The organism is Pedobacter sp. Bi126, from assembly GCF_918698245.1.
Taxonomy (GTDB): domain Bacteria; phylum Bacteroidota; class Bacteroidia; order Sphingobacteriales; family Sphingobacteriaceae; genus Pedobacter.
This window is the reverse complement of sequence record NZ_CAKKMS010000005.1, coordinates 115,344-230,686: the sequence shown is the minus strand read 5'-3', so window position 1 is coordinate 230,686 and position 115,343 is coordinate 115,344. Positions and strand designations below refer to the sequence as shown.

The window sequence follows — 115,343 nt, the reverse complement described above, 5'->3', positions numbered from 1 at the left end:
TTCTTTATACACTTATCCGCAATAATTTCCTCTCTACACTTCGTAAAAAAGCCAGAGAAAAAGCTTACAGTAGCGAAAACCTTAAGCATGAGCAGTCTTTTAATGCCATAGAAGACGAACTTAATGCCAAAGAAACTAAACAGATTGCGCAGGAAGCAATAGAAAGTCTTTCTCCGCAGGTAAAAAAAATATACCTGATGAGTAGAAATGACCACCATACGCATGAGGAAATATCTCAACTGATGGGTATCTCCAAAAACACGGTAAACAATCACCTCAAAAAATCACTGGGTATAATGCGGAAATATTTTAACACTTATTCTCCAGAAACGATATTATCTTTTCTATTGGTGTTGTTTTGTTAACCAGTTGGCGTGGAGCGTTAAGATAAGTTCCCTCTCCTAATTTTTTACATCCGTTTTCCATCCTTAAGGAATAAGGACGTTAAGGTTTTTCTGGCGCAATCCAAGCGGCGCGTCCTCCTGAACTTGTTTGATTAGCTGTGCTTATTGATTTTTAGGCCTAATAGCTACTTCATGGTCAGGATCTATCCTACCTCCGATCACAAAAATTAATCACCTGTTAAACAGGACTTTACATTTTATTCTAAAAAAAATATTTTGCTGAATAGCTGTATCCAAAGTTTCGTGCATATATACAGTAGCGCGCAGCATAAAAGCTTACAAACATTAAAGTGAAAGAAAACATTAAAATACTATTTGAACATTACTTAGCAGGTAAAACCAATCCGGAGCAAGAAAAAATCCTGATGGATTACCTTGCCGACCCGGCAAACGCCGATTCTGAATTTCACCATGTAATGGAAAAAGCCTGGACAAAACAAAGGGGAGAAACCGATTACTCTTTAGCCGCAGTTCAAGGACTGGCACAGATATGGGATAAAGTTCAGGAACGCCAACCAAAAAGCCGATCACTCTTCCCGCTATTAAAATATGCCGCCGCAATTGTGGTCATCATTTCTGCATCACTTGGCTGGTATGCATATAAGAAAGCGCAACAACCTGTACAAACAGCCATTGCTTTTTTAAGTAAAACCACCCAAAAAGGCGAGAAAGTAAGGTTGATTTTACCTGATAGTTCTATTGTATACCTGGGAGCCGGAAGTAAACTTACCTGGCCATCACATTTTATGAAGGGCGGTTTAAGAAAAATAGAGCTTGATGGAGAAGCTTTTTTTGAAGTAAAGCGCGATACCACCAGCCCCTTTATTGTACATAGCGGCCAGATGCAGACACAGGTTTTGGGAACCTCGTTTAATATCTATGCTTACCCGAAAGATGGAACCTTTAGTGTTGCCGTACGTACTGGTAAAGTGAAGGTTTCGGAGAACAGCCAAGGTAAACTAAAAGAACTTTCGCTACTTACTCCTGGCATGAAACTATTTTATCATTTAAAGGAACATAATTATACAGTACACACTGAACGGGTAACAGAAGTAAATGCATGGATCAAAAACAGCTTCGCTTTTAAAGATGTAACGCTACCAAATATGCTCAAATCATTGGAAAGATATTACAATGTAAACATTGAGCTAAAGAGTAATAAACTCAATCAATGCAGGTTTAATGCCACCTTTTCGAACAAAAGCATAAGCAACGTAATGGAAGAACTTCATGTGATGAGTGGGAAACACCTGAAATACAAAATAGATACAGGCACTAAAACATTTACCGTATGGGGGGAGGGCTGCCAATGATAGGTTAGCTATACTTTATGGCGCAGCAGGAATGCGCAACATTACCGGATTTATACCTATGAAAAATAAATTAAACCTCTTAACACAAACAAGGAGCCGGATTGCTCGAACAATCCAGCTCCTAAACAAAAGTTTTTAACCCGTGAGAATTAAAAAACATCTTGAACCTATGAAAATAGGATTTTATGAATATATAAAAGAATATATTATCCATTTCGATTACAAGCCAGTGGCGGTGATGTTAATGTTATGTACTTTTTTATTTAACCTGGCTATAGCAAAAAGCTTTGAGCAAACACCAGGAGAAAACAATGTAAGCATCAAAATAGCCGAAATGAGCATCCCTGATGCACTTTCACTACTTGAAGAAAAAGCAGGCTTGTCGATTAATTACAATAAATCGATTTTCAGCCAGAATAGCCGGATACGCCTCGAAGTAAAAAATATGCCGATTGAATTAATCCTCAGAAAAATTCTCAGCGGAACAAGAGTAGCCTATAAATTTGCTGAAAGTAATACCATACTACTCTACAAATTACCAGATCCTGTAAAACCTGGCCGGATATCGGGAAAAATATTCGACGAAAAAGGAGAAACCCTTCCTGGTGCCTCCATTAAGGTTATCCAAACAGGAAAAGCCACGCAAACCGCCAGCGATGGAAGTTATACTTTAAGCGTTGAACCCGGCATTTATACCATAGAGGTAAGCTATATTTCTTTTGTTACCCAGCGCATCAGCGAGGTTAACGTAAAGGCTGACAAAAACACACCATTAGACATTTCGTTAAAACCTGATACAAAAGGCCTTCAGGAAGTGGTGGTAACGGCCAGTTACAAAAAAGCATCGGTTGAGGGTTTATTGGCCCGGCAAAAAAATGCATCCGAAATCAGCAATGGAATTAGCGCCGAGCAGATTACCAGAACTCCGGATAAAAACATCGGTGAAAGTTTGAAACGCATCAGCGGTGTAAGCTCGATAGACAATAAACTGGTACTTGTGCGTGGTATTGGCGAGCGTTACAATACGGCCCAGTTAGATGGAGTTACCCTGCCGAGTACTGAAGCGCAAACCCGAAATTTCTCTTTCGATTTAATCCCCTCGAGCCTGGTTGATAACGTAGTGGTAAGTAAAACGATTACCCCCGATATGAACAGCAGTTTTGGTGGTGGTTTGATCCAGATTAACACCAAGGATATCCCCACTGAAAATTTTATGAGCTTTACTGCGGGTACTGCTTACAACGACCAAAGTACAGGCAAAGATTTTTTAAGTCATCAACGTGGTAAAAACGATTACCTCGGTTTTGATGATGGCCGGAGAAAATTCCCCGAAGATCTTCAACATACCGACCGTACCATTGCCCCCAACAATGTCCTTAAAGATGAGCAGTATAAGCAGAAACTGATTGCACAAAGTCAGAAATTTACAAACGATAATTTCACGATGTATCAATATAAAACTGCCCCATCGCAAAATTATCAGTTTACTATCGGCAAGTTGATCGGGATTGATACCACCAATAACAAAAAACTGGGTTTTACGGCATCGCTAAACTACCGCAATACGCAGAATATAAACACCATCGATCAGCAAACCAGAAGTGACTGGAATCCAAACACCACCAATACCGGCAGTAAATATATGTTTAACACCACTTTGGGGGCTATGTTAAATGTAGGTATACAGCTGAACAAGAACAAGTTCAGTTTACGCAATACCTATACGCACATCTACAATAACGATCTTGTTCGAACCATTGGTTATGACAGTGATGAAGGTGGGGCTTTCTTTACTGCAGGCTTAAAGCCCAACAGGATTGTAGAAGCAGATGATCCTACTTATACCGATCTGTTACAAAATAAGTTGAACGGTCAGCACCAGGCTGGAAAGGTAAAATTAGAATGGAATTTATCCAGAACATCTATAGACCGGAAAGAGAAAGACCTTGGCATTGCCACACAAAACTTAAGAAAAGCAGGTAATGATTACGAGTATTTTTATGCATCGAGTGCACAAACCGAAGGTTATATCAAACCCACATCACGCCATAACTACAGTAATAATGAACATCATTTTGCGTGGAATGGAGATGCCAGCATCCCATTTAAAACCGGGCCATTAAATAACATTTTCAAAACAGGTTATTTTGGTATTCATAAAGAAGGATCATTAAACTGGCAAATTGCATCACTGGTGCAAAGCCCGACAATAGCCGATAGTTTAAGGTATATCCCGATTGCCCAAATGATTGATCCGGCTAAAATCGGTAATAATGGCTATAACTTCTACATCAACAACTATTTCTTAAACGGTTATAAAGGAAAGAGTATTACACAAGCTGGCTATATGATGCTGGATAACCGCCTTGCCGAAAAATTACGACTAGTTTGGGGTGTTAGGGCCGAGTATTATAAATATACCGAACTGCGTAACGACATTAATGTAAGGGGATTAAGTTCTTTTGCTTTGCCATACGAAAAGAAATGGAGATGGTTACCATCGGCCAACCTTACCTATAGTCCAACCAAACAGATTAATATCAGGGCTGCTTTTTCTAACACAACCATTAGACCCGAATTAATGGATAACAGCCAGTTTTTCAGGTACGATCCTTCGTTCGATGCACAGTTTGGTAACGAAGGTTTAGTGAGTACACAAATTAAAAATTACGATTTTAAAGTAGAATGGTTCCCTGGGTTAGGCGAAATCATTTCTGCAAGTGCCTTTTACAAGCGCTTTGATAAGCCTGTTGAAGTAACCTTTAGTCTTTCTAATGGTGGTGGTGGTTTTTACTATATCCTAAACTCCGACGAGGCGACGGTTTATGGTTTAGAATTCGAGCTTAGAAAAAACCTTGGTTTTATTGCCAGCGCTCCCCTATTATCGCGGTTTACCCTATATGGCAATTTAACACTGCAAAAAGCCGATGTTGTAGGTACTTATAAAGCAGCCGGGCCTGATGGAAACGAAATGGTTGTAAATACCAAAGTAAAAAGAAATATGTACGGGCAATCTCCTTACCTCATCAACGCAGGTTTACAGTATGTGGATGAGCATTTTGGGTTTAATATTGCCTACAATAAATCAGGGCGGAAAACAACACTTGTTAGTGCAGAGCTTAACCGCATCGAATACGAAAACCCGAGAGACCAGATTGACGCACAGGTGAGTTATAAATTTTATAAAAGAAGGTTCGAGGTAAAGGTAAATGCGGGCAATCTGCTTAATAAAGCATCGGTTATTTTCAGAAATACAGGAAGTTATGAGCGTAATCCCGATTACGTTCCCGGAACGGCTGACTATAGTAATTTAAACCGCTTAAAACCCGGCTTTACAAACAAATTGGAAGATGGCGATCAGGTCCTGTTCTCTCAAAAATTCGGCCGTACCTACAGTACCTCTATTACCTATAATTTTTAAAACTACCATGAAAAACAGTATAAATAAGCTTACACCATTAAAAAGGAAAGGAGGAACAAAGTTTCCTGCACGGCCATAAAAAAACGAAAGGTTGTATCAGAACCCTTCGTTTAAACCGATCATTTCTAGTGGAACGGCCAATCCAGGATAAACCTGAAATATTTTAAAAACCTAAGTTAAAAGCCAAGGGCAGCTAACAGATCTGCTTAGTTATCTATAAGAAATACTAAGATATAAAAAACATCCTATTTAGTGATATGTAGGCATTTATTTCCATAAAAAAGTAGGAATTATCTGCCCCCTGCTTCTAAATAACAAAAAAATCAACCTAAAAAACATGGATCCTACCTAAGATCCTATGAAAAACAAAAAACGAAAATGAAAAATTTCAAAAATTTAATCGGTCTTTTATCAATTGTTGCTGTTTCTTTTACAGCTTGTAAAAAAAATGAAGGTGGATCAGCTTCATTCAACAACCGCAGCACTTCAGCAGCAGATTATTCACAATCATCATTACCGGTTGTAACCGTTAGCGGAGACATTACCAGCTCTGTTACCTGGACAGCAGGAAACGTTTATGAATTAAGCGGTATAGTAACCGTTAGAAACGGTGCAACTTTAACCATCCAGGCAGGTACTTATATCAAAGCATCAGTTAATACGCCTGGTGTACAAAACGGTGTATTGGTTGTAGCAAAAGACGGTACCATTAATGCCGTTGGTACAGCTGCTGATCCGATTGTATTTACCAGCCGTTACCTTTTAGATGGTGATGCCAGCACAACAGGCAAACCTGGCGATTTTGGTGGTACAATTATTTTAGGTAATGCAACGATCAACGTTGGTGATAAACTGATTGAAGGCTTAGCAAACGAATCTAAATTCCATTACGGAGGTTCTAACGATGCCGATAACCGTGGTACTTTCCAATATGTACGTATTGAGTATGCTGGTTTCCAGTTGGCTCCAAACGTTGAGGTTAACGGTTTAACTTTAGGCGGTGTTGGTAACGGTACTACTATCGATCACGTACAGGTTTCTTACGGTCTTGACGATGGATTCGAATTTTTCGGTGGTACAGTTAACGCAAGCAATTTAATTGCTTTAGCTTCTGATGACGATCAATTTGATTTCGACAACGGTTTTACAGGTACATTAAGTGATGCAGTAGCCATTGCTGATAAAAACGCTACACACAGTACAAGCGGCGGTGCCAGTGATTCAAACGGTATCGAATCTGATAACAATGCGACTGCAGAAGATGCTACATTTAGCCTAACCCCTAAAACACACCCAACTTTAATTAACGTAAGTATATTCGGAACTGAAAATCCTTCAGGTATTGCCGGTTTAGGTTACCGTAACGGTATCCGCGAGCGTAGAGGTTCGGAAGTTGATTTGATCGATGTAATTGTATCTGGTTACAACACCGGTATTGCATTTGATGCAGATGCTCCAGCCGGTGTTTCAAGCATCAGTACTACATCTGTTCATGGTTTCGTTAACGCAATCACTACAGCATCTGGCACTTACGTTGATGGTGGTGGTAACTCATTAGTTATTAACCCAACCAACGCAAGTTATTTTGGTGTAAGCCAACCATGGTACAACACGCCAGGTTCTCCAGCTACGGTTACTTTACCAACCTGGTCAACTGGCTGGTCTAAACTAGTATTCTAATTTTTTCTCTCTTAACACAAAGAGGCTATACCCTAGGGTATGGTCTCTTTATTATAAAAACAGGCAACTGTTTTAAATATAATGAGCCTTTATATGAAACTAAAAATTTTTACCCTTTTCCTTCTTTTTGCTGTTGTAACCTTAAGTTTATCTTGTCGCAAGGCAGCACTTCTTCAACCAGAACCAGCTAAAATTATCCAGCTAAGTATTAGTGGAACAACCAGTGTTGAGCTCGAATACCTATATAAAGACAGTATAATAGCTACTCCGCCCGCAGGTGGCATCAGTTTAAAAACCTTGCTTGCCGTAAAAGACCAGAATGCCGTTTTAAAAATCAGAAAAAAGGGTACTTCCGAAATATTGCTTACCAGAACCATTATGGCTACTCCATTCGATCAGAATATTAGCCTGTTTTATGATGGGACCAAAATATATAACAACGCCATTTCATTAAGACTTAAAGGCTATGCACTATCTGGCGAACTCGAATTCCTGTTGGATGGGACTGTATTTTCTTCAGGTAACGGCGCCATAGATAAATTATCTTCCGTCCTGATCGATAAAGGTACCACAAGAGAAATCACCGTCCGCAAAAAAGGAGAAACTGCTATTCTCCTAACCAAGACAATCGAATCGGCCACGGCACAACAAAATATTGGTTTCTTTTTTGATGGCATTAAAATAGTGGATAATGTAAAAGTTGATCCCCCTGTTAATCCTGCTAACATGATGCTGACGGCTAAATTTGAAACTACATTTCCAAATCAATTTAAAAATGTTGATGTAGACCTTGTTTTCTATACCAGGCTTAAAACTGCATCGAATACAACTGCCGGAACCAAAGTAACACCCGAGCTTAGATTTACCTTACCTAAAAGCGGGTCTTTTAATTCGATAGAACTACCTCCTTTACCCGGGCCAAATTATATTTACAGTTTTGATATTGTTGAAAAAGGAACCAATACCGAGCCTTACACCCCTGGTACGCCTTTAGTGCTCAATGGTTATACGTTAAAGCCTAATGAGGGTAGAATCACTGCAGCCTTTGCTGAAAACGGGATAAATTTTGAGGCAGGAAAATCAAAGTTATTTGTAATTGCAGATGCCAGAACAGCAGTTACCACACCAACCAGATCTATTTATGTATCAGGTGGAAGATTAACAGATCTTTCTCAATATTTTCAATAGGATTTATATTATGTATAGAAAATGGGGAAAACCAAGCAATTGCACTAGGTGTTCCCTTTTTCTTATTATAATTTGCTTATTTTCCTTATTAACAATCATCATTCAACCTACAACACGATTTAAACCAGCTACCAATTCATTTATTTGAGGTCCTGAACAATCAGTAAAAGCAATACTGGTTTTACATGAATAGATTTTTATCGGCTGATTTGATGTGATTTTCTTCCAAGTATCCAGCGGTTACGCATGCAGCGGTAACACCTATAACGTTTCATGGGTAACCAGAATAACAGGGTTTTCATCATAAATGTCCTTGGAATTCTTTCCATATCCGATTTATCACCCTTACCACATGGGCATGCGCCTTGAAGATGGTCGTTGTCGATTGAATCGATTGCTGCTGTCATGATGCAAAAAATTGAAAACTTATACTAACCATATAGATAACCAAAAATACAGCGCTAATGTTAATATAAAATAACCTGTTCAATACCAAAACAGGTTTATCACCTCATTACCAGGGAATTTTCGCAGTTATTTCCTGATCCTTCTATAAAACCTGGCTATTTTTTTAGCATCTTTTTTAAATATTTCGAGATAATCCTCTATTTCCTTCTTTGATAATGTTTCGATCTTCGCTTTAACCGCATGTTTGAAACTGCCCACTGCAAGTAGTTGGTTTCTACTATCGCGAAATTTCACATTCGGAAAAAGCTCTGTAATATGACGTTTATTTCTTTCCCTGATTTCGTTCAGTTTGGTAAAAGATTTTGAATTTGTATCGCTATTTAAATCTGTGAGCGAGTTATAATAATCATAATCATTAATGTAATTGATCACGTTAAGGGTAACCATGTTCAAATCCATATTTACTTTTGTTTCAGCTAAATATAACAGTTTGTGTTTAAAATACACAGTGCTGTTTAAAATATGTGACGCAGCAAACAAATCTAGTTCAGCAATTATTTAGGCTGCAAAAATCTAAACCAAAGCGATTTTTTGCCCGCTGATTCCTATAGATGTAATCACATTATTTCATAGCTTTACTAGCAAACAATACAACATGATGAATTTAGTGATGTCAATTATCGGGTGGTCTGGAGTGCTATTTTGTACAATGGGTTATCTTTTTTTAAGCATGAAATTAATCCGTGCCGATTCACTCTCTTTTCAGGCCCTTAACATACTGGGTGGTTTATGTTTAGCTATAACGGCGCTAGACACCCACGATCTACCAAATGCCGCTGCAAATGTACTCTGGATGTCTATTGGTTTGTATGCTTTAAGCAGGCAGTTTAGCAAACGGGAGCAGAAACAGCCTTAAGGGGTGATATAGAAAGGGTATCATATGCCTTTTGTTTATAATAGGCTAAACGATCTAAATATGCTTTTTTATCGCTTTCCATTGAAAGGTAAAAATAAGCACCATCTACCAGTACAAAAATAAAATCAGCGGTAACCTGAGGGTTCTCCACATTTGTGATCTGCTGTTCATTGCACTGTTCAATCATCAGGGCAAGACCATTACGAAGCGCATCTAAAATAAGTTTATACTTCAACTTAATCTTTTTCTCCCTGAATGCCAAAGCATAAAAGGTATAAAACAATCCATCATCAAAAAGCAGGTTCCATTTTTTAGAAAACAGCATTTCAATAGTGGCTTGTAAATCGTCTAGTTTTGCTTTCCCTTTGTTCTTTATCGTATAAATCAGTAAATACCGATCGAGTATATGATCGATCAGTTCATAAGTAAGTCCTTCTTTGGTTTCGAAATAATGAATAATAAGGCTTGGGTTAATATCCATCACCTTAGCAATCTTGGCAATAGAGGTATTTTCGTAACCCTCTTTCTTCGCCACTTGGTAAAATACCTTAATAATTTCCAATCGCCTTGTCTCTTTTAGGCTTTTACGTCCCATCGTGCAGTTAATTTAATTAGGCAAACTAATCAAAAGTAGTTGTATTCTGCAAATTTATTTTTTTCAATAGATTGAATGAACATTCAATTAATATATTAATTTAGTCTTAACTTAACTTTAACATGATATGCTCAATTTAGCGCCGCTGAAATTGCCTATCATTCCAAATCAAACAACTAAATATTAAGAAAAATGAAAAAAAAGCTATTCTGGATGTTCACGCTGTTGATCCTATCCGCTAGTAGCTTTGCTCAAGGGATTGCCATTAAAGGCGTGGTCTCTGACGCAAAGACGGGTGAAACGCTCCCTGCCGTAAACATTACTGTAAAAGGGACAAACCTACACATCGCTACCAACAGCAGCGGTGTTTACGCCTTAAGCAGTGTAAAACCTGATGCCATCCTTATTTTTTCCTACATCGGCTACAAGCAACAGGAAATTGCCGTTAATGGCAGAACAAAAATCGATGTTTCGCTGTCTCCGGACTTTGCCAACCTCGATGAGGTGGTGGTAGTTGGGTTTGGGACAAAGAAAAAAATCAATGTTGCCGGTGCAATTGATCAGATCTCTGGCAAGCAGCTCGAATCGAGACCGGTAACCAATGTATTACAGGGCCTGCAGGGCATTAGCCCCGGGCTGAATATCACTTATGCAGGTGGTGCGCCCGGCAGTGTACCCAACATCAACATCAGGGGATATACTTCCATTAATGGTGGCTCACCATTAATTGTTATTGATGGGATCCCTGCTACAAGCAATGATGATATGTTACGCTTAACCCCGTCTGATATCACTTCGTTTACAGTATTACGCGATGCAGCATCGGCTGCCATTTATGGTGCACGTGCAGCATTTGGGGTAATCCTGATCACCACTAAACAAGGTGCTGCAGGCAATAATGTAATTAGCTACAATACCTTCCAATCGTGGGCAAAACCAACTTTGCTGCCTAAACCGGTAACCGATCCGTATATTTTTTCGAGGGTTTTAGAAACCTCTACCGATAATACACCCTGGGATTATGTAAATTATAATGATGAGTATTATCGATGGGCTAAAGAAAGATCAGATAATCCTTCCATAGCCGACACCCGGTTAAACCCAACCGATCCTACCAAATGGGCTTACATGGGCAGCAACGATTGGTACAATTATTTTTTTAATAACTCAAGTTTATCCAAAAGTCATACCCTTACCTTCTCGGGAGGAGCTACGGTAAACGAAAAACCTTTAACCTATTATCTTTCTGCAGATTACTCAAGAGATAATGGCTTAAATAAACTTACCGCCGATTATTGGGACCGTTACGGATTAAGGTCAAAAGTGGGCTTTTCTCCACTCTCATGGCTTAAAGTTGATAATAACCTGAATATTTATCAGACCAAAAGGGCACTTCCCAACGGAAACATTACCGATCTGTATTACCTCATGCCCACCGATGTGGCTACAAACCCTGATGGAACCTGGGCAAATACCGCTGCAGGTAAACTGGCTGCAAAACTTGTTGATGGAGGAAACAACCTTCAAAATATGTTCGGTTTCCAGAATATTACCAGTGCTACAGCTTTATTTTTAAAAGGCGATCTTCAGGTAAATGCTGATGCATCTTTTAAACGTGAGCTTTGGAAAACACATAACGATAGTAAAAAATACAAAATCGGCTATGGTCCAAATGATATCCGCGAAGAAGGTGGAAACGGTTCAGTAACCGAAAACAATGGTTACCTGTATAACAATGCCTTTAACATATATAGCACCTATAAAAAAACGCTAGGCGATCATTTCTTCAGTGCAATGGTAGGTTTTAATAGCGAAGATTATAGCTATTCTACTGTAAACGCGAGTAAAGATATCCTTATTTCTTCTTCTCTGCCATATTTATCACTTACCAGCGGTACGGCTACAGCCAGTGCAGGTTATTCGGCTTATGCAACCAATAGTGCCTTTTCGAGATTAAATTACACGTACAAAAACAGATATATCCTAGAAGCTACCGGAAGGTATGATGGTTCATCGCGTTTCCCGATAGATAGACGTTGGGGATTTTTCCCTTCTGCATCACTTGCCTGGATAACAAGTGCTGAGGATTTCTTTAAACCATTATTATCTACAGTATCTACCTTCAAACTACGTACCTCGTATGGCGACCTTGGGAACCAGAATGTTGGCGACTTTGGTCATATCCAATCACTTGCCACTGGTACTTCAGGTTATCTGATTGGTGGTAATGGCCAGAACCAGATTATCACCGGTGCCCCAGGATTAAACGTAGATCCACAAACCTATACATGGGAAAGGGTATCTACCTTAAATATGGGTACTGATATTGGATTACTGAACGACAAACTTTCTTTCACATTTGACTATTATATCCGCGATACTAAGGGCATGCTTACTGCCGGACAGGAACTGCCAGGTGTGTTGGGTACCGGTGTACCACGCCAGAATTCAGCTGATCTGCGCACCAAGGGCTGGGAACTTTCGGTAACTTATAGAGATAGATTTGATCTCGGTTCGAAACCTTTCAGCTTTGATGCAAAAGTATTCCTGGCCGATTCTAAAGCCAAAATTACAAAGTTCAAAAATGACCAGAAACTATTTTCAAATTACCGTGAAGGACAGGTTCTTGGGGAGATATGGGGACTACAAAATGATGGCGTTTTTCGCAGTAAAGCAGAAATTGCTGCTTTAGATGAGTCTGCACTTATTCCATGGGGTGCCCTTTCTATTGTTGAGGGATGGCCAAAATACGTAGATCTTGACGGCAACAAGAAAATAGAAAAAGGACTGAGCTCAAACGATCCTAAGGATTTAAAAATCATTGGAAACAGTTCTGACCGTTATACCATTGGTGCCAACCTAAATATGGATTGGGCTGGTTTTGATCTTTCTGTATTTTTACAAGGTGTGCTAAAAAGAGACTTTTATCCTCATCACTATCTTTTTTGGGGGCCTTATCAACAGCCATATGCCAACGTTTACCCCTGGAACCTTGATTTTTACCGTGGAGCAGCCGATTCGCCAGAGCAAAGGGCTAAACACTCGGCTTCATATATTGCTGCCGGACTTGCTGATGCCAATACCGATTCGCAATACCCGGTATTACAATCGTGGCTTGCTGATGCCAATTATGGCTCAGGTTTAGATATTCCCCAAACCAAATATTTGCTAAATGGTGCTTACTTAAGAATCAAAAATGTATCGCTTGGTTATACGCTACCGGTTCAATGGACCAAAAAATTCCATGTAAACCGTCTTCGTGTATTTGTTACAGGAGAAAACTTATATGAATTTTCTTCGATCAAGAAGTTTATCGACCCTGAAGCAGTTAATCAAGGACCAAGTGCCTGGGCATATCCTTATCAACGCAGATATGCTTTTGGTTTAAATCTCGATTTTTAACCTAAGCCCTCACATTTAAATCATTTTAAAAATGAAAAAGTATATATATATCGTATTTATTGCAGCTGCAGGTATGCTCGCAGCCTGTAAAAAAGCTGGGCTGGACCGTTTTCCACAAACCTCCATCTCCCCCAACCTGTTCTTTAATACTGAAAGTGATCTTTCGCTTTACGTAAATGGGCTACTCTCTCAGCCAGACCGCAATACTTATCTTAACGATCAGAGTACAGATAACGTAGCCACCACCGCGGCAGTTGAGGTAAAAAATGTCATGACGGGCAATACGAATGCCCAGAATATTACATCTGGCTGGAGTTGGGGCAGATTAAGAAACATTAATTACTTTCTGGAAAACTATGGAAAAGCGCAGGTTTCTGCTGTCGTTAAAAACCACTATGCAGGTTTGGCCAGGTATTACCGTGCCGAATTCTACTTGGATAAAGTAAAGCGTTTTTCTGATGTACCCTGGTATTCAGGCACATTGGAACCAGGCGATGAAGAACTTTACAAAGCTCGTGATTCAAGGACATTGATTGCCGACAGTATAATGGCAGATCTGGATTTTGCCTATAAAAATGTACGGGAAAGCGTTCCGGTGGGTACTCCAGGGAAATGGGCAGTAGCTACTTTGTATGCACGGGCAGCACTTTACGAGGGTACTTATCGTAAATACCATAACGAACTGAATTTAAGCAGTTCAGCAAATACTTTTTTAGAAACTGCAGCAAGAATTTCTGGTGAGATCATCGCTGGTAAAAAATTTAACATTTACAATACAGGAAAGCCGGAACAAGATTATGCAACGCTTTTCTCTAGTCAGGATTTAACTGCCAATAGCGAAGTGATTTTGGTTAACATCTTCGACCTGAGTAAGAGCAAAAGCCAGAATGTGAATTCGACTGTATTTGGCGATTATGAGCAGGCACCAGCGAAAGATCTGTTACAAACCTACTTAATGAGAGATGGAAGTAGGTTTACTGATGTAGCAAACTACGCACAACTGGGTTTTGTAGCAGAATTTAAAAACCGTGACCCGCGAATGTCGCAGACCATGGTTTACCCGGGGTGGATAAGAGTACCCGATCCTACACCGTATATTCAGCGCTTAAATAAAAACTTTACAGGTTATCATCAGTTGAAAGGTTATGTAAACAGTACCGATAACTCGATCTTAAATAGTGTAGATTTTCCGGTATACCGTTATGCAGAAGTGCTGTTAACCTATGCTGAAGCACTTGCCGAATTAGGCACATTAACACAGACGCAGCTAGACCAATCGGTAAATTTAATTCGCAAAAGAGCAGGCTTGCCTGATCTTAATCTGGCAACGGCAAACGCCAATCCCGATCCTGCGTTGCAGTTGCAATATCCAAATGTTACCGCTAACGCAGGTGTTATACTCGAAATTAGGAGGGAACGCAGGGTAGAATATGCTTTCGAAAACATGCGCTTTGACGATTTAATGCGCTGGAAGGTGGGTAAACTGCTAACCAAAAGTCCTGAAGGCATGTACTTCGCCGGATTGGGCAAATATGATCTTACGGGTGATGGGGTTGAAGATATTATTCTGATTGACAGAACGGCAACCATACCTGGCGAAGACCAGAAAGAAAAAAACTCACTTGGGGTAAAACTTATTTATTACCGTGCAGGATTAATCGGAACTGATGCAACGGTTTATTTAAAGAACGGCAACACTGGAGGTAATATCGTAACAGAAAATGTGGTTAGAATTTTTGAGGAACCAAAATTCTATTATCGCCCTATTCCGCAACAACAAGTAATCCTAAACCCTAAGCTTAAACAAATTTTTGGTTGGTAATGATGACAGAAATAAAAAGAAGGTCTTTACTAAAGGCCATAGGGATCTCAGCAGGTGCTGCATTTTCAGGTACATTACCAGCGCTGGCTTCAGAAGCATTTTTGGATAAACCAAAAGGTAAAAAACTGATGCTTACTGTCCCACATATTACCGATGTGCACATACGTGCCGGAGAAAATGCTCCTGAGCGATTTAAAGCATGTTTAAAACAGATTATCAGCAAATATAAAGTTGATTTCTTTTTAAACGGAGGAGATTCGATTAACGATGCTTCTTACGATAATGTAGTACGCAATCAGGTAACCGAACAATGGGGTATTTGGGATGATTGCATTAAAACAATTGATAAATACGAAATACACAGCTGTATTGGCAACCATGATACCTGGTGGAAAGCGCCCACAAAAGAGGATGAAATGTATGGGAAGAACTATGTTGTGAAACGGCTGAAAATTTCTAACCGTTATTATAGTTTCTCCAAAAAGAACTGGCATTTTATCATTCTTGATGGAAATAACAGCAAAATTTCGCTTGATGATGAGCAGTATAACTGGCTTGAGCAGGAATTAAAAAACCTGCCCGCTGGCACACCTACCCTGCTCATGTCGCATTATCCAATCCTAGGCACCACCCAGGTATTGGTTGGTGGCGGACATTCGGATTGTAAAAAACTGAAAGATCTTTTCTACAAACACCGCGATAAGGTAAAAATCTGCCTGAGTGGCCATAACCATCTTTCCGATCAAACCGTTTACAATGGTGTTCGATACTGTTGCAATGGAGCCATGAGTGGTTTTTGGTGGGGCAAGGGCGATGCAGAATCGGCAGGCCCAGGTTATTATCTGGAAACGCCACCCGGATATGCAATACTTAAAATGTACGATGATGGAACAGTTGAAAATGAATATTTTCCACACACTTTCTAATACTAGAACTATGTTATTAAAGACAATTATTTTCGCTTGTTGTATTTCTTTATCCCTGTCGGGATTTGCTCAAAATAGGCCTCGTAAAGTGGTTTATGTAATAGCCGACGGCATCCCTGCCGATGTAATGGAACGTCTGGAGTTACCTAATTTCAAAAAGATCATCTCAGCAGGATCCTACTCGCGTATGCATGTGGGTGGTGATAAAGCAAGTTACAATGAAACACCAACCATATCTGCCGTTGGTTATAATAGTTTACTTACTGGAACATGGGTAAACAAACACAATGTACCAGATAACGACATTAAAGCCCCCAATTACAATTATCAACACATTTTCAGGTTGTTTAAAAATCAATACCCTGAGAAAAAAACAGGAATTTTTTCCAGCTGGACCGATAACCGGACGAAGTTGCTTGGCGACGGCCTTCCTGAAACAGGAAACTTTAAGCCTGATTTTGTAGCAGATGGTTTTGAGATAGATACTGTTCGTTTTAAACATGATAAAAATTCGGCCTACATGCACCTTATTGATGAGGAAGTAGTTAAACAGGCTGCAAACACCATTCATGATAAGGCGCCTGATCTTTCCTGGGTATACCTGGAATATACGGATGATATGGGACATCGATACGGTGATAGTCCAGCGTTTTATAATGCTGTTGAGATGCTGGATAAACAAATGGGCCAGATTTGGGATGCCATTACTTACCGTCAACAGAAATTTAAAGAAGATTGGCTGATTATAATTACAACGGATCATGGACGTGATGAAAAAACTGGCCGCGGACATGGTGGACAATCTGAGCGTCAACGTTCTACCTGGATGGTGAGCAATTATAAAAACCTGAATATTTACGCTCAATACTTCGATCTTGGCATAGTAGATATCATGCCTTCCATTGCCGATTATCTTAACGTAAAACTACCAAAAAGTGTAAAACAGGAAATTGACGGTACATCATTCATTGGCCCAGTTTCCATATCAGCACTAAAAGCAAATTATGTACAAGACCACCTCGACATTAGCTGGAAAGCACTGGAAAAGACAGGAAAAGTAAAAATTTTGCTGGCAACTACCAACGCGTTTAAAACAGGAGGAAAAGATGACTATCATTTATTAGGAGAGGTTGACGTTAGTCAGCAACATTATTTTGCAGATCTTAAAAACTACCCATCCTCTTTCTATAAACTCTTACTGGAAGCACCAGATAACATGCTCAACAAATGGATAAGCGTTAAATAATTAGTTTCATTCCTAATTCCAATAAATTATCTCTCTAAGCCCAATGGTTGATCGTGAACGATCAACCATTGGGCTTTTTAATTACTTATGGCACTTATCATATTTCCTGCAAGCTGTTTTAACTTGGTATCAGGTTACTCATAGGCGATACCCATATAAGCTTATTTATAATGTTCATTTAAAATAATCCGAACTTTTTTAACTCATTTGATGTTAGATATTTAGCTATAGCAATCAAATTAACGGGACTAATAATTTGTAAACCTTAATCCCACATAATATGAAATTATTCCGATGCACGCTAATTCTATCACTTATACTGGTTATCCAGCAGCTAAAAGCACAAAACGACAGCAGTTTTGTTAGTCTTTTGAATAAAAAATCGGTTCAGTTAAATGTAGGTACACAAGGTATTGGCGCTGAATTTATTTACGGGGTATTGCCAGAACTTGCTGTAAGAGGAGGCCTTAACTTCATCCCAATTAAAGCAAATGACGTATTCAAAATTTCAGGATTTAATTCCACATCCAATGTAGCAGCCGATTTTTACAATATTCATGCTTTTGCAGATTATGTACCGTTTAAAAATGCTGCATGGTTTCGCATGGTTGGCGGCTTTTCTTACTTTTTTAAAGCAAAGGGCAACCTTAGGGTAATTCCATCTGACGATTATAAATATGGCGACTTGGTACTCACAGAAGACCAAATCGGTTATGTAGACCTTTCAGTTGATTGGAGAGGCCTTGCACCTTACCTCGGGGTAGCTTTTGCGCACACCTTCCCCCGCAAAAAATTTAACATTAATGTAGATGTAGGGACCTATTACCTCAGCAAACCAAAGGCAAAAGTAGTAGGTACAGGTTTATTGGAAGGCAATTCATCTCAAACCTCCCAACTACAAAACAACATAAAAGATTATCGCTGGCTCCCAACTGTTCAAATCAATTTTAATTTTAAACTGTAAAAATTTAAGATCATGTTTAGAATAAAGACAATGTGTATGGTACTAATAATGTGCATACTTTCTGCCTGCAAAAAGCCTACTGAAAATATAAAAATTGTAATCGATACTGACGTAATAAAGTACACCGCAATGATAAATGTTACAGATGGGCAAGATGGGAGCCCCGCTCCTGCAAATTCAACCATCACCATATCAGGCAATGCCGCCAGCAATATTTATGAACTTTCAGGTAAAAAGAATATCCAGTTAAGTGCCGGCATGGTTACCATAGGCCTGCACCCGAGTATTGCTCCCACAGCAGATCAGCCGATTAGTGTTATTGCTGAAATTAATGCCCCAGGATACAACAAAGAATCCAGACAGATTACCTTCTCGGCGGAAAAGAAACAACAGGTGGTTAACATCCAATTAACCCGAACAGGCTCAACTGCGCCGCCCGTAGTTACGCCACCACCTCCGGTTTATAATAATGTTTCTTTAACGTTTACCGGCCGATGCCCTAACCGAACGGATGTAGAGATCAGGCCAAGCGTTTATGTTTACTTTCGTGCTGCAGGCAGCAATGCAGCCTTTCAATACCTGGGCTATATGGATAAAGGAAATATCAGTACAAATTTGCTGGCACAAAATGCAAGCTATGATTTCCAGATCGTTTTTGGCGGCGAAACCTATAAGGTAAATCAAAAAATAGATCAAACGGCTTATAATTTAACCATAGATATGCCGGCAGCCTGTAATTTCTAAATCCAGAAGCGTTTAGCTTAATTGAATAACATAGACAAAAAACTATATTTTAACTTCGGAATATTCGTACTTTTTAACCAATTTTTAGGATTTATAGACCTTTTTTAGCAATGGTTCTTGAGCGAAATTTGTAATCTAACTTATCGGCAGAACCATGTTTATTAATTTTTCTAGCTGATGACAATACAAATTCAATAAAAAATGGTCAGTCCCACTATCTCATCAAGCCCCAGCGGTTTAAAAACTGCTATTATCCGATTTCTTATTTATGGTTCAATAATGGTTTTATTGTCTGAATTTCTGAAGTGGAATGTACAGCATGAAGCAGGACGTAATAAATTCAATGAACAATCAATTGTAGAATATGTACAGAGCTTGCTGCTACTATTAAGTGCCCTTACTTACCTTTATATTTCATTTAAACATAAATCATCATTCCCACTTGCTTTTGCGTTATTTAGCTTCACAATGGCGTCTCTCATCAGGGAGCAAGACGCTTTTCTTGATGAACATGTTTATGATGGAGCGTGGCAAACCGGCGCTTTTGGTCTGCTTTTTCTTGCAGTTATTATTGTATATAGAAATAAAGGACTCTTTTTTTCTAACCTAAACGGTTTTGTAAACAAATTTTCCTTTGGGATGCTGTTATCCGGAATTTTAACTACTTATATTTTCGCACGTTTATATGGTAGAAAAGTGTTCTGGATGGCCGTTATGGAAAATCAATATACCCGTGATGTGAAGAATGTATCAGAAGAATCGCTCGAACTTTTTGGCTATACACTCATCCTAATCGCTAGTGTAGAATTTTACCTGCTTGCGAAAGCAAAAAGCAATAAGCAAGCAGTAACAATGCGCAGCAGCCAAACACCATTTAACCTTTCGGCATAATATACTAAAGACAGTATTAGACGGATCAATGCCTGATTGCCTAATTACTAATGGCATTGATCAGGTTTTTCACAAAGTGCTTCAAACCTGTATTGCGCATTAAATAATTGAAAGAAATGATACCCAAAAATGCGCAGCTTAATCCGGCTAAAACATCAAGCGTATAATGATGACTGGTATAAACAGCCGAAAACCAGATGCCAATCATCACGGCAGCAAAAAAAATATTGATCTTACCCAACCGGTTTTTTAAGCCATAATAAACAACAATAACGGGATAAGATGAGTGCAGCGATGGCATGGCCGCAAATACATTAGAACCTTTACTGTATATGCCATGAAAAAGTGTAATGTTAAAATAATGGTCAAACCGGGCCAATCCCGCAGTATTGCCAGCAGTTTTCGCAATAAATTCGAAGCCATGTTCCTGCACATACCATGGTGGTGCAGCCGGGAAAGCATAGTACAACACAAAACCTAACAAATTTACCCAAACAAAGGTGAGTGAAAACCGAACAAACTGTTCCTTATTTTTAAAGAAAAGATAAGTAGCAAATGCCAGGGGAACTGGTACCCACATCAGGTAGAAAAACCCGGTCAATACATCCAAAAATGCAGTACTGTTTATTTTCCAATACTCGTTGGGTGTAAGTATTAAGCCATGGTAATTAATGCCGAAAGTATTTTTTTCCAAGTCATATAAATCTTCAATATGTACCGTGTTAAAAAGATAGTTTGGAAAGGCTTTCATGTAATCGAACAGAATCCAGTAGACAATAAAGATTGAAAAGCCGAGGATAAACTGCCTGGTTCCCTTCGAAATAAAAAACAGAGCATTAAAAATAAAAATCAGCACCAGCTGATCGGTTTTAAAGCCAACCAGTAGTACTGATAACAATAGATATCCAACAGATATAGCAACTGTTAGATAAATATTCCGAAGATTATAAAAACTGTTTTTAAGCAATACCTCTTGCTGCATGTTATTTTTTATCAAAATTAGACCTAAAAATATGATCCCAAAAAGTCCAGCTTACCCCATAACCCTTGGTCGAATCGGAATAATGGTGAAGCATATGGTGCTGTTTTAACTGTTTCCAGAAACCGCTTTTAAAATTGGCATGGTGAAGTGCATAATGTACCATATCGTAAAAGAGATAACCGATCATAAAGCCTGAGAAAAATGGGTAAACCACTGTATCGGGCAATAACCAATCGAAAAGAAAATAAAAACCCAAAGCCATAGGAATACTGGCTGAGGGCGGCATGACCAATCTTTTGGCATCGTTGGGATAATCGTGGTGTACACCATGAAAAATAAAATGGATTTTCTTGCCCCATTCCACATCTGGCTCGAAATGAAACACGTAGCGGTGCAAGATATATTCAGTGATTGTCCAAATGCCAAGGCCAAGCAAAAACCAACCTGCAAAGTTCAAAACAGGCATTTCGATTTCCCAAAGCGCTTTCCAAAAAAGAAAGGCAATAACCGGAACATAAACAATTAAAGGCACATAAAACCTAACTTTTGATAGGCTTTCTAAAAAGTCGTTTTTAAACATCCTGATAGATGCTGTCGAATTTGAAACAAAATTCTTTTTCATTGGTAATATTTTTAACTGGTCTTCGACTCCTCATCTAGTCCGTCATCTCGACTGGAGCAAGGCGAAATGGAGAGATCTTTAAACTGTGTTAAAGGGTCTTCGACTCCGCTCAGACTGACATTCAACTCTATTTACATTCGGTCGTCATCTCGACTGAAGCAAGGCGAAATGGAGAGATCTATCTTTTAGATTTCCCGGCTTCGTTGCACTTCGCTCGAAATGACGTGTAGAGCGGACTCCGCTCAGACTGACAAATCGATATAAATTTTAATAAATGGGTCGTCATTGCGAGGCACGAAGCAATCTTAAAGCGATCGCTATAGCCCCCATAGTTTAAGATTGCTTCGTCGGCTGAAAAAGCCTTCTCGCAATGACGAACTTTGTGAGAACGCCCTCCGCTAAACCTTAATCCTTTCAACTAACACTTTTGATGGCTCTGAAGCATCAAAACCTTTTATTTCTACATATTTTACATTCGGAAACCAAAAGGTACCGCCCTCAATCCGAAGGAATATCCGTTCTAGCTGCATTTTTTTATTGTTAATGGTGGCAAAAACATGGTATTTTTTATCTGCACCAGATTTATTTAAATACATCGGCAGTTTTTTATGCGAGGTAAACCGCAGTTCGAACTGGCCGTTACCCAGATTTTTGCTGATAATACCATAAGCAAATTTCCGCTGGATATAACTCAGTTCTTTCTTTTCACCTTTATCTCCGTAGCGCATCCAAAACACATTTACAGGTTGATCCTTATTCACTACGCCATTTTTATCTACATTTAACTGACAGATAATGGTATTGGTATTTGGATCGCGCTGTAAATAAAACAGCTGATTATTAATATCTTTTGGTGTTGGAAAAGTAATCGGAGAAGGATCTGATCCCTGCGCGTTTGCATTAAAAGAAAGCATTCCGGTTAAACTTCCCATTAATACCAAACCGGCAATTAATGCAGCTTTGTTATTTCCTTTTCGCTCATTAAATTCTTGCGCTTCGAGTCCTTTTTTGGCTTCCTGTAACCTTTTAACAGCTGTGATATTGGTTAATACCGCCATTAGGGTAATGGGCATGGTAAAAATCGACATCGTTTCGAAAACATGGAATGAAACACCTGGTACATAAACTTTGTAATTGCCGCCAATAAAATGACCTGCAATACCACAGGCTATGGCAAAAACGCCAATGGTTACTACCCTTTCCGGTCTTTGCATTAAACCGCCTTTACACTCCACACCTAATCCCTCGGCCCTTGCACGGGTATAACTCACCATCATCGAGCCGATCAATGCGATAAATGCGAATAGTGAACTTAAAAAGTAATGATGCGCAACCAGGTAATAACAGATGCCCAAAAACATGATCATTTCGCTATAACGGTCGAGCACCGAATCGTACAAAGCACCAAACTTCGAACTCATGTTGCCTAATCGCGCCACCTGACCGTCGAGCATATCGAACAGGCCTGCAAAAAGCACCAGTGCCCCTCCCCAACCGATGTAAGACATATCGCCGCGGTTCGATTTTTCGGCACCGAGCACAAAAATAACCGCCACACCGATATTCAGGATCAGGCCAATGGTCGTCACCGCATTAGGCGTTAAACCTATTTTTATCAATCCCTTTACAAAAGGGTTAATCACTTTATATATGCCCTGTTGCAGGCTGTCCCTCAGATTTTTTTCCATAGCTTTTTTTCTTATTTCTTAAAAATCAAATTTTACCCTTGCCCTTATTCCCCACTCCGAAACCTCCGGATTATTGAGGTAGTTGAACCGCTTCACCACGTCGACCCTTAATAATTTAAAGATATTGCCTACACCAACACTACCTTCCATATAGGGCTCGTTACCCAATGCATAAGTTCTTTGTGCACCATTTTCGTAAACGGGAAACTGGTACAGCCCCGATTGGAAATTTGGGTTATTTTCATTTCTCAACCCACCATATAGGGCTTTGAATGACACCACTTCCCTCAACTTTAATTTTTTGATCAATGGTACTTTATTAAAAAAGAAGCCGTTAAAATTGTGGTCGATATTGATGCTTACATAGTGATCGCTCACAAATTCAAGAAAGTTCATCAGGTTGTAAGAGTTGAGCTGATAAGCGTAAGTTTGGTTGGCACGGTGTATGGCCAATAAAGGGAAAGGCACTTTTCCGGCGATATAACCACCTTCGAAAGTTACATCGCTATAGCCTAACTGCGATAAATAAAAACGTTTATCGATGCTTCCCATTAAGTTATGGTAATTGTATTCGCCACCGAAAACGCCCTTTAAACCTGCGGTATAACGCAAATTAAATACCGGATAACGATCGGCAATGGGCACACGGTAGATCTTGCCCTGATAAAACTTTTCATTCGGCGCGTACCTTAATTGCAGGGAAATTTCACTGGTACTTAACCGGTTAACAGACTGATTTGCGCCGTTTAGGTAATTGAGTCCGCCGGCAGGCGTTTGGCTCCACTTTTTAAACCCGAGGTTATAAGAAAAGTGATTTTCGAATTCTTTAACATAATCTAAACGATAAAAATCGTTGTAGAGCAACATATCATTTACCCCACGTTTAAACGAGAGCAGGAAATTATCTTCCTGCACAAACTGGAGTTCTTGTCCGGGAATTTTTGTATCGCGCTGAAAACTGGCTCTAACGTAGTTCTGGGGGAATTCGTAGATCGATTTGTTATTCAGCGAATACGTTCCGGAAAGGAAAAACTTCCATTTCTCATCTTTAATCCCATAAGCCAAATAATTTTCGAAATAATAACGTTTACTCAGTTCAGGCGTTGTTCGGCCGCCCACCCGCAGCCTTAAGCCTTCTACATTGTTAAAGCTATAAAATGTATTTACCGGGCCAATTTCATAGGGGCCTAAATTCTGATAACCAGCAAATAAAAGCGTAACGATTTTCATCGTCCGTTTAAAAGACGGCAGGTTTTGCAGGGTATCGATATTGCCGTAAATCTTCAGCTGGTTTTTCGAAATGGTATCCAGTCTGTTTTGCTCCCAGAATTTATCGTCTTTTTTTGCTGCATCGGCCCGCACAACGGTACTTTTCCCTTGAAAAATAGTATCAGGCAGAACCGTATCAAACTGGTAATTCTTATAGGTAACGGTGCGCTCGCCGGTAAAACCTATGCCTTTGGTTTTGCCAATACCAAAATCGGCCAACAGATTACTTTTGCTCAAACTGTATTTGCCTTTGTTGTTGGCTTCAAAATCGAGATCGACTTTTAATGCACGTACAAAATTGAGGTTAATGTTTTTATTTACCCCAAATGAAGCACCCGTAACGGCGTAGTGGCTATCGTTCGTTACATAAATCTTTCCTTCGAACAACATATCGTTTGTATTGCGTGGCGTAAAAGACAGCTCGATGACCTCAGGCTTTTGATTTTTTAACGTATCGGTAATAAAAAACTTATAAAAAGCAGGTGCCCCATCCGAAATCGGACTTAGAAATTCGTTGCTGATTACAGAGATGTTATTTTTATAGATATCAATATCCTGATACATCCTATCGAAATAGGTTTTCATTCCTTTATTATCGATGTACCTGCTATCGAAGTTTACCTGTTTTTCGGCAATAACAACAGTTTTATTTCTTTCCGGATCTTTACTGAGGTAGCTATCGGCTAGTTTCTCCTGAATGTACACCGGCAAGAGGTTTTTTCCGCCAATTAAGGTCGAATCCTGTTCCTGAAATAAAAACTGATAATTTCTGAACATCTTTTTGTTCTTAAACTTTTCCGAAACATTGCTCAACGAGAACAACATCTTCTCATACTGCCTAAAAGACACCGTATTGTAACTCTTAATCCGGTTTTCATCTTTATGGGCAATTACCTGGCGGATCAATTCGACCGCCGGATTATCTTTATTGCGGTATCTCACCTTTTTTCCACCAACAATGACCACTTCATCCAGTGCTTTTGAATCAGGAACCAATGCAATATCGAGTTCCTGCGTTGCAGATGGCATAACATTTTTAAAAACTGCCCGATAACCTACATAGTTAAAAGTGATTTCGCTTTGTGGATCGGGAGAAACCAATGTATACTTTCCGTTCACATCGGTCTGTATGCCTATTTTAGTGTCTTTAAAAAAGACGGAAACATTCGGCAGTGTTTCTTTGGTTACGGCATCGCGCACCGTTCCCGACACTGCGGTTCTTTGGCCAAAAGCATTTACCTGCAAAATAAAACTGAGCACCACGAGGAGAAAAAATGAATAGATCGGTTTCATTTAACTTGAAAAAATAAACTGCTTTTGCATGATATAATTGTAGCTTACCCCGGTTAAAACTGAGCTAAGCACTTTAGCGAGAACATAATTAAGATTAAAAAAATGGGTGAGCACAAACACACCCGCGGTTACGATAATGAGATTGCCTGTCCATACCAAAATGTATTTTAAGATCTGCCATTTAATCGCTGTAGATTCACTTTCGAAAACCCATTTACGGTTCACATAAAAATTAACAGCACCGCCTGTAACCGTACCGGTAATACTTGCTGCCAGATACCACCAGCCAAAAAGATTTGCGGCAATGATGGTCACACCAAAATCTGTTGCCGAGGCCACTAATGATGATGCCTGTGCTTTTAGATAAGTGAACATCATGGTTAAAACAGTGCTAAAACAACAACCAGTTGCAGTATAACATTTGCATAAATCCCCGCCAGCACATCATCTGCCATTACACCCCAGCCACCAGGTAATTCTTCGAGTTTTCGGATGTAAAGCGGCTTGAGGATATCAAAAAACCTAAAAAGAATAAGTCCTATAAGGGTGTATTCCCATTTTAAAGGCACAAACAAGAGGGTGATGCACATTCCCGCCACTTCATCAATCACCACCCTACCGTGGTCTTTTCCCCAAATCTCTTCTACCCGATCGGCACTCATTACCCCCAAAATCACGATGAGCATAGTGAAGAGCACCGGCCATAAATAAGGGTTGGTATAAGGGCTCTGGAAAAGATGCCAGCAGATGCAGGTTGCTATTGCAGCATAAGTACCTGCGCCCTTGCCGATATACCCGATTCCCAGAGCCGTTGAAAGAAATTTGTGGATAAACACTATACTGTTTCTATCAGTTCTTCTTCGTAATCCTGACCTAAATGGGTGATCAATTCTTCGCCCATAATGTAACGTAAGGTGTTCTGAAGTTTCATTAACTGTTTAAAAATGTCGTTTTCTGCAGGTACACCTGGGATCGTTTGTGGCGATTTCAGGTAGAATGATAACCATTCCTGAATGCCCGATAGGTTTGCACGTTTAGCCAGATCGATAAACAAAGCAAGATCTAATACAATCGGTGCAGCTAAAATCGAATCGCGGCAAAGGAAATTGATCTTGATCTGCATTTTATAACCTAACCAACCGAAAATATCGATGTTATCCCAGCTTTCTTTGTTATCACCGTGGGGCGGATAATAGTTGATCCTGATTTTGTGGTACATATCGCCATACAAATCAGGGTTAACCTCTGGTTTAAAGATATCTTCCAGCACACCAAGTTTAGATACTTCTTTGGTTTTAAAATTATCAGGATCATCTAACACCAAACCATCGCGGTTACCTAAAATATTATCAGAAAACCAACCGTTTACACCTAACGAACGTGCCGCCAAACCAGGTGCCAAAATGGTTTTCATTAAAGTTTGACCGGTTTTAAAATCTTTACCGGCAATTGGGGTATCGGTTTCTTTAGCCAGTTCGATTAAGGCTGGAATATCAACTGTTAAGTTTGGTGCTCCATTGGCGAAAGGAATTCCTAATTTTAATGCGGCATAAGCATAGATCATACTTGGTGCAATACGCAAATCGTTATCTCTTAAACCTTGCTCAAATGCAGCCAGCGATTCGTGAACTTCTGATGGCTCGAAATAAATTTCGGTAGAACCACACCAAACCAATACAATACGATCGCAATTGTTTTCTGCTTTGAAGTTTTTAATATCTTCCATTACGGCTAAAGCCAGTTCGTAACGGTTATCGAGATCTTTTACATATTTACCATCAAGGTTTTTTACATAATTTCTGTCGAAAGCAGCGCGCATCGGTTTAATGGCCTGTAATTCCTCGCGTACATCGCGCAAAAGGTTCGCGTCTAATACCCGGGCATTCATTGCCGCTTCGTAAACATTATCTTCGTAAACATCCCAGCCACCGAAAACTAAATCTTCAAGACCAGCCAGAGGCACAAAATCTTTAATTTTTGGTTCTCTTTTTTCTGTTCTTTTTCCCAAACGGATGGTACCCATCTGTGTTAACGAACCGATAGGTTTTGATATCCCTTTTTTAATTGCCGCAACTCCGGCAATCATGGTTGTTGCTACAGCGCCTAATCCTGGCATTAATATTCCCAGCTTGCCTTCAGCTGCTTTTACTTGTTGTTTCATTCTATTTTATTTAAAATCTTATAACCAATTGTTTTTACGGTACCAGTTTATGGTTTCATTAAGCCCTTGTTCGAGTCCGAATTCGGGCACAAAACCAAAGTCGTTCTGAATATTTTTAATGTCGCAGCCCCAATTGAGTGCCGTGAGTTCTTTTATCTTATCTACATTTAAAGCAGGAATCTTATTAAACACGCCATATAACCGTTCCATAGACCAGGCAAGGCCCTTAATCATTTGCACAGGTACATTCACCGTCAACGTTTTTTTGTTTAAGGCCTTGCGCACATGGCTAGCGAGTGCAGAACGGCTATAAACTGCCCCATCAGAAATGTTATAACTTTTGCCAACAACATCAGATGCAAGTGCTTTTATAATAATATTGGCCAAATCGGTGGCGTACACAAAGCTTAGTTCCTGTTCCTGCTTGCCGATATACAGCTCCAGCCCTGCTTTAATGGTTTTAATCAATATGAAAATGTCTTTCTCCCTCGGCCCATATACTGCTGTCGGCCTGAAGGTGATTAGCGGCAGATCCGGAATCTGAGCCAAATATGTCTCGGCAAGCGCTTTGCTGATCCCATAATTGGTTACCGGATTTGATGCCCCCTTGTCAGTCAGTTTTTCATTCTTTCGATTTAAAGGCCCCAGTGCAGCCAAACTGCTGATAAATACAAATTTCTTTATGCTGTGCGCCGATTTTGAAGCCGCCAAAGCCAGGTTCCGGGTATAAATGGCGTTTACCTGATTGTAATCATCGAGTTTTTTTGCCTTGGTTACCGCAGCTGCATGCACGATGTAGTCATATCTTTTTTCCTCTATATTTTCCTTCAACAGGTATATGGAAGAAAGATCAAGGTCAACATAGTTGATTGGAAAACCTTTAAGATGTGCTGCAGTGGCCGATTGACGTACATTTGCATACACTTCGAGATCATTCGCCAAAGCAGATTTTATCAGGTGATACCCTACAAATCCTGTCGCTCCTGTAATCAACACCCGCTTTTTCATATCGCTTTCTCTAAAATCCTGTATTTACGATATAGTTTTCCACCAATATCTTCAATAGGTTTATTGATCAGATCGTTATGATCTAAAGTCCAGCTGGCCTCTGCATATTTCATGTTTTTAGCCTTGAAATGTTTGATGATACGACCATAAAGACAAGCTTCAATCCCCATTTTACGGTAACCATCTACCACACCAAGCAACAAAATACGGATCCCATCAATTTTCTTTTTATTGGCCAAAAGCTTGATTAAACCTGTTGGGAACAACCTACCGCGTTTAATTTTGATCAGGATCTGATTGATATCAGGAATGGCCAATGCAAAACCCACAATCTTACCGTGCTGCTCGGCCAGGATACAAAACTCTGGGTCGAGGATCAGTTTTAAGTCGTTTGCGGTATAGTCGAATTCTTTATCCGTCATCGGTACAAAACCAAGGTTTTTATCCCATGCTTTATTGTATACCTCCCTCACGGCGTTACACTCCTCCTTGAATTTTTTCATGTTGATTTTACGCAGCACGATTTCGTTACGGAGTAGGCGTTCTTCTATCCTATCCAGCAGTCTAACCGATCTTTCGCTATAATTACCCGCGGTGTAGCGGTACGCTCTTAAATCGACATTTTTCCGAAAGCCGGTTTGCTCTAAGAGCGACAGATAATATGGCGCATTATATGGCATCATGGCCACAGGTGGCCCATCGAAACCTTCAATCAGTAATCCGCATACTTCGTTGGTCGAAAAATTTACCGGACCTAAAACTTTCGTCAGTCCTCTTTCCGATAACCAATCCTGTGCAGCATTTAAAAGCTGCAAGGCAACTTCCGCATCATTTATACAATCGAAAAAACCGAAGAAACCATCATGTCCGCCGTAAACCTTATTGTGGTTTGTATTGTTAATTGCTGCAATGCGCCCAACTACTTTACCTTCGTTGTACAGCAAAAAAAGCTGTATTTCCGAATGTTCGTAAAAAGGATGTTTGCCTGGGGTAAGCAAGTCGCGTTGGGCAATAAAAAGCTCAGGGACATAGTTTACATCAGCCGCATACAATTCGTGTGGGAAATCTACAAATGCCTTTAATGCTTTTTTACCAGAAACCTTTACCAGTTCTCTCATGATTGGCTTCCTACTAATTCTACGTTAACCGCTTTAAAAGCAGCACTTAGTTTGCTTATGGCTGAATCAATTTGTTCGAAAGTATGTGTGGCCATTAAAGAGAACCTGATCAAAGATGAATCGGAAGGCACCGCTGGCGAAACTACCGGATTTACAAATACCCCATTTTGCTGAAGGATATTCGTAATCATAAAGGTTTTGGTATTATCGCGGATGTAAATGGGAATAATCGGACTATTGCTGTGCCCGATATCGAAACCGGCCTCGAGCAAAAGTTTCTTCGCATATTCTGTATTGGCCCAGAGTTTATCAATCCGTTCAGGCTCCGATTCGATGATATCCAATGCAGCAATTACACTTGCTACAGCAGAAGGCGGCATACTCGCGCTGAACATCAGTGAGCGGGCGCGGTGCTTAATATATTCAATGGTTTCGGTACTGCCCGCAATAAAACCACCTAACGAGGCCAGCGATTTGCTAAAAGTGCCCATAATCAGGTCTACATCCTCCGTAAGGTTAAAATGTGATGCTGTACCAGAGCCATTAAAACCGATTACTCCTAAACTGTGTGCATCATCCATCATAATATTGGCGCCAAATTCATTGGCAATATTTACCATTTCAGGAAGATTAACTAAATCGCCTTCCATACTAAAAATCCCATCAGAAACAATCAGTTTAGCGGCATCTTCAGGTAATCTGCTTAGTTTTCGGCGCAGATCCTGCATATCGTTATGTGCATACTTGATGGTTCGCGAGAAGGACAAACGGCTTCCATCAATAATCGAGGCATGGTCGTACTCATCAAGCAACAAATAATCGTTACGATCTAACAAACAGGATATTACCCCTAAGTTGACCTGAAAACCAGTACTAAAAAGCACTGCGGCTTCTTTGCCCACATATTCTGCGAGGCGATTTTCCAATTCGAGGTGAATATCGAGCGAGCCGTTCAGAAAGCGCGATCCTGCGCAGCCAGTCCCATATTTTTCGATGGCTGCTTTTGCAGCTTCTTTTATTTTGGGATGATTGGTTAACCCTAAATAGGAATTAGAACCAAACATGAGTACCTTTTTTCCATTGATAACCACCTCGGTATCCTGGCCTGATTCAATCGACCTGAAATAAGGATATAATCCCTTTTCTTTTATTATCGCTGCATCCTTAAAAGAGGCAATTCTATCTTGTAATTTTTTACGCATGCTGAACACTTATATTCTTCAGTTTTTAAAACCCTGTTCTGAAAATTTGGCCTGTACCTGAATGCTACCGTAGCGATCAAAATCACTAGGTAGATTAAGACCGCATTAACCAAACGATTTGATAACACAATTTTAACGCGGAATTGAACCCAAAAAAAGGTTCAAATGTGGGATATATTGGTCAAAAAGTTGGATCGATGAAATGTGACATTCAGATGAATTGACCAATTGACATTCTGACTTTTATTATAAAATAGTAAAAAGTTTAAAAACAAGTACAAAACCACTAAAAACAAGATAAATACCTGTAATTAAACAGGTTAAAATACGTAAAATTCTTAATCAAAAACACCAAAATCAATCAGAAATTAGTCATTTTAAAAAAATGTTCTTGCAAAATTCGTTACGAACATTACATTTGTCATAGCAAAATCCGACAGATAAAGGGCGAAAAACTATCCGTAAAAGGGTGGCTGAAATTGTAGTGTAAAAGATGATCGAATCTGTTAAGAAATTATTAAAAAACGCTGAACGATTTTATGCAACAAGAGTTACTCAATAAAACTTTTTCAGAAAAAAACCATGAAGAGGCGCTTTCTTTAAATGATGGATTGATGGCAAAAATTCACCATAGCAGTGATCCGCGTTATTGCAGTTCGGAACCTTTCCGGGTATCAAGTTATGCCCTAATTCTGGTCACCAAGGGAAAGATGAACCTTCGGATAAATTTTGTAGAGCACGTATTAAATCACAGAGACATTCTACTCATTTTTCCACATGCAGTTTATGAGATTAAGGACAACAGCGATGTTTCTTTCATTAGTATCCATTTTAACAAAAGTTATTTAAAAAACAAAGGTATATTCTTTAATAGCGGAGAAGCTTACAGAATGTTCCAGAACGATCCTACTCATAAATTTTCATTATCAAAAGAAGAATATACATTCATTTACTACGACATGCTTGCGCTGCACAAAAAGCTGAATGTACCTAAAGATACCCCGCAGATTAAAAATATTGTGCACAATAGCTTTCTGGAACTGCTGTACGACCTCTTTTTGTTAAAGAACAAACAGAAAGATCCAATACCTTTTGCTCATGATAGCAAGACAGAACTCACCAATCGCTTTTTATCGTTGGTATCGGAAAACTTTAAGAAGGAAAAACGTGTAATTTATTATGCCAACTGTTTACGCATCACGCCAAGGCATTTATCGCAGGTTGTTAAACAGGTAACCGATAGAACAGCGGGAGAAGTTATTGACGAAATGGTGATCAGGGAGGCGAAATTACTGTTAACCAGTCATGTTATGAATATTTCGGAGGTAGCTATGGAACTGCGCTTTAGCAACTCCTCTTTTTTCGGTAAGTTTTTTAAAAAACAGACGGGCATTACCCCATCTGAGTATAAATTATCGAATAATATTGCTGTTTAGATCAATCTCATCAGACTGCTAACTACCTTCGGTGAGCTCGGTTTACTTCGCAGCTTTCTGTTTCACTACAGATCATGGTGACGACCGCAAGCGGGGATAACGCTGCGGGTCATTCGCCCAATATTATTAAGTTAAGCATAAGCGTTGTAAGTCTGAGGGATAATTTATTTTATAAAAATCAATATAAACGACGCATATCCTTTTTTTGTCCAGAGGCTCATTCTTGCCTCGGCTCACCGCCGCCGAAAGACTCTTTCTTTTTGGCATCAAAAAGACCAGCGTAGCTAGCTTGAATGCCATTGAAAGCATAAAAGCCCATGAAAAAACAAAAAATGCCGGCTGAAAATTTTTCTTTAAGGGCCAGTGATGTGGCTGGGTCAGCAGAATCCGAAAAATTTGTTAGGCCGGATTTAAGTGGAACGGGGATGCGGTGCTGTGGCCTAGCTGGGTGGAAATGCATAGTATCGCAAATATCTTATTAGTAAGCAATTGCAAAATAACGTTTCCTCCTTAACTTAACGGCATTGGTTACCCGCCTGCAACGGGGAGGGTTTTATTATGTCAATAGTTAAGTATTCGCCATAAATCAAAATAATTTAACCACAGATAAAAAGGATGCACACAGATATGGAAATCCGTGTTTATCTGTGTGCATCTATGGTTAAAACCCTGTAAACTTAACGATATTGGTTATTTGCGGGGTAGCGGTTTATTATACACATAATAGCAGTACTATTTCTGCCTCCTAAACCTGATCGAAGCGAGATGCCGATTTCCTTCAAATTGGCAGAAGCGGGAGCAGGACTGAACCGCCCTAAATGCTCCTGCAATTGCTTTCCAAAAAACAAATGTTAATGTTATGGATTTACACTAGTCAATTTTTTACCTGCTAGATCTTCCCATCTATAAAAATGAAAGGTTTTATCATCGCTCATAGCCACCAACAAACCGTGTTTAAAATCGGCGTTTAAAGGAACTGAAACCACATCAATACCATCCGTTTGATTGGCTGAATATTTAATGGTGGTTAACAGTGGATGTGGATGAGCAGTATTGGTTTTAGCCACCCGATCGTACACTTTTAACTGCTTAGCCCCCTGATCGGATACCATGATATATCCTTTATTCCCTGAAGTTTTATAAATAGCAATCCCCTCATTGTCGACAGCATAATCGCCCTGCCCAAACAGTGCCAGTTCTTTATTCCCTTTGGCCGGATCGGCATAATACTTGCGTACGCCAACCTGCTCATCGCAATAATAAACATAACCCAGTTCGTTATCAACAGCAATGGCTTCTATTTCCTTTTTACCACTATACTGGCCAAATTTTCGAACCAAATCTGCTTTAACATTGCCTTTTCCGTCGTCAGTTAACAGGTATTGCCAAAGATAACCTCCGTTTTTAGGTCCCGTTTTACGGCCAACAATTGCATAAATTTTTCCACTTGGATCGGTATACATCGAAATCCCCATCAAATCGCGGTACTCTGCCCCTGCTTCGCCAACAAAAACAGGAATTCCGCCATTATCTATTACTTTCATATCAGGAAGGGAAAATATGCGTAGTTTATGCGTATAACGTTCTGTGGTTATGGCAATATCTGTTTTTTTTCCAGCCAACAATAAACCATAGGCTATATCAACGTTGTTTGGGCGCTTTAAGCCTTTTACGGTTTTTGACCTGATGATTTTACCTTTCAGATCGAAAACATATAAACCGCCACTGCTATCTTTATCGGTACCGATTACCAAAGACTGCGCCGGATTATCCGGGTTTACCCAGATAGCAGGATCATCAGTGTCAAAATCGACAGGATCGGATACGTATAAGGGCTTTACTGCTGTACTACTTCCGCTTTGTGCGCCTCCATTACAAGAAATGGTCAGGCTTAGAACCGCAAAAGCGGCAAGTTTTAATATATTATTATGTTTCATTTTATATTTTAGTTCCGTATGCACCAATAAATGTTGATGGTGAAGGTGAGCTATAGGTGATACCATTTTTCATTGTAATTCCGGCCTGGTGATGGCGGGTAAAGTTAGTGATGCCTTTACCCAAAGCCGGTGAGTTACCTTGAAGGTGAAAATCCCATGCGGTATTAAAATCGGCATTGGTAACCGCAGTGTTTAATGGATAATTTACAAATTTAGGATCATTTGCTCCGGCAACATTGCTGATCACATCATTTTTACCACCCACAATATCGCCAGTTGGCTGAAACTGGTTTACAGTCGCCTGATCGAAACCATAATACCAGTTATTGCTATAAGCAGAACGGTTATCTTCAGGCTTTTTTGGATCTCTTTTTACACCAAAACGGGTATTGGCGAAAAGATTATTATACAGATCGGCACGTACTGTGCTCTCCAGCCAGATCGATCCGCCTTTGGCCGTTGGTCTTCTCCAGCCCGTATTCACCATGGTATTGTTATAGGCAATAATATAGGCTTGTGGTGTTTTATCTCCAGTGTTAGATAATTTTAAGGCATTGGTATTGGTGCTATAAACCAGGTTATAGGCCACATCTGCCAAACAGCCCGATTTAAAGTTCATGGCTTCTCCTCCTGTTACGCCAGTGGTATAAAACACATTATTGGCAAAAATAATCTTTCCACCATCAATGTAAGTACAATCTTCCTGGAGGTTTCTGAAGATGCTATTTTGAACCACTAATTTGCCATTAGCATTGGCAAACCAGAGCGCGGGTAAGTTTTCTCCGGCTTTTGCTTTATAAAGTCCCATTTTAACCGATGTTGAAGCATCTGAAGTAGTTGATCCTGCGTATTCGAGAATTACATGATCAAGCACCAGTTCCTCACATGTTTGGCCGGCTAAAATACCTCCCCAAAGCTTTCCGAATTTTTTTGATGGGGTTTTATAAAACTCATTTACCGTAAACCTGATCGGATTTTCTGCAGTTCCAAGTGCGTACAGATTACCTTTTATAATAATTTCTGGTTTCGCAACTGTATCCATCAGCACCGTTACCCCCTCTTCAATCGTTAATGTTTTCCCTTCCGGAATTACAATGTCGCCTTTAATAACCTGCGTACTGCCTTTTGCCCAAACGCCTGAAACCTCGCCAATTGCCGATCCATCAACAGCAGTGGTATCAACATCGATATTGGCTTTTTCACATCCTGCTACGGCCAGTACAACAAGGATTAATAATTTAAAAATCTGATTTGATTTCATGTCTTTGTTTCTTTAAATGCTATTAATTGAATTTATACCTGAAGCCAACAAGATAATTCTGTCCATAATAATCGCTTCTGATCAAGGTGTTTCCATTTTTAACCAAATCTTCTTTGATATCGTTATTTGCTGGGTTTGTACCTTTTATAAATAATTTTGTCGGCGTATTTAAGATGTTATTGGCTTTTACAAAAACACTGATGCCGCCTTTAAAACGTTTCTCTGCAGAGGCATCCACCTGAACAAATCCTTCCTGCCACAAATCGTTATTTAAGAATTGCGAAACGGTGTTGATGCGCGGTCCCGTATAGGCACCGGCAACCTGAGCATCCCAGCCTTTTTTTGTGTCTTTAAACAATATGGACAGGTTGGCAATATGTGCAGACTGACCATAAAGCGGGCGTTCCTGATTAACATTCGCTGGCTCGGTATCTCCAGTCGTACTATTGATCACCCTGGTGGTTTTAAGTGTGTTAATGCGCGAATGGGTGTAGGTATAATTGGCCTTAACACCTATTTTACTGAAATATTTGATGTAATCTACCTCTGCTCCGTAGTTATTGGCCGTACCAAAGTTTCCTGGACTATAATAAATATCCTGACCACGAACAGCATCGGCCTGAAAAGTATATTCAATTGGATTTTTTATCCTTTTGTAGAATGCACCAACCAATAATTGCTCTGAAGCGCCAGGAAAAAGTTCGTACCTTAAATCAAAATTATCAGCCAGTGCACGTTGCAGGTTAGGGTTACCACGTTCCTGAAATTCTTCGTTTACAACTTTTCCGGGTACAATTTCGTAAAAACCCGGACGGTTAAGTGCTTTGTAGTAAGAAGCATGCAACTGCGCTTTTTCTGTTAAAAAATATTTTGCAGTTAAACTCGGTAGTACGTCGGTATAAATCTGATTTCCTTTTGGAAAAGATTCACCTGCCGGAAAAAGCAGGTTGTAGCCCTGATTGGTATGTTCTACTCTGGCACCACCAATTACTTCTAACTTAGCTGAAGTATATTTAAACATTCCATAACCAGAAGTGCTTTGCTCAGTTGCATCGTAGGTAAGGGAATTGGCCACCGCGCCTGTTGGATTGCTGACTACCAGATTCAGGTCGGTATAATTTTGGAAATTCACACCATAAATATCATTTGCATGATCTGCTCCCTGAGCCAAATTATAATTATTAAAGAAGCTGCTCCTTTTTTTATCGCGGTATAACCCTCCTGCCATAAGATCCAGTTTATGGGTCCCTGATAAAACATGGTAAGTCAAATCAAGATAACCAGCTAGATCCTCGTCGGTATTGCGTTCCCATCTGCGCGTAACCGGATTGGTATTGACTAAACTGGTGCGTTTGCGTTGAAAATTCTGCTCCAACCCATTCAGGCTGATACTGGTATTTTCGGGTACATCGTTTTTGGCCGAAGAATAAACAGCCGACCACTGGACTTTAAATTTATCATCAAAAAATTTATGGTCGCCATGCAGCGTAGAATTGTAAATCTGTTGCTCAGTTAAACGGCTACGGGTATCGAAAACCAATTGGGCATTTCCTGCTATAGGATCATAATCCTTGTTATAAGTAGTGGTTATTGCATCTCTAACCTGTTGGTTTTTCAGATTAACGTACACATTGTAAAAACTGATCTGGTGGTCTTTGTTAAAAACATAATCAATTTTTCCATGTAAGCCTGTGCGTTGCTGCTGTTCAGAATACTCACGGTAACTTTTACTGGTAATGGTTGCATATGGATTGGTTCCAACAACTGCGTTATTGTAAAAAGTACTGTTGCTACCGCGGTAGGTATTCTGATAACTTCCTGCCAACACCACTCCTAACTTATTATCCAAAAAGCGCTTACTTAAGGATAAGCTACCAATTAAATTAGGTGCAGGATTTTTATATTTATAATCGATTGTTCCCTTACTAAAATCGTTTTGTGTAGCATTATAGTTTTTCCCGTTTATTTCGTAAGGCGATTTATAATTAATACCTGAAGCATCGTAACTGGCAAACTTGCGGTCGAAAAACAATTGGCTATAACCTGTAGAAACATTGGCATTTACCTGCAATAAGCCTGGGGCATTTTTCATCACCATATTAATGGCGCCGCCAACGGCATCGCCCTCTAAATTTGGTGTAAGTGTTTTGTACACCTCTAAACGGTCGAGTAAATCAGAAGGAAAAAGATCAAGTGGAACATAACGGTATTTGTTATCTGGACTTGGAATTTTCACGCCATTTACCAAAGTATAGTTGTAGCGTTTATCCATCCCCCTTAAAATGGCGTATTGTCCATCGCCGTTGCTATTGCGCTCTATTGATACACCCGAAATACGTTGCATCACATTGGCTACCGTTAAATCCGGCGAAATCTCAATCGACCTTCCTGATACGATATTCATCAGCTGTGGGGCATTTTTTTCCAGGCGCCTGGCTCCCTGATCGGTAGAACTCACTGCATTCGATTTAATGGTGATATCATCAAGGCTTTTCGAATCGCTCTCCATATAGAATTTTAAGTGATCGTTATCCTCTTTCAGTATCACTAAGGTTTTCTCGATGGTTTTGTAAGTAATGTAGCTTACACTAATTTTGGCACCACCTGCTTTTACATCCTTAAATTCGAAAGTACCATCTAATCCGGTATTGGTTGTGCGCCTTGGGTTCTCTAAAACCACTGTTGCACCTACAATGGCCTCTCCAGTTTGCTTATCGTAAACGTGGCCTTTCAGTTTTGTGGCATTTGCGGTGCCCGCACAAAAAAGAAGTAAAAACAGAATTTGTAATCGTTTATTCATTGTGTTTAGTCATGTCTTTTTATTATCGACGGGGCAAAGGTGTATACACCATTTTACACAAAGAAATTATTGAGGTTACATAAAGGCAACAGCGTTACAACAAACATATATTAAAAGGCAACACAAATATATAACACATTAATTATCAGTAAATTAAATATACATAAAAACGCCGTTATGCTTTCATTACCGTTACATTAACAAATTGTTAAGCCCGTAAAAACCAAAAAACAGGTAATAATAATATAGCTGATGTAACGGTTATAATGCCTGGATAAATGCTGATAAATTATCGCCTTGCGCCAGATTCAGCTTTTTCCTTAGCCTATATCTCGATACCCTTAAGCTATCAGTAGATATGCCAAGCAAGGTTGCGATATCGCCTGAATCGAGGTTCATTTTTAACAGTGCAATCAAGCGCATATCGCCTGAAGTTAGTTCACTGCTATATTTTTTTAGGCTTTCGAGAAACTGATGGTGAACCTGTTCGAAAGCCACCGTAAATTCTTTCCAGTTGCGCTCGTGATTAAAGCTCTGATTAATCTCCGTGAGGATCTGATTCATCTGCTTTTTCTGATCACGCTTATCCTCTTTTACCATCGCTTGTAAGGTACTCCTAAGATTTTCAAGGAATTGGTTGTGTTTAATCAGATTTAAGGTATGGGTAGACAGTTCTCTGCTTTTAACCTCCAGCAACTGTTTCAGATTTTGCTCTTCGAGCTGAAGATTTTTGAGCGCCAAACTGGTCATATCATGTTCTATCGCTTTCTGCCGCGCCAGCATCTGTTGATCTCTTAATTTTAACCTTTGTCTGCTAAAAATAACAAATCCCAAAATGACCAATAATATCACGACAATTGTGGCAGAAAAAGCAATGATCCTGTTCACCTTCCGGTCGTTTTTCAGTTTAATGATCTCATCTGATTTTTTATTGATATCGTAAAGTACCTGCAAAAAGGCTACCTGCCGGGCGCCATCTTGCGAATACAGATCGATCGTGTATTTATAGCCAAGTTTTACATAATGGTAGGCGCTGTCCATATTGTCCAACAGTTCGTAAGCCTTGCCCAAATCTCTGCAGCAGGAGCTTAACTGATAGACATTACCCATCTTTTCGGCCAGTTTTAACGCAGTTTCAGTTTGCACAATACTTTCCTTATACCGGCCTGTTTTACGGAGGATATCGCCCAAATTATTAATTACCTCTATACTTCCCATGTTATTATGATCTTCCTGATATAAATTTAGCGCTTGTTTAAAATGTACGTGAGCAGAATCGTAACGCTCCAGATCTTCATATATGCTACCCAGATTTTCGTGTATTTTTGCCGCGCCACTTTTATCATTAACCTGTTCGTTTATTTTTAAAGCGAGTTTTTGATAGTAAAATGCACTGTCGTAAAGTTGCCTTTTTTCGTATAACTGCCCAATATTGCCCAAAACGGTTGCCTGTCCGGTTAAATTATTCAATCTTTTATAGATGCCGATGGCTTTGTTATAACTGTGCATGGCCTTTTCTTTCTGCTTCATATAATAGTAGAGCACGCCCGCATCGTTAAGGTTAGCAGCCAATAAAAGCGATTGATTGGCATTGCTGAATATTTTATCGGCTTTTAAAAAGAACTCTAACGATTGACTGAAATGCCCCTGTGTATAACAAACCTTGCCCATTTGCTGTAAACATTTGCCTTCTAAAAGCTCATCATTGTCATCGATAGATTTGGCGTATATTTTTTTTAATTGAGCCAGGGCTGCAGTCGGGTCTTTTTGATTAAGGGCAATAATCGATTCGAATTTTTCTTCCTGAGCAATCGCGTTCGAAATAAAAAGCAGAAAAAGGACAAGAACACTAAAGGGTTTGATCATGTTAAAAGCATCTATATCATGCAATGCTGAACAAAGAAAGAGCGTATATGTTAACTTAAGGTTAAGTTGAAGAATTAACCGATGGTGATGAGTGCCAAATCTAATTTCAAAACCGATTTTATATTAGTCCATTAAGTGATATTTTGTATTTTAGTAGTAAAACCTATTGATATGACCATTACCTATGAAATAGGTGTTATCCCTGCACCGGAAGAAGTAATTGAACTATTTGTCCAGGCAGGACTTAAAAGGCCAACTGAACCGGAAAGAATAGCGCTGATGTTAAAAAATGCCAACCTATTGGTTACCGCATGGCAAAAGGATAAACTTGTTGGCATTTGCAGAACCATTACCGATTGGGTTTGGTGCGCTTACCTCGCAGACTTGGCCGTATTTACAGGCTATAAAAGCGCCGGTATAGGCAAAGAAATGATTGCTATTACACGCGAAAAGCTCGGTGATCAATGTACGCTTCTTCTTTTATCAGTACCTACTGCTTTTGATTATTACCCTAAAGTGGGTTTTAACAAAGAAGATCGCGCTTTTAGTATCGAACGGATAAAATAATTTCGAAATATGAGAAAGATTATTCTAAACCTTGCTGTTACGCTTGATGGCTACATTGAAGGTCCTAACGGAGAAATTGATTGGTGCATTATGGATGGCGATGCCAATTTTAACGATTTTTTAGATGGCATAGATTCTATTTTTTATGGGCGGATCAGCTATGATCTCTGGGGAAATTACCAACCTGGAGAAGAAGAGGATGAATTGATGAAATCGATCTCCGAAAATATTAACCGCAAGAAAAAATATGTTTTTTCGGAGACCAAAACCAGCGATGATACAGGTGCCACTTTTATTCAGTCGGATATTGTACAAAGGGTTAACGAAATTAAAAACCTTTCAGGCAAAAACATATGGTTATATGGTGGTGCAAAGCTAATATCTACCTTTTTAAATGCCGGTCTGGTTGATGAGTTGCAGCTAGCTGTACATCCCGTAATATTGGGTGAAGGAAAATTACTGTTCAGCGAAATTACCAATCGGGTTTGGTTAACATTAAAAGAAACAAAAAGCGCTCCATCAGGTGTTGTACAGCTGATATATGAGGTGGCTAGATAAGTTTGGAGTTGAGGGTTGATTAGACCAGTTATTGAATGAGTGAATTTTGAATGGGTGAATGACTAATGAACCAATTGTTAGTCTGGGGTTGGGCGTTTGGCGTCCATTAATCAATTATACAAAAAGCCAATTAATATTGAAATGTACTAATGACTAGTGAACGAATGAAAATGAACCAATTGTTAGTTTGGAGTTTAGAGGAGATTAACCAGTTATACAATCTAACCGATTAACCTTGAACTATATTAATGACTAGTGAACTAATGGCAAATGAACAAATGAACCTAATTACGCTGGAGTTGATAAAATTCAAAAACATGATTAAACAGTTATTAATAATCACTTTTCTTCTTGGTTTAGGTCTACTTTTTGAGCCCCTCTTTGCTCAAAATAAAGAAGAAATATCATTATCTATTCACCAAAATCCGTCGTGGACCAAAATCGGAACAAATTTTTTCCTTTATTATGAACTTCAATTAAAAAATGCTGGCACAGACACTATTGAACTAAAAACATTGAACATATCAGGAAAAAATAAGTCATACCTTAACCTAAATGGGCCAAAACTTGCCGAGCGTACAAAAAGTAGCGATCAGAAAAACAGAAATCTGATCATTCCTGCTGGCGGCTCGGGATTGATTTACATAGAACTCGAAACCGAGGTGTTAAAAGCCGAAACTATAGTAAACAAACTTGAGTTTTGGATTCACCACCGAACTAAAAATAATACAACTGCATTTATCATAACAGAATTACATCCAACAGTTACTAAACCAACCGTATTGGGCAAACCACTGCAAGCAGGTTTATGGACAGCCATTTACGACCCGGCATGGGTTTCGGGACATAGAAGAGTATTTTATTCAGAAAAGGGAAAGCAATTTCTTCCCGGCCGGTTCGCCATTGATTTTATCCGTGTAGACAGTGTAGGAAAATATGCCTCCAAAAATACAGATTCTATCCAAAACTGGTTTGGCTATCAAAATGCAATAATTGCTGTAGCGGATGGTACGGTATCTTCGGTACTCAATGATTTTAAAGAATCAACAACTGTTTCGCAGCACAAAAGCCCTGCACCCGAGCAAGCCAGCGGCAATTATATTTCCATAAAAATTGCTAACGGGCAGTATGCTTTCTATGAACACCTAAAGCCAAATAGTATTCGAGTTAAACCTGGAGATAAAGTTAAAAAAGGTGATATAATTGCGCAGCTGGGCTTTACCGGACAATCTACAGGCCCTCATCTCCATTTCCATTTAGCCGATCGAGATAACCGCCTATATGCAGAAGGATTACCTTATGTGTTTGAAAACTTTTTTCAGGCAGGTCGATATTCAAACCTTGATAACTTCGGCAATAACCCCTGGCAATACAAGGAACGGCTTAAAGTAAGGCAAGGAAGACCCTTATCAAATTCGGTAATTGAATTTTAGTTTGACATATACAGTTACCTGTATTTTTTTGCCAAAGGGATTTTCCGCAGCAAATAAGCATTTACCTAATTTAATCTTAGCAACAAAACGATTAGAACTAAAGCTCGCAGGTATAAAACAGTTAGGGTTGAGCGCAGATAAGCTATTCATATATTCATTAAAGATTGATTAACCACCATAAATCTCGATTAAAACAATTACATTAATGGTAAATTAATTGCCTTGATAAGATTAAACATCAAAAAAACGATACTATATTTTTATGGAAGAAATAAAAAACGGCGTTAAAGCTTTTTATGCCAAAACCCAGGCCGATTGGCGCCAATGGCTCGCCGAAAACCATGAAAAAGAAGTATCTGTTTGGTTAATTATCTATAAAAAAGATGCATCAGCAAATAGTTTACCACATAGCAACGCAGTTGATGAAGCCCTCTGTTATGGTTGGATTGATAGTTTAACAATGAAACGTGATGAAGAAAGCCGCTATCAATTTTTCTCCAAAAGGAAACCTAAAAGCAATTGGAGCGCAATTAACAAGAATAAGGCTTTACACATGATAGCGCAAGGATTGATGAGCCATGCGGGACTACAGTCGATCGAAATAGCTAAAGCCAATGGCATGTGGGATGCCCTGAACGATGTGGAAAATCTGATTGTACCCGATGATTTAAAAAAAGAATTTGAAGCCAACAAATCAGCACAAGCACATTGGGATAAATTTCCCCGTTCTTCAAAAAAAGCCATATTAAAATGGATATCAGAAGCCAAAAGAACAGAAACAAGAGCAACAAGGATTAATGAAACGGTTAGGTTAGCTGAAGAAAATGTACGGGTGAAGTAGCACTTAGTCCGAAGTCTTTAGCCGGGAGTCCGATTCCAGTTTCAAGTTAACCTTTAACTAAAAAAAACCAATGACCAAACAAGAATGACCAATGACATACCAGGCATTGCCGATATTTTTGGGTTACCACTTACCATTTCTCGGATTACAGGTACCGAGTAGTTTGCCTTTGATATCGATAAACAAGAATTTTCACCATTCACATGCCAGCGGGCATCTTTCCCTAAAATTAAACCTGCTTTATAAAGCACATCTGGATTCCAGATACCCATCTTAGTGTTAAAAAATTACCCCTATCTTATAAATGAATTAAACCATTGCTGATTACCCGACGTATCAATAAAGCCCGGTGCAATACCTATTGTTCTAATACCGGGGCCCGATTCTATAGCCAAACTTCTCACCAAACCCGTCAATGTAGTTTTGGCAATGTTATAAGGCGTACAGCCGGAGATACTGGCAAAAGCATGGTTTGATGCCATTACGATAATTATCCCATTATTTCCATCTAGTAACGACTTGCAGCGTTTGGCCAAACGCCAATGCGCAGAAAGGTTTAAATCCAAATTAAACTGCCAGTCTTTTTCGGTAGTATTTTCTAAACCTGTAATTACATCCTGACCAACGTTGGAAACCAAAATATCCAATCGTCCATAGTCACCGGTGATATCTGATACAAGACCATCAATATCGTCAGTTACCACCATATCAGCTTTAAAATAGTCTGTAAGTACATCAAAAGACTCCATTTCTGCTAAAAACCGTTGGGCAACATCACTCGTTTCACTTTGTTCTGCACAACCTATCACGGTACAGCCCGCTTTGGCCATCATTTTGGCAATCCCCAACCCAATACCCGAAGTAACACCAGTTACCAAAGCTATTTTCCCTTTTAAATCTATTGTTAGTGCCATAAAATCTAATTTAAAGAGGGTATCCAAACTTTTTGGACACCCTCTTAATCATTATTTATTCATTGTGTGTTGTGTATTTTCTAATATCCGCTGTTTTGCTTTAAAACCCCTTTAGAGAGATCTATCTGTGCCTGCGGGATTGGCATTAAGTATAATTTATCAGTCCAGGTTCTTTCTTGAATTGGTTTTGCGGCATCAGCAATGCTGTATATCGGTTTCATTACCTGTGGAGCAATTTTCCATCTTCTGACATCCATATAACGTTGTCCTTCTATTGCCAATTCAACACGTCTTTCGTTTCTGATCAATGATCTTAAGGTCTCCTGCGTGGCATATTTAGTCCGATCAACTACAGGCATACCCGCACGCGTTCTGATTTTATCCAAAGCATCGTATACACTTGCATCAGGACCAGTTAATTCGTTCTTAGCTTCGGCATAGGTTAATAAAACCTCAGCATAACGGATTAAAATATTGTTGGCATGGTTATCAATCTGATCTCTATAAATTTTAGGATCGACCATTTTACGCACACTGTAACCAGTTAGGGAGGTGTTACCTGCACCTTCAGTCCATTTAAATGAATAATCATCTTCGATGGCATTCCATGGGTTTCCATCAAATAAAATACTGGCGTAAAAACGCGGGTCTCTGTTTTTAAATTCATTTTTAAATGCCGGATCTTTCGCTTTATACCAAGCAGTTCTTTGTGCTGGCGATGGCGGTGTAATTAAATCGCCTGTTTTATAACTTAGATAGCTGTTTACCAGTTCTTGTGTTGGTGCTATAGAGCCCCAACCACCCAGATCGCCCGAAGGCAACAAGGTATTTAAGAAATTAGCATCTTGTTGCGGGATTCGCTGTCTATCTAATATTACTTCTACATTGCCTTCATTTGCCTGGTAAAACAAAGCTTCATAACTACGGAGGCCTACACGGAATTTTTTCTCATCATCGGCATTTGCAAAATCGACCCATGCGCTATAATTATCTTTGGCATTTAGGGCATCTTCGGCTGTTACTTTAAATAAATCGTAACCCAATGTCATTACCTGGCTTGCCGCGTCAGCAGCTAATTGCCACTGGCCTTCGTACAAGTGGGCACGTGCTTTTAAAGCCAATGCTGCTCCTTTCGTAATGCGACCTTTTTCGTTTGGCTTACCTCCAGCATAACTTTGTGGTAAAATTTTAGCGATGGCATCTAACTCGTCTACCACAAATTTTAATACTTCTGCTTTTGGTGTTCTTGGTATATTTTCTCTGCCAAGCTCAACTGTTTTAGTCGATAATGGCACGTCACCAAACTTGCAAATTAACCAGAAATAAGCATTTGCTCTAATAAAACGTACCTCGGCCTTATATCGGTCTAGTAATGTTTTATCCATGCCGGTCACTTTATCAGCGTTATCTAAAAAATAATTGGCACGGCCAATTGCTGTAAAATCCCAACCTGCATCTAAAGTAGAGTTTACATTACCCGATGATACATCTGTGGCCGAACCCTCCCAGGGATACTGTGCATGGGCATTGTCTGCAGCTGCATCATCATAAACCATATCATCACCGGGTAACTGACTGTATACACCGTTAACGGCTAAGTAAACATCATTGGCGTTCTTCCAAAAGGTAGCTTCCGACACCTGGTTCAAAGGTGGTCTTTCTAAAAAGTCTTTCTTACAAGAAACAATAACACTTAATAAGAGTACACTTGTAATTATATATATCTTTTTCATTTTTAAAATCTTTTATAATCCTGCACTTAAACCAAACGACCATGTTTTAATACCCGGGTAACCTCCGCGGCCCGAAGCAGACTCAGGATCGTAATCTCCCAAACGCTTATCAGCCATAATAGTGAAAGGATTATTGGTTGTGCCATAAATTCTTAGTTTAGACAAGCCGATTTTTTTCACTGCGTTTTGAGGTAAAGTATAGCCTAAAGTGATACCTCTTACCCTGAAATAAGAACCGCTAAACAGATAGAATGACGAAAGTTGATCGATATTATGTCCGGCATTTGCGGTTAATAATGTTCTCGGGAAATCGGCATTTGGATCAGGGTTTTCTTGTGTCCAGCGGTTTAATAACTGTACCTTTGCATTTGCGCCGTTAAAGAAGGGTGCTGAAGCTTCCTGGCCTAAATAGGTTTTTACTTTGGCTACACCATAGGTAAGAATATTAAAATCGAAACCTTTATAAGCTGCGCTTAAATTAAAGCCATAGTTTACAAAAGGCACATCGTTACCAATGATGGTACGGTCGGCAGCATTAATTACATTATCACCATTAATATCTCTGTATTTAATATCTCCGGCTCTGGTACGTGCATCCTGAAAAGCATGCGAAGCAACCTCTTCATTGCTAACAAAAAGACCGTCAGCAATATAACCGTAAAAAGACCCAAGTGATTCGCCAACCCTTTGGATATACTGACCATCAAATCGATCGTTATTATTGTCTCCAATTTTGGTGATTTTGCTTTTGATCAACGATAAGTTACCACCGATGCTAAAAGTAAAATCTTTTCCGATTCTGTTGTTATGGTTTATGGCTAACTCTACACCAGTATTGCGGGTACTTGCCGAATTGGTAAAAGGCACCGTTAACGGATAGGTTCTAAGGGCTGCATTACGTAATAACAAATCTTTGGTATCCTTAATGTAGTAATCTACGGTAATGTCTAGTTTACCTTTTAACAAAGTCATGTCTACACCAAAATCGGTCATGTATACTTTTTCCCAGGTAGTGGTTGGCCATGATCCATCAGCCTGCCAGATTCCATCTTGTGCTGTACCTTCAAAACTATACTGAAAGCCAGCGTTTAATCTGTTAAAATAGTTACCTACAGAAACCACATCCTGATTACCTAACGAACCATAAGAACCACGGATTTTTAAATTATCAACCCAGCTGATATTTTTCATAAAGTCTTCTTTAGAAACTACCCATCCTGCAGAAAACGATGGGAAGAAGGCTCTACGTACATCTTCGCGGAAACGTGAAGAATAATCGATACGGGCATTAACCTCTAACAGGTACTTATCGTTAAAAGCATAGTTAAAACGGCCAAACATCGATCGCATTGACCACTCTTCTGCAGCAGTTCTGTTGGCTAAGCCAAAAACTCCGCCAATAATATCATCTCCATTGTTATCTGATAAAATATCTTCTCCATTACCAGAACCATTGATAATGGTACTTAAATCGTTATTAGGGAAGTTTCTTCTACCAAGAAATGCGCTTCTAAGTACATTGCTTTCTTGCGATGCACCCACAGTTAGCTTACCATAATGTTTACCAAATGTACGCTCGTAATCTGCTGTACCTTGTATTAACAATTCTTTTCTTTTAGACCAGTACTCTCTTAAATCATTCTGTGTGCCTTGCCCGGCAGGCAGTGCAATAGGATTACCGGTTAAAAAGTTATTAATCGGTGTCATGGTATTGTTAAAGGCCGTGCTGTTGTTGTTGGTAAACTTTAACGAAACCAATCCATTTATTGATAAACCTTTTAAAGGTGTTAACGTAGCATTTGCAGCGGTTTGCAGCAAATTGTTCCGGTTACTGCCTTTCGACGATTCGGCTATCATGCGGGCCTGGTTACGATATGGAATTGAGCTACTGGCTACAGTACCATTGTTTACCGAGCCCCATTGGCCATTGCTCTGGCGGAAAACAGTAGTTGGTAGAGAACGGTTTAACTCTGTCCATGATAAATTACCCAAACGATCAAAAGCCTGGTTAATGAAAGAGATATTGGTACCTATCTTTAGTATATTCTCGATAACCTTGGTTTCGGTATTTAGTTTTGCATTAAAACGGTCCTGGTCTTTATTCGGAATTAACGATTCTTGAGTTAAATAATTTAAACCCAAATAACTACTGGTTATTTTACCGGGTGCATTGATGTTTAAATTCACATCGGCCTGTGGTGCACTAGGTCTTAAAACTTCTTTATACCAATCTGTATTCGGATATAAATCTGGCTGAGAACCATTTCTGTACAACTCTATCTGAGCTGGCGTGTACATTGGGCTACGGCCAACATTGGTGAGTGCCTCGTTGTAAAGTGTTGCATAATCTACTGATCCTAAATACTTCGCGATACGAGTGGGCGATTGCCAGCCGTAATTGGCATTGAACTCGATGGTTGCTTTTTCTCCACCACCACGTTTTGTGGTTACCATAATTACACCGTTAGCCGCTCTCGAGCCATATAAAGCTGCAGAAGATGCATCTTTTAGTACTGACATGCCCGAAATATCATTTGGATTAAGTGTGGCGAATTCTTGCGAGCTGGCCGGAATACCATCAATAATATATAGTGGAGTACCTGCCCCTGCTAGGCTGCTTCTGCCCCTAATATTAACAGCAGTACCTCCTGTTGCGCTTGCACTTACATCACCAGGGCGTTGCAAAATGGTTAAGCCTGGAGAAATACCTTGTAAGGCATTTTGTATTGAGGTTACAGGTCGTTCTTTTAATTGTTTAGGGGTAATGGTTGCAATAGCTCCGGTCAAGCTCGATTTTTTCTGTGTACCATAAGCCACAACTACCACCTCATTTAAATCGTTGCTTTGCGCTACCAAAGTAACTTTTACTGTTGCTGATGCTTTTACCTCTTTGGTTTGATAACCTAAATAAGAGATTATTAAAATGGCATCATCGGCCACACCAGTCAGTTTAAAGTTTCCGCCTTCATCGCTCATCGTACCTTGCTCTTTTCCTTTTACTTTAATGCTGGCGCCAGGTATGCCTTTGCCAATTTCGTCTAAAATAGTACCAATCACATCGATAACCTTGTTTACAGGTGCGCTTTGTTCTGGCTTATTGGCAGGAACAATGTTTGCAGGCCGCTCTTTAACCACAATGGTATTGGCCTGGATGGAATAAGTTAGGGGCTGATTTTTAAAACATTGGTTTAAAGCTTCGGCCAGGGGCATATCTTTTATATCAATACTTACTGTATTTGCCTTTTTTAAATCGCTCTGGATAAAAAATACATTATAGCCACTTTGATTTTTTATTGCTTTAAGCACTTTTTGCAAAGACGCATTTTTTTCGTTAAGCGTAATATTCTTTTGCGCAAAACTGCCCGCATTAACGTGTAAAAAGGCTACAAAAAGCAATAAGATGGTTAGCTTCATAGATAACAGAATTTTATTCTTTATACGGCTTGTACCATATAAATTAAAATCGTAAATTTTCATACATTTGTTAGGTTTTAGGTTGAGTTAAATGCCTATAGCAGTTGCTATTACATTTACAATGTTTTAACTATTTGGTTATTTGTTGGGACAATTTTAATCTAAAACTTTAAACGGGTTTCGATTGCACTCGAAATCCGTTTTTTAGATTAAAATTTCAGGTGTTATTTTAAAATTTTAATCCTCCTTCCTTCTATTTTAAATTTAAACTTATCAGTAGATTCTAATATTTTTAAGGTTTCCTGCAGGTTGTTGTGTTTGGAAAAAGATCCTCCGAAATAAATCCCTTCAAAATCACCAACATATTCGATATCAACGTCGTACCACCTGGCCAATTTTTGCATAGCTTCTTTAATTCCTTCATTATTGAACATAAAAAAGCCATTTTTCCAGGCGATATATTCTTCTACATCAACATTGCTCACTTTGAAACCTGTACCGTGAAAAACAGCCTGTTGCCCTGGTTTTAGCAAACCTGTGGCCTGTGGATTAAAGTTTTTAACGGCTACCCCACCTTCTACCAGGGTTGTTTTAATTTCGGCATCATCTGCATAGGCACTCACATTAAAATGGGTACCCAAAACGCTTATTTCCTGTTTTGATGTTTTAAGTTTGAAAGGCTTGTTTTTATTCTTAGCTACTTCAAAATAGCCTTCACCAGTAAGCTCGACTATTCTATACTTGCCTGTAAAAGCGATAGGGTATTTTAATGATGATAGGGCGTTTAACCAAACTTTGGTTCCATCGGGCAGGGTAACCTGATACTGACCGCCAGCTGGTGTACTGACGGTGTTAAAACCTGGTTTAGCTAGCACTGATCTATTTTCCAGCATGGTATAAACCAATTGTCCATCAGCTATTTTGGTAATCTGAATTCCCTCCTGTTTGGCTATTGTACCATTTAACGCCTGATCTAAATTAATTTTAGTTCCATCGGCAAGTGTTAAAAAGGCTTTGTTACCGCCGGGTTTGATTAAGCTGGCTGATTTATTTATTTTTTTAAGATTGGTACGTTCACTTAGCATAAACCAACCAAATCCTAAAACGGCAATTAATGAGGCGGCAACAGCTAAACGATAAAAATACCTGCCTGGCCGTTTTTTCTCTTGCTGATCTATTTGTTGATTAATCTTACTAAAAATCTTTTCGCCAACTTCAACTTGCTCCTCTTCATCAATCTGTTTTTCTCCTGCCAAAGTATTTTGGTTCAATTGATTATTGTACCAAGATTCTAATTTAAGACGCTCTTCTCCACTGGCAGTACCGGCTATGTATTTTTCTGTTAAACTTGTTAATTCTGTTTTTTTCAATTGCTTGTGGTTTGGTGTATGTACCCAAAACGAAGTATACCCCCCAAAAGAAATTTTAAATTTCGCATAACAAGCTATAAAACAGTTATTTAAAATTAAACAAAGTTAAGTGATTGTAAACAATCTGATTGAAATCTGCAGGAGAGAATAAGTACTGATTTATTTATCCCAAATGCCAGCCAGTAATAAAATGGCCCAAAATAAGAATTCGCCCATGTCGGTACGCAGGCGGCGTAATGCAATGGTAATCTGGTTTTCTACCGTTTTTGGTGAAAGGTTTAACCGGTCGGCTATTTCTTTTACACTAAGGTGCTCTTTTCTGCTCAGGATAAAAATTTCTTTACATTTTTGAGGCAGCAGCTCAATACTCTCATCTAAACGTTGCGCGATCTCTTTTTCAGCAAAAGCATTTTCGGCATTATGCGGACTCACCAAAAGGTCGGTATCATGAAGTAAATCGGTGCGCAATTTCCCATCTCTAATGGCTTTAAATACCTGAAAACGAACTGAAGTAAACAGATAATTATTGAGATTATCGACTAAGGTATACTCCCGTTTTAACCAAAGGCTCACAAATATTTCTTGTATAATATCTTCAGCGGCCTCCCTGTTGCGTAAAATATAATAGGCTGATAAATATAACTTGCTCCAATACCTGTTGTAAATTTTTTCGAACGCAGACCGATCATTGCTTTGCATATCGCTAACAAGCAAACTATCAGGCCATAGTTGTAAATCATCAGGTTTCATTAGTATAAGGAATATCTTTGCAATACTAAGCAAAAAAATAACGGTTCAATTTACATATTTTTCGCAAAGCAGCATAAATGTTGCATTATTGAAGAGACAGGAGCAGTGAGTTATTGAAGAAATTAGACTTTCACCACTAAGTCGCGAAGAGGGCAAAGTCAGGAATCTAGGTAGATGAGATTATTAGCCACGGAAGCCCGGAAACACGGAAATGCAACCGGGATTTTTAATCCTTAAGAATTTAAGGAAATTAAGAATTTATAAGCTAATGATCAATATTCAATAACTAATGATCAAATGTCCTATCACGAATCAAATTGTTAGCCACGAAAGTTAGGAAACACGGAAATGCAAACTGGTTTTTTAATCATTAAGAAGTTAAAAAAATTAAGATTTAATATAAGGAAAAACTAGAAATGCATTGCTTTAATGTCTGCGCATTAGGGACAGTTAACCAATCCCCAAGGCCCTAACTCATCTCTCTAATTAACGCCTCCATTAATTCTTTGGCAGAAGTATATTTTAAGTTTACCGCGTTTTGCCCTGACCAAAAATTGTACATATCTGTTTTGCCCTGTTCAATGGCGGCGGCTCTTAACGGCCCCATTAACCGGGTTTGCAATGGAAAGGGCAATACCTCAGTTTCATAACGGATAGCACCGGATATCCGGTTAGCAATCATCCGGCCCATTCGCCCTGTTAATGATTTAGAAAGTACCGTATTTTTTGATTCTTCAGAGAAAAGTTTTGCCTTGTGCATTGGCGTTGCATTAGATTCGTCGGTTACTAAAAAGGCGGTACCCATTTGAACTGCATCTGCACCAAGCGTTAATGCTGCCCTTATACCTTTCGCATCGGCAATACCACCGGCAGCAATTATAGGTATTTTTGTTTTCGCTTTTACCTGTTGGATCAATGCAAAAGTTCCTGTTAGCGATTCATCTGCTGGTTTAAGGAATGAAGGACGATGTCCGCCCGCTTCAAACCCTGTTGCCACAATAGCATCAACCCGGGCTTCTTCGAGTGCCAAAGCTTCGTCTAATGTGGTTGCTGCCCCCACTGTTTTAATGCCTAACTTTCTTGCTTCGTTTAATATTTCTTTTGAGGGTATGCCGAATATAAAACTAAATACTGCAGGTTTCAGTTCAAAAACGGCTTCAACCTGTTTCAAAAATTTTGAAGGAATATTGGCATCAAGATCTGGCAAGGGAATACTTAACTCGTCGAAAAAAGGTTTGAATAATAGTTTAATTTCCGCTATTTTTTCTGATGGATAATTAAGTAAACGCTCATCTACATCATTTACCAAAAGGTTGATGTTGTAAGGTTTATCTGTTTTTGTTCTTACAATTTTATCGGTTTCGATAATTTCTTCAGGACTTAAGGTATATGCGCCGATGCTGCCCAAACCACCAGCGTTTGATACGGCTGCTAAAAGCTCAGGTGTTGAAAATCCACCGCCCATTGGGCCTAATAAAATCGGGTACTCGATTTTTAAAAGTTCGGTTATTTTAGTTCTGTTCCACATCTTAGTAAATTTTTACGTTGGTCAATAATTTATTCACAATCATCCAACCCTGATCAGTTTTACTTAAAGATAAAAGATCATAATAATTAAAATCAAAAATAGGCAGATGAACTTTGGCAATTGCAATAGAATTGATAATTTCTATAGACAATATTTCCATGCGGAATGTTTCATTGAGTTCCTGCGGACTTTTGCGCTTACTTACACCTTCTAAATATTCATCCAGTGTTTTAAAGTATGGAAGGCCATTTACATCACCAGCCAATATAGACTGTGGGTGAAATATTTTTCTGAGCAGTACTGTATCTCCATTAAAAACTCCCTTAAAATAAGATGACAGTACTTCTGCTATTGCATTTGCGTTTTCAGTGTAATTATTCATGGTTTTAATTTTAAGGTATGCCCGGGGCTAATTATTTCCCTTTGCATACCTGGTTTTTGTTTTAATTTTTTTATCCTTAGCCAATATGATGCCCCGCTACATGGCCCCCATCTAAATTGATGATTTCGCCCGTTACAAAATTACTTTCTGCCAGGTACAGGGCGAGTTGAGCAACATCTTCTGTTTCGCCAATACGGTTTAATAAATGTAAACCCGCAAACGCATCTGCATCACTAATGCCATTTTTGGCCTGCAAAGGACTTCTAATAATCCCAGGAGCGATGCCATTTACCCGGATGTTGTTTTTGCCGAACTCTGCAGCCAGTTGTTTAGTTAAAGCATGGATGCCACCTTTACTTGAAATGGGTGCCGTTGCAGGAAAACCTCCAATGGCATGATCTACCAATACAGTTCCGATATTAATAATAGCACCACCATCTTGTTTCAACATCTGCGTGATGGCTGCCTGAGTAGTGAAAAATGTGCCTTTTAAATTGATATTCAAAAATTTGTCCAGATGTGCTTCATCTACGGCTAAAAAAGGCTTTGGTTCAAAAATACCGGCATTATTGACCAGCACATCTACAGCACCAAAACGCGCTACGGCAGTTTCTACCAATCGTTTACCTGTGTTTATGTTGCTGATATCGCCAGCTACCATCGCCAATTGGTGGTGCGAGCCTAATTCATTGAAAGCAGTTATTAAATTGTTTTCATTTGCAGCGTTGATCACCACATTGTGACCCTGTTTCAAAAATAAAGCTGCAATGGCGCGACCAATACCTGTTGATGCGCCTGTTATAATTACGGTTAGTGTTTTCATAATTTGATTATTACTTGGTTATTTATTGTTTGCTGTTATCCCTTTTTCGCGTAATACCGATACCTGTTCGCCTGCATAGCCCCAATCATCCAATTCGATCTCTTGAATTACTACATGGGTAAGCTTTGGATCTTTATCCAATACTTCGGTAATCAGTTTGGTTATTCCACTAATTAAGGTCTGTTTTTGTTCTCGTGTAACACCTTCACGGGTTACTTCTATTTTTACGTATGGCATGGCTGTTCGATTAAATAGTTAATGATGCGGTTAATTTTACATCAAGTTCAAATTCATTGTAGATCAGGTTATCGCCAAGGTTGGTGAAAAAGTTACCTGATCTGAATTTCATGTTGTACTTCGTACGGTCGATAAAGATTTTGCCAGAAGCTGTTAAGGTATTGCCATTAACCACAACATCTGCCGCAAAAATTACAGCATGTGTAATGCCTTTGATGGTTAAATCGCCAGTAATTACGGTATTGTCTTCATTGGTTTGATCAACAGCTGTAATGACAAATGTGGCTTCAGGGAATTGATCGGTTGCGAAAAAATCTTCAGAAAATAAATGTCCGGCGAATTGTGCATTGGTTGCAGGGTCGGTAACATCTAATATTACTATAGAGGTGGTATCGATAATAAAGTTCCCGTTGCTGAGTTTACCATCGTTTAAGCTTAGTGAACCCGATTTAATCGTGATGGTTCCGTTGTGTGCGCCGGTAACTTTTTTACCAGTCCAGTTGATGCTGCTTTGAGCGCTTACAATTTCAAATTTTGTAGTTTCCATTTCTTTGTTTTATCAATCGTTAGTGATTTGACAACACAAAGTAAAGGAGGATTTTTACAGGGCTTAGGTGATGTACATCACATTCTGCAAGCGTTATTTTTGTCCGTTGTAAAGTCTGCTCAGGGTTTCTCTGGAAACACCCAAATAGGCTGCGATTAAATGTTTGGGCACGAGATTATAGAGTTGAGGATACATAGCCAAAAGTTCCTCGTAGCGGGCTTTGGTATCGTTATTCATAAACGACAACAGCCTTTTCTGCGAAGCCAGGTAGCCCCTGTTTGTTCGCCACCGGAAAAAATGTTCAGCCTGATGGATTTCACCACAGATTTTTTCGCGGTCATCGTTAGAAAGACATAATACTTCTGCATTACTAATGCAATCTACGCTTATGGTTGCGCGAGTGTGGTTGTATAGGGCGCCATAATCAGAAGTCCACCAGGTAGGCATCGCAAACTGCAGAATATACATCTTGATTTCATCGTTGATAAAAAAAGCTTTTAAACAGCCCGAGATAACAAAATATTCGTGATCTACCTTATCTCCCTCGCTAATGATGGCCTGCCCTTTTTTAAAAGACTTTAACTTGAAATGGGAAAATAAATAATCGAACTCTTTGTCGGTTAAAGTAGCGGTTTTTAAAATATGCGCTTTTAGTATTTCTTTAGGATCCATAGCTTGAAATAAAGGTAAGAATTATTGGGGTTAGTACGGAGTTCGGAGTAAAAAGTCGATGTGTCATCCTGAGGGATAATTTATTGTATAAAAATCAATATGAATGACGCATATCTTTTTTTGCCCAGAGGCTCATCCTTGCCTCGGCTCGCCGCCGCCGATGGGGCTCTTTCTTTTTGCTGTCAAAAAGAAACAAAAAACACCGGCTGAAAATTTTTCTTTCAAAGCTAGTGGGTTGGCTGGGTCGGCGGAGCCCGAAAAATTTGTTAGGCCGGATTTAAGTAGAACGGGGATACCGTGCTATGGCCTAGCTGGATGGAAATGCGACAACGGCTAAAATATTGATTAATAGCTGTTTATGAAATAACGTCAATGGTAGCTTGTCGAAGGACAGCAATAACAGAACAACACAGCACTTGATTTATAACTTTTTAAATGTAACTTTGTTGCATTGAAATATTCAGTGTACACATACCGTAAAGAAATTTTTGCCCGCATATGGGCGGTATTGCTATTGGCGGTATTTCTTAATGCAACGCTGATAGAAAGCCTGCACCATCATGGTGCCGAAAAAACCGGTTACGGCAAGCAAACCTATAGTGAGGCGCACCTGCTTAAACAATTGAGTTCAGCAAAGCTAAAATGTAAATTGTGCGAGGTATTGAAACACCGATCGCAATTTTTCGATCTTCCTGCTCCTATTGCATTTGCTTTACCTGTAGTTAAACCAACCATTAAACCTTGCGTTTACCTCATGAGGCATCCTGTTGCTTACACCCTATGCTGCGCCAATAAAGGTCCACCTAGCCTAATGGCTTAATCTTTATACAAGAAGTTTCTTTTTCATAACCTTCAAATTACTCTGTTTAACGCACATGCCTGTTTGGTATGCGCCAATATTTTATTATGCTTCAAGCCATTTCATTATCCAAAAATTATCAATCTTACCGGGCCTTAAATCAGCTTAATTTAACCGTTAACCCTGGCGAAGTATTTTGCCTGCTGGGCCAAAACGGTGCCGGAAAAACCACTACTATCAATTTATTTTTAGGTTTCATTGAGCCGAGTAGCGGAAAAATCTTAATCGACAATGAAGCAATCTCTGCGCACGATGACGAACGACGGAAACATCTGGCCTACATTCCGGAGGTGGTTATGCTTTACAGCAATCTTTCGGCGATCGAAAATCTTGATTACTTTTCTAAACTGGCAGGGTTTAACTATGGTACTTCAAGCTTGATCGGTTTTTTAAAGCAATGTGGTTTACAGGAAGCTGCCCACCACAAACATTTATCGGGCTTTAGTAAAGGCATGCGCCAAAAAGTGGGTATCGCTATTGCACTGGCCAAAAACGCAAAGATTATTTTAATGGATGAGCCAACCAGTGGATTAGACCCAAAAGCCACCGCAGAATTTACCCAGCTGGTTAAACAATTAGCAACCGAGGGCAAATCAATTCTGATGGCTACGCACGATATTTTTAATGCGGTAAATGTAGGTTCGCACATTGGCATTATGAAACAAGGCGAATTGATCCATACACTTAAAGCCAGCAACATCACTGCAGCCGACCTTCAGGAATTATACTTACAAACCATTTAAAAACAATCCATTTCATGTACCCAATATATAAAGGTCTTTCTATTTTCCGTGCAATCTGTTTGTTATTGCTCTTCAGCACATTTAGCCTGGTCACTTTTGCTCAGATTAAGGTGAGTGGAAAAGTGATCGATACCCAAAACCAAGCTATCCAAAAAGCCACTATTAAATTTAAGAATGGGAAAGATCAAATGAATACAAGCAGCGATTCGCTCGGTAATTTCTCAGTTGTTCTACCTCAAATGGCCAATTATACCATCACCATTAGTGCCATAGGCTACAGCACTTTTAATCGCATTTACCCCGTTAATGGCATTGGTGATTTAAAACTGGATGCAATTGTGCTACACAGCGCCAACGAAGAATTGCAGACCGTTGAAGTGGTAGGTACCAATGGCAAAAAGTACTATGGCAACTACTCTTTTTCGGCCACTAAAACGGCTACTTTGAACAAGGACATTCCACAGGCTATTTCTTCGGTTTCGAAGGAATTAATTGCCGACAGGCAGGCGGCTTTACTGGCCGATGCGGTTAAAAATGTAACCAGCGTATCGCAAAGCAGTTATTACAACCAATTTTCGATCAGAGGAATTAACCAAAACGAAGAGGGTGCTATAATTAATGGCATGCGTACCCGCCAATATTATTTTAACCAGCCTTTAACCAATAATCTGGAGCGGATAGAGGTAATAAAAGGTCCGGCAAGTGCTACATTCTCGAGTGTAGACCCAGGGGGAAGCATTAACCTGGTAACCAAAAAACCACTGACTGAAGACCGTAAAGAGATTAGTCTCTCGGCCGGAAGTTTCAGCACCATTAGAGGCGCTTTAGATTTTACAGGTCCGTTAAATGCTGATAAAACGCTGCTTTACCGGCTTAATGTAGGTTATGAAGACAGTAAAAGCTTCAGAGACCTGCAATACAGAAAGGGTTACCTGATTGCCCCTTCTTTTTCGTACATCCCGAACGATCGAACCAGCTTAAATGTAGAAGTGGTAATGAATAATAGCAATTCGAGGTTAGACCGTGGACAGGCCATTTTTGGTGCAGTTGCGGGTAAAACAGATTTAAAAAGTACGCCGATCAGTTTCAATATGGGTGCCAGTAACGACCGTTTTAACAGCCAGGATTTAATGTTGATGACCAATTTTTCGCATAGCCTTACACAGGATATTGTATTTAATGTGGCCTATATGAAGCAAAACTGGAATGAGGATCTTTTAGAACATCGAACTACCAATGCTTTTGGCGTTGATGAAAACAATCAACCTATCCCTACGTTAGCGGCCATGCGTGCCGTTCAGCGTCAGCAAAAGTGGCGAACCGACAATCTAAGCACCTATTTTAGTATAAATACCAATACTTTTAACTTAAGCCACAAGCTGGTAATCGGGTATGATAGAATAAACACCCAGAAACTGCGGGGCGGAGGCGAAAACTCGGCACAAGGCTACCGTTTAAAAGATGGAACCATTGCAGCTAGATACGATCCCACAAAAAAAGACCTCTATTTATTTAAGGTATTAAATGGTATAAATGCACCAGTGCCAAATGTAGAGCACTTTAATCTAGCAAACCCAAGCTATACCATTAAAAATTTAAGCGATTATGTTTTTACAAAAACAGAAATTCCGGCTGCATATAATCTGGTTAACGCAGTGTACCTGCAAGATCAGATAAAATACCATCAGCTTACCTTAACATTGGGTTTACGACAAGAGTGGTACGAGGATTACAGCAATTACAAATTGGCTATCGAAAAGAAAATTTATCAGCATAAGCTTTTGCCAAGAGCCGGAATTACCTATGCCATAAATACAAACATTAATCTTTACGCAACCTATTTACAAGGGTACCAGCCGCAAGGCAATACCTCAACCCTGGTTATTGTTCCACCACCTGCAGGCATCAATTTTAAACCTTTAGAAAGTGATTTAAAAGAGATTGGTGCAAAATCCGAATGGTTGAATAAAAGTTTAATGGTTAACATTTCGGTATTCGAAATCAACCAGAAAAACCTATTGATGAATGCAAATGATCCATTGGATGTAAACCGCCTGATAGAACGCGGTGCCCAACGCAGCCGTGGTGTCGAATTCGAAGCCTCTGGTTTTATCAGGTCTAACTGGCAGTTTAATGCGGGTTATAGTTATGTAGATGCCATTATTAAGGATGATTTTAATCCTGATTTAATTGGTCAAAGGGTGCAGAACACGCCAAAACACAGTGCCAGTTTATGGACACGCTACAACTTTGAAACCCTTAAGCTAAAGGGAATAGGTTTTGGAGCAGGTTTACAGTATAGTGGCACGAAACTTCCATTATACATCAGAGATTTTGTACTGCCTGCTTACACCCTATTAGATGCCGCGCTTTATTATTCGCCTGCTGGTTCTAAAGTGCAACTGGCTGTAAATATGAATAACATTTTAAATAAAACCTATTGGGTCGGTGCACAAAACTACCTACGCCTTTTCCCTGGTACACCAAGAAATGTAATGTTTAACGTAACCTATAGAATATAATGCCAAATAGAATAAGCACTATAGCCAAACAAACTTTTAAAACCGCCCTTAACAACAGGGCCACCTTAGCCTTAACCCTTTTATTAGGTCTATCGCTTTATTTGGCTACCTATGTAGGGTGGCAGAATTTTAAAACACAAAACAATCAACGCCTGCACTATAAAGAATTGGTTAGGGCACAATGGTTGGCAAAACCAGATAAACACCCACACCGGATGGCGCACTATGGTTACCTCGCCTTTCGCGAGAAACATGAACTGAGTTTCTTCGATTTTGGAATAGAAGGTTTTGCTGGTGTATCGATCTTTTTAGAAGCGCATAAACAAAACACAGTAAATTTTAGTGAAGCAGGTTTTTCTAACGGAATGTTGCGCTTCGGCGAAATCAGTGTGGCCATGGTGCTGCAGCTCCTGGTACCACTTCTCATTTTCTTCTTAGGTTACAACAGCATTTCGGCTGAGCGCGAATCGGGGACATTAAAGATCCTGCTATGCCAAAATGTAAGCTGGAAACAGCTCCTCTGGGGCAAAACATTGGGCATAATTGGTGTTTGTTTGTCGATATTTATCCCCCTTATGCTGCTTACCATTTTGTTATGGGCCTCACTAAGTCATTGGCAGATTAGTGGAGATGCCAGTTTGCGCTTAATGGTATTGATATTTAGCTATGCGATCTATTTCTTCATTGTATCTGCTGTTACGGTTTTGGTCTCGGCTTTTGCACGCAGTTCTAAATCAGCCCTAACTACTTTACTGGCCTGCTGGATATTTTTTATGGTCATTATGCCGAGGATCACCCAGGCAATCGGCGTAAAAATCCACCCCTCCCCATCTAAAATAGCGTTTGCCGATGCCATTGCTACCGACATCCATAAACAGGGCGATAGCCATAATCCAGATGACCCACATTATGCTGCAATTAAAGACTCACTACTCAAAACTTACGGTGTTACCGATGTAAAAAAACTGCCTTTTAACTATGGAGGTTATATTATGGCAGAGGGCGAAAAAATAACTTCAAAAATTTACAGCAACCATCAAAAGGAACTGAATAAAATTTTTGAAAAACAGAACAGCATTACAAAGGTAGCAGGTTTCATGAACCCTTATTTATCCCTCAAGCATATTTCGATGGCCATAACAGCCGCTGATTTTGACACCTTTGTCGATTTTCAGAACCAGGCAGAAGCCTACCGCTATCAGCTGGCTCAAAAGATGAATAAACTACAGATTGATAAGATCAGTAACATTGCCCCAGGAGAAGAAGAAAAACCTTTGGCCATTAGTAAGGCAAACTGGGCAGAACAACCTGATTTCAATTACCACTTTGGCAAATTAAGTTCAGTAATAACAAATGAGTTATTGGCACTGAGTGCTTTAACCTGTTGGTTATTGGCAACGGTTATGCTGCTACAATACACCACCAGGTGGATTAAAACGATATAGCGATTAAGGATGAAAAAAAGTATATATAACCTCGAATTTAAACTGTTTTTTAGAAACAGCTCCTCATGGATAGGCATCATTGTGCTGCTGATTACAGGCTTTGCCGGTTTGTATTTCGGCAAAACATTTATTGCCAACCAACAGGCCGTAATTGAAAAAGCAGCAATGCTACAAAAGAAAAACACCCTTAGCAATATCGATCATTTTGGTAAAGATATTGGCTTATTGTTTTACCACAATAAGTTTTCATTGGCTAATGCGCCCAATGCCTGGGCCGCCTTTGCCAATGGGCAGCGGGATATTAACCCTTATTTAATTTCGGTAACCATGTTGGGTTTAGAAGGTCAGATTTACGATACAGATATTAATAACCCGGTAAGCCTGCTATTGGGCAACATGGACCTGAGTTTTGTGTTTATCTTTTTATTTCCCCTGGTGATTATTGCCTTTAACTATAACTTACTTTCGGAGCAAAAAGAAAGTGGGGTTTGGTCGCTTTTAAGCGCACAGACCAATCGGTCTTTTCAGGTAATCTGGCAAAAATTTTTAGTTAGGGTAGCTGTAATTTTCTCTGTTGCTTTATTACTATTATTTGTAGCTATTCTTTACTTGCATTTGCCTGTAGATTTCATTTTCTTTTCAATAACTACACTCGTCATATTTTATCTGGTTTTCTGGTTTGCAGTTTCGTTTTTTATCATTTCTTTAGCAAAATCATCGAACTTTAATGCATCGGCATTGGTTGCCGTTTGGGTACTGATCTGCATTGTAATTCCAGCATCACTTAACCTTTTTCTTACCCGAAAATACCCCATCCCAGAAGCACTGCAGAATGTAATTAACCAACGCGAGGGATACCACGAAAAATGGGATATGGCCAAAGAAGTTACCATGAAACCATTTTTTGAACATTATCCGGAACTGAAGCAATATCCCTTCCCACAAGAGAAAACTTTTAGCTGGTTCTGGTATTATGCCATGCAACAGATGGGCGACGATCAGGCAATAGCAAGTAGGCGCGCAATTGAGAATAAACTGGCCGCCAGACAGCGATTTACAAATACGCTTGCATTTTTCTTCCCTACGATACAAACCCAGTTGGGGATAAACAATATGGCTGGATCGGATCTTAATACCCACCTCGATTTCCAGCAAGCGGTTAGAAAATATCATGAACAGATCCGCTTGCATTTTTATCCCGATATCTTTCTTAATAAAACAGTGGACAGTACAGATGTTAAGGACTATAAATTGGAAAAATATAGTCCACAGCAAACGCCTTCAGTTTGGATTAATTTGCTATCTATATTGACCCTAACCGTAATCATAATTGGAGCAACAGCTTTTAACTTTAAAAGGCAGGAACAATTTTAGGTTTACTGCGACTGAACAATATAAAAATGGTCTGTGTTTTACATGGACCATTTTTTTTATCATAAACGGTTAAGAAGTTATAAATATGGAGTAGGTGATGGCCTGTCGAATAGAAATTAGCCGAAATCAAAAGCAGTAGGAGTTAATTCCACGTTGCAGCCAAATAACCTATAGAACAATGTACTAAAACCTATTAGCCAAAAAAGAAAATCATTACATCTGACTAAACCCTACAGGATGGAACAGGATGGACTAACGAAATAAAAGTTCTAATCTCGTATAACCAAGTATAATCAATTATTTTAATCGATACCTATATGAGCAAGAAAGACCATACATCAAACAATGCAATCGTTTGCACCTAATCACCCCTATACTACCACTTTAAAGCCTTAAGATTAAGAAAAGACTATTGTAGTCAAACATTAAAAACTAACTCATTTTCATTCTATAACAGATAATACATTCAGGAAAGAATGGATTAATTGCTTAATCATATGCCCTCAAAACAGGTAGCACACTCCATCTAGTATGCTATTTGGCTAAATAACCAAATATTTACATAACCAATAAAACTATGGATCTTAATTTTTATCCAGAAAATCTAAAGCGACGAAAAGGCTCTTCGTACAAAAAAATCCTGATTACGGGTATGTCGGCATTGTGCCTACTTTGTGTGGCGAACACTGCAGATGCGACCAACCTTAAAGCAACACCGGGAACTTTGGGTATAAACATTTCAACGAGCAAACGGGATGTTAACCTTAAAGGAAAAATTGTTGATGAAAAAGGTGAAACTTTGGTTGGCGTTAGTATAAAAGTAAAAGGTACAACTATTGTTGCCTCTACCGATGCCAACGGTGCTTTCTCCATCACTATTCCCTCAACGGTGAGCAATCCGGTTTTGGTAGTTTCGTACATTGGATATACCACACAAGAAGTACCTGTCGATGGAAAAACAACGATCAGCATCCAATTAAAAAGTTCCACAAATGATTTAGATGAGGTTGTGGTTGTTGGTTATAACACGGTGAAGAAAAGTGATTTAACCGGAGCGGTTGTAAGCGTGGGTGCAGAACAGATCAGATCGAGGCCGGTACAAAATGCATTACAAGCCATACAGGGTAAGGCAGCCGGAGTTGATGTTACTTCAAACGAGCGCCCCGGTCAGATCGGCTCTATTTTAATCAGAGGCGTACGATCTATAAACGCCAGTAATTCACCGCTTTACGTTGTAGACGGCATTCCATTTGCCGCAGGTGGTATCGAAGCCATCAATCCTAACGATATCGAAACCATCGACATTTTAAAAGATGCATCGGCAACTGCAATTTATGGATCGAAAGGAGCAAATGGTGTTGTATTGGTTACCACCAAAAAAGGTAAAGCCGGCAGATTAACTTTAGATTATGTGGGTACGGCAACCATCGAAACCATCCAGAACAGAACACAGATGATGAATGCTGCTGAATACATCGAATTCCGTCGCGATGCTTACCGTCGTGTAGGTTATTTAAATCCTGCGGCACAGGCAAGTACTACTTATCCTGTTATACCAACACAAGCAGATGATAACCGCATATTTCCTAACGATAGTTATGTAACGGCGAACATTGCACAAGGCTGGCAAAATGGCGTTTACGATGGCAGTTTAGTGCCTACAACAAATTGGACCGATTTGGTTACGCGGACTGGTATTACACAAGACCATGTATTAAGCGCCAGTGGCGGTACAGACAAATTAAAAGCCTACGCCTCATTTGGCTACTTAAACCAGATTGGTACAGAACTTGGCCAGGATTATAACCGTTATACTTCTAAGGTAAGTGTAGAACTGAATCCGGTAAAGTGGTTTAAATTCGGGGCTAACATTACCGCATCTTATGGCTTGCAGAACTATGGATTTTCAACAGGTAATGCAACAGGTCCGAGCAGTTTATATGGTGCAGCACTTGGCATGCTTCCTGTTGCTGTACCTTTTGATGTAAACGGTAACAGGATCAATTTACCAGGTGCCGATATCAATATTCAAAATCCCGTGGGTGAAGATCAATACAATATCAACTTACGTAAAGTGTTAAGAACAATCGGCTCTTTTTATGCTGAAGTAAGCCTTTTAAAAGGATTAAAGTATCGTATTAACTTCGGCCCTGATTTTTATAATAACTACAACGGAAGATACCAGGATGCAAAATCAATCAATCGTGGCGCGGGCGAATCAGGCTCTACCAATTATGCTCAGCTTAACCAAAACAACAGATTTGCCTACACGTTAGATCACTTGGTTTATTACGATAAAACAATAAAAAAACACAACTTTGGCGCTACTTTATTGCAGAGTTCATCGCTCTTTAAAGAAGAGAGTTCATCCATGACGGGAACTAAAATCCCTTTAAGTAACCCGCTCTGGTACGGCTTAGGCGGTGCCAATATTCCGAGTCTGGATGCTTTTAGTACCGATTTGAGCAGAAACACCCTTGTATCTTACATGGCCAGGGTTAATTACAGCTTTAATAGCAAATACCTGTTAACGGCATCTGCCCGTTGGGATGGTGCATCGCAATTAGCTGAAGGCAACAAATGGGACTTTTTCCCTTCTACTGCAATTGCGTGGCGTATAGATCAGGAAGATTTCATGAAAAACATTAAATGGATCGATCAGATGAAACTTCGCTTAGGTGTAGGTAGTGTAGGTAATTCGGCTATTTCTTATGGAACAACGTTAGGTAAATTACAGCCCTTAACTTATACTTATGGTGGCTCGGTACAAACCGGATATGTAGCATCAGATGCATCACTGGCCAGTCCGCCTACTTTACCAAACAAGGCGCTTGGGTGGGAGCATACCTTACAATATAACCTTGGTCTTGATTTTAGCTTAGTTAAAGGAAGAGTTGGCGGTTCCATAGATTTATATAAATCTAAAACCACCGACCTGTTATTGCAAAAAGATATCTCTTCGATAAATGGTTATACTTCATCTTTCGACAACATTGGAGAAACCCATAATAAAGGTATCGACATTACCCTGAATACTGTAAACTTAAAAAACAAAGATTTTAGCTGGTCTACAACCTTAAGCTTTTCGGCAAGTAAAGATAAAGTGGTTAAACTGGCCAATGGCGATGTAATTGGTAGTTTATTGTTCATCGGTCAAAGGGTTAGAGTAGCCTACGATTTTGTAAAAGATGGCATCTGGCAAAATACGCCTGAAGACTTAGCTGAAATGGCAAAATTTAATGCTAACCTACCGGCAGCAAGCGCTTTTAAACCTGGTAGTATTCGGGTTAGGGACTTAAATAACGATTATAAAATTGATGCCAATAACGATAGAATGATAAGAGGAAGTTACACACCAAGCTGGACCAGCGGGATTACCAATACTTTTAATTACAAAAACTTCGACCTTTCTATTTTTATTATTGCAAGATATAATTTCTTAATTGCCACGGGTGCAGAATCGCTTCAGGGCCGTTTTGCCCAACGCTTGGTTGACTATTGGACACCAACCAACCCAACAAACGATTATCCTGCACCAAATTATGGAAGTGCAGCCGGCGATCCTTACAGAAGTTCTATGAACTACCAGGACGGATCTTTCGTAAAAATCAGAAATATCTCATTGGGCTATTATTTCCCGGAAAAAATTGCCAAAAAATTAGCGTTATCTAAATTAAGGGTATATGCACAAGCCATTAACCCAGGTTTAATTTATTCTAATGTAGGCTGGGTTGATCCTGATTCGGGCATCTCATCCAACAATAGCGTTACCTCAACTTTTAACAGAGGTGTAGTATTTGGTGTTAATGTTAGCCTTTAATCCTTAATCGCTATTTAAAGAAATTGATCATGAAAAAGATTATAAATATATTATCGAGTGCTGCAATATTAGGAGGATTGATGATTTTCCCTACTTCCTGCAAAAAAAGCTTCTTAGATGAAGAGGTTGTTAATGCCCGTACCACTGCAGATTTTATCACAACTGACGGCCTCGACGGTTTAACCATAGGCATGTACCAAAGTTTAAAATTTCATTTTAATTATACCTGGGCATACACTACATCCAACTATGGAGTTGACGAATTTACCGTTGGTGGAGATAGAACTGAACAAATGTGGAACTCTTACGACGCAAGTTTAAATTCCCTTAATTCGGATGTGGCCAGTGTATGGGACAATATGTACGAAAACATAAATTCGGCCAATATTCTTATCAAAAACGTACCATTGTACTATCAGGGCGCAAGTAAAAACACACGCCTGGGCGAAGGTTATTTTATGCGCGCTTTCGATTACTTTAAACTAGTAAAACAGTATGGTGGTGTTCCGTTAAGGTTAGAAGCACAGGATTTCATTCAGGAAGAATTTATAAGGAACAGTGCAAAAGAGGTATATGAGCAAGTGATTCAAGATTTTACACAAGCTTATAACTTTTTGCCGCCTACGGTAACAGAAACCGGACGGATTACCAAATGGGCGGCTGCGCACTTTTTGGCAAAAGCATATTTATTCCGTGCAAGTGAAATAAACAATGCATGGAATAGCGATACCAAAACTGCAGATCTTCAGAACGCTGTAAAATATGCAGACCTTGTGATTAATAGCGGTCAGCATACCCTGGCTACCAACTTTAGCGATTTATGGAATTTCACCACCATTGATGGAGCGAACGAAACCAATAAAGAAATCATATTAGCCGCACAGTTTTCTGGCAATACAGCTACTCAGGGCCGTTATGGTAACCAGATACATTTGTATTATCCGTCTATTTACCAAAATTTACCAGGTATGCAACGTGATATCCCGGGCGATCGTGAATTCCAGCGTTTAAGATCTACAGATTATGCCCTGGATGTTTTCGACCGCGTAAACGACTCGAGGTTTTGGAAAAGCTTTAAAACACGTTATTTATGTAATAGACCTGCCGGAGCACCACTTTGGACAGCTGGAACAGCACCAACACCAGATCTTGTGGGTAAAGCAAAATTTGCTGGCGGCGAAGAATCTATTTTATACATCGTTAATAATGCAGGCGATACCAGGTATACACCCGCAGTTGCGAATGCAAACCCTGCACTTCCCACCGATATTGGCCGCCGCAAGCCAAGTATGTATGTAAGGTACTTTGCTGGTCAACCGCAAAGTTATTTGGGTGGACATGGAAATTATGGTGTAAGTCAGTTTGTTGCTTTATCTAAATTTATGGATGGTTCAAGAAATGCTGTAGCCTCACAATTTGGTCAACGAGATGGCATTTTAGCACGCCTGGCAGAAACCTACTTAATTGCGGCTGAAGCTTACGGACGAATGGGCCAGTTTGCGCAGGCCATTCCATACTTAAATAAAGTTAGAGACCGTGCTGCATATAAAGAAGGAGAAGACAGATCAGCATATGTAGATGGTGGTGCGTCATATAAAAACAACCCTGCAGCAAACACAGCGCCATTTGTTTCATACTCTGATAAAAATAGTTATTTCGAATCAAATAACATCACTGCCACAACAGCCACCACGTTAACCAATATGCACTTAAATAATGAGGCCGATATATTTAACTCCAACAAAGAGTTCTATGATAAAATTGGTGCTACCTCACAGGAAAATAAGTTTACCGCTTTTATCTTAAACGAACGCTCGAGAGAGCTAATGGGCGAGCTATTACGCTGGGAAGATTTGGCACGTACCAAAACATTGGTTGCAAGAACAGCTGCCTTTAACGATGAAGCAAAACCATCAGAAAGCAAACATTACCTACGCCCAATTCCTCAAAGTTTCTTAGATGTAATTAAGAGCGGGGGCGCGGCATTAACACCTGAACAAAAACAGGCTATGCAAAACCCTGGCTGGTAAGCCAATTAAGCATTTAAAAAAGAGCAATTTACTTTCGGGTTTATTGCTCTTTTTTATTTGGATATTACTATTTATTGTAGTGAAACCGGCATTGAATCACGGCACATTGTTGATCTTTGCCTTTGGTACCCGATACTTGACAAACCAAACGATGTTCCCCGGTAATCCGCCGTGACCAAAAGCCTTTTAAATTATGCTTTAAAGCTTCAGGTTTTCCTAAACCATGAAATGGTGTTCTTGTTATATCTTTCAGGAGTGCCCTAATTTTTCTTTCCGCTTCATCATCATTATCCATCCAATATTCAAAATCCTCCCAGGCTTCTTCAGTAAACAATATATTCATTGCTTAAAGCTCAACAGACTTTTCGTCTTCTACGGAAAATTGCTTCATTCTACCGTTTTTTAAACTCTCTATAGATTTATCTAATCTTTTGCGATTTGCTTCAGTCGACATTAAATGTGCAGTTTCGGTAAGTGCATTATATTCTTTAATTGAAATCACTACTATAGCATCATCTTCGTTGTTATTTCGCGGAACAATTAAAACATCCTCTGTAGCACTTATTTCATCAAAGTAGCTCTTCATGTTTGTTCTGAGCGAAGAAATGGTTACTGCTTTCATCTTAATCGAATTTGTACAATAAAATGTACATCTTAATGTACAAAAAACCAAATAAAAATAATAACATGATCTATGCTATTATTTCCTCTATCGCAGATTCGGCTCTGTTAAATTGTATTGCTTTTGTTACCCACCCCGCTATATCGGATAAAGTATTATTTCAAACGTTTGAAAAGCGCTAAAAGCTGTTTATCCATATGCAACCTATTTTCTACAGGATAGAGCAGGATGGCCCTCTCAATTTTAAACGCTAAACTCGTTTAAACTATTTAACCAAATATTTCTTTTTATTAGTGGCATTTTTATCCAATGGTATAGAAACGGTCCAATAATGATCAATTTGAGATGAAAAAACTCCTCCTTGCCTTTTTGATATTGTTTTCTATATGTGCTTTTGCTCAAAAAAGCAATAAAACAACACTAGTTCCCAAGCCATTGTACAGCGATCCTGTTTACGATGGCGCTGCCGATCCGGTGGTCATCTGGAATAAAGGAGAAAAGAAGTGGTTTATGTTTTATACCAACCGCAGAGCAAACGTTAAAAACCTTGATGGCGTAAGTTGGGTACATGGCACGCGTATCGGCATTGCCGAGTCGAAAGATGGTGTAAAATGGAAGTACCGCGATACCTGCGATATTCAATACCGGCTAACCGATTATACCCATTGGGCACCAGAAGTAATCGAAAATAAGGGAATTTACCACATGTATTTAACCTATGTGCCTGGCGTTTTTAAAGATTGGCGCCACCCACGGTACATTGTCCATCTTACCAGTAAAAACCTCATCAACTGGAAATTCGAATCCAAACTGAACCTTGCCTCCGATCGCAGCATTGATGCCTGTGTATTGAAATTGCCTGATAACAAAGGCTGGCGCATGTATTACAACAATGAAATGGCCGGCAAATCGATCTATTATGCCGATAGTAAAGATCTGTACAACTGGGAAGATAGTGGCAAAAAATTAATTGGCGATAAAGGCTGCGAAGGTCCAAAAGTTTTCTACTGGAAAAACACTTATTGGATGGTAGTAGACAACTGGAACGGTCTCGGCATATATTCATCTACGGATCTCCTCACCTGGAAACGCCAGCCCAAAAACATTTTACAGGCACCCGGAAAAGGAACCGATGATGGTGTAATGGGCGGTCATGCCGATGTGTTGGTGAATGGCGATAAAGCCTATATCTATTACTTTACCCATCCTGGCCGAATACCCGAAAATAAAGGGATCGATAACTACATGACTAGAAGAAGTGTACTTCAACTGGCAGAATTAGCATACGCCAATGGTGAAATTATTTGCGATCGCGATAAACCTTTATCTATTAGATTAAATCCATAACAAATATGAAGCATATTTACCTCTTTTTAATAGTTACGTTCTTGCCCTTTATCGCTTTTGCGCAACAACCGACTAATCAAAGAAAAACCTACAACTTTAATCCTGGCTGGAAACTCTTTGTAGGTGATTTACCTGGCGCAGAAAGTACCGATTTTGATGATAAGGCATGGGAGCCGATTACCCTACCCTATGCCTGGAACGAAGACGAAGCCTTCAAAAAATCTATAGAAGATTTATCAACCGGTATTGCCTGGTACCGCAAGCATTTTACCATTTCAGAAACCAGCCAAAGGAGTAAAATATTCCTTGAATTTGAGGGCATCAGGCAGGCGGGTGAATTTTACCTGAACGGAAAGTTTATTGGCCGGCATGAAAACGGTGTGATGGCTTTTGGGTTCGACATTAGCAGCTTAATCAACCAGAACAAAGAAAATGTACTAGCAGTTAGAATCGATAATGCCTGGAACTACAAAGAAAAGGCGACCAACTCTGGCTACCAATGGAACGATAAAAATTTTAATGCCAACTATGGGGGGATATCTAAAAACGTGCGCCTGCATGTTACTGGTAATGTATATCAAACACTTCCGCTTTATTCTACTTTAAAAACTACGGGTAACTACTGTTACGCTAAAGATTTCAATATTAAAGGTAAATCAGCTTTAGTGGTTTCTGAATCGCAGGTCAAAAATGAAAGTGAAACAGATAAAAAACTGGTTTATGAGGTAGAACTTAAAGACCTTGATGGAAAAATAGTTAAAACCTTTAAATCCGCAGAAACCAATATCAAAGCTGGCGATACTTTAACCTTAAAAGCCGAAGCATTGGTAACCGGCTTAAATTTTTGGAGCTGGGGCTACGGCTACTTATACACGGTTACTTCAAGATTAAAATCTGAAGGCAAACTTATCGACGAGCTCAGCACCAAAACCGGATTTAGAAAAACAGCATTTAAAAATGGGATGGTTTATTTGAACGATCGGGTATTGATGATGAAAGGTTATGCCCAGCGCAGCAGTAACGAGTGGCCGGCAATCGGCTTATCAGTACCACCTTGGCTAAGCGATTATAGCAATCAACTCATGGTAGAAAGCAATGCCAATTTGGTACGCTGGATGCACATTACGCCATGGAAACAGGATATCGAATCTTGCGACCGTGTAGGTTTGATCCAAGCCATGCCTGCCGGAGATTCGGAAAAAGATGTTACCGGAACCCGTTGGGATCAGCGAAAAGCGGTTATGACAGATGCGATTATTTACAACCGCAACAACCCGAGTATCGTTTTTTACGAATGTGGAAACGAATCGATCAGTACAGCACACATGCAGGAAATGAAAGAGATTAGAAATCTTTACGACCCAAACGGAGGCAGAGCAATCGGATCGAGAGAAATGCTCGATATCCCTGAAGCTGAATATGGTGGCGAAATGTTGTACATCAATAAAAGCGCAACCAAACCATTATGGTCTATGGAGTATTCAAGAGACGAGGCCCTAAGGAAATATTGGGACGAGTTCTCCCCTCCTTTTCATATAAATGGTGCAGGTCCGAAATACAAAGATGCCGATGCCAGCGATTACAACCGCAACCAGGATTCTTTTGCCATTGAAGATGTAATCCGTTGGAACGAATATTATGAAGAACGCCCTGGAACAGGAACCAGGGTAAGTTCTGGTGGGGTAAACATTATATTTTCTGATTCGAATACCCACCACCGCGGCGAAGAAAACTACCGCAGAAGTGGAGAAGTGGATGCGATGCGCATTCCTAAAGATGCCTTTTTTGCACACAAAGTAATGTGGGATGGTTGGGTTGACGCTAAAAAAACAGGCATCCACTTAATCGGGCACTGGAACTACAAAACTGGAGTTAAGAAGAATGTATATGTAGTGGCCAGTGGCGACAAGGTAGAGCTGATCTTGAACAATAAATCGCTTGGTTTTGGCGAAAAAAGTAATGGTTTTCTGTTCACTTTTAAAAACATAACTTTCCAGGCGGGCACAATAAAGGCCATTTCTTATTCTTCAGCAGGAAAAAAACTGGCAGAAACACAATTAAAAACAGCAGGCAAACCAGTAGGATTAAAACTTACTGCAATGAAAAACCCAAGCGGTTTTAAGGCTGATGGTGCCGATGTGGTATTGGTGCAGGTTGAAGTAATAGATCAGGATGGAAACCGTTGCCCTACGGCTTCAAATATGATCAAATTTAGTTTCGATGGCCCAGCCGAATGGCGTGGAGGTTTAGCCCAGGGGCCAGATAATTATATTTTGGCCAAAGATCTGCCAGTAGAAAATGGGGTAAACAGAGTGCTCATCAGATCGACAACTACTGCCGGAAAAATTAATTTAACCGCAAAAGCAGAAGACTTACGGCCTGCAAGCCTTTCATTCGAAACTTTACCGGTTAATACTACTCAGGGATTAGCTAACCAATTACCAAGCGATGGTTTGAAACCGAACTTAAGCAAAGGTGCAACACCGCTTGATCCCTCGTACACAATTTCCCGTAAATCGATTAAAATTATTGCTGCTGAAGCAGGTGCAAACAGCGAAAAAGCCAATTTAAGCTTCGATGATAATGAATTGAGCGATTGGGTAAACGATGGAAAAATCGCTACCGCGTGGATCAAATATACTTTAGCAAAAGAAAGTACAGTATCAGCAGTCTCCTTAAAATTGAATGGTTTTAGAACCAAAATTTATCCATTAAGGGTCCTGGTTGATGGAAAAGTGGTTTTCGAAGGCAATAGCAAACCTAGCCTGGGTTATTTTACTGCAAACTGCAAACCAGCAAAAGGAAAAACAGTGACCATACAGTTAATGGGTTCAGGAAAAGAAAAAGAAAACTCATATATTGGCGTAGAGGTAAATGGTAAAAAACTTGATGATGGTGTTGACCGTGCAGAAACCAAACTAAAAGGTGGTTTAAGTATTATTGAAGCAGAAATTTACGAGCAGCCATAGGCAGACTTCCGAAGTTTAACAGCCCCGTGGCTTTGCAAAACTTCGAAAGTCTATACTAACTTTTAAACGATCATCACCCTTAGAGAATCGTCATTTCGACCGCAGTGGAGAAATCTTTGAACATTCCCGCCTGTGCGGGAATGACGACCGATTATTTAAAACCGTTAATGGTAGCTTGTCGAAGGGCAATCTTTTTTTGATTTATTTTAAACGTAAGGGTCTTCGACTACGCTCAGACTGACATCATATAAAAACAATACAATATGAAAACATTTAAAAAAGCTTACCTCCTACTCTTTAGCTTAACCGCTTTCATCTATACAGCAAATGCGCAGTCTAAAGCCAACATCGAGGTTAATTTCGACAAGAATATAGCACCCATGAAACCCATTTGGGCCTGGTTTGGCTACGATGAGCCGAATTACACCTATATGAAAGATGGCCAGAAGTTATTGACCGAGATCTCTAAATTAAGTCCGGTTCCGGTATATGTACGTGCGCATAACTTGCTAACCTCTGGCGATGGTACCCCTGCTTTAAAATGGGGATCGACGAATGCCTATACTGAAGATGCCAAAGGTAATCCGGTTTACAACTGGAAAATTGTTGATCAGATTTTCGATACTTACGTAAAAAGAGGCATGAAACCTTTGGCTCAAATAGGCTTTATGCCTGAGGCACTTTCAACCAAACCTCAACCTTATCAACACAAATGGAAACCTGGCGCCCGATATGATGAAATTTTAACCGGCTGGGCGTATCCGCCAAAAGATTACAAAAAGTGGGGCAATTTGGTTTACGAATGGGTAAAACATTGTGTAGCACGATATGGCAAGGCTGAGGTAGAAAGCTGGTACTGGGAAGTGTGGAACGAGCCTGATGGCGCTTATTGGAAAGGTACACAGGCCGAATTCTTTAAACTTTACGATTACGCTGCCGATGGACTAAAACGTGCCTTACCTACTGCGAAAATTGGTGGTGCCAACGTAACAGGTGGCGGAACGAAGTACTTGGATGCCTTTATCAAACATTGTTTAAACGATACCAATTATGTAACGGGCAAAATCGGTTCGCCTTTAGATGCTGTTCTTTTTCATGCGAAAGGCTCGCCAAGGGTGGTTAATGGAACCGTAGTGATGAATGTAAGGGCTCAACTCCGCAATATTGATGGAAATTATAAGATCATCAGTAAATATCCTCAACTTAAAAATATCCCTGTAATTATCGGCGAATCCGATCCTGAAGGCTGTGCAGCCTGTGGCATGAGCACCAATCCTGAAAATGCCTACCGAAACGGCACCATGTATTCGAGCTATACCGCAGCCTCTTTTGCCCGGCTTTATGAACTTACAGATAAATATAAAATCAACCTGTTGGGCGCTGTTACCTGGTCGTTCGAATTTGAAAACCAGCCTTGGTTTGCAGGTTTTCGCGATTTAGCCACCAACGGCGTTGATAAACCTGTTTTAAATGTATTCAGGATGTTTGGCCAGATGAAAGGGAACCGTGTTGAAGCCACAAGTAACCGTATGTACAATTTAAATTCTATTTTAGATTCGAGCATCAGAAAACCACAAACAGACATAGGTGTTTTAGCCACTAAAGCCGAGAAAACCGCTGCTGTTATGTTGTGGAATTACCACGATGAGGATAAAGCAGATTCTAAAGATGTTGTTTCCATCTTGTTGAAGAAATTGCCCGCAAAAATGGTAACCATCACAGAATATCGCATTGATACCGAAAATAGCAATTCTTATTCAGAATGGAAAAAAATGGGTTCACCCCAAAATCCAGATGCGAAACAGATTGCAGCATTAGAAAAATCCGGCCAGCTTAAAATGATTGGTAAACCCAGAAAATTTGACACCACAGGTGGTGCTTTTGAAATGGAATTAGCCAGGCAAGGAGTAGCTTTGTTGAAGTTGGATTGGTAGCATTTAGCTTTTTTTTTGCCATGGAAACACTGAAAGCAGGAAAATAAAGAAGTATTTTTCTCTTGGTCGGCGGCTCACAGACCAAAACAATCGTTTATAACGATGTAATCGTAATGCTATTTATGCACTCGTTTGGAAACGAGCGCAAGCAATAGTAAAAGTTGCCGTGGTCTGTGTCTCCACAGACCACCTAAATATATTTTTTTCGTTCTGTGAGGACACAGACCGAGGATAAAGCATACTCATTCTACTTCCGTAGGACCTATTTGTGCTTCGGAACAGTAAATTGATATTCTGTTTAAATGTCATTGAAGTCTGTCACTAAGGTTTAACGACTAATGGCGCTCCATTTACCATTACGTTCTCAATTTTAACATCCTGATACCTGTTTTTCAAAAAAGGTGTTTTTGTAGTTACTTCCAAATCTTTAAAAAGAAAACCAGATACCTTATCTTCAGGGTTCCCATCCATTTCGCCGAATTTTGTTGCTTCTACTTTAATGTTTGAGATCTTGATGTTTCTGATTGTCCCAAATGGCTTCGCCGTGCTACCTGCCAAATCGAAAAACTGTTTCCAAGGATTTAAGTCGATAATTGCGCCGCATTTTCCTGTAATGTTTTCTACCGTAATATTTTCGTAAAGCTGAAAAGTATCTCCACGCATTTTCATTTTTAAAATCGGGCAGTTATTTTCTACCTTACAGTTTCGCATGGTAATATTGCGTGCATGAATACACTCGCTTCCCATGGTTAAAGTAGCATGTGCTTCGCCAATAGTACAGTTTTCAATTAAAATATCTTCAACAGCACCATTTTCTGGCAGTTTTTGTGCATCGGGTCCTTTACCGCCTTTAATACAAATGGCATCGTCATTTACAGAGATATAACAATTCCTGATCGTTACATTTTTACAAAAATCAATGTCAATGCCATCAGTACTTGGTGCTTTTACTGGCCGAAACGGCGAACGGATATCACAATTCTCAATTAATACATGATTAGATTGGTATAGATGGGTGGTCCAGAATCCAGAATTACGCAATTTTACCCCCTTAATATTCACATTATTGCATCCCCAGATAAAAAGTAACCGTGGACGGCTAACTTCAAGGTTTGTAGATTCCCTTCCTAATTTCTTAAGCGAATCGCGATGTGCCCAAAATGTTTTCCAGAATTTAAGGCCATTTCCATCAATAGTTCCCGGACCTGAAATACTAAAACCATCTACTTTTGTCGCATTAATTAATGCCGCAAAGTATTTAAGGCTCCTCCCTTCCATACGCGACGGAATAAAAGGGTAATCTTTTATGTTATCAGATCCTTTAAGCACAGCACCTTCTTGTAACAACAGCTTAGTTTTAGGCTTGAAAAAAAGTGCCCCGCTAAGGTAAACACCTTTAGGGATTACAATCGTTCCTCCTCCTTTTTGATAGGCTTTATCGATTACAGCCTGAATAACTTTCGTGTTTAATTTAGTGCTATCTGATCTGACACCAAATTTTGTAATGATATAATCTTGAGCCATGGCATTTATACCAATGGCGGTAAACAAAGCGAGTATAAGGAGTTTTTTCATGATAAAATACATATTGCGGTGCAAAGCTTTAAGATTCCCGCCTGCGCAGGAATGACAGTGTATGATTAGTTAAAAGCTGTAATGCTTACCGGGCCGATTAAGCCTGAAGGCATTACATTCCAGGTTGATGCATCAAAATCCTTATAGTTAATATTTACGAAATTGATTTCGTGGTAATTCCGCCATTGGTTTTTTTTGATATCCATATCACGGATGCGGTTCGCCATCAGGTTAACCACTTCAATTTTAATGGTATTAGACCCTGCTTTTAAATATTTGCCAACACGGGCCTGAAAAGGGATACTCCATAAAATGCCCACTTCCTGACCATTGATCCATACACGTGCACTCTCATCTACCTGGCTCAGGTTTAACACATATTCTTTGGCTGTTTTCGAACTCAGATTAAAACTCGAGGTGTAAACACCAGTACCAGAAAAGGCCTGTAATTTAGGATCGTTTAAAGTAGTCCAGCTTACCAGTTTAGCTAACTGCTGATCTGCAGGAAGCTCCGGTCCACCTTCGGTAAAATGTAAATTCCATGGTTGGTTAAGATTGATCGTATTAACAGCTTTGTTCAGATAAACCCAAGGTGAGCTGGTTCCATTCTGACCAACCTTTAAAAACAAACTCTCTCCCGATTTAAGCTGTACACGAACCTTTTTATTGCGTACTGCCGCCAAACCCACATTCGAACTTTGTGGATCCATGATTAAAACCTGTCCTTCTTCATTTAAGAAAAGCTCGGTATCAATATCTTTAGCAGTATGGTTAACCAGATAATAATATTTGCCAGTTGTTGTTTTCCTTCTGATAAATTTTAGCCCGTTATCGGTTAAAGTTTCTCTATTAACGCCGATTGCATTTAATGCTTTTTGCACATCGTTAGCCAATAAAATCACTCCTGCCCCAACCTTAAACTGTTTAATACCATCTGCGCCATCTGTAAAAATCAATTTAGCCAAGGTTGCTTTTAGCTGTGCACGCCTTGCTTCCAGATTATTTAATCCTGGAACATCTTTAGGCAATGCCTGAAAAATGACTTTCGCTCCGTTACTGGCCAGTTTGATCATCTGATCCAGCGTTTCCGGGCTCATCATTTCGCATTGCGGAACAATCAACACCTGGTATGGCGCAGCAGTCGCGTTGGTACTGATTAATGTTTGGTTAACCGTTGACTGCTTTAATAATCGATCGGAAGCAAAATCAAAAGAATAACCCGATTTAGAAAGTTCTTTTGATAGTTTATAAAAGGCTGTTGGGTGCAGCCATTCATCAACATCATGTACTTTTAAGGCCATATCTAAACCTTTCGCCTTGTTCCATACATCATAAACTGGCCAATAGATTAAAAGTTCGTTGTCTGGCTTTCCTGATTGAAGAATAGACTGACAACGGGCAATATAATTGTTTAATCCTTGTGCCTGTGGCCACAAACTATTGTTCGGATTCATTTCTACCGAGGCATAAAACAGCCATCCCGGCCAGGAAACATTTGCTGGCGAATTGGTGGTTCCATGATAAAAAATATGGTTGATTCCTGCCAGGAACAATTGCTCTGCTTCTGGTTTACATTGCGAAAATGAAGTTTTAAAATGCTCGGTTAGCCAGGTAAACGTTTCGGAAGACGCCAGTTTTTTGCCACCTGTGTGTGCTGCAGATGATGCAAATTTGCTCATTATCGGATCGGGATCTACGTTGCGGATATCTCCAGCCTCACGCCTAAGGCCTGGAATCGGGAAGTAACTTGAACCAAAGGTTTCCGTTTCAGGAATATCAACTGCTCCATAAAGATCGAGCAGATTGCCTGGCGAACCATGCGACTGATTTTTGGTCACCGATTTAAGCTGATGCGCCCAATTGGTCCAGTTTTGCGTAAAATTATGGAGCAAAAGTTCACTCATGGTTTCGCGATAATCAGATTTTAAACGGGCAATATTTGCATTCGTAGAATCTTTACCGGTTAATTCTTTAATGTGAGTGGACAGATCGTAGCCCCTGTTTTTCTTAAATTCCTGAAAGAAAGTTGGCGTCCATGTTGCACCATAAACTTCATAACTATCGTTAAAAAACGACCGGATACCTTGTGGTTTGCTTCCAAAAGCATCCGAAAATCTTTTCAGGTAAACATCCACTGCATTTTTATCGAGGTGATCTAAAGTAAAACCTTCCCCACCAGGTGCTGCACGTTTAACCATTTGTCTGGTTTTACCTGCAAAAGCAGCATAAATATCCCAACTCCCACTATCAGGCGACCAATTTAAAGTTCCATCAGCCTCAACTTTAGAAAGCAGATTGAGCACCTCACCATTGTTGCCGTAAGCGGTTAAAGCCTGTAACTGCGCGAAATCCTGTTTCGCTTCTTTAACTTTAATGGTTTCGGTTAACTTCTCCCCCGCCTTGAGTTTATATTGTTGGGTAATCAGTTTTGTAGCGGCGTTTTCGGGCTTAATCTGCGGACCACCAAATGGCCAGCCCGTACCAGTGTTCATATCAACACCCAAGCCCAAAGTATTGGCTTTATTAACCGTATGGTGCAATATATTCACCCACTCCGGCGATAAAAACTGTAAATATTGCTTTTCAAAACCCTTTGCGCCATAAATTGGTGTAATTTCTACACCACCAAGGCCAGCATCTGCATATTTCTTTAAAACCAGGTTCAAATTCTGTTCGTCTACAGCATTTCCCATCCACCACCAGCGGGTCCAGGGTTTCATCTGCTTTTCGATGACAGGCCAACTGCTGGTATTTTTAACAGGCTTTTGTGCTTTAGTCAAACTAAAAATTAATGTGCTTAACAGCAGAACAGAACAGAATCGTTGTAATTGCATATTTTTAATCTAAATGGAATACCATTTCTAAAGGAAATGTTTTTGGAGAATTATCGGCGTTGGTTTCCATAATATCGGCCATGTATGCCCACCATTTTTGCACAATCTGGGTACTGCCTAAATCTTGCGAGGAGCTTCCATTTTGTTGCTGCACGGCAAAAAGTGTATTGGTTTCTTCATCTAAAAAGATAGAATAATCGCTGATCCCATTTTCCTTTAACAAAGTAGATAACGCTGGCCAGATCTCATCATGGCGTTTTTTATATTCTGTTTCAAAACCTGGTTTAAGTTTCATTTTGAATGCAATTTTCATGTTTTCAATTTTATTTTTTTAAGGATTTTATCAAGTTAAAACCCGTTTTATTTCTTCCATCTGCCATGGTTCGTGTCCTCACGAACCATTTATTAATTAAATTGTTCAGTTTAAAAGGTCGTCATTCCCGCGCAGGCGGGAACCACGAAGTGCTCAGCGAAGCTAATCTTAATGCAACCTACAAGCCCCGCAGCCCATAAGAGATTCTTCACTGCGTCAGAATGACAAATCTCCGTGGTCCATGTCCCCACGGACCATTTGCTAATTAAATCGTTGTCAGTCTGAGCGTAGTCGAAGACCTATGCATTAAATAATTGAAAAGATTGTCCTTCGACTACGCTCAGGATGACATCTTTTCAATTATTCCTCCACGCCCCCCATTAATTCACTACAAAGCTCAAATCAGCACTGTTATCTCCGGCTGATTTAATCCAAAGCATCTTATTTTTTATATCATAAAACCAGCCATCAGTTTTATCCAATTGATCTGGTGTTTTTAAAACTTTCAATTTAGCACCATTTTCTGAAACACCATTAGGACCTGCCTTTCCTGTCCAATGTATTTTAGCCAGGTATTTATGTTTAGTTGGCTTAAAACTACCTGTTGGTTTAGCCACTTTCAGCGTTAAATCCGATGCTGTTAATGAAGAAGTGATCTTGGTTAAAGCAAAGTTCCCTGTTTTGTATGCAGCGCTTAAATTATCGTCTTCGTACATATCATATTTAGAAGTTCCATAAGGAAAAACATCCAGGGTAATCACATCAACCGGTTTTTCGCCACTGTAGGCCATTTCTGGCTGCATCGGAATAATGCTTCCCGCCTTTACAAACAAAGGAATGGTATCTAAAGGTGCTACCACATGGTGATAACTTTTGCCTTCATATTTTTCGTTCGTCCAATAGTTAAACCAGATACCTTCAGGTAAATAAACCGAACGGGTAATGGCACCTTTGGTGGTTACCGGGGCAACCATTAAATTGTCGCCAAACATATACTGATCGCCAATTTCGTACACATTTTCATCATCCTGATGGTTGAGTACCAAAGCCCTCATCATGGGCAAACCCGTTTCGTATTGCTGATGCATACTGGTGTACATATAAGGAAATAAACGGTAACGCAACAGATCGTATTTTTTGAAATTACGCAAAGCGTCTTCGCCATATTTCCAGGGTTCTTTATAACCGGGATGATCCATCCCAAAAACAAGTGCAATCGGACTGAACATCCCAAATTGCACCCAACGGATATACAGCTCCGGATCGGCCTGATGTTCGAAACCGCCCATACAATGCGCCCATGAACCTACGCCCGAAAGACCAACATTTAATCCAGCTTTAATTACCGGAGCAAAGTATTGCCATTCGCTAGGCCAATCGCCTGCAAAAATATATGGATAACGCTGAATGCCCGAATAACCTTCCCGGGTTTGATTTAATCCCCTAAAACCATTAAACTTTTCAAACTCCAAAAACGGTGCTTTGGCATAAGCTATAGGAAAAAGATTGTGCAAACGTTCTGCATCTTTCCCTGTTGGACCAACCTTCTCACTTTCGTTGGCTAAAGATCCAAACGCACTACCTTCATCCGTTTTTAAGAATTTAGCGCCTAATTTTGCTACCCGCATTACACCATTGTCCCACCACCATTGCGTGGCCTTTTCATCAAAAAAGTTTACAAATTCGCCGGGTTTACCATTTTCTGGATAAGTATAACCCTGCGCTCTGGCCTGATCTAACAGGTTTAACTTTTTGGCATTATCAAACCGTGGACGAAGGTGCAATCCAACCATTTTATAGTTCATGGCGTAAATGCTATCGAACATCGATTTTGGATCTTTAAAGGTTTCTCTCCATTCGAAAGAAGTGGCACCTTTACCACCATTTTCACCAAATAAACGCCAGGTAGAATCTAACCAAAGCAGATCAACTGGAATGCCTAACGACCGGTATTTTTTTGCCAGCTCAACCACATAATGATCGGAAGTTTTTGCCTCATAACCCCATGTACCTCCACTATAGGTACCTGCATGTAAGCCTAAAGCAAACTGTGGCAACATCGGCGATTTGCCTGTAATCCTGGTATAATGATCTAAAATAGCCGGAAAAGTTGGCCCATACATGAAATAGTAATCCAATTCGCCATCAGCAGCTTTAAAACTGTACTGATCTTTTTTAGAAGCGCCCATATCCCATTCGGTAGCAAAAGAATTATGCAGGAAAATGCCATAACCTTTTGTACTCATGAAAAACGGAACCGGACAATAGTTGGCTTCCAATATATTATAAGCACCAATGGCATGCGGCAAACCTTTACCACGCCCAACATTTAAAGTTACTTTTTTAAAGCGGCGATCCATAAAATCCATGCGCTCGCCAAACCCGAAGAAATGTTCATCGGCCTGCAGTTTTTTGGTTACCCCAACCTGCGTATTTTCTTTATTTACTGATCCATTGACTTCACTGCTCAGCAATTTACCTTTGACGTCAAAAACATCAATTCTGAAAGGGGTTTTATATAATTTAACCACCAATTTTGAAGTGGCAAGCAAGAAATGATCTTTTTTATCCGAAACTTTAACCGCTACATTGGCCCAGTTGTAGTTAATCACCATCAGGTTTTCCTTGGCTTCGAATTTCCCATTCCAGCTGGTTCTGATCCTGAAAATTTCTGATGTACAGAACTCCAATTTCACTTCTCCCCTTGTGGTTAAAAATGAAATGGTATTGCCCGTTTTCTTAAAACCAGATTTATAATCGCCAATATTTTGTGCCCTGGCGATGGCAAGCATAAAAATTAAGGATAGGGCAAAAGCCAAAAGTTTCTTCATCATATTTATTGTATTTCCAACTGGTTAATTACCAAGCCCGGATCCAGCATATAAATTTTCACAGTCGATTTACCTGTTTTATTAATCTCGTGTTTGGTTGTGCCCGAAGCGTAACCCTGTAATACATTCTGTTTCCAGATATTATTTTCTGAAGCGGGAGAAATATTAATGATCTGCGGCTTGTCGTTGTTTACCGAAATGGCATAACGCACTTTAATGCCATTATTAACGCCCTGGGTAGGCAAACACTTCACTTCGATCTGGTGTTCGCCCTGTGTTTTAAAATCAACTTCGTAAATAGTGAAGGCAGCATTTTGAAGCGATGTTTCCCCGAATGGCTTAAAAGTAAAAGGGTAAAGAGAAATACCATCGCCACCTAAACCAAGTCCTTTTAGGGTTTGTAAAGATAAACCCTTCGGCACTGATTTCTCGGCATATTTAGCCGCACTTACAATAATTTTATCTTCAGATTTCTCGGTAATGTCTGATGATTTCGCCGTTACAGCATCGGCCACTTTTGGCATTTTAAAAACAGCTAAATCACGTGGCTTCCAGCTCATCATTCCGTTCCACTTGCCGCCTGCAATTTCTTCATTGTATTTTTTGGTAATCAACTGAATCTGATCAAAAGCAGCTGTTGATTTTTTAGAATAAGTTAAAGCCGATTGATCGCCGTTAGCGGCTAAGACCAGACTTTTCTTTGCATATAAAATCTTCTGGTTCATCAGCAAGGCACCTTCAACAGGGTACAGGATTAATTCAAAAAAGGCATCTTTTAAACGTGCTGGCATCTGATTATTTAAACTTTTGGCCTGATCATAAATCTTTTGATATGCAGCCAAACGTTCTTCAGCCTGGGCATCAGTAAAATTAACACTGGCCATATGCTCAGGCTTAGCAGCCTGTGCCAAGCGGTAATAAACAGCTTTTATTTCGGCAATAGGTTTTGCAAATTCAGCTCCGAAAGTCTCAGCAGCCCAACTTTCGGCATATTTATTCGCATTTTCGGGTTTCCACTGGTTTACATTCCAGGCCAAATCCATGGCAAACTGCGTTTCCATTTCGGCAGGCTTAATATCACCCACATTGATAACCCAAAGTCGGTCGGCTTTATACTGGTAAGCTTTGCTTAACTCATACGAAATTAACGATGGAGAAATTGAAGAAAGCCACAAATAATCTTGTGGAGCACCCCAATAAGAGATATGGTAGTACACCCCGCTTCCACCCGAGCGTTTTTGCTCTTCAGGGTTAGAAAGCTGACGGATATAACCGTGGTTATCGTCGGCCCAAACAATGGTCACATCATCAGGTAGTTTTAAACCAGCCTGGTATAAAGATAATACTTCCTTGTAGGGGCAAAAAATCTGTGGGATAGAACTTACGGGTTTAGTAATATTCTTGCTGAGAATGGTACGTTGATCTGCAATTACCTCGCCCAATAATTTCACTTTTTCATTTTTATCTTTCGGTCCGGGCATGCTACCATCGTGAATACCACGCATCCCTACAGTATAAATTGATTCGTAATTTTTTGCTTGTTTTACACGGTCGGTCCAATAGTTTGCAATTTCATTTTTATTCAGATCGTAGCGCCATTCGCCTGGTTTTTTACCATATTCATGCTCGAAATTCTCAGCCCATTCGAAAACATTGTTCCGTAGCATGGGCTCACAATGACTTGAACCTAAAATAATGGCATATTTATCCGCCATTACGGGATTATTGCCATAATGATAAAACGCTTTGGTTGAAGGATGCATGCCTGGCCAGATGTAGTTAGCTTTTAGCCTAAGTAGCAGCTCGAATATTTTAGTATAAGTTTTTGGGCCGATATCTTTCACATCAGTATCCATCATTTTAGCAGCCCAGGGCTGGATGCCCCAATCTTCATCATTAATAAAAATACCGCGGTATTTAACCGATGGCGATTCTACCAAAGGCTGACCAGCTTTTACATATAACGATTTTTTTGTTGCAGGTTTCACATCAGCCCACCAACATAGGGGAGATACACCGAGCATCCTAGACAACTGAAAAACGCCATAAGCAGTCCCACGCCTATCGCTGCCAGCAATTACTAATGCCCTTTTTACGCCTTTTAACGGATTTTCGATTACTGAAACAGAAAAAGTTTCCCATTTACCTGATAAAGCAGTGCGGTTGATTTTCCCAGCTTTGATTAACTGATCGATATAAAACGACTGCCCTATAGTACCAATAATAATGGGATAAGCACTTAAAGCAGGATTATTTTTCAAAACCGAGGCTGTTGTCCCCGTTAATAAGTGAATATCATCCTTGAAAGCCTCAGCAGCGATTCCAACTACTTCAGCATCTTTTTCGTCGATATAAATTGAGGCTGATTTTCCTCCATCCACAATCGGGAAGGATGAAACACTGTTAATTTCAGAAACAGCAATACCCGCCCCTTGCGCCATATTTTGTTTGGGCAGTAGGAACAACAACATCAATACCGATAAGCCAGCTAGATTTCTGAAATTCATTTTAATTATTTTTTAAGCTTGTAAACCTCTGTTCCGGCCAATAAGAAGCAACCCAAACCATAATCTTCAAAATCGGGAACGCTGGTATAACTTACCGGCTGTCCGTCTTTTGGCTCTTTCCCAGTTCCTTGCATATAACCAATAAAACCATTTTTTTGAACAGCATCTTTCGTCATGGCTTTCCAGGCTTTGGTGATGATAGGCAGATAAGTAGCCTTATCTAAAATACCCTGATTTACACCCCAGGCCATGCCATATACAAATAAAGCAGTGCCGGAAGTTTCTTTACCGCCAAAATGCGTCGCATCGTGTAAACTTACATTCCAGAAACCATCAGCACGTTGAATGGGCACCAAAGCTTTGATCATTTCGTGGTAGGTTTTTAAATATTCATTGCGGTGAGCTTCATTTTCAGGGATAATTTCCAATACGCGCACCAATGCGGCAACCACCCATCCGTTTCCTCTGGCCCAATAACAATCTTCGCCATTTGGTTCTTTATAAGGGGGCACAAAATCTTTATCGCGCCACCAAAGACCATCTTTGACATTGTACAAACCTCCACCCTCAGTATTTTTGGAATGCATATACATTTTGTACATGTAATTGTAGTAGGTGGTATCGTTGTATAATTTACCCAGTCGGGCAAAAACAGGCATCCCCATTTGGATCGCATCAATCCATGTCCAATCGTTGACCTTGCCCGATTTGATTACCAGATCAATAGAAGCTTTAATGTCTTTAATGCGTTCGGGTTGTTTATCAATCAGGTAAAGATCAATATATGTCTGCCCACAGGCCTGGTCGTCAGCATTTTTTGTGGTAATACCATTTCTTAAACCCCAATTATGCTTTTGACCCCATTGAACAGCATAATCGTAATATTCTTTTTTTGGATGGATTTTATAAAGATTCATCAATCCTTCGTAATACACAGCTCTCGTCCAGATATTGCTTGGCCGCTCTCTATTGGTTATGATTGATTTCCCGGCATCAGGCCATTTATTCATGAAATAAGCATTAGTTGCTTTTAATACTTTTAAAACCTCTTTTTTATTAGGGATCTTCTGTGCCAAAAGAAGTTGGACAGATATGCTGAACAATATAGCGGAGCTGAATATAAATTTCTTCATGGTGGTATTTCGCTTATCTTAATTGGTTTTTGGTTTTGGTTTTAACTCGTCAGGACTATCTTTTGTAAAGGTATCGAACTGAATTTTCGATGGACTTTCGAAGATATCTTTCACGGTATTAAAAGCCACTTCGTATTTGGGATTAAACTGGGCAGACATCATATACTGCTGTAAACTGTAATAAAGTTGTTGTGCAGCAGGTGCGTCTTTTAAATCAGGTGAGAGGTTGGCACTCGAAACCACTAATCTCCCCTTACCTACTTTTGCTTCGAAAACCAGTGCCAAACGGCGGTTCAAAAACCAGGTATCAATTGGTTGAATAATTGGCTTAAATCCTGAAGGAAAATCTTCGAGGTTCATCACCTGCGATTTGTTTACGATTTCCCACCACTGCATATCGCTGTGGAAATCGGTCGGAAAATTGTTAAAAGCAGCGTGTTTTGGATCGCATAAAATACCCAAAGTATGAGGCGGGCGCATTTTGAACCATGAGGTGTTCCAAAAGACGGGTAGAAAAGTTTGAACCACTTCTTTCCCTTTTACCACTTTGCCAGCTGCATTGAGAAAAACATTGCCTCCCTCGGCCAATACGGCCTGTGCTTTTTCATCTAAACTGGTGCAATAATATATGTTGCTTTTAACCTGTGGCAATTGTGCAGGGTAAACCCAAAAACTCCAATCGTTTGCGAATTCGGTTCCATCAATGGTAACCTCCAGTTTCAGTTTTGTTGCTTTTGTAATACTATTTAACGGAAATTTAATTTCTCCGATGGCAATACAATTGGTAACAGCTAAGGTTTTAGGATTGAAATCACCTTTTGCCACATTTGTGCCACTTTCATCTTTGAGCGTCCAGGAGAGTTTTGCATTTTCAATAGGCGCCTTTCCGAAATGTGCCACTTCTACCGCAGCTGCTAAAGTTTCGTTATTGGTAAAAACGAACTTTGAAACTTTTAGCAAAGGTACTGTGCTATTAGAAAAACGCTTGAATTCTTTCGCCGTGATATAACCTTTTTCATCCCAAAAGGCATCTAAAACACCAACAAGTGCTGTTCCCTGTCCTGGATAATCATTTAGCGACAATAACTGATAGCCATTATAATTCGGCGTACGTAATGCTTTTTCGATTTCATTTTTATAACAAAGGGCTTGTAATTTACCCGAAGCCATTAAAAAGTCATGTCCCTGATCGGCCATGTCGTGGTCTTTAAGGTCTTCCTGAAACATCTCAAAATTTTTCGCACGATAAACACCTGTATATTTTTTTATTTCATCGAAATTAGGGAAGGCACAATACTGGCCCATTTCGTGTGCTACAAAAGGCACGGTAAATTGTTCGATCTGTTTGGCATAGGTCGAAATACTTTCTGGTTTTCTGCCCCAATCTAAACCCCTGGCACCAGCACGCACCATAAACTCGTTGTTCGGAATAACCGGCCAGCTACCACCCACTGATGCTCCGGTATATAATCTTCTCGAATCTTTAGCTTTCCAATAATTATTGAATTTAGTAAGGTATTCTACTTGTTTTCCCCGCGGTTCATTTCCATAGGCCATCATACAAAAGGATGCATAATTGCCATAGTTTTTGGTCATGCGGTTGGTTTCATCGTAAATAAACTGGTCGATTGGTTTTCCATCTCCGATAGATGAACCATGATTGGCCCAGCTTGGTCCCTCTGGCTGAAGATAAAAGCCGATTTGATCTGCAGCGATAAAGGCAGCTTCTGGTGGGCAAAACGAATGGAAACGCATGTGGTTTAACCCATGTGCCTTTGAAATTTTAAAAATGCGTACCCATGCAGCAACATCCATTGATGGATAACCTGTTAACGGAAATTCACAATTGTTAACCGTTCCACGCAAAAAAACCGGGCGACCATTAATTTCAAAAGTTCTGCCTACGGCTTTAAACTCACGCATGCCAAATTGTACCTTTTTCTCGTCTTTTTTGCCATCTTTCGATTGTAAAGTAGCTGTTAAACGGTACAATGCCGGATCGAACTCATCCCAGGTGGCTATTTTATCGCCCATTGGCAAATTGATTTCCAAAGCACCCTCACCATTTGTAATTTGGTAAGTTGCTGTTACAGGCTTAACCTGAAGTAAATTTTTGGTATTGAAAGTTGTAGCGGCAAGTGTAATTTTCCCGGTAGAGGATTGCTTAGCATTGGCTTTAAGCTGGATTTTAACCTTGGCAGATTTGTTCTTTAAATCGGGATAAATCTGGATATCTTCAAAATACACTGGCGAACCGGCAATTAGCTCCATTTTTCCAACTACGCCATTCCAGTTTCCTTGAGTGTGATCGGTTAAACTATGGGAATCCTGTCCAACGTTTATCGCTTTGATGCGGTTATCGATCAATAAAGTGATGGTATGTTTTCCTGCTTTTAAATTTGCCGGGAGCTCGAAATTTTGCGCAACCACAAAGGTATACTGTGTTCCAATTTCGATATCATCTACCCAAACCTTTGTTTCTGAATGGGGATATTCTAAAGATAACACCAGTCTTTTACCCCTCCAATCGGCAGGAATTTGGATATCTTTTTGATACCATGCTGCGCCTGTATAATGTTTGGCGGGCGTTAACCAGAAAGGTATTTTTATATTACCTGGTTTACGGTATTTTTCTAAACGGGGATGAAAAAAGTACGAACTGTCGTAAATACTTCCGGTCCATTTTGTTTTGAGGGTAATATCATCGCCCTTTAAATTTTCGGCCATCGAGCCTGGAAGGTTAACGGATTCGGGCAGAACGGTTGAATACCATTTTCCTTTTAGGCCTTCATCTTTAGCGTCAATTTTGAAACGCCACTTTCCGGCAAGCGAAATGCTTTGGGCATGTATATGTGTGATGCTTAAAAATATAAAAGCAATGCCTAATAGCACTTTGAAAACTCGGTTAGCCTGTATCTGCATAAAATTGGACGGTTTATCACCGCTGGTATTTGGTTAGGCGGTTAAAATAACACAATATTGGCAGGAAAGCATCCTGTAGTATCCTGCTCAATGGCTTATTTAAGGTAGCTATTCAGTTTATTGTTTTTTAATTTCTTTAGGCCTTCAACAACAGCAGTTGCATTTAACTTCGCTCCTGCTTCGTTGGTGTGCGTATGGTCTTTCTCGGTAAAAAATGCCTTTACCTCAGTCGCACTTAAAGCAGCATATTTATCTTTAATGATCTGATTCAATGGAATAAAATCGACTTTTTCGGCTTTTGCCACCTCTTCGGCCCAACTTGCGTAACTATCGTTGGCCAGAACTATAGCATTATCTTTAACAGGATTACGTGGAATCGGTGAACATACAATCGCTGTTGCGCCTTTGGCTTTTATATCGCTGATGAACTTACGCAGGTACCAACCGTAGGTATATACCACTTCCTGCTTTTTCTTGATCGGGTTGTAAATTTCTTTGCTTTCCGTTCCGATGCCTTTTATGGTGCCGCGGGCACGGGCGGTATCGTCTAATGGGCTGCTATCGTTATGGCCAAACTGCATCATCACGAAATCGCCTTTTTTTACTTTTGCTAAAACAGCATCCCATAAACCATTGGTTTGAAAGGTACGACTACTGGTACCGCCAAGGGCATCGTTTTCGACATTAATTTTTTCGCTATTAAACAAATCTCCGATAAAACTTCCCCAGCCCCATAAAGAACCATCACCTTTGCCTTTTCCGTTTTTTACGGTCGAATCGCCAATGAGGAATAAAGTGGGCTTTGCCTGCTGTTTTAAGATAATACAGGAAGAAAAAACAATAAAAGCAGTTAAGAGAATGAGGGATAGGTATTTTGTTGATTTCATGATTATTGCCCTTCCGGGATGATTACACAGATTATTAGATTACACAGATTTATTTTGTCTTTGGTCTTTCAACTTTAGTCTTTTAGCTTTAGTCTTTCTCCTTTATTAAAGCAAATACTTTTTCAAATTACAATCTTTTAATTCCCTGATTCCTTCAACAACAGAGGCCGCATTAACTTTTGCGCCTTCTAAATTGGTATGGGTATGGTCGCCAGGGAAATAGAGTTTTACCTTATCTGGACCGAGTGCATCATATTTATCAGCCGTTATTTTATTCAGGTCTACAAAATAGGCATTTTCTTCTTTGGCTACATCAGCTGCCCATTTTCCGAAGTCGTTATTGGCTCGAACCACTTTACCATCTTTAAAAATATTTCTGGGGATCATCGAAAGTATAATGGGTGTGGCGCCTTTTGCTTTGGTTTCACGCACAAATTTGCGGATATACCAGCCATAGGTATGTACAGTTTCTACCTTTCCATCTGGCCATGTTAATACTTTGGTTTCTTCGCCGGTTCCTTTTAACACACCTCTTCTACCTGCTTTTGTGGTATCAGGAGCACTTCCATCATTGTGACCGAATTGCATCGTAACAAAATCACCTGATTTTAATGTCTCCAGAACTTTATCCCACCTGCCCTCCGATAAAAAGGTACGGGTACTTCTTCCGGCCATTGCATTGTTTTCTACATGGATTTTTGTGGTATCAAATAAAGAAGCAATCGGTGTTCCCCAGCCCCAGGTTTCTTTGTTTGAATTGCGGACTGTAGAATCGCCAATGGTATGTAATGCGGGTTTATGCTGGGCAATAAAGGCAAAAGAAGAAATGACGATGATCATTACCGCCAGGATAAAGCTATATTTTTTCATTCTTAGTTATAATTATTTACGTTACTCAATTAGTTTAATATTTTTTAGCGACCAATTAGTACAATGTTAGGTTTTGGTGCTTTCTTCATTCCGAAACCGAAATAGAACCCCGTATGTGGTGGTTGGTTATAACCATCATTTTGCCAGGCAATGCTTAAGCGGTACTGCGGGTCGTGCATTAAGGTATAGTTGCGGTATTCAGTCGGGATGGTTGTGGTATAAATTCTAAGGCTTTGATTGTCATAAGACCTTAAGATCAATTCTTCGCGCCAATCGCCAAAAATATCGGCACTTAAAGCAGGTGTAGATTTGGTTCCATTGTTAGAAACGGCTCCATCAGCTGTAAAAAGCCGTCCACCATTGTACTTATCGATATGATTACCATCTAAAAGTTCCCTTGATAAATCACCATCCCAATAAATTAAAAAATTGGTTGATCGGGGCTGATTACCGATCCGATTGCCCTTGATATCAAATAATCCGTTCGATCCAGACCACCACATCTGTGCGCCAAAACGGGTGTTATCGATATTATCGGCCACACCTCTACCCACATCTTCATCTTGAGATCCTTCCCATAATATTTTGCCCGTTTTGGCATCATAAACCGCAGCTCCCGGGCCTTTTGTACCCTCTTCTATTTCGTGTACGCCAAAAACTTCCAAACCTGGGTGTTCCGGATCAAGGTCTGAAACATGAATGGCATCACCATGCCTTAAGCCCGTAGTGTACAATCCCTTTCCATTATCATCTACACACATCGAACCGTAAATAATTTCGTCTTTTCCGTCCTGGTCTACGTCTGCAACGGTTAGGTTATGGTTTCCCTGCCCAGAAAATGAGTTTTTAGCATCTTTCGTATCAAATACCCATCTTGAAGTTAGTTTGCCATTACACCAGTCCCAGGCCGCCAAAACCGTTCTGCCGTAATAGCCTCTGCACATCACTACACTTGGATGGATCCCATCTAAGTAGGCCAAACAGGCATTAAACCGATCTACACGGTTACCCGTATTATCGTTTTTTCCGTTCCCACCTCTACCGCCCCAGGCGCCAATATTGCCACGGGCAGGAATATAATCTGTTGTGGCTAATGCCTCTCCGGTTTTACCGCTAAATACAGTTAAAAATTCAGGGCCATCCAAAATTTTACCGTTGGGATTGCGCCAATCTTTAGTTGCATCGCCAATTACTTTTCCTTTGCCATCTACCGTTCCATCGGCAGTTTTACATACCATTTCGGCAATACCATCCCCATCCAGGTCGTACACCATAAATTGAGTGTAATGAGCGCCTTCGCGGATGTTTTTCCCTAAATTAATCTCCCACAAAAAAGTTCCATCTAATTTATAGGCTTGAAAAATCGGCGGATCGGTAATACCGTTTGATGAATTATCCCTGCTCCGGCCAGTTTGGTGCAACACAATTTCATATTCACCATCTCCATCTAAATCGCCTACCGAAGCATCGTTAGGCGAATAACCAGCTGGTGTTTTCAAAGAAATAGTTAAATATTGCTGAATAGGTGGCTTGGCTGGCAACGTAAAAGATTTACTGGCTTCCAATTCACTGCCTTTTAAAATGGGTTTTACGAAATAGCTGTTCGGAAGATCGAATTTAACCCCTGCATCTACAAAATTGGTGTTCTTGGTAATCGGATCGTGGTTGAGTTTTATGGCTTCATTATTTCCGCTTTTGCGGTATAGGTTAAAAGCAATGTCATCGGCATCGGTACCCAACATTCGCCAGCCTACATAAACAGAATCGCTATTCTGCCGTACGGCAATTACACCACGTCCCAATTTTTCCATTTGGCGCTGAGCGAAAAGCTGTGTAGCAAAGAATAAACTGAAACTGAAGATTATAATGGTTTTGATCATAATAGCTTATCTCTGATTGGTTATTGAACTTTATAGCCTGTTTTCGCCGCTACAGCCACTCCTTTATCGGTAATTCCATCGGCTTTGATCAAAATATCGGCTTTGTTATCTCCATTAAAATAAGTGATAGTTGCTTCACCATTTTCGTTGGTTTTTACAGCTGGTGCCCAGAAAATGGTGGTACGTAAATCTTTATTTGGTGTTGCCGGGCTGCTGTAATTTGGCGAGTAAAAAGTTCTTGCGGCATAATAACCGTTTAAATTGAGGTTCAATAAGTCTAAATTTGGTCCACGTAAAGCTTCATCCTTTAAATTAAGGCTGATGAGGTACACATCTTTTCCGGTACTGTTTAATAAATGCTGAATTCTAACCTGGTTAATCTGATCCATCGTTAAACTGTAGTAATCTAGGCGTTCGGTAAAGAGCTCTTGCCTGTTGTTTACTTTAATAACCGGCCTAACTTTTTTTCCATTGGCGATAAAGGTGACTCCTTCATTACCCAAACTATCGTTATCTTCTGCCGGATAACTTCCTTTAGCCTTTGTTAACAGAAAATGTTCCAATCCCTTGTAAGAATAATCGGCTGCTGTAATGTTGAAAACTTCCTCAGGATACCCAAATGAGGTAAGTACATCCTGAAACAGTACTACCTTGTTATTCTGGGCGGCCTTAATTTCTATATCGTTTAAACTGATCGAATCGCCAAACTTGTAAGTGCGGTTATAATCCATACGTTTACCGATTTCTACGTTCAAGGTGTTCGAAATTCCAGGTGAGATTGTTTTTAACGGCGCTAAATTTAAAGGTTTAATCAGCGTATCGATCTGCAGCCAGCCACCCTTTTTCCCTTTATCATCTTTTGATGAAATTTTTACCTGCTGATTGCCATACCAACTCAACCCATCCAGAAAATAACGTCCGCTCTGATCGGTTTTCGTCGTAAAGATTTTATTACCTGTAAAGTTGGTGCCAAACAGGGTAATATTCATATTCGGAATGGGTTTATCGGCCAGTTTCTCTCTTACCATTCCTTTAATTGTTATGCCAGGTTCGGGCAAATAACTTATTTTAATAGCCGAGTCGGCCAGTTTTCTCCAGATATAATCTCTCCAGCCCTGGGTAAGCAACAATAAGTCGAGCTGTTTTAAACGAGATGGGTTTTTAGCATCAAAATATTGTGCAGCATTTTTAATATCTCCCTTTACTTCCGATTGCAGCATCAAATAAGACACGATATCATTTCCATCATCTGGAATAAGTCCATCAACAGCAGCTAAGGAAAACGCTGTTTTAGCTGGCTGACCAAGAAAATTGGTCGCTTTTACCTTAATAAGCACTTTTTCTCTTGGTTTATAAATGGCTTTGTTTGGGGTTATTGAAAAACTAACCTTATTTTCGTCTTGTATAAAAATAAGCCGTTCACAATTAGGCCTGTTCTGGTCATCTAGCAGGGTTATGCTTGCAATACCGTTCGGAAAACCTTTTGTTGGGATTGATACCGATACTATAGCTTTACTTAATTTGATCGATCCCGAATAAATGTTATCGCCTGCATGTTTAATTACAAGCGAAATGCTTTTATCCTTCAATTCGCCGAACATTAACTCGTTAGCACTAATACTTGCTTTGATATTTAAAGAATCGGTAGTAATATGTAATGAGAGGCCTTTTTTAAGGCTTAAAGGCATTTCCGAAGAAAATTTTTCTTTGCCATAAAGTCCCTCAACCTTATATTTCTCGTCCGTTTTGGGTGTAAAAGCAAAAATGCCCATGCCCGCATCGGTACTTTGAAAAGAAGTTACGGTATCTCCTTTTGATGAGATTACACTTCCTGTGGCTTTAATCCCATTTCCAATGTCATCATTGGTTTTAAAGGCTACAATACTGGTTAATCCTTCAACCAGCGAACCGCCCTCCGGGAAAAAAGCAATCGATTTTTTCGAATTGGAAACATCGTTTTTCTTGACCGGATTTCGGGTAAAATAAGAAGCGTTTTCAATAATATTATTGCTAATGTGGATCCGTTTTTGAAAAACAAAATCATCGCCAAAGTTTCGCATCCAATTGGTATAAGCCCTAATGGCGTACCAACCAGAAGGAATAGAATCTTTCAGTTTAAAATCTCCTTTTCCCAATCCACCATCCAACCTGATCATTTTCCGGTCTAAAACTTCCGATTTTGGCGAAAGCAGCTCCACATATAAATTATTGCTGGTAGCGGTTAAATTGCTACTTTTTCCATTTACCAAATAGGCGCTAAACCATACATCTTCGCCAGTGCTGTAATAACTTCGGTCTACCTGTAGGTATGATTTCTCAAAAAAGAGTTTAACCGATTGTTTATCTGTAGCTTTTTGTTGCGCCGAACCACAAAGTGTTGCTGCACTTAAAAAGCCAAGCAAAGTATATTTTTTAAGATTCATAGTTCTTTTATCAAGCATGTGAACCAGCTATTTTGCACATAAAAGCCTTGCTGAATAAAATAGTCAATATTTGAATATTGAAGAAACGAAGGCTCATCATGTGTTATTGGTTAGCGGATCATAACAGCCGCTGGGTAGCAGCCATTAAATGATTCATGTCGAATGTAAATAGTATATCTTTAAGGTGCATCCTGTAGTATCCTGCTTTTTGACGATGACAATATGTTATAAGAAAGATTTTAAAGGTTTCTGCTCAATAAATTTTAAACATCAAGTAAAAAGTTACTTTACTAAACCCTTTTACTACCTCAATCCATATTTGAGATGCTTGTATCATTTTCCCCGATGCTAAGATTGTAGAATTTACCAACAAAATAGTTGGTGAATAAAAAAATAAATGTTTAGATAACGTTTATTATTTTAAATATTTTACTTTTACCATTAGGATCTTCCAAATATTAAACCGTATGAAATTAAATTACCCTGTAAAAAGTGTGTTTTCGGCATGCCTGGTGTATGTAACAATTGGGATCGGATACATTTCCGAAGTACAGGCACAAACTGCAAAAGTGATCAAAGTTAAAACAGACCACTACATTGCCAAGGTGCAACCCAATATGTGGGGCGTTTTTTTTGAAGACATCAACTTTGGTGCCGATGGTGGCATTTACGCCGAACTGATCAAAAACCGCTCTTTCGAATTTGCAAAACCGCTGATGGGCTGGACCATCTCTAGAAGAAACCCAAGAGAAGGTGAAGTATTAGTGGTAAACCGTAAAGAAGTAAACAGCACCAATCCTAGGTATTTACAGGTAAAAAAACAAACTGATGATTTTGAGTTGATAAATGAAGGATTTAAAGGTATCGGCGTAAAAAAGGGGATGCGATATGATTTTTCTGTCATGTACCGTCAAGCAAAACCTGGTGTTAGGTTGACATTACTCTTAAAGGCGGCAGATAATAAAGTTATCGGACAGGGAAGATTAACCCCAGATCAGACCGGTGGCGATTGGAAAAAGCAATCAGCAAGTTTCACTGCGACAGAAACCGATCCAAAAGCCAGATTTTCGATTGTGTTTCAGGGAAATGGAAACATTGATCTGGATATGATTTCTTTATTCCCAGGCGACACCTGGAAAAACCGCCCACAGGGATTAAGGGCCGATATGGTACAGTTACTGGCTGATATGAAACCCGGTTTTATCCGTTTCCCTGGTGGCTGTATTGTAGAAGGTACCGATCTGGCCAACCGTTATCAATGGAAGAAAACCATCGGCCCGATCGAAAACAGGCAATTGATTATGAACCGCTGGAATACCGAATTTGCACACCGCCCTGCACCTGATTATTACCAGAGTTTTGGTTTAGGTTTTTTCGAATATTTCCAACTGGCAGAAGATATAGGTTCTGATGCACTTCCGATATTAAACTGCGGTATGGCCTGTCAGTTTAACTCGGCAGAAGTAGCTTCACTTGATGAACTCGATCCCTATGTTCAGGATGCATTAGACCTGATCGAATTTGCCAATGGCGATGTAACAACCAAATGGGGAAAAATGAGGGCAGATCTGGGCCATCCAAAACCTTTCAACTTAAAAATGATGGGGGTTGGAAACGAAAACTGGGGACCACAGTACCTGGAAAGGCTGGAGATTTTCACCAAGGCCATAAAAGCCAAATATCCCGATTTTAAACTGATCTACAGCTCTGGTACCGGTCCGGATGGCGACCGTTTTAACTTATTGAATACTACTTTAAGAAGCAATAATGCCGATTTTATCGATGAGCACTATTACCGCCCTGCCGATTGGTTTTTGAAAAATGCCGGCCGTTACGATAACTACCCAAGAAACGGATCAAAGGTTTTTGTTGGCGAATATGCGGTCCATGCAGACAATAGTATAGTTGGAAGCAACCGCAACAACTGGCAGAGTGCTTTAGCTTCAGCTTCGTTGATGACCGGTTTGGAACGCAATGCCGATGTGGTACAGATGGCCTCATATGCCCCGCTTTTCGCCCATATCGATGCCTGGCAATGGGCACCCGATATGATCTGGGTAGATAACCTGAAATCGTACGGAACCCCTGACTATTATGTACAGAAACAGTTTTCTACGAACAAAGGAACCGATGTGGTTTCAATTACGCTTGATGAGAAGAACATTATCGGCCAGGACGGACTTTACGCTTCTGCGGTAACCGATCAGACAAAAAAAGAACTGATCATTAAAATTGCCAACAACTCCGGTCAGGCACAAAACATAGATTTCGACCTGGAAGGGAAAATGAAGCTAAAAAATAAGGCCACCAATGAGGAGATAGCCAGTAGCAACTTAAATCAGTTCAACTCTTTCGAAAATCCTGAAGCGGTAAGCCCTCAAAAAAGTGCTATCAACCTAAAAGGCAAAAAACTCAACATCACTTTAAAACCTTATTCTTTTAACGTTATTAAAATTCCATTTAACCAATAGATTTAACGAGATCATGATGAAAAAACTTATCTTATCTGCGGCTGTATTCTGCAGTTCTATTTTAGTGCATGCACAAAGTGAAACCCAGTTAACCATAAAACCAGCTGGCGATCAGATAGTGAGCAAGCACATTTACGGTCATTTTTCCGAGCATTTGGGCCGCTGTATTTATGATGGTTTTTGGGTGGATGAAAATTCGACTATTCCCAATAAAGGAAGAATCCGTTTAGATATTGTAGATGCTTTAAAAAAGATAAAAGTTCCAAACCTGCGTTGGCCAGGTGGTTGTTTTGCTGATGAATACCATTGGAGAGATGGCATAGGGCCGAGAAATCAACGTCCGAAAATGGTAAACACCAACTGGGGCGGCGTAACTGAAGACAATAGTTTTGGTACACACGAATTTCTAGACCTCTGTCAGATGCTCGATTGTGAACCATACATTGCAGGTAATGTAGGCAGCGGAACCGTTGAAGAAATGGCCAAATGGGTAGAATACCTGAACTTTGATGGTGTAAGTCCGATGACGGCCATCCGCAGTCAAAATGGTAGAGAAAAACCCTGGAAAGTTTCTTTCTGGGGTGTGGGAAACGAAAGCTGGGGTTGCGGAGGAAACATGACACCTGCTTATTATTCTGATTTATACCGCAGGTATGCCACTTATGCACGTAATTATCCTGGCGCTCCGTTAAAAAGAATTGCCAGCGGTGCAAATTCCGACGATTACAACTGGACAGAAACCTGCATGAAAAACATTGGCAACCAGATGTGGGGATTAACTTTACATTATTACACCATCCCAACAGGAAACTGGGGCAAAAAAGGATCGGCTACCAAATTTGATGAGGCACAATACTTTTCGACCATGAAAAACTGTTTAAAAATGGAAGAACTGGTAACCAAACACTCCGCAATAATGGATAAATACGATCCAAAAAAGAAAGTGGCTTTAGTAGTTGACGAATGGGGAATCTGGACGGATGTAGAACCTGGAACAAACCCTGGTTTCTTGTATCAGCAGAACAGTTTACGCGATGCTTTAATTGCTGGTACAACTTTGAATATCTTTAATAACCACTCCGATCGTGTTAAAGTAGCTAACCTGGCACAAACAATTAATGTATTACAGGCCTTAATTTTAACCGAAAAGGATAAAATGATCTTAACCCCTACTTATCATGTTTTTGATCTGTACAAAGTGCATCAGGATGCCAAATATCTACCGATTGCCTTTACCAGTCCTGATTATACTGTGGGCGATCAAAAAATTCCGGCTTTAAATGTTTCTGCCTCTCAGGATGCTAGTGGCGTTATCCATATTTCATTGGTGAATTTAGATCCAAACAAGAAAATTGCCTTAAGCACCGTTTTAGATGGGTTAAAATGGAGCTCGGTTACAGGACAGATTTTAACCTCAGCCAAACTTACCGATGTAAATACGTTTAGCGATTCGAACAAAGTGCACAATGCTAAATTTAGCGGTGCAAAAAAATCAGGAAATTCGCTTAAAGTTGAGTTGCCTGCGCAATCAGTTGTGGTACTCGAATTAAAATAAATGATGAAAAAACTCATATACCTTTCTATAATCTTACTATCGGCTTTTTTTAATGCTCAGGCACAGTCGAAAAAGGAAATTTATCTCTTTGCCTATTTTAAAGGTAATGGGGAAGATGGGTTGCACCTGGCCTATAGTAACGATGCATACAAGTGGACGGCGCTTAAAAATGATCAATCGTTCCTTACGCCTACGGTAAGCAAAGATAAATTGATGAGAGATCCTTGTATTATCCGAGGAGCTGATGGCTTATTTCATATGGTTTGGACCGTAAGCTGGAAAGATAAGGGAATTGGTTATGCCAGCTCGAAAGACCTGATTAACTGGGGCGAGCAGCAGTTTTTACCGGTAATGGCTAAAGAAGATGGTGCGAGAAATACCTGGGCCCCTGAAATCACTTACGATAGCCGCACCAAGACCTATATGATTTATTGGGCTACAACGATTACGGGTAAGTTTAATGAAACGGCCTCAACAGAAGAAAGCGGTTACAATCACCGTATGTATTACGTTACCACCAAAGATTTCAAAACCTATTCGGAAACCAAATTGCTTTACGATCCAGGTTTTAACGTGATTGATGCCACTATTGTAAAAAACGGGAAACAGTTTATCATGTTTTTAAAAGACGAGACCCGTGAGCCCGCTCAAAAGAATATCAAAATGGCTTATGCCGATCAATTGATTGGTCCTTACAGCAAGGCGGGAAATCCAATTACGGGAAATTATTGGGCCGAAGGACCAACAACTTTAAAAACCGGTAATAACTGGATGGTGTATTTTGATAAGTACCGCGATCATAAATATGGCGCAATCCAATCTGCAGATTTAAAAAACTGGATCGATGTTTCTGATAAGATCTCCTTACCAAAAGGTTTACGACACGGAACCATATTAACAATTAAGGAAAAAGAACTGGAACCCTTATTAAAGCAATAGGGATTAAGAAAGCGAAAGTAATACCTGATGCTCTGTGGTCTGTGTCCGCACAGACCACCTATATTCATGAATAAGATCTCCATTCCGCTGCACTTCAGTCGAAATGACGATCTAGATTCATCGTCATTTCGACCGCAGTGGAGAAATCTACTTAGATAAATACTTCCACGCGTATGCTTGGTATAAAGCTTCAAATGGACCCTGAAACAAGTTCAGGAGGACGATCGCCTTTAAACTCATCGTCATTTCGATCAACATTCCCTGGTCTGTGTCCTCACAGACCACATCAACATAAAGCTTATCTCACCAACCTCACTTCATATACATTTGCAATAGCGGATCCCTGATCGGCAACAAATTTTACTTCTAAATCTGCTTTTAACAGCGCTTTTGGGATTTGGTATTCCTCTGTATAAAAAGTATCACCTTTGCTTCCATCAAGCTTTACATTTTCAATTACAACACCATTAATCAAAATAGAAAAGTTTTTATTCTTTTCTTTTCCGTAAAAAGTTAAGCCCAGCTTATTTGCCGATAAATCTTTGTTTTTAAGCACATAACTAAACCATGCCTTTCCGTTTCTAAAATGCCTTTCCTGATACGTTCCGTTATCGGTTTGCTCGCCCTTAAAATTGTGATCCGATTCTGGCTGCTGTTCTCCAGTGTTGATCAGATCGACGGTTCGCTGTTCCGTTTTCATTTTTTCTTCTTCTGCCAGCTTAATCGCCTTTGCACGCGCTGGCAATGTCTCTTCGCTACTGTAAGGGAAATAAACCACATACCGCTTTTCGGCAAGGGTGTAAAAAGGAACCAATTTTAAAGATTTGTATTTTGGCTGATAGATCGCATTTTGAGCACTGAAGGTTAAACTGTTTTTATCAACCAAAGTAATTTCATTTGCTAAGGTATTTTTTGCTCCTGTAACGAGTGGTGCGTCGCTGATCGGGAATAATGGTCCTGAAGCAATATGCCCCATCCTACTGCCATCAGCTAATAAATTAGGTTGATTTAATGTATCCATCGCTGCAGCGAGCACAACCGGGCCACGAAGAAAGGCCACCCAGTCAGAACCATCGGGCATAAACTCAGTAGTGGTGTGCATTGGCAATGAAATGTTAATTACATCACCCGTAGCCCAAACACGATCGATACTGGCATACCCATTCGCATTACTTTCGATGGCAACTTTTTTTCCATTCACCAAAACAGTCATTTTTCCCTGTTCTATCCAAACCGGCTGACGAAAATGCAGGGTAAAACGTTGCTTGTTCTTTAACTGAAGTTTGATTGTCGTATTTTCAGCATCTGGAAAAAGTGTTTGTTGTGTAAGCTGAATACCTTTTTCCTTCCAGTTTAAGGTAGAAGGAATGAATAGGTTTACGTACACATCATTCTTGCAATAGGCATAAATCAGCTCTCCATATTTACCATGGTTTTCCAATCCCGAGCCTACACAGCACCAGAAACTCTCCTGCGGACTCGAATAAGTACGGTAATGCCCAGGCCGCATCGGTGTAAAATAGACAAAACCACCTTCTGGCCGCTGCGAAGAGAGGATATGATTATAAAGCGTGCGTTCGTAATAATCGAGATAGGTGTTAGAAGGCTCGGCCAGAAATAGCTGTTTGGTGAGTTTCAGCATGTTGTAGGAATTACAGGTTTCTGGGCCTTCCCGCGATTCGGTCATTGAAGAAAAGTTATTGGCCGGATGAAAATGCTCTCTAACACTATTTCCACCTATGGCCACCGTTCTATGTTCTACTACTGTTTTCCAAAAGAAAGCAGCTGCATTTGCCCACGAAGGGTCTTTATCCAGCAAGGCGATCTGTTCAAAACCGATTACCTTAGGAATCTGTGTGTTCGCATGTAAACCATTCAGGGAATCAGTATTTTTCAGCAATGGTTTTAGGATAGATTGATCTGAAAACCGCTTCGCCAATTGAAGGTATTTTTGATTACCGGTTATCGCATAAACATGGGCGAAAGTTTCATTCAACCCACCATGTTCGCTTTTTAGAAGTTCCTGTACTTGCTGATCAGATAAATTCGAGACCAGATCTACACACCAGTCGGTGAGTTTTAGGAGCATCTGCTTTGCTTTTACATTACCTGCAACCGCATAAGCATCATATAGACCTGCATAAATTTTGTGGATATTGTACAAAGGAACCCACTTTCCATTCAGCGAAAAACTTGACGATTTGATGTTGCCTGCTTTGATCTCCTTCCAGATTTCTTTTCCACCGGGAATACCTGCCAAATAGCCATCACCATTTTTTACCTGGCATTTATCCAGTTCGGCAATCATGTATTCCATTCGGTCTTTAACCTTAGCATCACCGGTTGAAGCATACATTAAAGCCAGAGCAGATAAATAATGTCCGCCGATGTGCCCATCTAAACCTGTGTTTTCCCAGTTTCCGTAAGATGCTGCTTTAGGTTTTAATCCTGCCTCCCGTAAATAAGGAGCCAAAAGCTTATCCGCATCAAGCGAAAGCATATATTTTTTGTCAGTTTCCTGAGCCTGCTTAAATGGCCCTTCGAGCAAACGTACTTCCGTTAAATTAAATGGCTGTAAGCTCGCCTGTCCGAAAGTAGTTCCATACAGGGCGGTAAACAATACAGCGGTAATTATTTTTTTCATTGTTAAATGATGATCTATTTTAAATGTTTATTTATCTCCTCAGCCATTCTTAATCCCAGGTCCCAAGTCCCCTTGGTACCAAAATGGATGTAATCTTTTGGATAAGGTGTATTTTTATCACCTGCTCTTTGGCTAAGATCATCAGTAAGTATAACATAAGCATTACGGACAGATAATGATGTTTTAGCACTCGACGCTACTTCACGCTGTCCGTTTCGAACTTCATCTATTGCTATACTCTTATTGGGTGGTGGGTACACATACCCATAAACAAACAGCATGTTGGCTGTTTTTAAATCCTGTCTCACCCGAATAATGAATTGCTTCAAGTTTTTACCGTAACTCTTGCTTATCTCCTCCCCTTTATCAGCATCGGATTCGCCCTGCTGCCACAACATCCCCTTAATCACAGGTTGATAACCACGTTTTACCAAACTATCCAACCCAGATTTAACCGTACTCATAAATATCTTATATTGTAACCCTTGGTTTATTGTATCCTCTTGATCCTTCCCTGGATTCCATTGTTTATAAAGATTGGTACCACTATGTGCATGTTTTATAATGCCTATACGAGCTTTTGGACGAAGAATTTGTAATTGTGATCCAAAACCCAGTTCCAGGCCAAAACGGTCGGGCGATTCTGAAGAAGCATGTAATGGAAACCATTGATCAGGTAAAAAATTACTATTAAGATGAGGTTTTCCTGAATGAAAAATCAAAACCCTGCGATCAACTTTCATCGAATCATCCATATTGGACAAGTATCCTTGACCAGTTGCATTCGACTGTCCACCAATTAGATAAACCTCAATTACAGGCTTTTTTTGTCCGAAACAAGAAAAGCAAATAAAAGTTAATATTAAAATTAAGTTACTTCTCATTTTAATTCCCATCTGGCTTAATTATACTGCTTTTAGGGCTCTCTGGCCAGTGCCAATCTGCAGGATTATCTGGTTTTGCCGGATTAAATTTTGGCAGATCATCTACCAGATATTTCGCAATCCCTAATTTCTGTTCTTTAATCCCTAAGATGATGCATTGCGCAATTTCATATGCCCCATACGGATTAAAGTGTGTGTTATCGGCCAATGCCTTATCCTGACCAGGATAACTGTTAGCAGGATAATGAACAAAGGCTTTTTTAGATGGCTCTTCGCCTAATGCATTAAACAAGGTCGATGTCATGGCATTCAGATCAATCAAAGCAACTTTCTCTTCAGCAGCTACCTTACGTGCAGCATCCGGAAAATCGCCAAGAGAGTTCACAATTTTTCCATCGGGGCCAAAAGACCTTCTACTGGTTGAGGTAACCACAACAGGGATTCCTCCTTTTTTCTTCACTTCCGAAATGAATGTTTTTAACCTTTCGGTATACGATTTATAGGCGCCATCGTTGGGCCCTTTATCTTTTTGATCATTATGTCCAAATTCAATAAAAAGGTAATCGCCAGGTTTCATCACACTTAAAACCTTCGCTAATCTTTTACTCCCTAAAAACGAACCCAGCGTTAAGCCAGATTCTGCATGATTGGCAATCGCAATACCAGGTTTAAAAAAACGCGGAATCATCTGTCCCCACGATGCCCATGGCTCATCATCCTGGTTCACCACAGTCGAGTTCCCTGCTAAGAAAACGGTAACCTGATCTTCAACCTTCGTAATTTCGAGCGCCTGTAGAGCGGTTTGATGGTCGAATTCTAATGTAAGCTTATCATCCCAATCGAGCTTGCTAAGTTCGCGTGGCTTCAGCGAAACCAATTGCCCGCCGGCGATATGTTTATCTTTAATATTTACAATAAAAGTTTTAGTTAGCGATTGCCCTGCTGTGGTTTTCACGTTTTCGAGCATCAACCTTCTCGATTCTGCTTTTACTGTACTTAATGCGGGGCCTTTCGGATCGCCAAGTGTAACTGTTATTTTATAATTACCTTCTGGAACGGTCACCGAAAAATAAAATGGTTTATCACTTTTTACCAGATCTGAAGTTAAATAATTCTTCCCACCATAATCTACGCCTACAACTTTCGAATCAAAATCGAAACCATAACCCTTTTCTGTGCTGTAAACATCAGTTGGCAAAACTGGTGTATAACCTTTAGCAATCTTTCCGGTACCAAAATCAAATTTGTAATTGGTTTTTTCCTGGGCCTGGGATAGATTGACAATTAAACCAAGAAAAATGAATGGCTTAATAAACTTTTGAATGCTCATATACTTAAGGTTTGACGTAGGATCTGTTTGATGACTAAATCCATCATGATCACTTTCCTAAAATCTGGTTAAATAAACGTCTACTTGACATTTATAAACGAATATATAAAAACAATTCCCAATTAAAACGAGAATGAATCGTGTATTTAAAATTTAAGCATTTTTTTAGTAAAAGCGCGTTGTCGACAAACACGAAAAACAACAAACACTCAATAATAAATACTAATTAATACTACAATCATAAACAATTCACAACGCCACATAAATTTCTTCAATTTTTAATTAAAAATTCATAAGCCTGAGGAATACGAAGCAATAAGACCAAAAACTCCATTTCACGAACTTAAAACAACAAAAACTTGATGATTTCTAACAAAAAAATCTAAAAAAACTAAATACAAAACGTATTAAATCAATCAATTATAAAAATTAATCCGTAAATTAACCCATTATTAATACTAACTCAATATGGATAGTCTTTTTTTGTATTTGAAATTTAAATACACCACATAAAGGGCCATAATTGAAGATATTAATTAGATTTTCGTTCATAAAATTCATTTTTAAATGAAATGATTGCTTACCTTTCAAGCACTTGTTCAGTTCATTCATTTATGAATTTTTAAAACAATTTGACTTTATCAAATCGTATATTAGTCTAATTAATCATACACACTAATTACAGCATTAAAAAGCTGTGTTATTGCGTATTACAGGCAGGCATAAAGAACCATTATGTTTCGCTTTTAGTCATCCATCAAACAGAAGAAGTAGAAAAATCTAAAGCCATGAATAAACACGCCATTATTGCAGTAACTCCTTTTGAAATCCCTGACAGCAAATTGGTTTTTAATTTACAAAAAGCAGATTGCTTTCCAGTTCTCAGTCTTGGACATCATGTAGCAAACGCCGAAAATGCGCTTCAATCAATTTTAGCATCGGGCATCAATGATTTCGGTGTTAGTATCAATTCAGTAGAATTGGCTGATATCGATCTTCCTACCCAAGTAAGTTTAATTATTGCACCGCATGATTTCGTACTAAAGCGTAAAACATCAGCTAAAATTATCTATCAGGTTTTTGATCTTGAGTCGGCACTGGCCGCACAAGCTAATGGCGCGGATGGAATTATAGTAAAAGGAAATGAAGGCGCAGGCCGTGTGGCATACGAATCTTCTTTTGTACTTTTTCAACGGATTATTAAAGAAATTACCACTATTCCGGTTTGGGTTCAGGGTGGTGTAGGTATTCATACAGCGGCTTCTTTAATGGCCCAGGGCGCAGCAGGAATTATTTTAGATAGCCAACTTGCCTTATTCCCAGAATGTTCCGCTCCTGAAGATTTAAAAACGGTTTGTGGTAAATTAAGTGGAACAGAAACCAAACTGATCGATAAAGCTCGCGTATTGGCCCGTCCAAATTCACCGGCATTGGCAGAAGATATAGATTATAATGGCCTTCAAAAATATTTTAAAGGTTACGACCTGGAAACAAATTATCTTCCAATGGGTCAGGACATTGCCTTATCGATAGATCTGGTTACCAAATACAAAAAACTTGACAAGCTGGTTTTTGGCATAAAAGAAGCCATTTACGGCCATTTAAAACAGGCCAAAGCCATCAATGTGATAAAAGCGGACAACTCGCTTGCTAAAGATTTAAATATCACATACCCTATCGCACAAGGCCCAATGACCAGGGTAAGCGATGTAGCACCGTTTGCAGATGCAGTTTCGGAAGCCGGTGCCTTATCGTTTATAGCGTTATCCCTACTAAAAGGTGCATCGGCAAAAAACCTGATCGAAGAAACCAAAAAACTGGCCGGCGAAAAAACCTGGGGCGTAGGTATTTTAGGTTTTGCACCACAAGAGCTTAGAGATGAGCAACAGGAATATATATTAAATGCGAAACCTCCTGTTTTGTTAATTGCAGGCGGAAGGCCATCGCAGGCTAAACCCTTCGAAAAAGCAGGGATTAAAACTTTTCTCCATGTACCCTCTGCTTCTCTTTTAGATATGTTCTTAAAAGAAGGCGCTAAACGTTTCGTATTCGAAGGCCGCGAATGCGGTGGTCACGTTGGCCCCCTATCCAGCATGGTATTGTGGGAAAAACAGATTGAACGTTTATTAAAAGAAGAAAATCCGGAAAGCATCAGTGTTTTCTTCGCAGGCGGCATCCACGATTCTTTTTCTGCTGCATTCATTTCAGTAATGGCTGCTCCTTTGGCTGCCAAAGGAATGAAAATCGGTGTATTAATGGGCACAGCTTATTTATATACCAAAGAAGCCGTAAGCAAAGGCGCCATTTTAGATAAGTTCCAACAGGAAGCCATGCAGGCAAACGAAACCGTACTGCTTGAAACCGCTCCAGGACATGAAACCAGGTGTTTAAATTCTTCATTTGCCACTTTCTTTAACGAAGAAAAAAAGAAACTTCAAGCAGAGGGAATGGATAAAAAAGAAATCTGGGCCAAACTTGAAACGCTAAATGTTGGCCGTTTACGTATTGCTGCAAAAGGTATAGAAAGACGCGGCGATGAACTGGTAAAAATCGACGAGGCCGAGCAAACTGACCTGGGCATGTATATGATCGGTCAGATTGCACCTATGCATAAAGAGGTGATGTCATTGCTCGATCTTCATCAGGATGTAGCCGACAATAACTATACACATATTTTAGACGCAACACTTTCTTCACCTCCGGAAAATAAAGCCAAAGCACTGGATGTTGCCATTGTGGGTATGGCCTGTATCTTCCCTGGGGCTAAAAACCTCGAAGAATACTGGCGCAATATCATTCTAGGCAAAGATTCGGTAACCGAAGTACCGGATGAAAGATGGAATAAAGAACTGTATTATAATCCAGATTCTACCGCAGGAGATATGTCGCACTCTAAATGGGGCGGTTTTATCCCGAGGATAGATTTTGATCCCTTAGAATTTGGCATTCCACCACAGTCGCTTGCGGCCATAGAGCCTACCCAACTGCTTACCTTAATGGTAGCTAAACAGGCCATGCAGCACGCAGGTTATGCCAATGGCGGTGTGGATAACGAAAATGTTTCGGTAATTATTGGTGCCGAAGGTGGAAACGATCTGGCCAACAGCTATAGTTTCAGAGGTTTTTACAAACAGGTTTTTGGCGAAATGCCGGCCGAAGTAGATGCCGTATTACCAAAAACAACAGAAGATTCTTTCCCGGGTATTTTGGCGAATGTAATTTCGGGCAGGATCACCAACAGGTTAAACCTGGGCGGTCGAAATTATACGGTTGATGCGGCCTGTGCTTCATCTTTGGCAGCAATAGATCTGGCTTGTCAGGAGTTATTTTTAGAGAAATCGGATATGGTTTTGGCCGGTGGAGCAGATCTGCACAACGGCATTAACGATTACCTCATGTTCTCGAGCACACATGCCCTTTCTAAAAAAGGAAGATGTGCCACTTTTGATGCCGAAGCAGATGGAATTGCCCTTGGCGAAGGTATTGCCATGATCGTATTAAAAAGATATGATGATGCTTTACGTGATGGCGATACGATTTATTCTATTATTAAAGGTGTAGGTGGATCGAGCGACGGCAAAAGCCTTGGTTTAACTGCACCACGTAAAAACGGACAGGTAAATGCTTTAGAAAGGGCTTATAGCCAGGCTGGAATTACGCCATCACTGGTTGGCCTGGTAGAAGCACATGGTACAGGCACAGTGGTTGGTGATAAAACTGAAATCAGCGCATTAACCGACATGCTTAATCAATCGGGTGCAACCGCCGGACAAACGCATTTAGGCTCTGTAAAAACGCAGATTGGCCATACCAAATGCGCTGCCGGAATTGCAGGTTTAATTAAAGCATCGCTATCGGTTTACCATGGTATTAAACCACCTACCATCAATTTAAAAACACCAAATAGTTTCTACAATGCCCAAACAAGTCCATTCGCTTTTCATACCGAAGCTGGTTTATGGATGGAAGAAAAAAGATATGCTGGCGTTAGCGCCTTTGGTTTCGGCGGAACAAATTTCCATGCCGTATTGGAAAGTGCTCAGAATACCGAAAATAAAAACTCAATCTTAAAATCGTGGCCATCAGAACTGTTTGTTTTCAGGGGAGATACTTACGAAGAAGCCAAAAAGCGGGTGATTTCGGTAAAAAATCTCTTAGAGCTGAACGATCAGATCGAACTGAAAGATATTGCCTATAGTTTAGCAACTGCTGATACCAAACCTGTTCAATTGAGCATCGTTGCAAATCATGCAGAAGATCTGGTAATGAAAATCGACCTTGTTTTATCTGGCGTAGAAAGCAAAGACACTTACCTTACTCAAAAACAGGAAGGCAAGGTTGCTTTTATGTTCCCAGGGCAAGGCAGCCAAAGGGTAAACATGGCAAGGGATCTTTTTGTGGTTTTCCCTGAGATGAGAAAACTGCTGAAAGCTTATCCTGAATACGAAAAAATCCTTTTCCCAAATACTGTATTTAATGATGCGGATGCGAAAGCACAAAAAGAACGCATAAAAGATACCCGTATGGCACAACCGCTATTGGGTATTGTTGATCTTGCAATCGCTAACTTCTTAAAATCATTGGGCATTATGCCTGATATGGTTGCGGGCCACAGTTATGGCGAATTGCCTGCGCTTTGTTTTGCTGGTGCTTTTGAAGAAGAAGCCCTGGTGCACCTGAGTGCAGAAAGAGCAAAATCTATTTTAAATGCAGTAGAAAACGGCGATCCTGGTACTATGCTTGCTGTGAGTGCAAAACAGGAAGACCTTGCACAATATCTTGGCGACATCAAAGACGTTTATCCTGTAAACTTTAATGCACCAACGCAATGTGTTATTGCAGGCAGTACAGCAGCTATTGGCCAGTTGGCTGCAGTGTTAAAACAAGCCAAAATATCTTTCCGCCCGCTTGAGGTGGCCTGTGCTTTCCATAGTCCTTTGGTGGCCAAATCGAAACAGCTTTACCAACAAGTGCTTTCTGGTGTAAACTTTAATGATCTAAAAATTCCGGTATGGTCTAACACCACGGCAAAAGAATACCCAACTGAAGCTGCCGCTGTAAAAGAACGTTTGACCGACCATTTAATAAAACCTGTCCTTTTTGTTGATGAGCTTAGGGATATGTATGCTGCCGGCGCCAGGGTTTTCGTAGAAGTTGGCCCTGGCAAGGTGCTAAGTGGTTTAACCAAAGCCTGCATCGGTAAAGACGAAGTGATTTTACACACCGAAGATCAAGGTCAGAATAAACTCAGCAATTTGTTGGGTACACTGGCTGGTTACATGGCTACCGGCCGCGAAATCAAACTCGAAAAATTATTCGAAGGCCGTTCTGTAAAAAGCATCAAATTGGATGAACCTTCAATTTATAAAAAAAGTCCCGCTATCTGGTATGTGAACGGTCAACACGCTGTTCCATCAACGGGTAAACTTCCGGCCAATGGTGCATCTCCTATTACTAAACCGATTATCCTTATGAATAATACCTCTACATTAACTGAAAATCAACAGGTTAATGGCTCAGCCAAAGACTTAATGATGCAGGAGTACCTGCACAGCATGAAAATGCTGATTCAGGCACAACGCGATGTGATGCTTTCCTTTTTAGGGCAGGCTCCTGCGATGCCTTCGCAAATCATTAATCAACCTTTAACATCATACCAGGCACCTCAACCTGTCCGTATCGAAAATCAGATCACGGTAAAACAGGAAGTACCACAAGCACAAACCATCGAAGTAATAACACCTGTGGTTGCACAAAAAGATTTAAAACTGGTGCTTTTGCAGCTAGTAAGCGATAAAACCGGCTATCCGCAAGAAATGTTGGGTATGGAAATGGATCTTGAGGCCGATTTAAGTATCGATTCGATCAAACGTGTAGAAATTATTGGTGCTTTACGTACCGAACTAGGTGGTTTCTCTCAACTAAACCTTCCTGAAGATAAAATTATGGAACAGCTTGCCGGACTTAAAACCTTAAACAGCCTGGTAAACTGGCTTATAGAAAACACCGAACAGCCAAAAGCGGTTAGTGCACCTGCTGCAGTAGCTCCAATAATTCAAGCAGAACAAACAAAATTTTCATTAGATCAGCTAAAATCGGCCATTCTTGATATAGTGAGTGAAAAAACCGGCTATCCAAAAGAAATGCTGGGCATGGATTTAGATCTTGAAGCTGATTTAAGTATCGATTCGATCAAACGGATGGAAATTATCGCTTCGCTTAAAGAAAAAATCGGTTTTGGCGCACAAAGTGAACAAGCTGATGATTTAATGGAGAAACTGGCCGCAATTAAAACCTTAAATGCCCTGGTTAACTGGATTGCTGATGTTGAAGCAGAAAGCTCGGAGGTGCTTACAGAAGCAAAAAAGCTTATTGAGGAGAGCATCGATGATCAAACGGTTAAAGAAAAATTATCCCGTTTAAGATTTGAGCTAACTCCTGCTGCATTGACCATTACCGAAGCAGCCATTTTAAAAGGTCAGCGTTTTGCCTTAACCGATGATGGTGGCGGACAGGCGATCAAAATCAAGAAAGTGCTCGAAAAACATGGTGCTATTGCCAATCTGGTGAGCTTCGAAGACTCATTGGATGGCTATCAGGGCCTCATCATTTTGAACATGTTCGAAGCACAGCAAAAAGTAGGCATTCTCGATCATTTCGCAACCATTAAAAAACTAAATTTTGATACCGTAAAATGGGTGTATCTGATTGCAGATACCAAACAATATTTTAACGATCAATCTGATATTTCTTTCTTAAGAAATTATCAGGGTTACTCGGGCTTCTTTAAAAGTTTAGACCGCGAATACGAGCATACCAAATGCCGTTTCATCAGTCTCGAAACCAAAATGTCTCCTGATGAAATCACCAATATTACCTTAAATGAAATCCTGAATCCGGATAAACCTTCGGAGATCATTTACAACGACCATAAAAGACACATTATGGAACTTGTACCGCATCAACTGAGTACAGAAACTGATGCGCACATCCATTTGGATAAAGACGCCGTGGTGATGGTTTTGGGTGGCGCACAGGGAATTACAGCTGAGCTGATGATCCATTTTGCCAAAGATTACCCTTGCAGGTACATTTTGGTAGGCCGCTCTGCAAATCCAATAGCTTCGGCAAATGAAGCCAGTTCTTCGTTAAAAACCAAAGATGAGATCAGACAGTACCTAATTAAACAGGGTGAGATTAAAAAACCTGCCGAAATAGAACAGGAAACGAATCGGATTTACAAAAACAACCAGATTTTACGCTGCATTGCAACTTTAGAAGAAGGTGGATCGACGGTAGTTTACGAATCGTTAGACCTTAAAGATGAAGAGGCGCTGACCCGTTTGATCAATCAGGTTTACGAAGATTATGGTCGCATAGATGGCGTGGTACATGGTGCAGGTTTATTGGAAGACAAACTGTTCCACAGCAAAACTTCCGAATCTTTCGGACGTGTTTTCGACACCAAAGTAACCCCATTAAGGGTATTGGCTGAGCAATTAAGGCCAGAAACCCAATTTGTGATCCTTTTCTCAAGTATTGCTTCTGTTTATGGAAACCGTGGGCAAACCGATTATGCCGCAGCAAACAGTGTAATGGATAAATATGCCTGGGCCTTAAAACAGAAGATTCAAGGCAAGGTAATGGCCATTAACTGGGGACCATGGAAAGGTGCTGGTATGGTTTCACCAACATTAGAAAAAGAATACCAGCGCAGGGGAATTGCATTAATCCCTTTACAGGATGGAATGGAAACTTTCCTGAACGAACTTAAATATGGTAAAGAAAGCCAGGTATTGATCATGGCCGGAAACACCTGGACATAGAAAATCGCATAGCCAAACAGCAGATGAAGAAAAGCGACGTAGCAATTATTGGAATGTCATGCATTTTTCCGGGTGCAAAAGATATGCAGGCCTTTTGGGAGAATATTATCAACCGCGTAGATTCTACACAAGAGGTTCCGGCTGATCGGATTGATCCTGTGCATTTCGACAAAGCAGTTAGCGGGGTAGATCGTTTTTATTGCAATCGAGGAGGTTTTATTCCCGATCATCAATTTGATCCGCAGCGCTTCGGCATTTTACCCTTGGCTGTTGAAGGTACCGAACCCGATCATCTGTTGACCTTAGATCTGGTTCACCAGGCACTGGAAGATGCATCAGTATTCGAAAAAAAATATTCCCTCGATAAAACGGGAATTATTATTGGCAAAGGCAATTATGTGGGGCCCGGGGCAACCCGCGCCATCGAAATTGTAAGAACTGGCGAGCAGATTTCGAGTATATTAAAAGACTTGATGCCACAACTTACTGATGCAGAAATTGAAAAGGTAAAACACGAGTTTCAATTGCGCAAAGGCCGTTTTAGTGCTGATACCGCAATGGGATTGATCCCTAATTTAGTAGCCTCACTGGTAGCCAATCGCCTTAACTTAGGCGGACTGGCTTTTACTTTGGATGCTGCCTGTGCCAGTTCGCTCATCGCAGTTGATCATGGCGTGCAGGAGCTGAATAGTGGCCGTTGCGATATGATTATTGCAGGCGGTGTGCATTTAGGCCAGAATGCTGCTTTTTGGAGCATATTCTCTCAACTGGGCGCTTTATCCAAACAAGAAAAAATAAAACCTTTCGATCAAAACGCCGATGGATTGATTATTGGCGAGGGTTGTGGTTTTGTTGTGCTCAAACGCCTTGAAGATGCCATAAAGGATCAGGATAAAATTTATTCAGTAATTAAAGGTGTAGGCATCAGTAGCGATGGCAGCGGAACCAGTGTAATGAGCCCATCGGTTAAAGGCCAATTAAAAGCCATTACCGAAGCCTGGAAAAACGCAGAACTGGAAAGTAAAAATATTGGCTATTTAGAAGCCCATGGAACAGGTACACCACTTGGTGATAAAACTGAGGTTGAAACTTTAAAACAGTTTTTCGGTCAGGATGCCGATCTGCCAAAAGCAGGTATCGGTTCTGTAAAATCGAATATCGGCCATGCCATGCCCGCAGCAGGTATAGCAGGATTGATCAAATCGAGTCTGGCTTTATATCATGGTATTATACCGCCTACTTTACATTGTGATGAGCCTGTAGCACAACTGGCCGAAACCCGTTTTTCGGCAGTGCAAAAAGCGATAGACTGGAACCAATCGGGTTTACCAAAACTGGCTGCTGTAAATGCATTCGGCTTTGGTGGGATTAATGCCCATGTGGTTTTAACTGCTTACGATACGCCTAAAAAAGATGAAGTTTTGGTCATTGCGAGACCAAGTCATGAGGCCTTGATCGAATCGCTCGAAAATGGAGATTATAGCATTGGGAATGGAAATTTCCGTTTAGTGTTATTTAATCC

At 39.9% G+C, this 115,343-nt stretch carries 78 protein-coding genes (2 of these 78 cut by a window edge); 33 read left to right on the top strand and 45 right to left on the bottom strand.

What is annotated here, in order from left to right:
• The 5 genes from LQ201_RS19595 to LQ201_RS19575 form a co-directional block, all read left to right on the top strand.
• Positions 1–365 carry the 3' portion of an RNA polymerase sigma-70 factor gene (locus tag LQ201_RS19595; RefSeq protein ID WP_230144983.1) on the top strand. Its footprint begins 226 nt before the window's first position, so the window shows 365 of its 591 coding nt (coding positions 227–591); the start codon falls outside the window, past its left edge; its stop codon occupies positions 363–365.
• Positions 366–694: 329 nt separating this feature from the next.
• Positions 695–1,717 carry a FecR family protein gene (locus LQ201_RS19590; protein ID WP_230144982.1) on the top strand — a complete coding sequence of 341 codons (1,023 nt, stop codon included), beginning with the start codon at positions 695–697 and terminating at the stop codon, positions 1,715–1,717.
• Between the two features lie 169 nt (positions 1,718–1,886).
• Positions 1,887–5,138 carry a TonB-dependent receptor gene (locus LQ201_RS19585; protein WP_230144981.1) on the top strand — a complete coding sequence of 1,084 codons (3,252 nt, stop codon included), beginning with the start codon at positions 1,887–1,889 and terminating at the stop codon, positions 5,136–5,138.
• A 378-nt stretch (positions 5,139–5,516) separates the two neighbouring features.
• Positions 5,517–6,818, top strand: a complete 1,302-nt coding sequence (locus tag LQ201_RS19580) for a hypothetical protein (RefSeq protein ID WP_230144980.1) — start codon at positions 5,517–5,519, stop codon at positions 6,816–6,818.
• A gap of 93 nt (positions 6,819–6,911) precedes the next feature.
• Positions 6,912–8,006 carry a hypothetical protein gene (locus tag LQ201_RS19575; RefSeq protein ID WP_230144979.1) on the top strand — a complete coding sequence of 365 codons (1,095 nt, stop codon included), beginning with the start codon at positions 6,912–6,914 and terminating at the stop codon, positions 8,004–8,006.
• Between the two features lie 534 nt (positions 8,007–8,540).
• Here LQ201_RS19575 and LQ201_RS19570 read toward each other — a convergent pair.
• Positions 8,541–8,921 (bottom strand): hypothetical protein, encoded by a 381-nt coding sequence (locus LQ201_RS19570; RefSeq protein ID WP_230146673.1) that lies wholly within the window; start codon positions 8,919–8,921, stop codon positions 8,541–8,543.
• A 223-nt stretch (positions 8,922–9,144) separates the two neighbouring features.
• On the opposite strand from LQ201_RS19570, the gene LQ201_RS19565 reads away from it, so the two are divergent.
• Positions 9,145–9,330 carry a hypothetical protein gene (locus tag LQ201_RS19565; protein WP_051691743.1) on the top strand — a complete coding sequence of 62 codons (186 nt, stop codon included), beginning with the start codon at positions 9,145–9,147 and terminating at the stop codon, positions 9,328–9,330.
• On the opposite strand, the gene LQ201_RS19560 is transcribed toward LQ201_RS19565, so the two are convergent.
• Positions 9,302–9,925: a TetR family transcriptional regulator gene (locus LQ201_RS19560; RefSeq protein WP_230144976.1), complete on the bottom strand. Its 624-nt coding sequence runs from the start codon at positions 9,923–9,925 to the stop codon at positions 9,302–9,304. The two genes, LQ201_RS19565 and LQ201_RS19560, sit on opposite strands and share 29 nt — an antisense overlap.
• A 192-nt stretch (positions 9,926–10,117) precedes the next feature.
• Between LQ201_RS19560 and LQ201_RS19555 the strand changes: the two genes are divergently transcribed.
• From LQ201_RS19555 to LQ201_RS19525, 7 genes are all read left to right on the top strand, one after another.
• Complete coding sequence (locus tag LQ201_RS19555; protein ID WP_230144975.1) at positions 10,118–13,327, top strand: TonB-dependent receptor; 3,210 nt, start codon at positions 10,118–10,120, stop codon at positions 13,325–13,327.
• A gap of 31 nt (positions 13,328–13,358) precedes the next feature.
• Positions 13,359–15,149, top strand: coding sequence for a RagB/SusD family nutrient uptake outer membrane protein (locus LQ201_RS19550; protein ID WP_230144974.1), 1,791 nt, complete (start codon positions 13,359–13,361; stop codon positions 15,147–15,149).
• Positions 15,149–16,075, top strand: coding sequence for a metallophosphoesterase (locus tag LQ201_RS19545; RefSeq protein ID WP_230144973.1), 927 nt, complete (start codon positions 15,149–15,151; stop codon positions 16,073–16,075). The genes LQ201_RS19550 and LQ201_RS19545 overlap by 1 nt, the downstream gene beginning before the upstream one ends.
• 10 nt (positions 16,076–16,085) lie before the next feature.
• On the top strand, positions 16,086–17,321 hold the full coding sequence (locus LQ201_RS19540) for an alkaline phosphatase family protein (RefSeq protein ID WP_230144972.1): 1,236 nt from the start codon (positions 16,086–16,088) through the stop codon (positions 17,319–17,321).
• Positions 17,322–17,601: 280 nt separating this feature from the next.
• On the top strand, positions 17,602–18,285 hold the full coding sequence (locus tag LQ201_RS19535; RefSeq protein ID WP_230144971.1) for a hypothetical protein: 684 nt from the start codon (positions 17,602–17,604) through the stop codon (positions 18,283–18,285).
• 48 nt (positions 18,286–18,333) lie between these two features.
• Positions 18,334–19,029 (top strand): hypothetical protein, encoded by a 696-nt coding sequence (locus LQ201_RS19530; RefSeq protein ID WP_230146672.1) that lies wholly within the window; start codon positions 18,334–18,336, stop codon positions 19,027–19,029.
• A gap of 288 nt (positions 19,030–19,317) precedes the next feature.
• Positions 19,318–19,920 (top strand): hypothetical protein, encoded by a 603-nt coding sequence (locus LQ201_RS19525; RefSeq protein WP_230146671.1) that lies wholly within the window; start codon positions 19,318–19,320, stop codon positions 19,918–19,920.
• A gap of 40 nt (positions 19,921–19,960) precedes the next feature.
• Here LQ201_RS19525 and LQ201_RS19520 read toward each other — a convergent pair whose 3' ends face one another.
• From LQ201_RS19520 to LQ201_RS19475, 10 genes are all read right to left on the bottom strand, one after another.
• Entirely contained in the window at positions 19,961–20,902 is a 942-nt protein-coding gene (locus tag LQ201_RS19520) for a phosphatase PAP2 family protein (RefSeq protein ID WP_230144968.1), read from the bottom strand.
• A 1-nt stretch (position 20,903) separates the two neighbouring features.
• Positions 20,904–21,524 (bottom strand): sterol desaturase family protein, encoded by a 621-nt coding sequence (locus LQ201_RS19515; protein ID WP_230144967.1) that lies wholly within the window; start codon positions 21,522–21,524, stop codon positions 20,904–20,906.
• 398 nt (positions 21,525–21,922) lie between these two features.
• Entirely contained in the window at positions 21,923–23,212 is a 1,290-nt protein-coding gene (locus LQ201_RS19510) for a DUF4833 domain-containing protein (RefSeq protein WP_230144966.1), read from the bottom strand.
• An 18-nt stretch (positions 23,213–23,230) separates the two neighbouring features.
• Entirely contained in the window at positions 23,231–25,774 is a 2,544-nt protein-coding gene (locus LQ201_RS19505; protein ID WP_230144965.1) for a DUF5686 and carboxypeptidase-like regulatory domain-containing protein, read from the bottom strand.
• On the bottom strand, positions 25,775–26,152 hold the full coding sequence (locus tag LQ201_RS19500; RefSeq protein ID WP_230144964.1) for a GtrA family protein: 378 nt from the start codon (positions 26,150–26,152) through the stop codon (positions 25,775–25,777).
• Positions 26,153–26,154: 2 nt separating this feature from the next.
• Positions 26,155–26,610: a phosphatidylglycerophosphatase A gene (locus LQ201_RS19495; RefSeq protein ID WP_230144963.1), complete on the bottom strand. Its 456-nt coding sequence runs from the start codon at positions 26,608–26,610 to the stop codon at positions 26,155–26,157.
• Entirely contained in the window at positions 26,610–27,935 is a 1,326-nt protein-coding gene (locus LQ201_RS19490) for an inositol-3-phosphate synthase (RefSeq protein WP_057933740.1), read from the bottom strand. Before LQ201_RS19490 ends, LQ201_RS19495 begins: the two co-directional genes overlap by 1 nt.
• Before the next feature lie 18 nt (positions 27,936–27,953).
• Positions 27,954–28,943, bottom strand: coding sequence for an NAD(P)-dependent oxidoreductase (locus tag LQ201_RS19485; RefSeq protein ID WP_230144962.1), 990 nt, complete (start codon positions 28,941–28,943; stop codon positions 27,954–27,956).
• A complete protein-coding gene (locus LQ201_RS19480; protein ID WP_230144961.1) occupies positions 28,940–30,061 on the bottom strand; it encodes a hypothetical protein in 1,122 nt (373 codons plus the stop codon). The genes LQ201_RS19485 and LQ201_RS19480 overlap by 4 nt, the downstream gene beginning before the upstream one ends.
• Positions 30,058–31,263: an aminotransferase class I/II-fold pyridoxal phosphate-dependent enzyme gene (locus tag LQ201_RS19475; protein WP_230144960.1), complete on the bottom strand. Its 1,206-nt coding sequence runs from the start codon at positions 31,261–31,263 to the stop codon at positions 30,058–30,060. Before LQ201_RS19475 ends, LQ201_RS19480 begins: the two co-directional genes overlap by 4 nt.
• Before the next feature lie 539 nt (positions 31,264–31,802).
• Here LQ201_RS19475 and LQ201_RS19470 point away from each other — a divergent pair.
• Complete coding sequence (locus LQ201_RS19470) at positions 31,803–32,699, top strand: helix-turn-helix domain-containing protein (RefSeq protein ID WP_230144959.1); 897 nt, start codon at positions 31,803–31,805, stop codon at positions 32,697–32,699.
• Positions 32,700–32,916: 217 nt separating this feature from the next.
• Here LQ201_RS19470 and LQ201_RS19465 read toward each other — a convergent pair whose 3' ends face one another.
• The 5 genes from LQ201_RS19465 to LQ201_RS19445 all read right to left on the bottom strand — a co-directional run bounded on the left by LQ201_RS19465 (position 32,917) and on the right by LQ201_RS19445 (position 40,563).
• Positions 32,917–33,159, bottom strand: a complete 243-nt coding sequence (locus LQ201_RS19465) for a hypothetical protein (protein ID WP_230144958.1) — start codon at positions 33,157–33,159, stop codon at positions 32,917–32,919.
• Between the two features lie 397 nt (positions 33,160–33,556).
• Positions 33,557–34,636: a phytase gene (locus LQ201_RS19460; RefSeq protein ID WP_230144957.1), complete on the bottom strand. Its 1,080-nt coding sequence runs from the start codon at positions 34,634–34,636 to the stop codon at positions 33,557–33,559.
• Position 34,637: 1 nt separating this feature from the next.
• On the bottom strand, positions 34,638–35,897 hold the full coding sequence (locus LQ201_RS19455; protein ID WP_230144956.1) for a right-handed parallel beta-helix repeat-containing protein: 1,260 nt from the start codon (positions 35,895–35,897) through the stop codon (positions 34,638–34,640).
• A gap of 22 nt (positions 35,898–35,919) precedes the next feature.
• On the bottom strand, positions 35,920–38,697 hold the full coding sequence (locus LQ201_RS19450; protein ID WP_230144955.1) for a TonB-dependent receptor: 2,778 nt from the start codon (positions 38,695–38,697) through the stop codon (positions 35,920–35,922).
• 261 nt (positions 38,698–38,958) lie between these two features.
• Positions 38,959–40,563 (bottom strand): tetratricopeptide repeat protein, encoded by a 1,605-nt coding sequence (locus LQ201_RS19445; protein WP_230144954.1) that lies wholly within the window; start codon positions 40,561–40,563, stop codon positions 38,959–38,961.
• 171 nt (positions 40,564–40,734) lie between these two features.
• On the opposite strand from LQ201_RS19445, the gene LQ201_RS19440 reads away from it, so the two are divergent.
• From LQ201_RS19440 to LQ201_RS19425, 4 genes are all read left to right on the top strand, one after another.
• Positions 40,735–41,130, top strand: coding sequence for a GNAT family N-acetyltransferase (locus tag LQ201_RS19440; protein WP_230144953.1), 396 nt, complete (start codon positions 40,735–40,737; stop codon positions 41,128–41,130).
• A gap of 9 nt (positions 41,131–41,139) precedes the next feature.
• Positions 41,140–41,688, top strand: coding sequence for a dihydrofolate reductase family protein (locus tag LQ201_RS19435; RefSeq protein WP_230144952.1), 549 nt, complete (start codon positions 41,140–41,142; stop codon positions 41,686–41,688).
• Between the two features lie 248 nt (positions 41,689–41,936).
• A complete protein-coding gene (locus tag LQ201_RS19430; protein ID WP_230144951.1) occupies positions 41,937–43,121 on the top strand; it encodes a M23 family metallopeptidase in 1,185 nt (394 codons plus the stop codon).
• Between the two features lie 262 nt (positions 43,122–43,383).
• Entirely contained in the window at positions 43,384–43,962 is a 579-nt protein-coding gene (locus LQ201_RS19425) for a YdeI family protein (protein WP_230144950.1), read from the top strand.
• A gap of 53 nt (positions 43,963–44,015) precedes the next feature.
• Here the strand turns inward: LQ201_RS19425 and LQ201_RS19420 are convergent, their stop codons facing one another.
• The 12 genes from LQ201_RS19420 to LQ201_RS19365 all read right to left on the bottom strand — a co-directional run bounded on the left by LQ201_RS19420 (position 44,016) and on the right by LQ201_RS19365 (position 56,332).
• Positions 44,016–44,234, bottom strand: coding sequence for a hypothetical protein (locus tag LQ201_RS19420; RefSeq protein WP_230144949.1), 219 nt, complete (start codon positions 44,232–44,234; stop codon positions 44,016–44,018).
• Between the two features lie 21 nt (positions 44,235–44,255).
• Entirely contained in the window at positions 44,256–44,876 is a 621-nt protein-coding gene (locus LQ201_RS19415; RefSeq protein ID WP_230144948.1) for an SDR family NAD(P)-dependent oxidoreductase, read from the bottom strand.
• Positions 44,877–44,956: 80 nt separating this feature from the next.
• Positions 44,957–46,609 (bottom strand): RagB/SusD family nutrient uptake outer membrane protein, encoded by a 1,653-nt coding sequence (locus LQ201_RS19410; protein WP_230144947.1) that lies wholly within the window; start codon positions 46,607–46,609, stop codon positions 44,957–44,959.
• A 12-nt stretch (positions 46,610–46,621) separates the two neighbouring features.
• A complete protein-coding gene (locus LQ201_RS19405) occupies positions 46,622–50,086 on the bottom strand; it encodes a TonB-dependent receptor (protein WP_230146670.1) in 3,465 nt (1,154 codons plus the stop codon).
• Positions 50,087–50,247: 161 nt separating this feature from the next.
• Positions 50,248–51,393: a FecR family protein gene (locus LQ201_RS19400; RefSeq protein ID WP_230144945.1), complete on the bottom strand. Its 1,146-nt coding sequence runs from the start codon at positions 51,391–51,393 to the stop codon at positions 50,248–50,250.
• Positions 51,394–51,552: 159 nt separating this feature from the next.
• Positions 51,553–52,143, bottom strand: coding sequence for an RNA polymerase sigma-70 factor (locus LQ201_RS19395; protein WP_230144944.1), 591 nt, complete (start codon positions 52,141–52,143; stop codon positions 51,553–51,555).
• Positions 52,144–52,612: 469 nt separating this feature from the next.
• Positions 52,613–53,671: a nitronate monooxygenase family protein gene (locus tag LQ201_RS19390; RefSeq protein ID WP_230144943.1), complete on the bottom strand. Its 1,059-nt coding sequence runs from the start codon at positions 53,669–53,671 to the stop codon at positions 52,613–52,615.
• Between the two features lies 1 nt (position 53,672).
• Positions 53,673–54,053: a nuclear transport factor 2 family protein gene (locus tag LQ201_RS19385; RefSeq protein ID WP_230144942.1), complete on the bottom strand. Its 381-nt coding sequence runs from the start codon at positions 54,051–54,053 to the stop codon at positions 53,673–53,675.
• Positions 54,054–54,129: 76 nt separating this feature from the next.
• The gene (locus tag LQ201_RS19380) at positions 54,130–54,876 is read right to left on the bottom strand and encodes an SDR family NAD(P)-dependent oxidoreductase (protein WP_230144941.1); all 747 of its coding nucleotides are present in this window, start codon (positions 54,874–54,876) and stop codon (positions 54,130–54,132) included.
• A gap of 18 nt (positions 54,877–54,894) precedes the next feature.
• Positions 54,895–55,113 carry a 4-oxalocrotonate tautomerase family protein gene (locus LQ201_RS19375; RefSeq protein WP_131531439.1) on the bottom strand — a complete coding sequence of 73 codons (219 nt, stop codon included), beginning with the start codon at positions 55,111–55,113 and terminating at the stop codon, positions 54,895–54,897.
• Between the two features lie 10 nt (positions 55,114–55,123).
• The gene (locus tag LQ201_RS19370; RefSeq protein WP_230144940.1) at positions 55,124–55,660 is read right to left on the bottom strand and encodes a YceI family protein; all 537 of its coding nucleotides are present in this window, start codon (positions 55,658–55,660) and stop codon (positions 55,124–55,126) included.
• A gap of 93 nt (positions 55,661–55,753) precedes the next feature.
• A complete protein-coding gene (locus tag LQ201_RS19365; protein ID WP_230144939.1) occupies positions 55,754–56,332 on the bottom strand; it encodes a Crp/Fnr family transcriptional regulator in 579 nt (192 codons plus the stop codon).
• Positions 56,333–56,783: 451 nt separating this feature from the next.
• Here LQ201_RS19365 and LQ201_RS19360 point away from each other — a divergent pair, with 451 nt between their 5' ends.
• The 7 genes from LQ201_RS19360 (at position 56,784) to LQ201_RS19330 (ending at position 69,125) form a co-directional block, all read left to right on the top strand.
• Entirely contained in the window at positions 56,784–57,152 is a 369-nt protein-coding gene (locus LQ201_RS19360; protein ID WP_230146669.1) for a hypothetical protein, read from the top strand.
• An 86-nt stretch (positions 57,153–57,238) separates the two neighbouring features.
• On the top strand, positions 57,239–57,934 hold the full coding sequence (locus tag LQ201_RS19355) for an ABC transporter ATP-binding protein (RefSeq protein WP_230144937.1): 696 nt from the start codon (positions 57,239–57,241) through the stop codon (positions 57,932–57,934).
• 14 nt (positions 57,935–57,948) lie between these two features.
• Positions 57,949–60,456: a TonB-dependent receptor gene (locus LQ201_RS19350; protein ID WP_230144936.1), complete on the top strand. Its 2,508-nt coding sequence runs from the start codon at positions 57,949–57,951 to the stop codon at positions 60,454–60,456.
• Positions 60,456–61,901, top strand: coding sequence for a DUF3526 domain-containing protein (locus LQ201_RS19345; protein WP_230144935.1), 1,446 nt, complete (start codon positions 60,456–60,458; stop codon positions 61,899–61,901). The genes LQ201_RS19350 and LQ201_RS19345 overlap by 1 nt, the downstream gene beginning before the upstream one ends.
• 9 nt (positions 61,902–61,910) lie before the next feature.
• Positions 61,911–63,275, top strand: coding sequence for a DUF3526 domain-containing protein (locus LQ201_RS19340; protein WP_230144934.1), 1,365 nt, complete (start codon positions 61,911–61,913; stop codon positions 63,273–63,275).
• A 577-nt stretch (positions 63,276–63,852) separates the two neighbouring features.
• The gene (locus LQ201_RS19335) at positions 63,853–67,095 is read left to right on the top strand and encodes a TonB-dependent receptor (RefSeq protein ID WP_230144933.1); all 3,243 of its coding nucleotides are present in this window, start codon (positions 63,853–63,855) and stop codon (positions 67,093–67,095) included.
• A gap of 29 nt (positions 67,096–67,124) precedes the next feature.
• The gene (locus LQ201_RS19330) at positions 67,125–69,125 is read left to right on the top strand and encodes a RagB/SusD family nutrient uptake outer membrane protein (RefSeq protein WP_230144932.1); all 2,001 of its coding nucleotides are present in this window, start codon (positions 67,125–67,127) and stop codon (positions 69,123–69,125) included.
• Between the two features lie 67 nt (positions 69,126–69,192).
• On the opposite strand, the gene LQ201_RS19325 is transcribed toward LQ201_RS19330, so the two are convergent.
• Together LQ201_RS19325 and LQ201_RS19320 are read right to left on the bottom strand one after the other, a co-directional pair.
• Complete coding sequence (locus LQ201_RS19325; protein ID WP_230144931.1) at positions 69,193–69,468, bottom strand: Txe/YoeB family addiction module toxin; 276 nt, start codon at positions 69,466–69,468, stop codon at positions 69,193–69,195.
• A gap of 3 nt (positions 69,469–69,471) precedes the next feature.
• Complete coding sequence (locus tag LQ201_RS19320) at positions 69,472–69,747, bottom strand: type II toxin-antitoxin system Phd/YefM family antitoxin (RefSeq protein WP_230144930.1); 276 nt, start codon at positions 69,745–69,747, stop codon at positions 69,472–69,474.
• Positions 69,748–70,092: 345 nt separating this feature from the next.
• On the opposite strand from LQ201_RS19320, the gene LQ201_RS19315 reads away from it, so the two are divergent.
• From LQ201_RS19315 to LQ201_RS19305, 3 genes are all read left to right on the top strand, one after another.
• Entirely contained in the window at positions 70,093–71,094 is a 1,002-nt protein-coding gene (locus LQ201_RS19315) for a family 43 glycosylhydrolase (RefSeq protein WP_230144929.1), read from the top strand.
• 5 nt (positions 71,095–71,099) lie between these two features.
• Positions 71,100–74,063, top strand: a complete 2,964-nt coding sequence (locus tag LQ201_RS19310; protein WP_230144928.1) for a sugar-binding domain-containing protein — start codon at positions 71,100–71,102, stop codon at positions 74,061–74,063.
• Positions 74,064–74,326: 263 nt separating this feature from the next.
• On the top strand, positions 74,327–75,997 hold the full coding sequence (locus tag LQ201_RS19305) for a beta-xylosidase (protein WP_230144927.1): 1,671 nt from the start codon (positions 74,327–74,329) through the stop codon (positions 75,995–75,997).
• Positions 75,998–76,318: 321 nt separating this feature from the next.
• Here LQ201_RS19305 and LQ201_RS19300 read toward each other — a convergent pair whose 3' ends face one another.
• The 11 genes from LQ201_RS19300 to LQ201_RS19250 form a co-directional block, all read right to left on the bottom strand.
• A complete protein-coding gene (locus LQ201_RS19300; RefSeq protein ID WP_230144926.1) occupies positions 76,319–77,572 on the bottom strand; it encodes a glycoside hydrolase family 28 protein in 1,254 nt (417 codons plus the stop codon).
• Between the two features lie 65 nt (positions 77,573–77,637).
• Complete coding sequence (locus tag LQ201_RS19295; RefSeq protein ID WP_230144925.1) at positions 77,638–80,406, bottom strand: glycosyl hydrolase; 2,769 nt, start codon at positions 80,404–80,406, stop codon at positions 77,638–77,640.
• A gap of 4 nt (positions 80,407–80,410) precedes the next feature.
• On the bottom strand, positions 80,411–80,719 hold the full coding sequence (gene rhaM / locus LQ201_RS19290; RefSeq protein WP_230144924.1) for an L-rhamnose mutarotase: 309 nt from the start codon (positions 80,717–80,719) through the stop codon (positions 80,411–80,413).
• 380 nt (positions 80,720–81,099) lie between these two features.
• Complete coding sequence (locus LQ201_RS19285; RefSeq protein WP_230144923.1) at positions 81,100–83,553, bottom strand: glycoside hydrolase family 31 protein; 2,454 nt, start codon at positions 83,551–83,553, stop codon at positions 81,100–81,102.
• Positions 83,554–83,555: 2 nt separating this feature from the next.
• Entirely contained in the window at positions 83,556–86,057 is a 2,502-nt protein-coding gene (locus LQ201_RS19280) for a glycosyl hydrolase 115 family protein (RefSeq protein WP_230144922.1), read from the bottom strand.
• Between the two features lie 5 nt (positions 86,058–86,062).
• On the bottom strand, positions 86,063–87,190 hold the full coding sequence (locus LQ201_RS19275; RefSeq protein ID WP_230144921.1) for a glycoside hydrolase family 88 protein: 1,128 nt from the start codon (positions 87,188–87,190) through the stop codon (positions 86,063–86,065).
• Between the two features lie 18 nt (positions 87,191–87,208).
• Complete coding sequence (locus LQ201_RS19270; protein ID WP_230144920.1) at positions 87,209–90,112, bottom strand: sugar-binding domain-containing protein; 2,904 nt, start codon at positions 90,110–90,112, stop codon at positions 87,209–87,211.
• A gap of 95 nt (positions 90,113–90,207) precedes the next feature.
• Positions 90,208–90,999 (bottom strand): rhamnogalacturonan acetylesterase, encoded by a 792-nt coding sequence (locus LQ201_RS19265; RefSeq protein WP_230144919.1) that lies wholly within the window; start codon positions 90,997–90,999, stop codon positions 90,208–90,210.
• Positions 91,000–91,104: 105 nt separating this feature from the next.
• Complete coding sequence (locus tag LQ201_RS19260; protein WP_230144918.1) at positions 91,105–91,869, bottom strand: rhamnogalacturonan acetylesterase; 765 nt, start codon at positions 91,867–91,869, stop codon at positions 91,105–91,107.
• Between the two features lie 44 nt (positions 91,870–91,913).
• On the bottom strand, positions 91,914–93,749 hold the full coding sequence (locus LQ201_RS19255; RefSeq protein ID WP_230144917.1) for a rhamnogalacturonan lyase: 1,836 nt from the start codon (positions 93,747–93,749) through the stop codon (positions 91,914–91,916).
• 20 nt (positions 93,750–93,769) lie between these two features.
• Positions 93,770–96,172: a carboxypeptidase-like regulatory domain-containing protein gene (locus tag LQ201_RS19250; RefSeq protein ID WP_230144916.1), complete on the bottom strand. Its 2,403-nt coding sequence runs from the start codon at positions 96,170–96,172 to the stop codon at positions 93,770–93,772.
• 467 nt (positions 96,173–96,639) lie between these two features.
• Between LQ201_RS19250 and LQ201_RS19245 the strand changes: the two genes are divergently transcribed.
• From LQ201_RS19245 to LQ201_RS19235, 3 genes are read left to right on the top strand one after another with little or no spacing between them, the layout of a single operon-like run.
• Complete coding sequence (locus LQ201_RS19245) at positions 96,640–98,643, top strand: alpha-L-arabinofuranosidase C-terminal domain-containing protein (RefSeq protein WP_230144915.1); 2,004 nt, start codon at positions 96,640–96,642, stop codon at positions 98,641–98,643.
• Positions 98,644–98,659: 16 nt separating this feature from the next.
• Positions 98,660–100,198, top strand: coding sequence for an alpha-N-arabinofuranosidase (locus tag LQ201_RS19240; RefSeq protein ID WP_230146668.1), 1,539 nt, complete (start codon positions 98,660–98,662; stop codon positions 100,196–100,198).
• A 3-nt stretch (positions 100,199–100,201) separates the two neighbouring features.
• Entirely contained in the window at positions 100,202–101,137 is a 936-nt protein-coding gene (locus tag LQ201_RS19235) for a glycoside hydrolase family 43 protein (RefSeq protein ID WP_230146667.1), read from the top strand.
• 298 nt (positions 101,138–101,435) lie between these two features.
• Here the strand turns inward: LQ201_RS19235 and LQ201_RS19230 are convergent, their stop codons facing one another.
• From LQ201_RS19230 to LQ201_RS19220, 3 genes are read right to left on the bottom strand one after another with little or no spacing between them, the layout of a single operon-like run.
• A complete protein-coding gene (locus LQ201_RS19230) occupies positions 101,436–103,781 on the bottom strand; it encodes a glycoside hydrolase family 127 protein (protein ID WP_230144912.1) in 2,346 nt (781 codons plus the stop codon).
• Positions 103,782–103,795: 14 nt separating this feature from the next.
• Positions 103,796–104,665, bottom strand: coding sequence for a sialate O-acetylesterase (locus LQ201_RS19225; protein WP_230146666.1), 870 nt, complete (start codon positions 104,663–104,665; stop codon positions 103,796–103,798).
• Between the two features lies 1 nt (position 104,666).
• Positions 104,667–105,995: a rhamnogalacturonan acetylesterase gene (locus tag LQ201_RS19220; protein WP_230144910.1), complete on the bottom strand. Its 1,329-nt coding sequence runs from the start codon at positions 105,993–105,995 to the stop codon at positions 104,667–104,669.
• A gap of 788 nt (positions 105,996–106,783) precedes the next feature.
• Between LQ201_RS19220 and LQ201_RS19215 the strand changes: the two genes are divergently transcribed.
• Both LQ201_RS19215 and LQ201_RS19210 read left to right on the top strand, forming a co-directional pair.
• On the top strand, positions 106,784–113,821 hold the full coding sequence (locus LQ201_RS19215; RefSeq protein WP_230144909.1) for a type I polyketide synthase: 7,038 nt from the start codon (positions 106,784–106,786) through the stop codon (positions 113,819–113,821).
• A gap of 23 nt (positions 113,822–113,844) precedes the next feature.
• A protein-coding gene (locus tag LQ201_RS19210) for a type I polyketide synthase (protein WP_230144908.1) crosses the window boundary here: on the top strand, positions 113,845–115,343 show its 5' portion. It continues 2,737 nt past the right edge of the window; the window shows 1,499 of its 4,236 coding nt (coding positions 1–1,499); the start codon lies at positions 113,845–113,847; the stop codon falls past the right edge of the window.

Coding starts and splice junctions, on each gene's coding strand:
- LQ201_RS19585 (WP_230144981.1), top strand. CDS start 1,887: ATGAAAATAGGATTTTATGAATATATAAAAGAATATATTATCCATTTC.
- LQ201_RS19580 (WP_230144980.1), top strand. CDS start 5,517: ATGAAAAATTTCAAAAATTTAATCGGTCTTTTATCAATTGTTGCTGTT.
- LQ201_RS19575 (WP_230144979.1), top strand. CDS start 6,912: ATGAAACTAAAAATTTTTACCCTTTTCCTTCTTTTTGCTGTTGTAACC.
- LQ201_RS19565 (WP_051691743.1), top strand. CDS start 9,145: ATGAAATTAATCCGTGCCGATTCACTCTCTTTTCAGGCCCTTAACATA.
- LQ201_RS19560 (WP_230144976.1), bottom strand. CDS start 9,925: ATGGGACGTAAAAGCCTAAAAGAGACAAGGCGATTGGAAATTATTAAG.
- LQ201_RS19555 (WP_230144975.1), top strand. CDS start 10,118: ATGAAAAAAAAGCTATTCTGGATGTTCACGCTGTTGATCCTATCCGCT.
- LQ201_RS19550 (WP_230144974.1), top strand. CDS start 13,359: ATGAAAAAGTATATATATATCGTATTTATTGCAGCTGCAGGTATGCTC.
- LQ201_RS19545 (WP_230144973.1), top strand. CDS start 15,149: ATGATGACAGAAATAAAAAGAAGGTCTTTACTAAAGGCCATAGGGATC.
- LQ201_RS19540 (WP_230144972.1), top strand. CDS start 16,086: ATGTTATTAAAGACAATTATTTTCGCTTGTTGTATTTCTTTATCCCTG.
- LQ201_RS19535 (WP_230144971.1), top strand. CDS start 17,602: ATGAAATTATTCCGATGCACGCTAATTCTATCACTTATACTGGTTATC.
- LQ201_RS19530 (WP_230146672.1), top strand. CDS start 18,334: ATGTGCATACTTTCTGCCTGCAAAAAGCCTACTGAAAATATAAAAATT.
- LQ201_RS19520 (WP_230144968.1), bottom strand. CDS start 20,902: ATGCAGCAAGAGGTATTGCTTAAAAACAGTTTTTATAATCTTCGGAAT.
- LQ201_RS19515 (WP_230144967.1), bottom strand. CDS start 21,524: ATGAAAAAGAATTTTGTTTCAAATTCGACAGCATCTATCAGGATGTTT.
- LQ201_RS19510 (WP_230144966.1), bottom strand. CDS start 23,212: ATGGAAAAAAATCTGAGGGACAGCCTGCAACAGGGCATATATAAAGTG.
- LQ201_RS19505 (WP_230144965.1), bottom strand. CDS start 25,774: ATGAAACCGATCTATTCATTTTTTCTCCTCGTGGTGCTCAGTTTTATT.
- LQ201_RS19500 (WP_230144964.1), bottom strand. CDS start 26,152: ATGATGTTCACTTATCTAAAAGCACAGGCATCATCATTAGTGGCCTCG.
- LQ201_RS19490 (WP_057933740.1), bottom strand. CDS start 27,935: ATGAAACAACAAGTAAAAGCAGCTGAAGGCAAGCTGGGAATATTAATG.
- LQ201_RS19485 (WP_230144962.1), bottom strand. CDS start 28,943: ATGAAAAAGCGGGTGTTGATTACAGGAGCGACAGGATTTGTAGGGTAT.
- LQ201_RS19480 (WP_230144961.1), bottom strand. CDS start 30,061: ATGAGAGAACTGGTAAAGGTTTCTGGTAAAAAAGCATTAAAGGCATTT.
- LQ201_RS19475 (WP_230144960.1), bottom strand. CDS start 31,263: ATGCGTAAAAAATTACAAGATAGAATTGCCTCTTTTAAGGATGCAGCG.
- LQ201_RS19470 (WP_230144959.1), top strand. CDS start 31,803: ATGCAACAAGAGTTACTCAATAAAACTTTTTCAGAAAAAAACCATGAA.
- LQ201_RS19465 (WP_230144958.1), bottom strand. CDS start 33,159: ATGCATTTCCACCCAGCTAGGCCACAGCACCGCATCCCCGTTCCACTT.
- LQ201_RS19460 (WP_230144957.1), bottom strand. CDS start 34,636: ATGAAACATAATAATATATTAAAACTTGCCGCTTTTGCGGTTCTAAGC.
- LQ201_RS19455 (WP_230144956.1), bottom strand. CDS start 35,897: ATGAAATCAAATCAGATTTTTAAATTATTAATCCTTGTTGTACTGGCC.
- LQ201_RS19450 (WP_230144955.1), bottom strand. CDS start 38,697: ATGAATAAACGATTACAAATTCTGTTTTTACTTCTTTTTTGTGCGGGC.
- LQ201_RS19445 (WP_230144954.1), bottom strand. CDS start 40,563: ATGATCAAACCCTTTAGTGTTCTTGTCCTTTTTCTGCTTTTTATTTCG.
- LQ201_RS19440 (WP_230144953.1), top strand. CDS start 40,735: ATGACCATTACCTATGAAATAGGTGTTATCCCTGCACCGGAAGAAGTA.
- LQ201_RS19435 (WP_230144952.1), top strand. CDS start 41,140: ATGAGAAAGATTATTCTAAACCTTGCTGTTACGCTTGATGGCTACATT.
- LQ201_RS19430 (WP_230144951.1), top strand. CDS start 41,937: ATGACTAGTGAACTAATGGCAAATGAACAAATGAACCTAATTACGCTG.
- LQ201_RS19425 (WP_230144950.1), top strand. CDS start 43,384: ATGGAAGAAATAAAAAACGGCGTTAAAGCTTTTTATGCCAAAACCCAG.
- LQ201_RS19420 (WP_230144949.1), bottom strand. CDS start 44,234: ATGGGTATCTGGAATCCAGATGTGCTTTATAAAGCAGGTTTAATTTTA.
- LQ201_RS19415 (WP_230144948.1), bottom strand. CDS start 44,876: ATGGCACTAACAATAGATTTAAAAGGGAAAATAGCTTTGGTAACTGGT.
- LQ201_RS19410 (WP_230144947.1), bottom strand. CDS start 46,609: ATGAAAAAGATATATATAATTACAAGTGTACTCTTATTAAGTGTTATT.
- LQ201_RS19405 (WP_230146670.1), bottom strand. CDS start 50,086: ATGAAAATTTACGATTTTAATTTATATGGTACAAGCCGTATAAAGAAT.
- LQ201_RS19395 (WP_230144944.1), bottom strand. CDS start 52,143: ATGAAACCTGATGATTTACAACTATGGCCTGATAGTTTGCTTGTTAGC.
- LQ201_RS19390 (WP_230144943.1), bottom strand. CDS start 53,671: ATGTGGAACAGAACTAAAATAACCGAACTTTTAAAAATCGAGTACCCG.
- LQ201_RS19385 (WP_230144942.1), bottom strand. CDS start 54,053: ATGAATAATTACACTGAAAACGCAAATGCAATAGCAGAAGTACTGTCA.
- LQ201_RS19380 (WP_230144941.1), bottom strand. CDS start 54,876: ATGAAAACACTAACCGTAATTATAACAGGCGCATCAACAGGTATTGGT.
- LQ201_RS19375 (WP_131531439.1), bottom strand. CDS start 55,113: ATGCCATACGTAAAAATAGAAGTAACCCGTGAAGGTGTTACACGAGAA.
- LQ201_RS19370 (WP_230144940.1), bottom strand. CDS start 55,660: ATGGAAACTACAAAATTTGAAATTGTAAGCGCTCAAAGCAGCATCAAC.
- LQ201_RS19365 (WP_230144939.1), bottom strand. CDS start 56,332: ATGGATCCTAAAGAAATACTAAAAGCGCATATTTTAAAAACCGCTACT.
- LQ201_RS19355 (WP_230144937.1), top strand. CDS start 57,239: ATGCTTCAAGCCATTTCATTATCCAAAAATTATCAATCTTACCGGGCC.
- LQ201_RS19350 (WP_230144936.1), top strand. CDS start 57,949: ATGTACCCAATATATAAAGGTCTTTCTATTTTCCGTGCAATCTGTTTG.
- LQ201_RS19345 (WP_230144935.1), top strand. CDS start 60,456: ATGCCAAATAGAATAAGCACTATAGCCAAACAAACTTTTAAAACCGCC.
- LQ201_RS19340 (WP_230144934.1), top strand. CDS start 61,911: ATGAAAAAAAGTATATATAACCTCGAATTTAAACTGTTTTTTAGAAAC.
- LQ201_RS19335 (WP_230144933.1), top strand. CDS start 63,853: ATGGATCTTAATTTTTATCCAGAAAATCTAAAGCGACGAAAAGGCTCT.
- LQ201_RS19330 (WP_230144932.1), top strand. CDS start 67,125: ATGAAAAAGATTATAAATATATTATCGAGTGCTGCAATATTAGGAGGA.
- LQ201_RS19325 (WP_230144931.1), bottom strand. CDS start 69,468: ATGAATATATTGTTTACTGAAGAAGCCTGGGAGGATTTTGAATATTGG.
- LQ201_RS19320 (WP_230144930.1), bottom strand. CDS start 69,747: ATGAAAGCAGTAACCATTTCTTCGCTCAGAACAAACATGAAGAGCTAC.
- LQ201_RS19315 (WP_230144929.1), top strand. CDS start 70,093: ATGAAAAAACTCCTCCTTGCCTTTTTGATATTGTTTTCTATATGTGCT.
- LQ201_RS19310 (WP_230144928.1), top strand. CDS start 71,100: ATGAAGCATATTTACCTCTTTTTAATAGTTACGTTCTTGCCCTTTATC.
- LQ201_RS19305 (WP_230144927.1), top strand. CDS start 74,327: ATGAAAACATTTAAAAAAGCTTACCTCCTACTCTTTAGCTTAACCGCT.
- LQ201_RS19300 (WP_230144926.1), bottom strand. CDS start 77,572: ATGAAAAAACTCCTTATACTCGCTTTGTTTACCGCCATTGGTATAAAT.
- LQ201_RS19295 (WP_230144925.1), bottom strand. CDS start 80,406: ATGCAATTACAACGATTCTGTTCTGTTCTGCTGTTAAGCACATTAATT.
- rhaM (WP_230144924.1), bottom strand. CDS start 80,719: ATGAAAATTGCATTCAAAATGAAACTTAAACCAGGTTTTGAAACAGAA.
- LQ201_RS19285 (WP_230144923.1), bottom strand. CDS start 83,553: ATGATGAAGAAACTTTTGGCTTTTGCCCTATCCTTAATTTTTATGCTT.
- LQ201_RS19280 (WP_230144922.1), bottom strand. CDS start 86,057: ATGAATTTCAGAAATCTAGCTGGCTTATCGGTATTGATGTTGTTGTTC.
- LQ201_RS19275 (WP_230144921.1), bottom strand. CDS start 87,190: ATGAAGAAATTTATATTCAGCTCCGCTATATTGTTCAGCATATCTGTC.
- LQ201_RS19270 (WP_230144920.1), bottom strand. CDS start 90,112: ATGCAGATACAGGCTAACCGAGTTTTCAAAGTGCTATTAGGCATTGCT.
- LQ201_RS19265 (WP_230144919.1), bottom strand. CDS start 90,999: ATGAAATCAACAAAATACCTATCCCTCATTCTCTTAACTGCTTTTATT.
- LQ201_RS19260 (WP_230144918.1), bottom strand. CDS start 91,869: ATGAAAAAATATAGCTTTATCCTGGCGGTAATGATCATCGTCATTTCT.
- LQ201_RS19255 (WP_230144917.1), bottom strand. CDS start 93,749: ATGATCAAAACCATTATAATCTTCAGTTTCAGTTTATTCTTTGCTACA.
- LQ201_RS19250 (WP_230144916.1), bottom strand. CDS start 96,172: ATGAATCTTAAAAAATATACTTTGCTTGGCTTTTTAAGTGCAGCAACA.
- LQ201_RS19245 (WP_230144915.1), top strand. CDS start 96,640: ATGAAATTAAATTACCCTGTAAAAAGTGTGTTTTCGGCATGCCTGGTG.
- LQ201_RS19240 (WP_230146668.1), top strand. CDS start 98,660: ATGAAAAAACTTATCTTATCTGCGGCTGTATTCTGCAGTTCTATTTTA.
- LQ201_RS19235 (WP_230146667.1), top strand. CDS start 100,202: ATGAAAAAACTCATATACCTTTCTATAATCTTACTATCGGCTTTTTTT.
- LQ201_RS19230 (WP_230144912.1), bottom strand. CDS start 103,781: ATGAAAAAAATAATTACCGCTGTATTGTTTACCGCCCTGTATGGAACT.
- LQ201_RS19225 (WP_230146666.1), bottom strand. CDS start 104,665: ATGAGAAGTAACTTAATTTTAATATTAACTTTTATTTGCTTTTCTTGT.
- LQ201_RS19220 (WP_230144910.1), bottom strand. CDS start 105,995: ATGAGCATTCAAAAGTTTATTAAGCCATTCATTTTTCTTGGTTTAATT.
- LQ201_RS19215 (WP_230144909.1), top strand. CDS start 106,784: ATGAATAAACACGCCATTATTGCAGTAACTCCTTTTGAAATCCCTGAC.